The 115,343-nt window shown below is 41.7% G+C and carries 105 protein-coding genes (1 of these 105 running past the window's edge); 36 read left to right on the top strand and 69 right to left on the bottom strand.

The genetic code is table 11. The features are described from left to right. From H8B21_RS06850 to H8B21_RS06815, 8 genes are all read left to right on the top strand, one after another. Positions 1-1,421, top strand: partial view of a BCCT family transporter gene (locus H8B21_RS06850; RefSeq protein WP_190313071.1) — the 3' portion only. The gene continues 592 nt to the left of window position 1, outside the view; only the last 1,421 of its 2,013 coding nucleotides appear in the window; its start codon lies beyond the left edge, outside the window; it ends in the stop codon at positions 1,419-1,421. 276 nt (positions 1,422-1,697) lie between these two features. Then, positions 1,698-2,729, top strand: coding sequence for a c-type cytochrome (locus tag H8B21_RS06845; RefSeq protein WP_190313070.1), 1,032 nt, complete (start codon positions 1,698-1,700; stop codon positions 2,727-2,729). 30 nt (positions 2,730-2,759) lie between these two features. Then, positions 2,760-3,224, top strand: coding sequence for a DsrE family protein (locus tag H8B21_RS06840; RefSeq protein WP_190313069.1), 465 nt, complete (start codon positions 2,760-2,762; stop codon positions 3,222-3,224). 12 nt (positions 3,225-3,236) lie between these two features. Beyond that, complete coding sequence (locus H8B21_RS06835; protein WP_190313068.1) at positions 3,237-4,166, top strand: molybdate ABC transporter substrate-binding protein; 930 nt, start codon at positions 3,237-3,239, stop codon at positions 4,164-4,166. 33 nt (positions 4,167-4,199) lie between these two features. Beyond that, entirely contained in the window at positions 4,200-5,126 is a 927-nt protein-coding gene (locus tag H8B21_RS06830; RefSeq protein ID WP_223814897.1) for a LysR family transcriptional regulator, read from the top strand. A gap of 101 nt (positions 5,127-5,227) precedes the next feature. After that, a complete protein-coding gene (locus H8B21_RS06825) occupies positions 5,228-5,899 on the top strand; it encodes a hypothetical protein (protein ID WP_223814896.1) in 672 nt (223 codons plus the stop codon). A gap of 3 nt (positions 5,900-5,902) precedes the next feature. Next, positions 5,903-7,930 (top strand): hypothetical protein, encoded by a 2,028-nt coding sequence (locus tag H8B21_RS06820; protein WP_190313066.1) that lies wholly within the window; start codon positions 5,903-5,905, stop codon positions 7,928-7,930. 12 nt (positions 7,931-7,942) lie between these two features. Next, positions 7,943-9,223 carry a hypothetical protein gene (locus H8B21_RS06815; RefSeq protein WP_190313065.1) on the top strand — a complete coding sequence of 427 codons (1,281 nt, stop codon included), beginning with the start codon at positions 7,943-7,945 and terminating at the stop codon, positions 9,221-9,223. 11 nt (positions 9,224-9,234) lie between these two features. On the opposite strand, the gene H8B21_RS06810 is transcribed toward H8B21_RS06815, so the two are convergent. Next, complete coding sequence (locus H8B21_RS06810) at positions 9,235-9,744, bottom strand: hypothetical protein (RefSeq protein WP_190313064.1); 510 nt, start codon at positions 9,742-9,744, stop codon at positions 9,235-9,237. Positions 9,745-9,969: 225 nt separating this feature from the next. On the opposite strand from H8B21_RS06810, the gene H8B21_RS06805 reads away from it, so the two are divergent. After that, on the top strand, positions 9,970-11,247 hold the full coding sequence (locus tag H8B21_RS06805; RefSeq protein ID WP_223814895.1) for a DEAD/DEAH box helicase: 1,278 nt from the start codon (positions 9,970-9,972) through the stop codon (positions 11,245-11,247). 8 nt (positions 11,248-11,255) lie between these two features. Here H8B21_RS06805 and H8B21_RS06800 read toward each other — a convergent pair whose 3' ends face one another. Genes H8B21_RS06800 through H8B21_RS06785 form a run of 4 tightly spaced genes read right to left on the bottom strand, consistent with a single transcriptional unit; the run spans position 11,256 to position 13,453 of the window. After that, a complete protein-coding gene (locus tag H8B21_RS06800; RefSeq protein ID WP_190313062.1) occupies positions 11,256-11,615 on the bottom strand; it encodes a DUF4180 domain-containing protein in 360 nt (119 codons plus the stop codon). A 32-nt stretch (positions 11,616-11,647) separates the two neighbouring features. Next, the gene (gene coaD, locus H8B21_RS06795; protein WP_190313061.1) at positions 11,648-12,109 is read right to left on the bottom strand and encodes a pantetheine-phosphate adenylyltransferase; all 462 of its coding nucleotides are present in this window, start codon (positions 12,107-12,109) and stop codon (positions 11,648-11,650) included. A gap of 19 nt (positions 12,110-12,128) precedes the next feature. Continuing rightward, the gene (gene rsmD / locus H8B21_RS06790) at positions 12,129-12,668 is read right to left on the bottom strand and encodes a 16S rRNA (guanine(966)-N(2))-methyltransferase RsmD (RefSeq protein WP_190313060.1); all 540 of its coding nucleotides are present in this window, start codon (positions 12,666-12,668) and stop codon (positions 12,129-12,131) included. After that, positions 12,656-13,453 (bottom strand): DUF3822 family protein, encoded by a 798-nt coding sequence (locus H8B21_RS06785; RefSeq protein WP_190313059.1) that lies wholly within the window; start codon positions 13,451-13,453, stop codon positions 12,656-12,658. The genes rsmD and H8B21_RS06785 overlap by 13 nt, the downstream gene beginning before the upstream one ends. 76 nt (positions 13,454-13,529) lie before the next feature. Between H8B21_RS06785 and H8B21_RS06780 the strand changes: the two genes are divergently transcribed. Both H8B21_RS06780 and H8B21_RS06775 read left to right on the top strand, forming a co-directional pair. Then, entirely contained in the window at positions 13,530-14,954 is a 1,425-nt protein-coding gene (locus H8B21_RS06780) for an ATP-dependent DNA helicase (protein ID WP_190313058.1), read from the top strand. After that, positions 14,944-15,498 carry a hypothetical protein gene (locus H8B21_RS06775; protein ID WP_190313057.1) on the top strand — a complete coding sequence of 185 codons (555 nt, stop codon included), beginning with the start codon at positions 14,944-14,946 and terminating at the stop codon, positions 15,496-15,498. The genes H8B21_RS06780 and H8B21_RS06775 overlap by 11 nt, the downstream gene beginning before the upstream one ends. An 18-nt stretch (positions 15,499-15,516) precedes the next feature. Here H8B21_RS06775 and H8B21_RS06770 read toward each other — a convergent pair whose 3' ends face one another. The 11 genes from H8B21_RS06770 to H8B21_RS06720 form a co-directional block, all read right to left on the bottom strand. Continuing rightward, on the bottom strand, positions 15,517-16,572 hold the full coding sequence (locus H8B21_RS06770) for an AI-2E family transporter (protein ID WP_223814979.1): 1,056 nt from the start codon (positions 16,570-16,572) through the stop codon (positions 15,517-15,519). A gap of 59 nt (positions 16,573-16,631) precedes the next feature. Beyond that, the gene (gene ruvB, locus H8B21_RS06765) at positions 16,632-17,654 is read right to left on the bottom strand and encodes a Holliday junction branch migration DNA helicase RuvB (protein ID WP_190313055.1); all 1,023 of its coding nucleotides are present in this window, start codon (positions 17,652-17,654) and stop codon (positions 16,632-16,634) included. 14 nt (positions 17,655-17,668) lie between these two features. Next, positions 17,669-18,394 carry a polyprenol monophosphomannose synthase gene (locus tag H8B21_RS06760; protein ID WP_190313054.1) on the bottom strand — a complete coding sequence of 242 codons (726 nt, stop codon included), beginning with the start codon at positions 18,392-18,394 and terminating at the stop codon, positions 17,669-17,671. Positions 18,395-18,420: 26 nt separating this feature from the next. Beyond that, the gene (locus tag H8B21_RS06755) at positions 18,421-20,004 is read right to left on the bottom strand and encodes a peptide MFS transporter (RefSeq protein WP_190313053.1); all 1,584 of its coding nucleotides are present in this window, start codon (positions 20,002-20,004) and stop codon (positions 18,421-18,423) included. A 182-nt stretch (positions 20,005-20,186) separates the two neighbouring features. Continuing rightward, positions 20,187-21,071, bottom strand: a complete 885-nt coding sequence (locus tag H8B21_RS06750; RefSeq protein ID WP_190313052.1) for a sugar phosphate isomerase/epimerase family protein — start codon at positions 21,069-21,071, stop codon at positions 20,187-20,189. Positions 21,072-21,089: 18 nt separating this feature from the next. Then, a complete protein-coding gene (locus tag H8B21_RS06745) occupies positions 21,090-21,818 on the bottom strand; it encodes a (Fe-S)-binding protein (protein ID WP_190313051.1) in 729 nt (242 codons plus the stop codon). Continuing rightward, positions 21,815-23,122: an MFS transporter gene (locus H8B21_RS06740; protein WP_190313050.1), complete on the bottom strand. Its 1,308-nt coding sequence runs from the start codon at positions 23,120-23,122 to the stop codon at positions 21,815-21,817. Before H8B21_RS06740 ends, H8B21_RS06745 begins: the two co-directional genes overlap by 4 nt. A 31-nt stretch (positions 23,123-23,153) precedes the next feature. Further along, positions 23,154-24,464, bottom strand: coding sequence for a D-alanyl-D-alanine carboxypeptidase (locus tag H8B21_RS06735; protein WP_190313049.1), 1,311 nt, complete (start codon positions 24,462-24,464; stop codon positions 23,154-23,156). A 19-nt stretch (positions 24,465-24,483) separates the two neighbouring features. Continuing rightward, entirely contained in the window at positions 24,484-25,200 is a 717-nt protein-coding gene (locus tag H8B21_RS06730; RefSeq protein ID WP_190313048.1) for a ThuA domain-containing protein, read from the bottom strand. Positions 25,201-25,205: 5 nt separating this feature from the next. Continuing rightward, complete coding sequence (gene aroB / locus H8B21_RS06725) at positions 25,206-26,270, bottom strand: 3-dehydroquinate synthase (protein ID WP_190313047.1); 1,065 nt, start codon at positions 26,268-26,270, stop codon at positions 25,206-25,208. 34 nt (positions 26,271-26,304) lie between these two features. Then, positions 26,305-26,511, bottom strand: coding sequence for an RNA-binding S4 domain-containing protein (locus tag H8B21_RS06720; protein WP_165292908.1), 207 nt, complete (start codon positions 26,509-26,511; stop codon positions 26,305-26,307). A gap of 177 nt (positions 26,512-26,688) precedes the next feature. Here H8B21_RS06720 and H8B21_RS06715 point away from each other — a divergent pair, with 177 nt between their 5' ends. Together H8B21_RS06715 and H8B21_RS06710 are read left to right on the top strand one after the other, a co-directional pair. Beyond that, a complete protein-coding gene (locus H8B21_RS06715; protein ID WP_190313972.1) occupies positions 26,689-27,882 on the top strand; it encodes a proline dehydrogenase family protein in 1,194 nt (397 codons plus the stop codon). Between the two features lie 33 nt (positions 27,883-27,915). Next, the gene (locus tag H8B21_RS06710; protein ID WP_190313046.1) at positions 27,916-28,527 is read left to right on the top strand and encodes an HAD family hydrolase; all 612 of its coding nucleotides are present in this window, start codon (positions 27,916-27,918) and stop codon (positions 28,525-28,527) included. 11 nt (positions 28,528-28,538) lie between these two features. Here the strand turns inward: H8B21_RS06710 and H8B21_RS06705 are convergent, their stop codons facing one another. Continuing rightward, positions 28,539-29,870, bottom strand: a complete 1,332-nt coding sequence (locus tag H8B21_RS06705) for an outer membrane beta-barrel protein (RefSeq protein WP_190313045.1) — start codon at positions 29,868-29,870, stop codon at positions 28,539-28,541. A gap of 13 nt (positions 29,871-29,883) precedes the next feature. Beyond that, the gene (locus H8B21_RS06700; protein WP_190313044.1) at positions 29,884-30,495 is read right to left on the bottom strand and encodes an RNA polymerase sigma factor; all 612 of its coding nucleotides are present in this window, start codon (positions 30,493-30,495) and stop codon (positions 29,884-29,886) included. Positions 30,496-30,710: 215 nt separating this feature from the next. Between H8B21_RS06700 and H8B21_RS06695 the strand changes: the two genes are divergently transcribed. Further along, positions 30,711-31,571 carry a universal stress protein gene (locus H8B21_RS06695; RefSeq protein ID WP_190313043.1) on the top strand — a complete coding sequence of 287 codons (861 nt, stop codon included), beginning with the start codon at positions 30,711-30,713 and terminating at the stop codon, positions 31,569-31,571. Here the strand turns inward: H8B21_RS06695 and cmk are convergent. From cmk to H8B21_RS06675, 4 genes are all read right to left on the bottom strand, one after another. Next, positions 31,568-32,251: a (d)CMP kinase gene (gene cmk / locus H8B21_RS06690; protein ID WP_190313042.1), complete on the bottom strand. Its 684-nt coding sequence runs from the start codon at positions 32,249-32,251 to the stop codon at positions 31,568-31,570. The two genes, H8B21_RS06695 and cmk, sit on opposite strands and share 4 nt — an antisense overlap. Beyond that, a complete protein-coding gene (locus H8B21_RS06685; RefSeq protein ID WP_190313041.1) occupies positions 32,251-32,664 on the bottom strand; it encodes a hypothetical protein in 414 nt (137 codons plus the stop codon). The genes cmk and H8B21_RS06685 overlap by 1 nt, the downstream gene beginning before the upstream one ends. Positions 32,665-32,670: 6 nt before the next feature. Continuing rightward, entirely contained in the window at positions 32,671-35,064 is a 2,394-nt protein-coding gene (gene topA / locus H8B21_RS06680; protein WP_190313040.1) for a type I DNA topoisomerase, read from the bottom strand. 120 nt (positions 35,065-35,184) lie between these two features. Further along, the gene (locus H8B21_RS06675) at positions 35,185-36,501 is read right to left on the bottom strand and encodes a PDZ domain-containing protein (protein WP_190313039.1); all 1,317 of its coding nucleotides are present in this window, start codon (positions 36,499-36,501) and stop codon (positions 35,185-35,187) included. Positions 36,502-36,618: 117 nt separating this feature from the next. Here H8B21_RS06675 and H8B21_RS06670 point away from each other — a divergent pair, with 117 nt between their 5' ends. Further along, a complete protein-coding gene (locus tag H8B21_RS06670; RefSeq protein WP_190313038.1) occupies positions 36,619-37,653 on the top strand; it encodes a L,D-transpeptidase in 1,035 nt (344 codons plus the stop codon). Positions 37,654-37,725: 72 nt separating this feature from the next. After that, positions 37,726-38,499: a murein L,D-transpeptidase catalytic domain family protein gene (locus H8B21_RS06665; RefSeq protein WP_190313037.1), complete on the top strand. Its 774-nt coding sequence runs from the start codon at positions 37,726-37,728 to the stop codon at positions 38,497-38,499. A 6-nt stretch (positions 38,500-38,505) separates the two neighbouring features. Here the strand turns inward: H8B21_RS06665 and H8B21_RS06660 are convergent, their stop codons facing one another. Then, entirely contained in the window at positions 38,506-40,095 is a 1,590-nt protein-coding gene (locus H8B21_RS06660) for an ABC-F family ATP-binding cassette domain-containing protein (protein WP_190313036.1), read from the bottom strand. A 177-nt stretch (positions 40,096-40,272) separates the two neighbouring features. Here H8B21_RS06660 and H8B21_RS06655 point away from each other — a divergent pair, with 177 nt between their 5' ends. The 6 genes from H8B21_RS06655 (at position 40,273) to H8B21_RS06630 (ending at position 47,757) form a co-directional block, all read left to right on the top strand. After that, positions 40,273-40,878, top strand: a complete 606-nt coding sequence (locus tag H8B21_RS06655) for a 5'-methylthioadenosine/S-adenosylhomocysteine nucleosidase family protein (RefSeq protein ID WP_190313035.1) — start codon at positions 40,273-40,275, stop codon at positions 40,876-40,878. Between the two features lie 105 nt (positions 40,879-40,983). Next, positions 40,984-41,373, top strand: a complete 390-nt coding sequence (locus tag H8B21_RS06650) for a hypothetical protein (protein WP_190313034.1) — start codon at positions 40,984-40,986, stop codon at positions 41,371-41,373. Between the two features lie 134 nt (positions 41,374-41,507). Next, a complete protein-coding gene (locus tag H8B21_RS06645) occupies positions 41,508-42,890 on the top strand; it encodes a TolC family protein (protein ID WP_190313033.1) in 1,383 nt (460 codons plus the stop codon). A 9-nt stretch (positions 42,891-42,899) separates the two neighbouring features. Continuing rightward, the gene (locus tag H8B21_RS06640; RefSeq protein WP_190313032.1) at positions 42,900-46,082 is read left to right on the top strand and encodes an efflux RND transporter permease subunit; all 3,183 of its coding nucleotides are present in this window, start codon (positions 42,900-42,902) and stop codon (positions 46,080-46,082) included. A 21-nt stretch (positions 46,083-46,103) separates the two neighbouring features. After that, the gene (locus H8B21_RS06635) at positions 46,104-47,213 is read left to right on the top strand and encodes an efflux RND transporter periplasmic adaptor subunit (protein WP_190313031.1); all 1,110 of its coding nucleotides are present in this window, start codon (positions 46,104-46,106) and stop codon (positions 47,211-47,213) included. A 67-nt stretch (positions 47,214-47,280) separates the two neighbouring features. Beyond that, positions 47,281-47,757, top strand: a complete 477-nt coding sequence (locus H8B21_RS06630; protein ID WP_190313030.1) for a hypothetical protein — start codon at positions 47,281-47,283, stop codon at positions 47,755-47,757. 116 nt (positions 47,758-47,873) lie between these two features. Here H8B21_RS06630 and H8B21_RS06625 read toward each other — a convergent pair whose 3' ends face one another. The 5 genes from H8B21_RS06625 to H8B21_RS06605 all read right to left on the bottom strand — a co-directional run bounded on the left by H8B21_RS06625 (position 47,874) and on the right by H8B21_RS06605 (position 57,220). Next, complete coding sequence (locus H8B21_RS06625) at positions 47,874-49,928, bottom strand: phosphodiester glycosidase family protein (protein WP_190313029.1); 2,055 nt, start codon at positions 49,926-49,928, stop codon at positions 47,874-47,876. Positions 49,929-49,946: 18 nt separating this feature from the next. Then, positions 49,947-51,686 (bottom strand): RagB/SusD family nutrient uptake outer membrane protein, encoded by a 1,740-nt coding sequence (locus tag H8B21_RS06620; RefSeq protein ID WP_223814893.1) that lies wholly within the window; start codon positions 51,684-51,686, stop codon positions 49,947-49,949. An 11-nt stretch (positions 51,687-51,697) separates the two neighbouring features. Next, positions 51,698-55,234 carry a SusC/RagA family TonB-linked outer membrane protein gene (locus H8B21_RS06615; protein WP_190313028.1) on the bottom strand — a complete coding sequence of 1,179 codons (3,537 nt, stop codon included), beginning with the start codon at positions 55,232-55,234 and terminating at the stop codon, positions 51,698-51,700. Positions 55,235-55,378: 144 nt separating this feature from the next. Then, the gene (locus H8B21_RS06610) at positions 55,379-56,584 is read right to left on the bottom strand and encodes a FecR family protein (protein WP_190313027.1); all 1,206 of its coding nucleotides are present in this window, start codon (positions 56,582-56,584) and stop codon (positions 55,379-55,381) included. 48 nt (positions 56,585-56,632) lie between these two features. Continuing rightward, the gene (locus H8B21_RS06605; protein ID WP_190313026.1) at positions 56,633-57,220 is read right to left on the bottom strand and encodes an RNA polymerase sigma factor; all 588 of its coding nucleotides are present in this window, start codon (positions 57,218-57,220) and stop codon (positions 56,633-56,635) included. 261 nt (positions 57,221-57,481) lie between these two features. Here H8B21_RS06605 and H8B21_RS06600 point away from each other — a divergent pair, with 261 nt between their 5' ends. Continuing rightward, positions 57,482-57,949, top strand: coding sequence for an Lrp/AsnC family transcriptional regulator (locus H8B21_RS06600; RefSeq protein ID WP_223814892.1), 468 nt, complete (start codon positions 57,482-57,484; stop codon positions 57,947-57,949). A 187-nt stretch (positions 57,950-58,136) separates the two neighbouring features. After that, a complete protein-coding gene (gene pckA, locus H8B21_RS06595) occupies positions 58,137-59,717 on the top strand; it encodes a phosphoenolpyruvate carboxykinase (ATP) (RefSeq protein WP_190313025.1) in 1,581 nt (526 codons plus the stop codon). A gap of 67 nt (positions 59,718-59,784) precedes the next feature. Here pckA and H8B21_RS06590 read toward each other — a convergent pair whose 3' ends face one another. From H8B21_RS06590 to H8B21_RS06550, 9 genes are all read right to left on the bottom strand, one after another. Next, a complete protein-coding gene (locus H8B21_RS06590) occupies positions 59,785-60,195 on the bottom strand; it encodes a hypothetical protein (protein ID WP_190313024.1) in 411 nt (136 codons plus the stop codon). Next, positions 60,192-60,689, bottom strand: coding sequence for a CHAP domain-containing protein (locus tag H8B21_RS06585; protein WP_190313023.1), 498 nt, complete (start codon positions 60,687-60,689; stop codon positions 60,192-60,194). Before H8B21_RS06585 ends, H8B21_RS06590 begins: the two co-directional genes overlap by 4 nt. Before the next feature lie 2 nt (positions 60,690-60,691). Further along, the gene (locus H8B21_RS06580) at positions 60,692-61,078 is read right to left on the bottom strand and encodes a hypothetical protein (RefSeq protein WP_190313022.1); all 387 of its coding nucleotides are present in this window, start codon (positions 61,076-61,078) and stop codon (positions 60,692-60,694) included. Positions 61,079-61,085: 7 nt separating this feature from the next. After that, positions 61,086-61,655: a DUF6266 family protein gene (locus tag H8B21_RS06575; protein ID WP_190313021.1), complete on the bottom strand. Its 570-nt coding sequence runs from the start codon at positions 61,653-61,655 to the stop codon at positions 61,086-61,088. Positions 61,656-61,732: 77 nt separating this feature from the next. Further along, positions 61,733-62,377, bottom strand: a complete 645-nt coding sequence (locus H8B21_RS06570; RefSeq protein WP_223814891.1) for a DUF6266 family protein — start codon at positions 62,375-62,377, stop codon at positions 61,733-61,735. A gap of 390 nt (positions 62,378-62,767) precedes the next feature. Continuing rightward, the gene (locus tag H8B21_RS06565; protein ID WP_190313019.1) at positions 62,768-63,118 is read right to left on the bottom strand and encodes a helix-turn-helix domain-containing protein; all 351 of its coding nucleotides are present in this window, start codon (positions 63,116-63,118) and stop codon (positions 62,768-62,770) included. A gap of 25 nt (positions 63,119-63,143) precedes the next feature. Then, positions 63,144-63,872, bottom strand: coding sequence for a LytR/AlgR family response regulator transcription factor (locus H8B21_RS06560; protein WP_190313018.1), 729 nt, complete (start codon positions 63,870-63,872; stop codon positions 63,144-63,146). Between the two features lie 15 nt (positions 63,873-63,887). Continuing rightward, positions 63,888-64,949 (bottom strand): LytS family sensor histidine kinase, encoded by a 1,062-nt coding sequence (locus H8B21_RS06555; RefSeq protein WP_190313017.1) that lies wholly within the window; start codon positions 64,947-64,949, stop codon positions 63,888-63,890. A gap of 63 nt (positions 64,950-65,012) precedes the next feature. After that, positions 65,013-65,888 (bottom strand): hypothetical protein, encoded by an 876-nt coding sequence (locus H8B21_RS06550; protein ID WP_190313016.1) that lies wholly within the window; start codon positions 65,886-65,888, stop codon positions 65,013-65,015. Positions 65,889-66,430: 542 nt separating this feature from the next. On the opposite strand from H8B21_RS06550, the gene H8B21_RS06545 reads away from it, so the two are divergent. The 3 genes from H8B21_RS06545 to H8B21_RS06535 all read left to right on the top strand — a co-directional run bounded on the left by H8B21_RS06545 (position 66,431) and on the right by H8B21_RS06535 (position 68,961). Further along, entirely contained in the window at positions 66,431-67,447 is a 1,017-nt protein-coding gene (locus H8B21_RS06545; RefSeq protein ID WP_190313015.1) for a helix-turn-helix domain-containing protein, read from the top strand. 16 nt (positions 67,448-67,463) lie between these two features. Continuing rightward, positions 67,464-68,360, top strand: coding sequence for a hypothetical protein (locus H8B21_RS06540; RefSeq protein ID WP_190313014.1), 897 nt, complete (start codon positions 67,464-67,466; stop codon positions 68,358-68,360). A gap of 262 nt (positions 68,361-68,622) precedes the next feature. Beyond that, positions 68,623-68,961 (top strand): hypothetical protein, encoded by a 339-nt coding sequence (locus H8B21_RS06535; RefSeq protein WP_190313013.1) that lies wholly within the window; start codon positions 68,623-68,625, stop codon positions 68,959-68,961. A 43-nt stretch (positions 68,962-69,004) separates the two neighbouring features. Here the strand turns inward: H8B21_RS06535 and H8B21_RS06530 are convergent, their stop codons facing one another. The 5 genes from H8B21_RS06530 to H8B21_RS20730 are packed head-to-tail and all read right to left on the bottom strand — an operon-like array spanning position 69,005 to position 75,572. Then, positions 69,005-70,420: a RagB/SusD family nutrient uptake outer membrane protein gene (locus H8B21_RS06530; RefSeq protein ID WP_190313012.1), complete on the bottom strand. Its 1,416-nt coding sequence runs from the start codon at positions 70,418-70,420 to the stop codon at positions 69,005-69,007. Between the two features lie 11 nt (positions 70,421-70,431). Continuing rightward, positions 70,432-73,602: a SusC/RagA family TonB-linked outer membrane protein gene (locus H8B21_RS06525; RefSeq protein WP_190313011.1), complete on the bottom strand. Its 3,171-nt coding sequence runs from the start codon at positions 73,600-73,602 to the stop codon at positions 70,432-70,434. Between the two features lies 1 nt (position 73,603). Further along, complete coding sequence (locus tag H8B21_RS06520) at positions 73,604-75,064, bottom strand: TlpA family protein disulfide reductase (protein WP_190313010.1); 1,461 nt, start codon at positions 75,062-75,064, stop codon at positions 73,604-73,606. Between the two features lie 3 nt (positions 75,065-75,067). Next, the gene (locus H8B21_RS06515) at positions 75,068-75,451 is read right to left on the bottom strand and encodes a hypothetical protein (protein ID WP_190313009.1); all 384 of its coding nucleotides are present in this window, start codon (positions 75,449-75,451) and stop codon (positions 75,068-75,070) included. Further along, positions 75,441-75,572 (bottom strand): hypothetical protein, encoded by a 132-nt coding sequence (locus H8B21_RS20730; RefSeq protein WP_262891547.1) that lies wholly within the window; start codon positions 75,570-75,572, stop codon positions 75,441-75,443. Before H8B21_RS20730 ends, H8B21_RS06515 begins: the two co-directional genes overlap by 11 nt. A 613-nt stretch (positions 75,573-76,185) precedes the next feature. Between H8B21_RS20730 and H8B21_RS06510 the strand changes: the two genes are divergently transcribed. The 6 genes from H8B21_RS06510 (at position 76,186) to H8B21_RS06485 (ending at position 83,918) form a co-directional block, all read left to right on the top strand. After that, positions 76,186-76,779, top strand: coding sequence for a hypothetical protein (locus H8B21_RS06510; protein WP_190313008.1), 594 nt, complete (start codon positions 76,186-76,188; stop codon positions 76,777-76,779). A 37-nt stretch (positions 76,780-76,816) separates the two neighbouring features. After that, positions 76,817-77,485, top strand: coding sequence for a hypothetical protein (locus H8B21_RS06505; RefSeq protein ID WP_190313007.1), 669 nt, complete (start codon positions 76,817-76,819; stop codon positions 77,483-77,485). Further along, entirely contained in the window at positions 77,482-78,258 is a 777-nt protein-coding gene (locus H8B21_RS06500) for a hypothetical protein (protein ID WP_190313006.1), read from the top strand. Before H8B21_RS06505 ends, H8B21_RS06500 begins: the two co-directional genes overlap by 4 nt. A 314-nt stretch (positions 78,259-78,572) precedes the next feature. Continuing rightward, on the top strand, positions 78,573-79,298 hold the full coding sequence (locus H8B21_RS06495) for a DUF2971 domain-containing protein (protein WP_190313005.1): 726 nt from the start codon (positions 78,573-78,575) through the stop codon (positions 79,296-79,298). A 1,102-nt stretch (positions 79,299-80,400) separates the two neighbouring features. Beyond that, the gene (locus H8B21_RS06490; RefSeq protein WP_190313004.1) at positions 80,401-81,132 is read left to right on the top strand and encodes a hypothetical protein; all 732 of its coding nucleotides are present in this window, start codon (positions 80,401-80,403) and stop codon (positions 81,130-81,132) included. A 236-nt stretch (positions 81,133-81,368) separates the two neighbouring features. Continuing rightward, complete coding sequence (locus H8B21_RS06485; RefSeq protein ID WP_190313003.1) at positions 81,369-83,918, top strand: NACHT domain-containing protein; 2,550 nt, start codon at positions 81,369-81,371, stop codon at positions 83,916-83,918. 342 nt (positions 83,919-84,260) lie between these two features. On the opposite strand, the gene H8B21_RS06480 is transcribed toward H8B21_RS06485, so the two are convergent. The 16 genes from H8B21_RS06480 to H8B21_RS06410 all read right to left on the bottom strand — a co-directional run bounded on the left by H8B21_RS06480 (position 84,261) and on the right by H8B21_RS06410 (position 100,436). Next, a complete protein-coding gene (locus tag H8B21_RS06480; RefSeq protein ID WP_190313002.1) occupies positions 84,261-84,551 on the bottom strand; it encodes a hypothetical protein in 291 nt (96 codons plus the stop codon). A 28-nt stretch (positions 84,552-84,579) separates the two neighbouring features. Continuing rightward, complete coding sequence (locus tag H8B21_RS06475) at positions 84,580-85,086, bottom strand: hypothetical protein (RefSeq protein WP_190313001.1); 507 nt, start codon at positions 85,084-85,086, stop codon at positions 84,580-84,582. A 12-nt stretch (positions 85,087-85,098) separates the two neighbouring features. Further along, positions 85,099-85,701, bottom strand: a complete 603-nt coding sequence (locus H8B21_RS06470) for a hypothetical protein (RefSeq protein ID WP_190313000.1) — start codon at positions 85,699-85,701, stop codon at positions 85,099-85,101. A 36-nt stretch (positions 85,702-85,737) separates the two neighbouring features. Beyond that, positions 85,738-86,694 (bottom strand): hypothetical protein, encoded by a 957-nt coding sequence (locus tag H8B21_RS06465; RefSeq protein ID WP_190312999.1) that lies wholly within the window; start codon positions 86,692-86,694, stop codon positions 85,738-85,740. A 547-nt stretch (positions 86,695-87,241) separates the two neighbouring features. Further along, positions 87,242-87,787, bottom strand: coding sequence for a hypothetical protein (locus H8B21_RS06460; RefSeq protein WP_190312998.1), 546 nt, complete (start codon positions 87,785-87,787; stop codon positions 87,242-87,244). A 20-nt stretch (positions 87,788-87,807) separates the two neighbouring features. Then, positions 87,808-89,094 (bottom strand): TlpA family protein disulfide reductase, encoded by a 1,287-nt coding sequence (locus H8B21_RS06455; RefSeq protein WP_190312997.1) that lies wholly within the window; start codon positions 89,092-89,094, stop codon positions 87,808-87,810. A 101-nt stretch (positions 89,095-89,195) separates the two neighbouring features. Then, positions 89,196-89,378 carry a hypothetical protein gene (locus tag H8B21_RS06450; RefSeq protein ID WP_223814890.1) on the bottom strand — a complete coding sequence of 61 codons (183 nt, stop codon included), beginning with the start codon at positions 89,376-89,378 and terminating at the stop codon, positions 89,196-89,198. Next, entirely contained in the window at positions 89,368-89,850 is a 483-nt protein-coding gene (locus H8B21_RS06445) for a helix-turn-helix domain-containing protein (protein ID WP_223814889.1), read from the bottom strand. The genes H8B21_RS06450 and H8B21_RS06445 overlap by 11 nt, the downstream gene beginning before the upstream one ends. A gap of 64 nt (positions 89,851-89,914) precedes the next feature. Beyond that, positions 89,915-90,160, bottom strand: a complete 246-nt coding sequence (locus H8B21_RS06440) for a hypothetical protein (RefSeq protein ID WP_223814888.1) — start codon at positions 90,158-90,160, stop codon at positions 89,915-89,917. A 1-nt stretch (position 90,161) separates the two neighbouring features. Continuing rightward, positions 90,162-90,443, bottom strand: a complete 282-nt coding sequence (locus H8B21_RS20565; RefSeq protein ID WP_223814887.1) for a hypothetical protein — start codon at positions 90,441-90,443, stop codon at positions 90,162-90,164. A gap of 57 nt (positions 90,444-90,500) precedes the next feature. Beyond that, positions 90,501-91,766, bottom strand: a complete 1,266-nt coding sequence (locus tag H8B21_RS06435) for a DUF4843 domain-containing protein (protein ID WP_190312995.1) — start codon at positions 91,764-91,766, stop codon at positions 90,501-90,503. An 11-nt stretch (positions 91,767-91,777) separates the two neighbouring features. Beyond that, on the bottom strand, positions 91,778-91,969 hold the full coding sequence (locus H8B21_RS06430) for a hypothetical protein (protein ID WP_190312994.1): 192 nt from the start codon (positions 91,967-91,969) through the stop codon (positions 91,778-91,780). A 4-nt stretch (positions 91,970-91,973) separates the two neighbouring features. Next, positions 91,974-93,353 carry a RagB/SusD family nutrient uptake outer membrane protein gene (locus tag H8B21_RS06425; protein WP_190312993.1) on the bottom strand — a complete coding sequence of 460 codons (1,380 nt, stop codon included), beginning with the start codon at positions 93,351-93,353 and terminating at the stop codon, positions 91,974-91,976. A gap of 16 nt (positions 93,354-93,369) precedes the next feature. Beyond that, positions 93,370-96,735, bottom strand: a complete 3,366-nt coding sequence (locus H8B21_RS06420) for a SusC/RagA family TonB-linked outer membrane protein (RefSeq protein ID WP_223814886.1) — start codon at positions 96,733-96,735, stop codon at positions 93,370-93,372. Further along, the gene (locus H8B21_RS06415; RefSeq protein ID WP_190312992.1) at positions 96,713-98,980 is read right to left on the bottom strand and encodes a S9 family peptidase; all 2,268 of its coding nucleotides are present in this window, start codon (positions 98,978-98,980) and stop codon (positions 96,713-96,715) included. Before H8B21_RS06415 ends, H8B21_RS06420 begins: the two co-directional genes overlap by 23 nt. Further along, positions 98,967-100,436 (bottom strand): S8 family serine peptidase, encoded by a 1,470-nt coding sequence (locus tag H8B21_RS06410; protein ID WP_190312991.1) that lies wholly within the window; start codon positions 100,434-100,436, stop codon positions 98,967-98,969. The genes H8B21_RS06415 and H8B21_RS06410 overlap by 14 nt, the downstream gene beginning before the upstream one ends. Before the next feature lie 195 nt (positions 100,437-100,631). Here H8B21_RS06410 and H8B21_RS20725 point away from each other — a divergent pair, with 195 nt between their 5' ends. The 3 genes from H8B21_RS20725 to H8B21_RS06400 all read left to right on the top strand — a co-directional run bounded on the left by H8B21_RS20725 (position 100,632) and on the right by H8B21_RS06400 (position 102,537). Next, positions 100,632-100,766 carry a hypothetical protein gene (locus H8B21_RS20725; protein WP_262891546.1) on the top strand — a complete coding sequence of 45 codons (135 nt, stop codon included), beginning with the start codon at positions 100,632-100,634 and terminating at the stop codon, positions 100,764-100,766. Positions 100,767-100,877: 111 nt separating this feature from the next. Next, positions 100,878-101,117, top strand: a complete 240-nt coding sequence (locus tag H8B21_RS06405; protein WP_190312990.1) for a DUF421 domain-containing protein — start codon at positions 100,878-100,880, stop codon at positions 101,115-101,117. Positions 101,118-101,622: 505 nt separating this feature from the next. Further along, positions 101,623-102,537 carry a pirin family protein gene (locus tag H8B21_RS06400; RefSeq protein ID WP_190312989.1) on the top strand — a complete coding sequence of 305 codons (915 nt, stop codon included), beginning with the start codon at positions 101,623-101,625 and terminating at the stop codon, positions 102,535-102,537. Positions 102,538-102,666: 129 nt separating this feature from the next. On the opposite strand, the gene H8B21_RS06395 is transcribed toward H8B21_RS06400, so the two are convergent. The 11 genes from H8B21_RS06395 to H8B21_RS06345 form a co-directional block, all read right to left on the bottom strand. Continuing rightward, complete coding sequence (locus tag H8B21_RS06395; RefSeq protein ID WP_190312988.1) at positions 102,667-103,578, bottom strand: amylo-alpha-1,6-glucosidase; 912 nt, start codon at positions 103,576-103,578, stop codon at positions 102,667-102,669. Then, a complete protein-coding gene (gene arsB, locus H8B21_RS06390; RefSeq protein ID WP_190312987.1) occupies positions 103,560-104,597 on the bottom strand; it encodes an ACR3 family arsenite efflux transporter in 1,038 nt (345 codons plus the stop codon). The genes H8B21_RS06395 and arsB overlap by 19 nt, the downstream gene beginning before the upstream one ends. A gap of 3 nt (positions 104,598-104,600) precedes the next feature. Then, positions 104,601-105,215, bottom strand: coding sequence for an arsenate-mycothiol transferase ArsC (locus H8B21_RS06385; RefSeq protein ID WP_190312986.1), 615 nt, complete (start codon positions 105,213-105,215; stop codon positions 104,601-104,603). A gap of 19 nt (positions 105,216-105,234) precedes the next feature. Then, positions 105,235-105,699, bottom strand: a complete 465-nt coding sequence (locus tag H8B21_RS06380; protein WP_190312985.1) for a DUF6428 family protein — start codon at positions 105,697-105,699, stop codon at positions 105,235-105,237. Positions 105,700-105,769: 70 nt separating this feature from the next. Beyond that, positions 105,770-106,102 carry an ArsR/SmtB family transcription factor gene (locus H8B21_RS06375; RefSeq protein WP_190312984.1) on the bottom strand — a complete coding sequence of 111 codons (333 nt, stop codon included), beginning with the start codon at positions 106,100-106,102 and terminating at the stop codon, positions 105,770-105,772. Positions 106,103-106,279: 177 nt separating this feature from the next. Beyond that, on the bottom strand, positions 106,280-107,749 hold the full coding sequence (locus tag H8B21_RS06370) for a TlpA family protein disulfide reductase (protein WP_190312983.1): 1,470 nt from the start codon (positions 107,747-107,749) through the stop codon (positions 106,280-106,282). 14 nt (positions 107,750-107,763) lie between these two features. Next, entirely contained in the window at positions 107,764-109,176 is a 1,413-nt protein-coding gene (locus tag H8B21_RS06365) for a RagB/SusD family nutrient uptake outer membrane protein (protein ID WP_190312982.1), read from the bottom strand. 11 nt (positions 109,177-109,187) lie between these two features. Next, a complete protein-coding gene (locus H8B21_RS06360) occupies positions 109,188-112,709 on the bottom strand; it encodes a SusC/RagA family TonB-linked outer membrane protein (RefSeq protein ID WP_190312981.1) in 3,522 nt (1,173 codons plus the stop codon). Between the two features lie 20 nt (positions 112,710-112,729). Beyond that, positions 112,730-113,857, bottom strand: a complete 1,128-nt coding sequence (locus tag H8B21_RS06355) for a FecR family protein (protein WP_190312980.1) — start codon at positions 113,855-113,857, stop codon at positions 112,730-112,732. A gap of 73 nt (positions 113,858-113,930) precedes the next feature. Next, positions 113,931-114,518: an RNA polymerase sigma factor gene (locus H8B21_RS06350; RefSeq protein WP_190312979.1), complete on the bottom strand. Its 588-nt coding sequence runs from the start codon at positions 114,516-114,518 to the stop codon at positions 113,931-113,933. 118 nt (positions 114,519-114,636) lie between these two features. Beyond that, positions 114,637-115,248, bottom strand: a complete 612-nt coding sequence (locus H8B21_RS06345) for a thioredoxin family protein (protein ID WP_223814885.1) — start codon at positions 115,246-115,248, stop codon at positions 114,637-114,639. Positions 115,249-115,343 lie beyond the last annotated feature (95 nt).

The raw sequence follows: 115,343 nt of genomic DNA, 5'->3' as shown, positions 1-115,343 counted from the left end.
CCTTTTTCGGTATTACCACCACGCTGGGCTTTGGTGTCATGCAACTTTCTGCGGGTCTTGTACATGTAGGTATATTACCCGAAAGCAATTTCACGTACCAGGTTATCATCGTTATTGTCATCATGGCCATATCGATATTATCGGCTACTTCGGGTGTTAGTAAAGGAATAAAGTTTCTGAGCCAGTTAAATATTGTCGCCGCGGTATTGCTGATGGTTTTTATTGTTTCGTTTGGACCTACGGTCTTCCTCTTGGGCAGTTTTTCCGAAGGATTAGGATATTATATCAATGAGTTTTTTAACCTGACTTTTACCACACATACCTATGAGCCAGAAACTAAAGAGTGGTTTTTTAACTGGACGATTCTATATTGGGCTTGGTGGATCTCGTGGTCACCTTATGTGGGTCTATTTATCGCAAAAATTTCCAAAGGACGCACGATACGTGAATTTATAGGTGCTGTACTGATTATTCCGACCTTATTTAACTTTCTGTGGATGACTTTCTTTGGGAATAGCGCCACATGGCTAGATCAAAATACCGCAAACGGTGCCCTGTCTGCCGTCGTCGATAATGCCGACCTCTTATTATTCAAGTTTTTTGAATATTTCCCGTTAACAAACGTGATCAGCATTTTAGCGATCTTCATTATTTTTATCTTTTTTGTCACCTCCGCGGATTCGGGTATCTTCGTGATGAACAATATCTCGACCAATAATGCGACAAACTCACCTAAATGGCAACTCGTTTTTTGGGGAGGTATGTTAGGATTGCTAGCGTTGGTGTTGCTTAACGCAGGTGGATTGCAATCACTACAGACCATGACTTTGATAACAGCACTCCCTTTTGCCGTCATCATGTTGCTTTTCTGTTACAGTCTGGTAAAAGGCCTATTCATCGATAACGAATATTATACGCAACCTCTATCCCACTCTACCAATAGTTGGTCGGGTACGTATTGGAGGGAGAGACTAGATAAAATTATTTCTTATCATGGAAAAAACGACATCAATCAATTTTTATCCAAAACGGTAAAAGTAGCTTTCGAACAACTTGCAGAAGCTTTAAAAGGCAATAGTATTATTGCAGAAGTGAAAAGCTCGCTCGAGGAATCACCACATCATGTAGAAATTAAAATTCAGCATGAAAATATGGCTGATTTTATCTATGGCGTACAAAATGTTGAAAAAACGGTTTCAGATTATTTCCGAAGCGAAGAAAATGCTCCCGATATTGAACATCAGCGTACTTATATTCCGATGACCTATTTTGGTGACAGCAGGAAAGGTTATGATGTGCAATATTTTACGAAAGAAGAAATTATCAGTGATGTATTAAAACAATACGAACGTTACCTTAGCTTGTCTTCCGACCAGAAAAACGAAATATTCCTTGGGCAGAATATTCGCGAAGAAGACTAGTTGTTTTGTTAAAATATGTTAATACAGAATGCCTTCGATACGAAAGAAACGAAATAGACGTTTTTATTATAGACAACAGAAAAGATTCATAATTTCATAATTTAGGTTAATAATTGGTTTGTAGAAATCCCGGAGTGCCCAGCTTCGGGATTTTTCTTTGTATTCCAGCCGGATTCTTTGACGACCAATTTGATATGAGCCAATTCATAACTTAAGGTTATAGACAATAAAAAAGTGTCATTTTCATGACATTTTGATTTTAGTCAGATTTGTAGAATGAAAAAACAATATATTGATAAACATAACAGCGGTTCAGAAGCTTTATCGAACATCAAAGGAATATTACGATACGTCAAACTTCTAGCTGTGATATGTATTATTCTGTTGATTTTTGTTCCGGTACTGCTTCATAAAAATGGCGGACAGATTGCCGATCGGTTTAGCAAAGATGAGTCAGCGGAAATCGCTATCATTTCTGCTAACTTTGAAATACCACCATTTGATGATACTGAAGAAGGCAGATTGGCGGAATATGGGCATCGTTTGATTACAGAAACATACGCACTTATCGGCCCGGGAACGGAACTTGGCATAACAGGAAATAGGTTGGCATGTGGAAGTTGCCACCTCGATGGTGGGACGAAGCCGTTTGCCGCACCTTATATCGGGCTTAGTGGTATATTTCCTATGTATTCAGGTCGTGAAAACAGAGTGGGGTCACTTGAAGAAAGAATCAACGGATGTTTCGAGCGGAGTATGAATGGAAAAGCAATCGACGTAAACAGTAGGGAGATGCGAGCCATGATTAGCTATATCAAACATATTAGTAAGGATGCTCCAGTCGGAAAGCGGGTCAGGGGACAAGGATTTGTTAATTTTGCGATACCCGATAGAGCTGCCGATGTGGGAAAAGGTGCTTTAGTCTATGAAAATACCTGCCAGACCTGTCATGGAGTCCATGGTGAAGGACTCAAAGGTACGGTAGGCAATAGAGAAGGCGGTTATATCTATCCTCCTTTGTGGGGAGATGATACCTATAACGATGGGGCTGGAATGGCCCGGCTGATTACAGCTGCGAAGTTTATCAAAGGGAACATGCCTTTGGGTGTAACCCACGACGCTCCGTTGCTCAGCGATGAGGAAGCGTATGATGTGGCGGCCTATATCAATAGCCATAGTAGACCCGTAAAAGCAAATAAAGAATTGGATTATCCCATTTTAGCGAAAAAGCCAAAAGACTGTCCTTATCCTCCCTACGAGGATGACATCCCACAGAACCAACATAAAATCGGACCCTTTAATTTTTAAATACAACTCTTGAAATAATTTAATACAGATATGAAATACAGATTTATTTTATTGGCTTTTATTGTTATCTCCTGCTTTATAACAACTGCTAAAGCCCAACAGACATTAGAACAGAACAAGCTCTACAATGGCGCATTTGCAAAAAAGCAAGTCTACAAAGCAATCTATCAATTAGATAATGGTTCTCCCGAGATTATCAAAAAGACGATAAGGAATATTAACAATCTGCTCAAAGATCCGCGGCTCAAGGGAAAATTGCAAATTGAATTGGTCGCGTTTTCTGGAGGTACAGAGGCTTACAGGAAAGGTAGTGAGTATGAGGAAGCTATTAAGGGATTAATTCAGCAGGGGGTTATTGTTGCCCAATGCCTGAACACACTTCAAGAGCGGAAGATTGACAAAAGCGAATTGTATGATTTTCTGGCATATGTGCCGACGGGAAACGGGGAACTCCTCATACGGGCGAACGAGGGATGGACGATTATTAAACCATAATACACAAACACTATGAAACTATTTAGTAATCTTATTTATCATCTATTCTTTTTTGGAACTTTTGTCTCCACAATAAGCCTAAATGCACAGGATTTGCACCGATTTGATCCACCCTGGAATACACCTCCGGCATCTGCAGTCGAATTTACGATACAGGGAATAAATAATGTCCCCGACCTTTATGGTGATATTGTAGATCCGCAATTGGTTGTCTTTTTCGCAGGCAATCAGTTCATGTGCATCGACGATTTATTGGAAGGTTTCAAAAAGAAACATCCTCATATAAAACGTATCTTTGCAGAAACATTGCCTCCCGGTATACTGGCACAGCAGATTGAGGGTGGTTCTCTTACCATTGGAAACCTGCGGATTACGCATAAACCGGATGTTTATACTGCTGGTAAGGGAAGAATCGAATCGATGGCGGATCATTTCAATAGGGTTGAGACCTACGCTTACAACCAACTTAGTCTTATGGTACCGGAAGGTAACCCGAAAAACATACGGAGTCTGGCAGACCTTCAACAATCAAATGTAAGGGTGAGTATGCCTAATCCGGCTTGGGAGGGCATCGGCAGACAAATAGAAATTGCATACAAAAAAGCCGGAGGTGAGATATTGCACCATATAGTGATGGAAAAGAAAGTCGAGGACGGATCAACTTATCTTACCCGGATACATCACCGGGAAAGTCCTTTAAGGATCCTTTTAGGGGATAGTGATGTCGCCCCCGTTTGGACGTCCGAAGTCGTGTATCAAACAATGATTGGGCATCCAGTGCAAGAGATAGAGATACCAAAAAAGCATAATATTAAGGCAAGCTATCTCGCTGGGAGGCTCAAAAATGCGCCTAGGCCGGAGGCGGCTGATCTGTTCATAGCGTATCTTATTTCCGATGAGGCGAAGGAGATATATAAAAAGTACGGATTTGACGTCAATTAGGCACCGTAACGGAAATTTTTAGTAAAATTGGTTATGATAAATGTTGACTTCAAGATACTAGTTTTTATATCGGCTGCGCGCAACCTGAATTTCACCAGGGCTGCAAAGGAGATGAATATCTCTCAACCTGCTGTTAGTAAGAACATCCACGAACTTGAACTGCAGGCGGGTCGTAACCTTTTTGAACGGACGGGCCGCAGGATAGCGCTTACTGAAGCCGGTCAACTGTTTCTTGACTACGCCATGCGGCTCACATCGGTTTACGAAACACTGAACGGTGAATTGGGTTTGTTGGATGGTGTCTTGTTAGGCGAGCTCAGATTGGGAGCAAGTACCACACTTTCGCACTATATTATTCCCGATATACTGGCTGAGTTCCATTTATCATTCCCCAGTATAAGCCTAAAAGTTTTTCACGGGAACTCCAGACAAGTAGAGGAATTATTATTGGATAAGACCATCGATCTAGGCGTAGTAGAAGGCTTATCTGATAACCCTTCGATGAAATATGAGACTTTTCTCAAAGATGAAGTAGTTCTGGTAACTCGTAAGGGAAACCCCAAAGTAGCCGGCAGGGATATGTTGTCTCCGAGGCAGCTCTCGAGTCTGGAATATGTTCTCAGGGAAGAAGGATCAGGTACAAATGATGTTATCCGTAAAGCTGTTACGACCTTGGGGATAGAATGGCAATCTCTTTACGTTAAAGTATATCTAGCAAGTACGGAAAGTATTAAGAACTTTTTGTTGAAAACTGATTGTTTTTCATTTCTTTCCGTCCACGCTATCACAAAAGAACTACATAACGAAGAACTAGAGATAATTGAGGTCGACGGTCTTGATATCGATCGAAATTTCTACTTTGTGCGGTCGCATGGTGTAATCGGACATCTGCCTGAAACTTTCCGGAGATTTGCATACCAGCGGTTTGTAAAAAATGGAGTATTCCATTCCGAAGATTGATTTTCTACCCTCTACAATATATATACATCTTTAAAAATCCCTAATTCTGGGGATTTTTCGTGGACAACTAATTACTATCTTTGCGTCAGACAGAGATGACCATGAAAAAATATATGGGGATACTGCTCGTAATCGGATGCTTGACACTAAGTAGTTGTTTCGATCTCGTAGAGCAGATTGATATGAACCACAAAGGAGCAGGTACGATCAAAGCGACTTTGAATCTAAGCAAAAGCCGTACAAAGGTTGCATCACTCCTGAAAATGAAGCGGTTTAACGGTATTGATGTCCCTTCGGAAACAGACATCAAACAAGAAATGGAAAAAGTTGTCGGGACATTGAAATCCACACGAGGGATTAGCGATGTGCAATATAATCTTGATTTTAACAATTATATCGCGACGTTATCTTGCAGCTTCGAAAATGTACAGGCGCTAAATGATTTCAGTAAGACGTTATCTGCTCAGTTTAAAATACAGATTACAAGTTATAATAGCTATCGATACGACAGCGCTTCACAAACATTTACGCGTTCCTATACTTACGCACCGAACCTATCAAAAGAGTTTTCTAAGATTCCGAACGAAGACAAAAATCTCTTCGCGGACGCATATTACACTAACATTATTCGCTTTGACAAAAACGTTCAGTCCCAGCGCCATAAAGGTGCTAAAATATCGGCGAATAAACGCGCTGTCCTTTTAAAGGTGAAAGCAGTGGATTTAATTAATGGTTCTACCAATTTAACAAATACAATCACTCTTGTACAATAGAAAATGAAACTTCAAAAAAGTTATATCGCTACGTTATTGGGGCTCTCCATAGCCGCTACTGGTTACGGACAACAAGATCTTATCCATCAAGTGCCCGAACAGGCATCATTTGTAGTCGTCATCAACAACCAAGCTATCGTAAACCACAGTTCTTTCGAAAAGATAAACGAGGTATTGCAAAAACTGGGGGCTTTTGATGATATGGGTAGTCAGGAAGTACAGATACAAAGTATCAATGACCTTGATCTATCTTACGATAGAAGTGCTTATGTCTATAAAACAGATACCGATAGTTCTTATTATACTGGTATTCTTCTTCCATTAAAATCGGGGCATCAGATAGGTACAAATCTATTTAGCAAACTTTCTCCGTTACCGACGTCGCAGGGCTACGAACGTCGCGTCAGCACTGATGGGAAAACGCAGGTTGCATGGAATGAAAACAGTGTGCTTATATTGACTGGTGACGCACGTCGTTATTATTTCGATAATGATTCCGTTGCACAACGATACGGCATAGACTTGCCGACTTACGATAAAGCTAATACATGGCTTGATTACCCATATGATGTAGTACCGGATACGGTCAATGTGGAAGATATTGCTGACGCCGCTGCAGATGCTGCCTATACCATAACAGATACTGTCGGAACAGCATGGCAAGCCTATGATTTCGAAGCCGATACGGCTTACCTTGTGGATACCATTCCCGATAATTTAAATGCGGATTTCCCGCCACCTGCGCTAGAAACGGAGGAACCTCTCGTGTACAGCGATTATCCCGTGTATGATACGTATTCAGATTCTACCTACTTAAAAGAAATGGCCCGAAATGCCAAGAACGACTCTTTGCGAAATGCCGCTTTTGCATCCTGGCTTGCACAAGATTTCGATCGTTACCTCCGCCCCGCCAAAAACGCGACTATACATAAATTCTTAAATAAATTTGATAGGAAAAACACCTTAGTTCATTTCTGGTCAAAAAACATGATGAGTCTATATAGTCAGTCTATACCGTCTTATTATATGCCGGCCATGCAATACGACTTTGTTGGCCAAATGGAGAAACTTGCGTATGCATATCAAGATATCGTCCTCGATTTAGTGCAAGATAAACATACCCTAAAATTGCAGGGATCGTTCGATTTGGACGAAGAAATGGAACGTATGATTAAGCCGATATACAAAAACAAGATGAACCGTAAGTTTGCGCGCTACATACCTGAAAACCATATAGGTTATATGTCGCTAAATTTCAGTTCAGAAGCTTACTTGAAAAACTTTCCGCTCATGATAGAGCAGCTATATGGATCATCAATGTATTTTTCCTTTGGAGAGGTAGCAGACATTGTTGCGACGGCTTTGGAGATCACATTGGATGAGAAAGCTATCGCGAAAGTAATGGGGGGCGATCACCTTCTGTTTATCAACGAAATGAAAAAAGTGCAAAAAGAATATATTGACTATCAGTATGATGAAAATACGTTCGATTACAAAGAAATAAAGAAAACAAAAGACGATTATATTCCTACTTTCCTATGGATGTTTACATCGGAAGACCAACGTATATATAGGAAGATATTAAAGTTGGGAGAATCCAAAGAGAAAGTAACACAGACGGATGGCATTTATCGTATCACAGACAAACCCAGTGATGAAGTCATATATGCCCTGTTTAAGGATAATATTGTCTTTGTAAGCAACGATGAAGAGCAGCTGTCAGCCATCCGAACAAATCGCTTTCAGACCTCACGGGATCGACATATTAAAAAGCAAATTTTTTCCAATACCATGACGGCAGTTACACATCTTGCCGAAATTCCCGAAACCATTAATAAATTGGGAATTCCCGTTATAAAACGTTGGGATCACTTGGTGAACAATCTATCGGAATACGGGGATGTCACCATCACTGCTCAAGGAAACAAAAAAGGTAGGATAACCGGAGAGATGGCGATCGATTTCCCTCAACAGGAAACGAATGCACTGCAATATCTTTTACAGGAACTGTTAAAGACGATAGAAAGATAATATACGGAGTTGATGAAACGAAGGTTATGGATTTTTGTGATGGTACTGGTGATAGCAGCCGGTACCATCATTGCATTATACCTATTCAGAAAAAACCGGGCACTTGACCAATACGTGCATTCCAAAAGTCAGGCTATCGTATCGGTTGCATTGGACGATCTGCTGTTGGATAATTTCGACCAACTTTTTAGAAGTAGAACGAAGGATACATTCGGGGATAAATCACCCTTGTTGGACGTAAAGAATTGGTGGAAAGCAGGAATCTCTATTCCTGCACAACTTCACTTTTTTTCATTGAGCAACGACCCATTCACGTTTTTCACGATCCAACGCATTGATAATATTGGAAAATGGGAAGCTTTTTTAAACAAATACGCTAACGACTCCGTACATGCTATAGACGACGCTCCGGAGTTAAGACTAGCACACTTCCCTCTTCTTATGACTACGCTTTACAATGAACACTATGCGTTATTCCGTATTGGTCTTTCAAAACCGGACAGCGTGGAAGAAATGAAAGTGATATGGTCAGAAGAAAAAGATTGGGTGTATGTAAGGAATCTTCCTTTTCATTCGACAAAAAAAACAAATGCTCATCTAACCTACCGCGACATCGACGGAACGTCTCAGTTATTTGCCGACATAGCTGAAAATCGAATTTCGTTATCTGGTCAATGGCAACTTACTACGGAGATACCGACCGATAATATGCAGGTGCGTAAACCGAAAGAACATACCAATCTCTTTCTATCGTTTTGGAGTATGCTGCCACTCGCACAAACACCGGTTATCACTAATTTTTTGTCTGCTGTCTCGGGAATAGAAGAAACCAAACTAATAGATAACTCGTATGGATATACAGACCTTTTTATTGGTAATAACATGATAATGCAACAGGATACTATTGTCGTGTACGATTATGACGAAGATTTTAATAGTATAGAAAAAAAGGAAATACAGGAAATTAGCGTGCCGCTTATCGAAAGTGTCTGGAAAGGCAATGAACAGCTTGTCTTTTCACTGCCTAATAAATTATTCTATAAATTGAACAAGACCTATACCGATAGCCTCATCCTGTTGTCTACCGATGAGTGGGTAGAATTTTCTCCTACTTTTGAAACGACATCCAGTCCATTCTGCCTGCTGGTTGATTTTAAGAACATACCGGGTTCTTGGAACGGTTCTATCGTCAGACCCTTACAGCAACGTGACGCTAAAATAGAGATCTCGACATCATCATCAGATCGTATTACATTAGAAATCGATGGCAGTATTACCTATAACGGAAAGTAATTTTTCTGACATTACCGGCGATCCCACGAACCTCTGTGATAGACCCCCGGTACAGCGTGGTCGCCTTCTTCAAAACCAAACGCGACATACCGTACATTTGGCAGCTCTGTAAACGAATAGGTGGTGGAGACCATAAACTGTTGTGCTCCCGCTGTCCCCATTTGCTGTGTCAATACGGTGCTTTCGGGAATTTCAAGGTACACCGTATCACCAAAAGTCTCGATATACTTAATCTGTACATTCGGCCATGTATGATTAATCATCTCTTCAATGCGTTTGGCTGTCAAGGTATCTGCTTGGACTTCCCGCAGTTTAACCGGCTTAAAATCATTAGTAGTGGTGTCAAATTGGTATTCCCAAAAGGCATCTGTCGGAACATAAATAAACGGATTCTTTGTCTGTTGATCGCCATCTAAGGACATCGTATCCGATCCGTCATATTGTTCTTCTTTCTGCTGTGTTGATTGATTACAACCTACACCTAATAATAACAACCCGATAAATATTGTTTTGATCCGCATACGAATGCCCCTGCTCTTTTTTGAAATAAACATATAAAACGTGGATATGTTTATGGAAAATTAAAAAGGCTTCAATCGGGGAGATTGAAGCCTTTTACTAACTAACCAATTATTAACCTAAATTATGAATTACTGTATATAAGCAATTAATATGCCAATTTTTGAAAGGAACATGAAAATAATCCGTAATTTTGGTGCATGGAGCTTCAACAAATTCTAAACAGGATGCAGATCGCTGAACTAAATGCTATGCAACATGCCGTCCTGGATAACTATGATAATACAAAAGATTTCGTTTTACATTCTCCCACCGGAAGTGGTAAGACACTCGCGTTTGCTTTGTTGCTAGCGAAACATCTAAAAATAGATAAGCAAGGTGTACAAGCGTTGATATTGGTGCCAACCCGTGAATTGGCGCTGCAGATCGAACAAGTTATGCGTAAAGCGCTTACGGGTTACAAAATAACTTGTGTATATGGTGGAAATGATACAAAGACGGAACGCAACAAACTTCGCGAAGCTCCAAGTTTATTGATAGGTACTCCGGGACGGGTGATGTATCATATCGAAAGATCCTACGTTGACGTTTCCACTATAAAGACACTTGTCTTGGATGAGTTTGACAAATCGTTGGAATTCGGCTTCCAAGGGCAAATGCAATATATCATCGAACAGCTGCCACGACTGCAACATCGTATACTCACTTCGGCAACGAAAATGACCGATATTCCGACATTTACCGGAATTGGTGATTTTGTTACAGTCGATTTTTCTGCTGATGTCGATACGGTTCCTAAACTCACGATCAAGAAAGTAGTCACCCCCGCACAGTATAAATTAAGTACGTTATTTAAATTGTTGTGCAAGAACGGAGAAAAGAAAACGCTTATTTTTTGTAATCATCGGGAGGCTGTAGATCATATCAGTGAATTGCTTGAAAATCGGGAAATTATACACGACATGTTTCATGGGGGTTTAGAACAAGAAGACCGTGAACTTGCGTTACTTAAATTCCGTAACAACTCCAATCGTATCTTAATCACGACGGATTTAGCTGCCCGGGGACTGGATATTCCGGAAGTGGACGTTATTATACATTATCAATTGCCCTATAAAGAAGACGCTTTCACTCATCGTAATGGCCGAACGGCACGTATGCAAGCCAGCGGTGAGGTGTACGTTATCCTGAAACCGGAAGAAGAATACCCCTACGTACCGGAAAATAGTGAAACTGTGCTTTTAGATGAAGAGTACCCTCTCCCACCGAACTCACCTTTTGCAACACTTTATATTACCGGAGGTAAAAAAGACAAAATCAATAAGATAGATATTGTCGGTTTTCTGTTAAATCTGGACAGTGTATCCAAAGAGCAGGTAGGAATAATCGAGGTCAAGGATAAAGAATCCTACGTAGCTGTAGAACGCGCTGTAGCTGCCAGCGTTATCAAACAAGCGAATAATCAGAAGATTAAAGGTCGGAAGGTACGCATTGGCAGGACGTAGTTTTTTATTTATCTACTTAAAGCGTTTAAAGCCTCATCAAGGGAAGCTACAAAATTTACGTGCTTTCCCTTATTGCTTTCGTAAATGAAATCGTTCAGACTTTTGCTTTTAAAGTTTGAGAAATCACCTATAATGACAAGAGAAACGCGATAGTTAGAAAATTTTTGTAGAATTTCTCCAGCCATCTTGTTTTTTAAATCGAAAAAATCAGGCGTCATATTTTTCTGATAGATAATCGTCTTGTCAAATCCTTGATAATATACATTACCCATTAAATCCAATGCGTCTTCTGCATTTTGAATAATAATGTCGTCTGCGATTATTTCAGCAATTTCGTTATTATTTATTTTGTGCGTTTGGATGTTCATTGTTATTCTTCTGTATCTGTATTATCTCTTTCTCATATATACCGCAAAACCTCCTTCGGAACCAATACTGAAACATCACCTTTGTGAGACAAAATATCTCGCACAATCGTCGAAGAAATATGTGCTAATCCGGATTTTGCCATAAGGAAATACGTTTCTATTTCAGGTGCGAGCAAGAGGTTATTCTGTGCTATCGCATTTTCAAATTCAAAATCACCGGTATTACGCAAACCGCGAAGCAGGTATTTTGCACCTATTTCCTTGCAAAACTCAATCGTCAGACCCGAAAACTGCGTCACTTCTACCCTTTCGTTCGATTGGAATAGATCCGAAATAGCTTTTACGCGATCATCAAAAGACATCAGTCCCTTTTTCGTACTGTTTACGCCGACTGCAATCACAATCTTATCAAATAACGATAAACCCCTTTCAACTATATTTTGGTGGGCATAAGTAAAAGGATCAAACGATCCAGCAAAAACGGCTGTTTTCATGTCCGATTAAATTTAAAGATTACGATTCCAACTTATAAAAGCTGAACGAAGAATAGCCATACTTTCTTGTCTCCATATAAAACGGTGAATCATCCATTTTTCGTGTAGAAGGATGTTCAATAACCATCATCCCGCCCGCTCTCAACAGCTCATTGCCAATAATAAGGTTGGCTAATTGTGGTAAGGACGATAAATCATATGGTGGATCGGCAAAAATAAAGTCATATTGAGTTTTACACGCAGCAACAAACTTCAGCACATCCGCTTTGCGTGTGTGGATAATGTCAATCTTTAATTTCTTCGTTGTATCGTTAATAAACTGCAAACATTTAAAGTGAATATCAACTGCCTCTACCGACAAAGCACCTCGGGAAGCCAGTTCAAAACTGATATTACCCGTTCCGGCAAAAAGATCAAGGCACTCACATTCGTCTAACGCAATCCGATTATCTAGGATATTGAACAACGCTTCCTTTGCAATATCCGTCGTCGGGCGAACTGGTAAATTCGATGGAGGAGATAATCGAAGTCCTCCATATTGTCCGGCTATGATACGCATAAAGGAGCATCTACGATGAAGTTAAAACGGCTGACTTCTTTCCCAACGTTTTCATCATCTGTGTGCAAATCGCTCTGGGCTTGCATAAATTCAATGCGGTTTGCAAAGTGAGCAAGCGCAGCGCTATAAGTATGTTCGGCATCAACGCCTGAAATCAATATTTTGTGTAGTTTGATATGTAAACCAAAAGCCTCGCACGTCGTTAATACAAAATAATTCAAATCGTCTACGTGTTGTATATCGAACACGTTATAGAACAGAAATCTTCCATTTTTAAATGCAAACAGCTCTACTTGTGTATTATTGAAATGAGCGCCCAACACCTCTCCTTGCATTGGAATATAGGCTTGCACTTCATTTAAAAGAAGCTGAAAATCAGTTACAAATCTCGCGTGTGGAAAGATGGCGCACCAACGATTGTATAGCAACAGGTCGTATTGATAGCATACCGTTACTTGTAAATTGTCCAACGAATAAACCCGCGTACGCTCTGTGTGGTCATCTTCTAAGAACGTTTGATATAATGGACGATTTTCTTCTTGATATACCTCAGTCGGAATAAACACCAAACTTTGTACCGGCAAGCTAATGAATACGTACTGGAACGGCAAACCTAATAATTTGATAGCTTCTGCATCAGGTTCGTTGATAGGATAAGAGAACATGGCTTGAACCCTATTCGATTCATCCACAACGATTAACGTATCCTCTAAAAAATCAGCTTTTACGAACAGCTTGTACTGCGGTATATAATGTAAATGGAAATTCTTTGACGTATATTTCATGCTCTGGGTTTTAGAAGTCCCTCAACAAAATTAGCTTTTCCAATTGATATGACCAACCTTTTGCATAACTTTGATTATGCATATTCAGAACCTGCTTACCCAACAGTTTGTATGGCAACCTACCCGGCAACAGCAGGAATCGTTTGTACTTCTGGAAGAATTTTTAAGTACTTTTCACCCGACTACCTGCTTTGTTTTAAGGGGTTATGCCGGAACTGGAAAGACGACCATCATCAGCGCATTGGTAAAGGTTTTATCTACGCTTCAAAAGAAATCGGTTTTACTGGCACCTACCGGACGTGCTGCAAAAGTCATGCGTCACTATTCCGGAAGGAAAGCGTTTACTATCCATAAAAAGATATACCGAAAAAAATCCGCAGCTACCTTGGAGCTGGATTTCACCTTAGCGGAAAATCTACATGAAGATACATTATTTATTGTGGATGAGTCGTCTATGATTTCTGATTCTGGTGAACAGTTCTTTTCGAGAAGTTTATTGGACGATTTGATTCGGTATGTGCAATCGGGCGAAAATTGTTGCCTTATGTTCGTTGGGGACACCGCTCAGCTTCCACCTGTGGGCATGTTGGAAAGCCCCGCATTAGACCCAAATTATCTCGAAGCCAACTATCATCTCAGAACGTTCCATTATGAACTTCGCGAGGTCGTGCGACAGCAACGAGCTTCGGGTATACTTTATAATGCCACTAAAGTGCGTAATGATATCCATTTGGAAAAACAGGACGCCAGCCTCCCATTCCCGCAATTTCACACCAAGGGATTTACGGATATTTTCCGCATGAATGGCGAACGGCTTCTGGAAGGATTGCATTATAGCTACGATCGTTTTGAAATCGAAAATACCATCGTTATATGTCGATCCAATAAATCCGCCAATTTATATAATCAACATATCCGGAATCAAATTCTCTTTCGCGATGAAGAAATCACCGGAGGAGATTTAATCATGGTGGTACGTAACAACTACTATTGGCTACAACAACACGATGAGAAAAACACCGGCTTTATAGCCAATGGTGATCTAGCCAAGGTTCGAAAGGTCAGTAATATACACGAACAACATGGCTTCCGCTTCGCCGATATATCGCTGGAATTTATAGACGATGATGAGTTAGAACCGATCGTATGCCGTGTTTTATTAGATAGTTTGCATGTAGATGCGCCAAACATGCCTTATGATCAACAGCAGCAATTATACGAGTCGATTGCCTTGGACTATGCGGACATACCGACCAGAAAAGATCGCTTGGATGCCATCAAAAAAGATCCTTATTATAATGCCTTACAGATTAAGTTTGCTTATGCCATTACCTGTCATAAAGCACAAGGCGGACAGTGGCCTTGCGTATTTGTAGATCAAGGATATTTAAACGATGATATGCTCAATACCGAGTTTTTGCGTTGGCTCTACACCGCCATTACCCGGGCCACAGCACAATTGTTCTTGGTTAACTTTAACCCAAAATTTTATGGCGAATAAAGATTTCGATCCCAAGCTGGTGAAGTTCTTGAAAGTAGATATTCGCCAATATCCGGCGAAAGTATTTAGTCTGGATTTTATTCATGCCCATGGTTTCACGGTATACAGTCTATTGGCGTATTCTTATCATCCAGATAATCAGGTTTCTTTTCGGGCGGCGTGGCTTCTGGAACATGTTTGCATACAACGGCCTGCTCTGATCTCTTCTATATATAATGTGCTTATTAATCGTCTATCGGAACAAAATCATTGGGGAACGATTAGAAGCTACACGAAAATAGTGATGTTGGCGACCGATATAAAAACAGCCATACCACATACATCGGATCAAGAAGAAGTTCTAATCGAACAGTGTTTCAATTGGCTGATTAACCCCGACCGCCCTGTAGCAGTGGCAGTCAACTGTTTTGATATATTATATAATCTGCGCAAGAAAAACCCTTGGATAGAAGATGAGTTAAAAGCGCAGATTCAACATCTGCTCAAAAATCCGACGCCGGCATTGGCGAGCCGCGCAAATAGAATATTAAGACGGATTTCCTAATAAAAATATGACGAACTATTAATCTCCTATCAAATGCCCATAGGGTTTGAGCAAATCCACATTATCGAAAATCACTTTACAAATACCCAATATGGGTATAAACAAAATCATACCTGCCGCACCCCATACCATTCCACCTAGCAATAACCCCATAATGGTAAATAAGGGGCTAAGTTTAACTTTTCCTCCGGTAATTTTCGGTGTCAGCACATAACTGTCTAATTGTTGGACTGCTGTAAAAAAAATCGCGACGATGATGGATGTAGTCAGCGAATCTCCCGTTATCAGCGTATACAATACAACAATAGCGCCACCTAACACGGAACCTATATAGGGGATGACATTTATCAGTGCGGCCAAAAGCGCGAAAAATAAAGCATTTCTTACTCCAATAAGAGTCAATCCCGTGAAGTAAATGATGGATAATATCAACACAACCGAAAAAACACCACCCACGTATAGACTAGACACTTTTGTTATTTTTCCTACAATTGTCTTTGCATGACCTATTTCATCATACCCAGCATGACGTTTGACCAATTGAAGGGCAAACCATTTGATGCGTTGCCTGTATATCAGCATCAAGATCGTATAGATAGTGACGATTAAAACGTTACCTACCAAGGAAATAATAGAGAAAACTGCACCCCCCACGACTTTACCTGTCGCATTGGACCACTCCGACAATTGTTTTTGGAGATATTCTTTTTGTTTTATTCTGGATACATTAAAATGCTCTGTCACAAAGGCGTGTGTTTGATCTAATAACATGTTTATCCGCTTTCCTATGACCACAATATCACCACCGAGGCCTACCAGTTCACTTATTAATACATACAATACGGCCATTATAATTGACATACTGATTAACACGACCAAAACTGCAGCCCAACCCCGCTTCATTCGCCATTGCTCTAGTTTTTGACAAATAGGTACTAATAACATAGCAAACAAAGCGCTGGTAACGACAGGAATAAGAAAAGTTTTCGCGTAATATAAGATTGCGAAAAGTAAAACAAAAAAAAGTAGAACCTGATTAAAGTTCCTTAATGTCGTCAACTTTCTAGGATTCATCATGGAAGAAAAACAAGCAACTGCACAAAAAGTTGCAAAAGGAAAAGAAAATACGAGGTTCAGAACAACGTATTCCCTCTATGGAACGTATTTTTCCCTAAATGTTTAAAGGCTAGTTCTGTACATTCACGCCCACGGGAAGTTCGCATGAGATAACCTTCTTGTATCAAGAAAGGTTCATATACCTCTTCGATAGTTCCCTCATCCTCTCCCACTGCAGTAGCTATTGTCTTTAATCCGACAGGGCCTCCTTTGAACTTTTCGATGATAGTTGTCAGTATTCGGTTATCCATTTCGTCTAGACCATTTTCATCGACATTTAAGGCATTCAGCGCATATTGGGCAATGGCTCTATCCACCGATCCATTTCCCTTGATCTGCGCAAAATCCCGTGTTCTGCGCAATAAAGCATTGGCAATACGCGGTGTGCCCCTGCTTCTACGTGCAATCTCATACGCACCCTCTTCCGTAATCGGTGTATTCAAAATATGAGCCGACCTTAACACGATTGTAGTCAGCAATTTAGCATCGTAATACTGAAGTCGGGAGTTAATTCCAAAACGGGCGCGTAGTGGGGCGGTTAACAATCCGGATCGCGTAGTTGCACCGATAAGTGTAAACGGATTTAAAGAAATTTGGACAGATCGGGCATTAGGTCCCGTTTCCAGCATAATATCAATCTTGAAATCCTCCATTGCCGAATAAAGATATTCTTCAACCAACGGACTTAAACGGTGAATTTCGTCAATGAACAATACGTCGCCTTCCTCTAAATTAGTCAAGAGACCTGCCAGATCACCAGGCTTATCCAATACCGGACCAGATGTGATTTTAATATTCACGCCCATTTCGTTGGCGATAATATGGGATAACGTAGTTTTTCCCAAGCCAGGAGGACCATGCAACAGCACATGATCTAATGCTTCGCTGCGTAACTTCGCAGCTCTTACAAAAATAGAGAGGTTTTCTAAAATTTTCTCCTGCCCTGTAAAATCCTCAAACACTTGCGGACGCAAGGCTCTTTCTATATCCCTGTCTATGGGATTTAGCTTTTCTGGATTCGGGTCAAGATATTCATTCATATACGCGAAGTTACCTATTTATATTTCTTAAACCAACTCTCTACTTTCAGTTGTATAACTCCAAAAAATGCTTCCCTAAATATCCGTGTGCTCATTTTGGAGACTCCTTCGGTACGATCAGTAAATATAATGGGTACTTCCACTACCTTGAAACCATATTGGATGGCCGTAAACTTCATTTCAATCTGAAAAGCATAGCCAATGAACCTAATCTTGTCTAGTGGAATCTTTTCCAATACCCCTCTTGAAAAGCAGACAAATCCAGCGGTAGCATCCTGAATATTGATACGCATAATAAGCCGTACATACGCCGAAGCAAAATACGACATCAATACGCGGCTCATCGGCCAGTTGACTACGTTTACCCCCTTTATATAACGGGAGCCGATCGCCATATCGGCTCCATCCAAACAGGCTTGACGTAGACGTATTAAATCCTCCGGATTGTGGCTGAAATCAGCATCCATCTCATAAATATAGGCATAATGGCGTTGTAAAGCCCATCGAAATCCGTGAATATAAGCCGTTCCCAATCCCAACTTCCCAACTCTTTCCTCGATAAACAGACGTCCTACATACTTCTGCTGCAAAGTTTTAACAATGTTCGCGGTGCCATCCGGTGAGCCATCGTCAACAACCAATACATCGTACGGAACAGACAGGGAAAACACCTTTCGGATTATCTTCTCTATATTTTCTTTTTCGTTGTATGTCGGAATAATGACTAAACTGTCTACCACGTTCAATGAGATATTAGGTGTCTTTCTTAATCAATACCATGCGTCATTTTCCGTAGCTTGCCACTGAAGACCAACAATAACAAAGCTGCAACAATCGGAATGGATGCAATGATATAAAAGAATATCGACATGGAATATTCTTCAGAAATCTTATCAATATACGATCCGGTCATACCGGCAATAAAGTTCGCAATTGCAGACGCCGTAAACCAAAGTCCGAAAAGCAAGCCCACAAATTTCTTCGGTGAAAGCTTACTGATATACGATAACCCTACCGGCGATAAGCATAGTTCGCCTGTCGTATGGAAAAAATATGCAAGTATCAACCACACCATACTAACCGTGGCCGTTGTTGCTCCTTTCGGAATGGAGCTGGCTCCAAAAGCCAGGGCAACAAAACCTACGCCCACCAGCAACAGCCCCATGGCAAATTTTACAGCACCCGAAGGGTTCCATATTTTCTCCCACATTTTACTGAAAGAAGAAGCTAACGTAATGATGAAGAAGGAGTTTAATATCTGAAACCAAGAAACCGTCACTTCTGTTTGTTCAGCACTGAATTCTCTGTATACCTTCCAGATACCTAGCCCCCAAATGATCGCAAACGACAACGCTGTAAACATAATCGTTAGCGGATAAGCAGAAGCAATTTTTTTAGAGAGACCATACAATACCCATGTGACGATTATGATTGGGAAAATAGTCAAGGCTGCATCGACCCATTTAAAAGTTAGTCCGGCATTACCTTCCAAAACCCGCTGTGTGTAATCTTTGGCAAAGATGGACATAGAACCACCGGCCTGTTCAAAAGCAAAGAAGAAAAACACACTGGCCAACATCAAGACCCCCGCGACGATAAGTCTATCCCGAACCACATGTTTAGGTGTTTCTTCGTCTGTAATCTTCTCTACGTGATCTTCGGGTTTATGTGTTGTATCGGGCTTCTCGCCTATGATACCAAATATCTTTTGTGCAAAAAAGAACTGTAACATACCGAAAAACATGAATACACCAGCAAGACCGAAGCCATAATGCCAACCAATTTTCTCACCGATATAACCACATAACAACATGCCTAGAAAAGCTCCCGCATTGATACCCATATAGAAAATGGTGTAACCCGCGTCTTTCTTTGTGCTGGTATCGGGATACAATTGTCCCACCATGGAGGAGATATTGGGTTTAAATAAACCGTTTCCGAGAATCATTAAAACTAAACCCAAGTAAAAAAAGTTATCTCCAAACGTTTCGAAGGCCATAGACAAGTGACCCAAGGTCATGATTAAGGCTCCGAGTAGAATTGCTTTCCGATAGCCTGTAAGCTTGTCTGCAATCATTCCCCCAATCAACGGCGTAAGATAGACCAACCCGGTGTACCAAGCGTAAAGTTGCATAGCATCGGCATTTGTCCATCCCCATCCACCTTTGACAATCTCCGTGATGAGGAAGACTGTCAATAAGGCACGCATACCATAATAGCTAAAGCGCTCCCACATCTCCGTAAAAAACAGGACAAATAAACTTGCGGGATGTCCCATTACCATTTTGTTGTCAATGCCCTGCGTGGCAAGGTGGTTTACCAGGACTTCGTCTTCTTTTTGTTGATTCATCTTTTTAAGTTATAGACATTAAAAAACAAAATCAAACCTCAAAAACTCATCATTACTTTGTTTTCGCAATGACGTCGAAAGTTTGATTTTGGTAACTTTGCTACAAAGAAAATAAAAATTCTAGTTTTTCCCGTTTTATCCATTTTTAATTTTGTAAAATTTCAATTACGGGTTATAACAGATTACAACGTTTTAAATCGCTCAAGCAATTTCTTGGTAGCTAGGATGCCTTCTACTTCAGGCAGATCTTTTCCTTCGTACTCAATACCGACATAACCTTTAAAACCTGCATCTTTTACAATACGCATCATGCGAGCATAATCGATGTTCACTTCATTGCCGTTAGCATCGAAAACATTTGTTTTGGCACTCACACCTTTGGCATAGGGCATTAAATCTTGCACACCTTGATAGCGATCATATTCATAGAAGTTACCAAAGTCCGGTAAGCTTCCACAATTTTTCTTACCTACTGCTTTCAATACGCCTGCCAACCAATCACCGTGCGAAGAAATACCTCCGTGATTTTCAACAATCACGTTGATTTTTGCCTTTTTGCCGTAATCCGCCAATGTACTTAAGCTCTCTACAACACGTTGAGCGACTTCTTCACGCGTTCCTTTTCCAGCAGCGTTTACCCGAATGGATTTACATCCTAAAAATGCTGCTGCATCAATCCATTTATAATGGTTATCTACAGCTTGTAAACGTTTTGCGTTATCTTCATCACCGAGATTTCCCTCACCATCAACCATGATCATCACATTCTTTACACCATTGTCTTTGGCTCTATTATTTAGGTCTTTAAGGTAGGCCATATCTTTTGCTTTGTCCTTAAAGAACTGGTTTACGTATTCTACACCGTAAATATTAAATTTCTTTGCTGCAAATTCAGGGAAATCGATGTTCTTTAAATCACCCGCAAATAGCGTTTTGTGAAGGGACCATTGCGCTAACGAAATGTCAAACCACGATTTTTTTGCTGCAAATACGTCTAAAGAAGGAGTTATCGCTACTCCCGCTGCTGCCAGACCTAAATTTTTTAAAAAAGTTCTTCTTGAGTTCATGGATTATTATAGGTTTTATTAAATATTTGCCCATCCTGACGTCAACACATCTGCAATGTGTTTCGTCTTGATTGGGAGTTGATGTTTATCAATATATCCTTGTAATTGCAATAAACAAGAGCTATCTGTTGAAATAATATAGTCAGCTTTTACGGCCATTGCATTTTGTACTTTTTGTTCGGCCATCTCTGCCGATATACCTTCAAATTTCACGGCAAAAGTGTCTCCGAACCCACAACAAGTTTCCTGATCACGCATTGGCACAACATCCAGTCCTCCTACTTGCGCTAATAACTTCCGAGGTTCTTCTTTAATCTTACACTCCCGTAACGCGGAGCAAGAGTCGTGATAGACTGCCGTTCCCACTAATTCCGCTCCAAAATAATCTTTTTTAAGCACATTTACCAAAAAATCGCTCAATTCATAGATGTTTGATTGAATATTACGGCAGCGGTTATGTGCGGTAGAATTGGTAAATAAATCATCATAACCGTTTTTTATCATCCCCGTACAGGAAGCTGAAGGCGACACGATATAACAATCCTCCGAAAAATCACCGAGAAACTTAAGTCCGATTTTCTTTGCCTCGTCCCAAAACCCAGCATTGTATGCTGGCTGTCCACAACAGGTCTGCTTAGGATTATAGACAACATTACAACCGGCTTTTTTCAGCAATTTAATCGTGTTAAAAGCAGTTTGAGGATAAATCTGGTCTATAAAGCAGGGTATAAATATCTCTACGTTCATAACGTCATAGCCTTATTAAATCGTAGCAAGCGAAAGAGCAAACCACATCCGATGATAAAAAATACAGAAAGAAATAACGCGGAATAGCGTATATTATGCGTAAACTGTTCTATTAATCCAAAGGAAAACAGCCCCAATACAATAGCTAATTTTTCTGTAACATCATAAAAGCTAAAAAAGGATGTTGTATCCTTGATATCTTCTGGCAGGAATTTAGAATAGGTGGATCGCGATAAGGACTGAATGCCTCCCATCACTAATCCGACCAAGCAAGCTAAAACATAAAACTCAACTTCTGTTTTTATGAAAAATGCAGACACACACACGCCTATCCACACGAACACAACGGCGATTAAGATTTTAATGTTACCAAACCTCGCCGAAAGTTTAGACATTAAAAAAGCACCCAGTATGGCAACAAGCTGAATTAACAGTATGGTTATGATCAGTTTAGAGCTTTCGAGATGAAGCTCTTTAGCACCAAAGGCAGCTGCTACAATCATCACCGTTTGCACGCCTGCAGAATAAAAAAAATAAGCAGGTAAAAACCGGCGAATACGTTGCATTTTCTGTATGCGTCGCATCACAATGCGATATTCTATAATAACCGTACGAAAAATTTTCTTGGAAGCCCGGATAGCTGATTTTTGATTATTGGGAAGTGCTAAAAAAGGAATAGTGGAAAAACTGGCCCACCACACACCTACGAGCAAAAACGATAACCGAGGTCCAAAAGAGAGGTCGGTAATACCAAACCATTCCGGTTTTAAAATAAAAACCAAACAGATAAGCTGTAACGTAACACAGCCCACATAACCATACGCAAATCCTTGCGCACTTACACTATCCTGCTTATCTACGGTTGCTATTTCGGGTAAATAGGAGTTGTTGAATAACACACCACCTATATAACCCATCGCAGCTAGTCCAAACAATATTACCCCCAATTCAAGTGTCTCTAAACGAAAAAAGAAAAGCCCCATACAAGCTATGGCACCAAAATAGGTGAAAAACATCATCATTGTTTTCTTTTTTCCTTGTACATCGGCATAGGACGAAAGAAATGGCAGTATAAAAGCCATGAAGAGGTAAGAAAAAGCTAAAGCAAAATTGGAAAGGGCGGTGTTGATTACCTTCAATCCGAAAAAACTAACCACATCGCCATTTTCCGCCGTCTGCGTAATGGCTGTGTAATAAGCCGGAAAGATAGTCGAGGTGATAACCAAATTGTAAGCAGAATTCGCCCAGTCAAACATCGACCAAGAGCGAATTAAGCGTTTGTTGTTTTTTTCGATAACACGCATTTGTGAAGCGAATATAATAAAAAATAGTTACTCAATAATTCTCCCGGATAAAAGTCATGATACGGGAGACTTCCTTACGCACTGGCGTAGCAGAGCCTATAAAATTATTATTAAGAAAAGAAAATGCCAGGTTTCTGCCGCTACGGGTTTGGATGTAGCCACTTTGACAATACACGCTTTTTATGGTGCCTGTTTTTGCCCATATAAATGGAGATCCGCCGTCTGGCCGATAAGTCGTTTTTAACGTCCCTTCCAAACCTCCTGCGGCAAACAAATAACGAAGTTCCTCTACTTTTGGAACTTCCTGCGCTACCAGCAACAAAAGTTCTACTAAACTCCTTGCCGTAACTTTATTATAAGGCGATAAGCCACTGCCATCATATAGATCTATTTTATCCGTGAAATAAGCGTAATATGATGCCTCCATATCTTTTCTTAAACGAGCGGTATTAAATTCACCGTATCTATCCATTGCCGCAACCATCATTAACTGTTCTGCCAAAAAATTATCACTGACCAGCATCATTTCACGTAGTACATCTTTTGTAGCAACAGAAAATAGCGTATCTACTTCCGCAGGTTTAGGGTATTGAATTAATTCTACCGGTTTCTGTAGCGTATCCTGCAATAATTGTATGATCAACTCATCGGAGTATTTAAATGGTTTCTGGTTTACATAGTTATTCGGGATTCTTGCGCTGTTGATTAAAAAAGTATTTTCCTCCAGTTTTCGATGAATCCGGAAGCGGTTTGGCTCCGCGATTGTTTCGTCCGTGGCAACACCAAATTGGAAGCGTACGGGAAAAACGGTCAATCTGTTCCGAATACTCCCAAACGTAACTACGTTGCCATAAATGGGAAATGGCGTTATTTCCGGTTGATAGTATTCTTCATAATCTTCCATTGCCCACCCTTGGCGATAAAAAGGTTCTTCTGTAACTGTTCCTCCTACATAAAATAACTTTCTATCTGTTGCCCGTAAAAAATTATAAACTTTCCCAGAATCCAATTTCGAATGTAGAAAGGTTGGATCACCTGTTCCCCAAAATAACAAAGAATCTCCTTTTTCTATGTAATAAATGGCCGGAATGGAATCACCAATATTTTTGAGCGCTGTAAACAAAGTGAAAATTTTAGTATTGGAAGCGGGAGTAAAATATTTATCCTCATGCGATCCCATCAGAAATTGATTCTGATCTACGTCATAAAGACTGAAACCAAAGAAATGATTCTTTAGTATAGGTGATTGATCTAACTCTTTCTGGATTAAATTTATATCTTGTGATTTACCATGATAAACACAAAAGAATAATACCAATACAGAAAATAGAAATTTGTTCATAAACGAAAAGTCAATATACCTAGCGCCCCAACACGTACTTGACACCACCTATAATATGCTTCTGAAAATCGACGACATCATAAGATTCTTCGGTATGTCCAAGTCCCGTATAGAACGTACGCCCACCATCAAACTCCCTGAACCATGCGATCGGATGAAATTTCCCCATTGTACCGCCTTCATAGCTTTGCTCATCAAGTGTCATTAGAATATGCAATCCCGGCTGTACATCTCTAAAATCATACCACTCGTCTTTATGCCACCAAACTTCTTGCAAATGTTCGGTCGCGGCGTGCGCGCGGTCGACGACATCGATTTTGGCTTTCTGAACCGGTGGGTGTTGGGTAAAATAGCCTCCTACAAGTTCGCCATACCAAGGCCATTCAAACTCCGTATCCGAAGCTGCATGTATACCCATATATCCTTTTCCGGAGCGGATGAAGTTTTGGAAAGCTACCTTTTGCTGGTCATCTAATATATCACCTGTGGTATTTAAAAATATGACGGCAGCAAATTGATGCAGACTATCTACACAAAAATAGTGCGCATCTTCTGAATGAACGGATTGTATATTTTCAGCTTTAAGTAATCTTGTGACAGTTTCTACTCCTTTAGGAATGCTTTTGTGCCTGAAACCCGCTGTCTTGGAGAAAATTAACACCCGTTCCTGGCTATAGGCCGAAACGACATTACCCAAAACGAGCAAACCCAATGCTAACGATATATATCTACCCATACGATCTATCTATTTCTATAAAAATCCAAACTCTCCTTAATCAGTTCCTCCTCTACATAGATATTATAATCACATTTACCAATTTCAGACAGTAATACAAAACCTAACTTCCTTCCCGCGTTCTTTTTATCATTTTGCATCAAGGCGATCAGCTCCTGATATATATCTCCCGAAAACGGATAGCGTTCAAATCGATTGTCAAACGCTTGAACTATTTCCGACAAATCGGCTGCCGAAAGCCCGTTGATTTTATGCGCAATATAAGCTTCACAAATCATGCCTAATGCAATTGCTTCGCCGTGTAAAAGTGGGTTGGCATCATGTATCAGGGAATACCCCTCTATTGCATGCCCAATGGTATGTCCAAAATTTAGGATTTTACGAAGGCCTTTTTCCGTCGGATCTTCTGTAATAACTTCATTTTTTATTTCTACCGAACGGAAAACAATATCATCCAAATCATCTGCTTCCAGATTAACCGATTTAGTCCTTAAAAACAAGTCTTTATCATAGATCAAACCGTGTTTAATGACTTCTGCGAAGCCAGAGCGCATTTGGCGATCATCCAACGTGGAGAGAAACTGTCCGCTGATAAAAACGGCCTGCGGTTGGGTAAACGTGCCGATTATATTTTTTACATTGTCTAAATCTATTCCGGTTTTTCCACCTACAGATGCATCCACTTGTGAAAGTAAGGTAGTAGGAATCTGGATAAAATCAATTCCTCTCTTATACGTAGAGGCGGCAAACCCACCCATATCTGTTACCACTCCGCCACCCAAATTTATCATGAGTGCTTTCCGGTCAGCTCCAAAATCGAGCATCGTTTTCCAAACACCAATACAAAAATCAATATTTTTGTTTTCCTCTCCGGGATCTACTTCAATAATATCATAATCTGTTATCTTGGAAAGTGCCGACTGTAATATCGGTAAGCAATAGTCGTTCGTATTCCTATCGACTAATACCAATATCTGGGAGTAGTTGCGCGAAGTAATGAACGGCTCCAAGGAGTCAAGATTTTTTTCGAAGAATACCTGATACCCAAGACTGGCAATTTGTTTTGTCATGTATAGTGATGTTTGAAATAATTAAAGCACTAAATTAAACAATTTTTACTTGCTGTCCATCAAATTCAACAATGTCTCCTACTTTTACTTTTAATCTTTTTCTGTGATCTACCTGACCATTATATTTAACCAATCCTTCTTCCACTACAAACTGGGCCATAGCACCATGTTCTACCCAGTTCATAGCTTTTAGCAACTGGATTAATTGAATATACTCTCCCTTCAATGAAAATGTTTGCATCTCGTTATTTCTATTATTATTTGCCGTTTTGTAAAAGTACGTGTTATAAAGTGAAGTGATAAATAATATCAGTAAAAAAAAGGATAATTCTCGTTAATTATAAAGGCTTATCGACTATCGAAAAGAAGCAAATAGATGAAAATAATTATTTAATTTTGACCGTTAATATTTTACATGATGATATCTGCCAACAACTTGGTTAAACTGGATTTTAACAACACTGAAATTGCTTTTCGAAATAAATCCGATAAAGATCTGGAAAAAGCATATTGGCTTTTTAAGATGGTTTCGAATAATACACTCATCAAAATCGGCACACCATTGACAAATTTTGCTTTAAGGGTGGGGCTTCCTATAGAAGGAATTATCCGGAATACCATTTACAAGCAATTTTGTGGCGGCGAGTCTATTGAAGATTGTGAACAGGCGATTGAGGAACTTGGGCGAGCTAATGTCACGACTATTCTCGATTACTCTGTTGAAGGAAAGGGTGCTGAAGGAAGCTTTGATGCCAATTGCGAGGAAATCTTGCGGACAGTAGCATACACCAACCGCAATAAATACGCTTCTTTTTGTGTTTTTAAACCAACTGGCCTGGGTCGGTTTGATCTATTTGCAAAAATAGATGCCAAAGAGAATCTATCAGCGGAAGAAAAAGCAGAGTTTGGTCGTGTCTACGATCGAATAGACCGTATCTGTAAAGCTTGTTTCGAGGTGGGCAATCGGGTATTGATCGATGCGGAACATTCCTGGGTGCAGGATACCATCGATGATATTGCGCGAGAGATGATGGAGAAATATAACAAAGAGCGGGTTGTAGTATATAATACGTACCAGCTATATCGCCACGATAAATTTGCATCGCTACAGGCTGACTTCGCGTATGCCCAGACACAAGACTTCTATTTAGGAGCTAAGATTGTACGTGGTGCCTACATGGAAATAGAACGCCAGCGTGCAGCTGAAAGGGGGTATCCATCACCAATACAGCTAAATAAAGAAGCATGTGACAGCGATTATAATAGGGCTATCGTATTTTGTTTAGACCACATCAACCGTATTGGACTGGTAGCAGGTACGCACAATGAGGAAAGCTCCGCTTTATTAGCAGATGAAATGGTGCAACGAGGCATTTCTTCAACAAATCCGCATATTTTCTTTTCACAACTATTGGGGATGTCCGACAATCTCTCATTCAACCTGGCCGATGCTGGTTTCAATGTCGCGAAATATATGCCTTACGGACCGGTAAAGGCAGTTATGCCTTATTTATTCCGTCGGGCACAGGAGAACACTTCCGTTGGCAGTCAAACAAATCGCGAACTAAGCTTGATTATCAAGGAGAAAGCCCGGAGGAAAGCTATTAAATAGTGCCTCTACCACAATTTTGTGTATTTTTGCGGCATGAATGCTGAATCACAAAAGAAATTTGAAATCTTACAGGAAAAGTCCAAACCGTTTAAAGCGTTATTATACGATGTCGATGGAACGCTTGCCGATAATATGCCCGCACATAAAGCGGCTTACGTAGCCGCGTCTGCAGCATATGGAATTAATTTAGATGACGATATTGTAGAGGAACTTGCAGGCTGGCCAACAGTCGATGTTGCTGCCGAAATCGGCAAACGATATCAAAAAGATATCGAGACACTGGCTTTTGCAAGATTAAAGTCCACTATATTTGTTGAACAGTTTATCCGTCAAACGAAACCAGTGGACTATGTGTTACAACATCTTTTGGCAAATGTAGGAAAGAAGAAAATCGGTATCGTTTCTGGAGGTTCTCGTTCAACCTTAAATATTACATTGGACGTTATCAATGTTATGGGTAAATTCGAAACATTAGTATGTGCTGGCGATACACCTGAGGGTAAACCTTCCCCGCAACCTTTCCTCTTAGCTGCTGAACAACTTGATGTTGCTCCTGCTGACTGCCTTGTTTTCGAGGATGGTGATCCTGGTGTTCAAGGAGCGATAGCCGCGGGCATGAGCTGGGTACGTATTGATAAAATATAATATAATTCGTATTAGAAGCTCGTAATAATACGTATACCACCGTTTGTGTAATTCATGTCGGCACGTTTAAATTGGCCAACAGGGAGTTTCACAAACGGTTCGACAGAAACTTTCATCGTTTTACCTACATTCACTTTTCTACCTACCGAGAAATTTACAAATCCACCAAAGCCATTTGTGTTTATATTTTCATCCTCACTTATCTTGGTGGTCTCTACCGTAGTAACTGAATTTTGAGCCGGCTTTTCAGAGTCAGACACACTGGAATATGTCGGTATCCCAGCAGATTCTTCATAGTGGTCAAAACGTTCTTGTGATAAAACTGCTGCATAAGAGACTCCACCGGTAGCGTAAAATTGTTTCGTTAGATTATATCGTATCTCAAGTGGGATATCCAAAGTTTGCACTTTTCCCGTTACTGCATTTAAATTAGGAATAAAGAAATTGTTTGCTCTGAGAGAGGAAGCTTCTTTGGAGATCACTTTATCCGTATTTTTTATAGGAGCGGCTTCCTGCTTCTTTTCCTCCCCTATTTCTTGAACATGCGATTTCAACATACCCACTTCGTATTGATTAAAGGAAGCGCCGGTGCGGATGGCGAGTTTGTCGTTAAATCGATATGCAAAAACAAGTCCTCCACCAAGGTCGAAGCTCCGATCGGTAGTTGATGGGCTCAGAAACGCCCCTAGTTCAAATCGATCGGTAAGACGTAATTTCTTAGGGGATAATTGACGGGCAGCTTCGCTTTGATAGGCGAAATTTGGATCTACTTGTTGACCGGCTATCAAATCATCGTCCCATGCTAAAACTGCTACAGGTTTACGATCTTCCCGGAACACCATCAAATCCGGTTTTTTGATTTCGCTCGTTAAGACAGATGTATTACCCAAACGCGCCATGTCAAGTGGCTGTATGGCCATTCTATCGAGCTGCGTTATCTCTTGCATCGCAAGATGTGGTTGAAATCGTTCGTTACTCTCCTCATTATGCTGCACATCGGTCTTATGTTGCACGTCGGTCGAAGCCAAGCGACCTGTTTCGTCTATTACCAGTGGTTTATCAGTCGTTTCGTCTGCCATAGGTCCAGGATTTACACTTTTCTGCTCCGTTTTAACAACATGGATGGATTCCGTTGGTTCGTTCCAATCATTAAACAAAAAAGTAAAGCCGGCTAATGCGGCAACCGCCGCCGCCACCCAAAGTGGTGCAAGACGCCTTACTTTCTGAGCGGGCTCGTATTTTGCTTTATAAGCCTCCCAAGCTCCCTCTTTATAAGGAAGTTCCTCGGCATTTTTAAGCCCTTCTCTGATGAGATCGATAAGTTCCTTATTGTTATTTTTCATGTTCCCCTAGCATTTAAGAATGTATATTGTGCGAAACACTAAATTCTTCTATATATAATTTTCGTAAGCGCTGTTTGGCGCGCGTCAAATATGTTCTCGATGTACTTTCCGGAATGTTGAGCATCGTCCCAATCTCTTCATGTGAATACCCTTCAATTTCAAACAGATTAAAAATAGAGCGTTGAATATCGGGTAATCGTGTCAAAAGCTTCATAATATCTTCAACACCCAATCTATCCGTCATAACAACCGTGTGTGATTTCAACTCTTCATCTGATGTATCTTCCAAAAAGCTGGTTGGTTTTCGCGTTCGCAGTAAATCTATTGATGTATTCACCGCAATACGTGCTAACCAAGAACGAAATGTTTTCTCCAGCGCTGACTCGTCCGCGTGCATTTCGAACGACGCTATCTTTCTGAACACCTTCACAAAACTCTCGTTAACAGCTTCTTCCGCTTCCATCTCTGTGGAGATATAGCGAAGCACGACTGCCATGACATATCCATAGTATTTTTTATAAACAAACGATTTCCCACGCTCACTTTTACCCACAACACAATCTTCCAGAGCCTCTCGTAAGGTCAATGGTCTCGCCTTCTTCCAATATTGCTGAACAATCTTCACTTAAAATCGCCTGTTCGGGTATGCCAATTTAACGAATTAATCTTCAATTACCAGAACAGAGAGCTAACATTCTGCCATATACCTTTATTTTTTTAATAACCAAACGTTACTTTTTTGCAAAACGCTACAGTTTTCGTAAAAAATGATTCATATCACATTGCTTGTAAAAATCAAGGAAATACCTTAACTTGCTATATAATATAAAACTTAGAGTTATGAGAAAGATATTATTCCCCACAGACTTCTCAAACGCCGCAAATAATGCGTTTGTATATGCCTTACATTTGGCAAAAGAAATGGATGCCAGTTTATATGTCCTTAATACGTATATGCAACCCGTCTTGTCGGCTACGCATGCAGGACAGCCCGAGCTCGTACCGGAGGTATATGAAAATTATGAATTACATCAATTCGAGAATTTTAAGAAGTATACCGCAGATCTCCATAAACTGGCAGATGATTACAACCTGTCCGACGTGCCACTGACCTTTCTTTTTGAAGAAGGAACCGTTGTAGCAAATGCACAGCGCATTATTGAAAACGAAGGTATTCACTTCATTGTCATGGGAACGAATCGAGCCGATGGTGTTATTGATAAAATTTTTGGTTCGAATACTCTAGGTGTTATCCGAGGAGTAAAAGTACCCGTTTTATCTGTTCCAAGAGAGGCCAAATACGACGGTATTAAAGAAATTTTGTTCACGACGCTTTTCCGGGAAAAAGACGAGGCCGCTCTACGCCAAATCATGGAGATCGCCAATAAATTCGGAGTGAAAGTCAAATGTGCACACGTCTTGAAAGATAAAAACATCGATATTATTGCGGTGACCGATCGCTGGCAGAAAATGTTTCCGGAGGACAACCTTGAATTTGTATTGTTGGATCTGGATCAGTCGATAGAACATACCTTGAATAGGTATATCGAGAGCAACCGCGTCGACCTACTTTGTGTAGTGAAAAGAAATAAGAGTCTTTTGGAGCGTCTTTTCAAGTCGAGTATGAGCAATCGGCTTCGTATGCACGCAAACACGGCGACATTGGTATTGCAAGAAGGTGATGATCCGGGGGCATTTTAATATTCCCCCTTTCTTTTCTCGTATTCTTCCAGCACGATCTGCAGTTGCTGTTCCTGTGTTAAGTTGGAGTTATCTAGGATGATGGCGTCTTCCGCTTGTCTTAATGGGCTTTCTTCGCGTGTACTATCGATATGATCCCGATGGGCTAAATTCTGTTTTATCTCTTCCATCGACACCAATTCACCTTTCGCCAACAATTCAGCCAATCGTCTTTCGGCGCGTACGTCGGGACTTGCCGTCATAAATATTTTTAAATTCGCATCTGGAAATACAGTTGTACCAATATCCCGCCCGTCCATAACAATATTCCGACGTTTTCCTAAATCCTGCTGTTGTTTGACCAGCGCATGGCGCACTTCCTTAATGGCACTCACTTCGCTCACTTTTTCCGAAACATGCATCATTCGAATCTCCTCTGATACATCTTCACCATTCAATAAGACACACACTTTATCGGTGTGAGGTATAAAATCGATATGAATATGCTCCAACGCAGCATTAATTTGATCCGTATCCGTCAGGTCAATATGATTTCTCAAAAAATACAGTGTCACAGCACGGTACATAGCACCGCTGTCGATGAATACAAATTGAAGTTTCTTTGCCACCGCTTTTGCAACGGTACTTTTTCCGCAAGACGAGAAACCATCAATGGCTATGATAAAATTCTCCCGTTTCATTATTTGCTCCCTCCGATTACTATTCCGGGCTTATCCACTAACGGAACTTTAATTAAATTTTCGTCCACAATACTTTCTGGCAAAAAAATATATTTCTTATCGTAAATTGTCTTCTCCATATAGTAACTCAACCAATATTCATTTGTCAAACCAAATACTTCTGGATCAATTGCTTCTATTTTACAAGATGTATTGCCTTCTACATCGCCTAAAAAATGGCGCAAAACTGTTGTTTTTACCTCTCTCCCATCTTTTTCGCCATAACCTTTGGACGATATGATTACGTTGACAAGTGGTTGTTTTTTCTCATTAATCAAATAGACATTCCACACCTTTTCCGAAGGTGTGGAGTTTTCTAGTACTACCGCAATGGAAATATCTTCTACAATATTTTCGGGCAGATCTTTCTTCATTCCCCTTTATTTCTTTGACTTAGCTGTACTTGTTTTCTTTGTGGTCTTTTTCGTTGTTGCTTTTTTAGCCGTAGCGGTTTTTGCAGCTGCCTTCGCTTTACCTTTCGGATCCGCTTCTGCCCATTTCAACACATCCTCATAAGTAATCTTATCGACATCGGTACCCTTTGGAATTTTTACATTTTGCTTGCCAAAACGGATAAAAGGTCCCCACCTACCGTTCTCGATTTGAGCATCGGGATTTTCCTCAAATACACGAATAACCTTTTCCTTGTCTTTTTGTCTTTTTTCCTGAATAATCTGAATGGCATCTTCTTCTGTCACGTCCATTGGATCCATTCCCTTAGGCAAAGAATAAAAAGCGCTTGCGTGGCGGATATACGGCCCAAATCGACCAATAGCTACCGTCATTTCCTTATCTTCAAAAAGACCAACTTTTTTAGGAAGTTTGAATAGATCCATAGCCTCTTCAAACGTGATGGTTTCAATCATTTGTCCTTTACGTAAGGAGGCGAAGCGTGGTTTCTCTTCATCGTCTGCAGAACCTATCTGTACCAGTGGACCAAATCGCCCCACGCGTACACTTACGGGTTTCCCCGTCGCTGGATCGGTTCCTAAATGGCGTTCATGGCTTGCCCGATCAGCATGTTCCAGCGTATCTTGAATACCTTGGTGGAACGGCCCGTAAAAATCCTTCAACATCGTTGTCCACTCCTTGCCGCCGTGGGCAATCTCGTCAAACTCCTTCTCTACTTTAGCCGTAAAGTGATAGTCAATAATATCATTGAAATGTTCTACTAAAAAATCATTTACCAAAACACCAATATCAGTAGGAAACATTTTCGAACGTTCTGCTCCCGTCATTTCTGTCTTTATTTCTTCTACGACTTTGTCATCTGCTATCTGCAGCACGGTATATCGTCTTTCCCTTCCATCCCTATCTTCCTTAACGACATAGCCTCTATTTTGTATTGTAGAAATAGTAGGTGCATATGTAGAAGGACGACCGATTCCCAATTCTTCAAGTTTCTTTACCAATGAAGCCTCGGTATAGCGCGCTGGTGGACGAGAAAAGCGTTCCGTTGCATTCATCGCTTTTAGTATCAAGCTTTGATCTTTTTCCAACGGAGGTAACAACGCATTTTCACCGCTTTGCTCATTGGTATTGTCGGATTCCTCGTCGGTAGACTCCATATAGACTTTTAGAAAACCGTCGAATCTCATCACTTCTCCGGTAGCCACAAGTTCCTCTCGCCGAGTAGATACCGATATTTTGGCCGTTGTTTTCTCAAACTCTGCTTCGCTCATCTGAGATGCTATAGCACGCTTCCATATCAGTTCATACAAACGACGTTCAGCATGGTCGCCTTCAATCGTATGCTGCGAAAAATAGGTTGGACGAATAGCCTCGTGCGCTTCCTGTGCACCTGCAGATTTGGTCTTATAACGACGTAGCTTATGGTATTTTTCGCCGTAAGCGTTTACAATTTCCTGTTGTGCTTCCTGAATAGCGGTATCACTCAAATTAACGGAATCCGTACGCATATATGTAATGCGTCCGGCCTCATAGAGCCGTTGTGCAACCTGCATCGTCCGTGCTACCGAGAACCCCAGCTTTCTACTGGCTTCCTGTTGCAACGTAGATGTGGTAAACGGAGCCGCCGGCGAACGCTTTGCGGGTTTCTTTTCCAGCGAATTTACGGCAAAAGCTGCCTGGATACAATCGCGCAAAAAGGTTTCCGCATCACTTTTTTGATCAAAACGTTGGGGCAATTCCGCTTTAAATTGCTCTTTTCCCTTGCCCGTCAAGAATTGTGCGACAATCTTATAAGATGCCTCTGCAGCAAATTTATTGATTTCCCGTTCACGTTCGACAATAAGGCGCACAGCTACCGATTGTACACGACCGGCAGACAGTGATGGCTTTACTTTTTTCCACAACACCGGAGAAAGTTCAAAACCTACCAGGCGGTCTAACACGCGACGTGCCTGTTGGGCGTTCACCAAGTTATAATCAATTTTGCGCGGCTCGTCAATGGCTCTCATGATCGCCGGCTTGGTAATTTCATGGAAAACGATACGCTTTGTTTTATCGTCTTTTAACGATAATGTTTCATATAGATGCCAAGAGATGGCTTCCCCCTCCCGGTCTTCATCGGATGCTAACCATACCGTTTCCGCATCTTTAGCCAATTTCTTTAACTCGCTGACAACCGCTTTCTTATCAGAGGGGACTTCATATTTTTGTTCAAAGTTATTTTCTACGTCAATGGCGTCATCCGTCTTCACTAAATCACGGATATGACCATAACTAGACTTGACTAAAAAGTCTTTTCCTAAATATCCTTCTATTGTTTTGGCTTTCGCCGGTGACTCTACAATCAATAAATTTTTTGCCATTTATAATGAATGATTTCTGCAAATAAAGGTATTTCAAAATGGAATGCCAATAATTTTCATTAGAATAATTTATTTTTTTTTATTTCTTCCGGTTGATGAGAGGCACGTAAATAATAGACTTTAGAAAGGAATAGGGTCGACAAGCAAAAATCGAGTCTCATATTGTTCATCGCCTCGTTGCAAAGTGAGACGGATGGTTTCGCCTGGACGGGACTGCAAAGCTTCCATAATTTTGGGCAATGTTAGCCTACCTGTTGATTTCCCGTTCACTTTCAATAACATGTCATCGGCTTGGATGCCCGCTTTTTCGGCAGGCGAGTCTTTTCGTATCCCTGCTATACGATAAGTAGGTTGCAGCACAAACTTATACTGGAATGCGTCATTGGCAAGGTTAATGGTAACGCCCTGATCAGGTTTCATTTGATTATCTTTTTTTTGGGGTAGACTTGTTTTCACCAATTCTCTTTTCCAGATCATACCGTCATGTCGTACTTCGATTCCCGCCATATTTAATAAGAACGGTTTGGCGAACTTCTTATTTTTACGGAGATATAAGGCATTTTTCCGATAATCTATCAACAAATGAAAACGTTGCAGCACTTGGTTTCCAACCGAACCGATTCTATTCTCTGCCAGTTTACTCATAAATAAGGCGTTTGAGTCCGGATAAGCCACAATCGGGTAATCTAAAATAAAATCGTCCAGCGTGACTTTACGAATGCGGTTACGCTTTCCATAGACAGCACCATTAAAACCACGGCCGATATATTCTTCTACATAAGGTTCTTTGATATGGAAATCCGGCAGTAAAAAAGCAAATAACATCAAGGGGGCAGTATTGCCCATATCCATCAGCATCTTTCCTTCTACCCATGTTGTATCGATCAACATATTAGCCGTTATATATGGTCTTTCATTTTCTACTGTTAGGGGAATATATTTATATTTACGAATGGATCTCCCATAATTGTAATCTGGTGGAAATAACGTAATACGTTGTTTTTGATAATCAACCTTTACAGCAAAGCTGTCAAAAAATTTAGATCCGAGAATGCCATTGATAGCTACGCCAATATCACTTGAAATATCCAGTTCATTACCTTGTATTACATAGAGCCAATGAAGCGAATCTACGGCCACGTTCCCTATCTCAACCACATTATCGGTCGAAAGAATTCCGTCCACACCTTCTTCTATTCCGATGCCGCGAAACTTCATTTTATTTTGGTTATTCAAGTAAAGCGAATCTTCGGCGTTTGCAAATAAGATGGTTTCTTTTACTCCGGTATCAAGCAAAAAGGAAAAGGCTATTCCGTTTATTGTCAGTGGCACCAATACAACATTGTTTACTAACTCAAATTTGAAGGACACTGGTTTATGGTCGCGGGTCTGGAATATCCCCTGTGATTTTGCTACACAGGAGGTACACAGTATCATTATACAAATAAACCATTTCATTTTTACGTTATCTTACCCTCTATACGAAGATAGCGGATTGTTGGGACATTTTTATATCTTTGGGCAATCACTATCAGCAAACTGTTAACTCGATACATGAGAGTATATTTTACGTTATCACTTTTAATCATCGGCGCGGCAACATGGTCGTGTAACCGAAATCAACAAACGGAAACAATTGATCCGGCAGAACAAAGAAAAGCGGATTCATTGGAAATGGTCAAGAAAGCCGAAGAAGAGGCAAGAAAAAGGCCAAGAACTGCAGACGATATTAAACTTTCGAAGGAATTCACATACGATAAGCATACATTGGAAGAAACCTATCCTTATCAGGATACTACCAGACGTTTTCAATTAGACAAAATCAAAGAAAAACTTGCGTTTGTAGAAAATTTTCAGCGTGCACCTGCTTCTTATGCTGTTTTACAGAATCGGAAAAATAAAAACCGCGAAGCGCCGCTAGTAAAGAACTATCATCGTAATGAATACAAACTCATTTCTGATTCGCTAGGCACAGAACGCTATCAAGCTGCTCCCCTTTACGTTGTCGGCGAGACAGATGCCCCGACTATTTACGGACGGGATGGTGCGCTTGCAAAATTATTGTCGAGCGATACCGTAGATATGGTAAAATTAGAAGGTGTATCTTTTGAGGGTACTTGGGAGACTCCTAAACGGTATGTGAAAGCTATCGGTGATACGGTCACGTTCCATCGTGTTGCTTTTGTCGATGTCACCAATCAAAATATCCTTACAGCAGAGCGTACCGGTGATTGTGAATGGGCTATCCGAAGCATGAATCCTGCTACTTCCGGCGTTCACAAACCACCTTACGCGCACGAAACGCCATTAGGGATATTTGTGGTCCAAGAAAAGAAAGCCAAAATGTTTTATCTGAAAGATGGTACCAGTACGATTCACGGTTATGCACCTTATGCCAGCCGTTTCACAAATGGTGCTTATATACATGGTGTGCCAACGCAAAGCGTTAATGCGTCTATTATAGAACATAGCTGGTCGCTGGGAACAACGCCTCGATCGCACATGTGTGTAAGAAATGCGTCCTCACATGCTAAATTTGTATACGATTGGGCGGAAACTTTTAATGCGTTGGTTATCGTCATTGAATGATCTTGACATTAATTTAACACTTTGATAATCAAATTAATGCTACCTTTGCATTTGAATTAAATTTTTTTGCCTATGCGTAGTTTAATATTAGTGCTGTTGACGTCGTTTTTAGTGAGTTATATACCAACTAGGCTAACAGAACATCTCCCGAAAGAAAAACCAGTTGAAACTGTAGTAGAAAAAGAACCTATTTCAAAAATTGACCATACCAAACTCCTTTATCGTAAGATGAACTTGGAGTCTGTTTTGAAATACGAAGCCTTTGAACAGGCCATGCAAGGATACCAGACTTTGCAACCCAAATATGATCATATCCTAACGGTGATCGATTTCACATTGCCATCAACTGAAAAAAGAATGGTCGTGTTGGATATGAAAAATGAAAAGATTTTATACCATACGATTGTATCGCACGGACGCAACTCCGGTGACAAATATGCCCGTTCTTTTTCGAACCGACATGGTTCTTATCAAAGTTCTTTAGGCTTTTACGAAACCGAAAACACCTATCAGGGCGGGAATGGCTATTCGTTAGTACTTAACGGACTTGAAAAAGGTATTAACGACCAAGCAAAAGCAAGGGCTGTGGTCATACACGGTGCAGACTATTGCAGCGAATCGTTTATCAAATCTACGGGTCGCCTAGGTCGGAGTTACGGTTGTCCCGCATTGCCTAGACAGGTAACAAAACCTATCATCAATACGATAAAGAACGGTACGCTCCTTTATATTTATGCAGATAACCACGAATATATGGCGAGTACGAAAATTGTACGGGATATAGACGACCGTGGCCTTCTCGCTCAGCATGATATGAATGTGGATAGTTTAGGAACGTTGAATTAATTGTCCTCACAACGCAATTATCCTTTCGATATTTATCTGTTCTAAAAATGTTTCATCGTGGGATATTACGAGTAGTGTCCCACGATAGTCATTGATAGCATTCGTCAGTATTTCTATATTTTGAATATCCAGATTATTAGTCGGTTCATCCAAAATAATCATATCGGGTGACTGATTCGTAATATTTAAGCAGCATAACATTAAACGCATTCTTTCTCCCCCACTTAACGTGTTACAGGGCTTGTCCCAATCATCTTTGGTAAACAAAAAACGGCTTAGTCTAATTTTGATTTCATGTTCCTGCAAGGCAGACGTATTGAATTGTTGTGCCTGCTCATAGATCTTCAAACTGTTATTAATCAAAGAATATTCTTGATCAATGTAAACCGACCTGCTTTCAGCTCGGTAAACAGATCCTACCTGTGGATCTATATCGCCTAAAATTAATTGAATTAACGTTGTTTTTCCAGTACCATTTGCGCCTTTTATGGCCATACGTTCTCCACTGACGATTTGCATATTAATATTTTCGTTCCAGAGATATTCTTCCTTTTTATAGTAAAAGTTAATATTGTTTGCAATAAACAGATTTTTGCCTCTATGTAACTTCGAATCGTCAAATCCGAATTTCATTTGATCGGTTTCCGACAAAGAAGAGCGTAGGTCTTGAAGCTCCTGTTTGATATTTCCGATTTTTTCTGTGTGTACACCTGCAATTTTGGCCGTACTTCGCTCCGCATTGCTTTTCCACGTATTGGCAACTATTTTGGGAAGCCCGGCTTTACCTACGTTCTTTTTCGCCCTGATGTCCAACTTTTGTTGCCGGTCAATCGTCTCGCGTTCCTTTTCTTTAGCTTTCCTTAAAGCTTTTTCCTTGCTGTGGATATCTTGCGTAAGGGCATTGATTTCTACTTGTTTTTGTTCGATATAGAAATCATAATTACCTCCATATACTGTGATACCATTTTTATTTAATTCGCAAACGGTATGTAAGATGTTCAGTAATTTCCGATCGTGGCTCACAATAATAAAGGTTTGCTTCGTCTTTTGAATAAAGTCATACAAAAGCTGCCTACCCATCATATCCAAATGGTTGCTTGGCTCATCCAATAAAACTAATTCGGGCTGATGAATGGCAATTCCTGCCAAAAACACTTTTGTTTTCTGTCCTCCGCTCAATGTTTCCATCTTTTGTGATAAGTCAAGATCGTTTAGTTGCCAATCACGAAGAACTTCATTACAACGCTCTTCGATTGTCCAATCATCGTTAAGCAAATCGTAATTTTCTTCGGAGACATTTCCGTTTAAAATTTCGTGGAGCGCGTGCAATTTTTTGTCAATTCCCAAAGCCTCGACAACCGTTAAATGATTATATTGTCCAAATATCTGTGGGATATAGTACGGTTTGTTTTCTACCTGCAATGTACCTGCCGAAGGTTCTAACATTCCCGCAATAATTTTCAATAATGTAGATTTTCCTACCCCGTTGTTTCCAATCAATGCGATTTTTTCATTTGGATTAACGGTAAGATTGATGTTATTGAACAACAATTCCTTGTTCGGATGTATATATGATAAATTTTGGATAATAAGCATGATTTCTTTCTTTTAGCGATTATTAAATCAACCAGAACCGTAGTGGGTTTCGTTGTTTTCTGAATGTCTGAAAGAAACTATATTTTTACATAATGCTTATTTACTATTTTGGAGTTCTACAAATATACAGTTTTTGTTGATAACTTTGCATTCCAACAATCCTTTTAAAAAGAACAAATGATCACCATTAGTCACACATCCGCTTTCCCTGTAGAAGATACGCTGTTTACTTTTGCTTTAGCATCCGAAGCCGCTGATATATTTATGGAATATTCTCCTTTAATATGTGGGATCGGCAAAGTAAACGCTACCTATGGCCTTATGACAGCTATACAACAAGAAAGACCTTCCTTAATCGTCAATTTAGGATCTGCCGGAAGTAATCATTACAAAAAAGGTGAAGTGGTCTGTTGTACAAAATTTGTACAGCGAGATATGGACGTCCGAGGATTAGGTTTCGAACAATATGAAACACCCTTATCGGGATTGCCTCCTGTTCTTGAATACGGTCTACGGATGGAGGGACTACCGGAAACCATTTGTGGAACGGGGGATAATTTTGAAATGGCACATGCAGAGACAATCTACGATGTCGTAGATATGGAAGCCTACGCATTAGCTTTAGTGGCGATGAAAGAAAACATTCCTTTCCTTTGCCTTAAATACATTTCGGATGGAGCCGACGATAATGCAGCGGAGGATTGGAGTGTTCAAGTACATCAAGCAGCAGTTGCCTTTGGTAACACGTTAAAATTGATCAAAAACGATATTCCGGTAATATAAAAGATACAGATATTGTAAAAAAGATGTGAAAATTACCAGAGAAGAAAGCGATTTTTTGTGTCTAGCGGAAATTATCGCTACTTTCGAATGTTTATGGATAGGATTATGATACATATTACAAAAAAGTACGGAAAATACCTCGCAGTAATCGCTTCGGTTGTTTTTGTACTGCTTACCTCCTGTCCGGTAAAAAGCAGTATCAAAAGTTTAGCTGGTACTCCGGTTAATACGGAACAGCAGTCAGCTAAAAAGAACAATTCGCTCGTTGTCAATGGAATGGAAAAGTGCGCTAACGTTCAGGTAACAGATGCCAAAATTTCCCAGCCAACTTCTACCAACACGAGTGATCTGTTGCCCGTTGCACTTCTCGCGGTAACTTTTATTCTCTTATTTGGTTATAGGCACATTTACGTGCAGGTGCATCCCCGCTACAGTAACCTTAAAATTCCAGGTAGATTACCTATCTTCCTCCAATTTCGGAAACTTATTATATAACATTCCCTTCTACTTTTCTTTTTTCTATTGATATCATGTGTCAATAGACATCATTTCTATTGCTTTTATTTAAGACGATACGAAGCTGTCCGATATAATATCTATCTGACAGTCTTCTCAAAATTTCATTGAATATGTTAAAACAAATAATGGGAAGCATAGCATTATGCATTGCCATTGTAGTTGTGCAGCCTTTATATGCGCAGCAAACAGAAAATACATTGGGTAGTCTATGGCCCGAAGTGGAGAAGAATTATCCGGGTGTGAATGCGAGGACGTCAGCGGTTGACGCGGCAAAACTCTATGAGCGTGCAGTAAAGAGTGATATGCTTCCCCAAGTAAAAGCACAGGTACAAAATACGTATGGTACGTATGAAGGTAGCGCCGGTGCATTTTTCCCTCAACCTGGTTTCTTTAACGTGAGCGGTACAGCATCGGCATTAGGAGGCAGTTCAACGACAGCCAACAGTTTCGGCTCTACGACCGTAGAGTGGGAATTGTTTTCCTTTGGCAGGCTTCGCAAGGAAAATGAGGCTGTTCGTACACTATTTGATAAAACGGTGAGTGAAAAGGATGCTTATCTGCTCAATCTAAAAAAAATATTGTCCGAACGATACATTAACCTATTGTATAATGATGCCAAACTGAACTGGACTGCTAAGAATGCAGAACGCCTTGACAGCATACGAAACATTACATCTGGTCTTTCTGCAGCCGGATTAAGACCTGCGGCAGACAGCCTGCTTGCCTCGTCATCGTATATACAGGCCATGGGGGAGCATGATAAATGGGACGGACTTACACATGCGGCAGTCGTTAAATTGTCAGAACTTTATGGCAAAGACAATATTGATTACACCTCATCATCCCATCGTTTCCATACGCTTACACAAAATCTCGTGAAGCGACCAATTAATATAAATCCCGCTCACCCCATATTGGATGCATTAGATAAGCAGTCTGCATATTATTCGCGTCGTGGCGAAGCACAGAAACGGTCTGCCCTACCATCCTTACGACTGTTAGGAGGGTACGCCTATCGTGGAACCGGTATCGCCCCCAACGGAATAGTGTCCGGCGCATGGAAAGATGGATTTAATAATACCACTAGTAATTTTCTGGTGGGCGTCGGTATTATTTGGAACGTCAGCGGCTTACATACCAGTAGGCTGAAGGGTGAGAAACTTTTCAAAGACGCTGAAAGTTCGAAACAACTTCACACACAATATGAGCTAGCGATGCAGGCAGATCTTTCCGCATCACAAGCAAAAATCCATCAGCAATACGAACAGCTCGGGAAAACGGGACTTGCCGTAAAGCAATCGCAGGATGCCTATGATATGTATCTGGCAAGGTATAAAAGTGGTCTTATTGCTTTGAGTGAGTTGTTGCAAATACGCAGCTTGCTGGAACAGGCGGAGAATGCACACATAGAGGCGTCACGTGATTACTGGATGCTGCTTGCTTACGAAGCGGAGCTGACCGCTGATTTCGATTTTCTGTTTAACAATCTTTAATTATTGCGCATGAACCTGATAAGATTTGCGTTAAGAAAGCCGATTGCCATCATAGTCATGGTGCTGACGATAGCTTTCTTTTCCTATAACACGATAAAAAAAATAAACGTCGATATTTTTCCCGAAGTAGAACTACCGGCAATATATATCGCTATGCCCTATGGGGGGCTATCTCCTGCCTATATGGACGGATTTATGGCCAACGAGTTCCAAAAAGTACTGTTGTTTGTAAGTGGGGTAAAGAATATAGACTTCAAGAGTGTACAGGGTTTGACCTTGATGAAGTTGACTTTTTATCCCGGAACCGATATGGCCCAGGTTGCCGGAGAGGTGTCCACCACCGTTTCCAGAGCGATGGGTTTTCTACCTCCCGGCGCCGTACCCCCTATGGTCGTTCGTTTTGACGGCAGCTCCCTTCCGGTAGGACAGCTTGTATTCGAGAGTGAGCAACGTTCGGTCAATGAACTGCAGACCCTCGCGATTACCAGGGTCAGACCAATGTTCGTGGAAATACCCGGCATCACTTCTCCCGCACCTTTTGGCGGCAATATTCGTTCCATTGTGGTCAATGTTGATCCCGAAGCATTGCAGGCAAATGGGCTAAGCCCGGAAGAAGTGACTATAGCCATGACGAAGAATAGTCTTCCCTCACCTGCCGGAAATATCCGCATTGGTGACGATAACCTAATGGCGCCAATCAACTCCATTGCCAAAGACCCGGAAGAATTTTTGAATACACCCGTCAAAACAAGTGACAACCGTACCGTCTATGTAAGAGACGTGGCCACTGTGTTGGATGGTGCTGACCAGACCGTTGGATATGCACTGGTCAACGGCAAACGATCTGTTTACCTGCCCATCATCAAAAAAGCAGATGCTTCTACATTGGATGCCGTAAAGAACCTAAAAGATGCCATCCCGATGCTCAAGAACCAATTGCCCGACGATGTGGACGTTCGTTATGAATTCGACCAGTCCACCTATATTGAACGGGCACTTTCCACACTTATCCACGAGGGCATATTGGGGGCCGTATTCACGGGTCTGATGATATTGCTATTTTTGGGCGATACCCGAGGTGCTATTATCGTCGTATTGACCATTCCGATTGCTATCCTATCGGCGGTTACCGTATTGCACCTGTTCGGACAGACCATCAACATCATGACGTTGAGCGGCCTTGCCTTGTCCATCGGTATCTTGGTCGATGAAGCTACCGTAACCATAGAGAACATCCACCAACACATGGAAATGGGCAAGGAAAAACAACGAGCCATCGTGGATGCACTATTGGAGATTTCCATTCCTAAATTGCTCATATTGCTCTGTATCCTTGCCGTACTGACACCTTCCTTTATCATGACCGGTATTCCGAAAGACATGTTCATGCCCTTGTCGATGGCGGTTGCTTTCGCCATGATTGCATCCTTTTTAGCTTCGCAGACCTTTGTACCGATACTGGCAAATTGGATGATGAAAAATAAGCATAACAAGAAAGCCGATACGCCTATAAAACGAGCTTTCTTTGATAAATTCCGGGTAAATTATTCTTACAAGATGCGCAAATGGGGAACAAGATCGCTGCCTCTTTTTATAGCCTATATTCTCGTTGCCGGAGGGATTGCCGCTATGCTGCTTACCGCTGTCGGAATGGATGTCATGCCTGTTTCCAATAACGGGGATTTTCAGGTACGGATACAGGCTCCGCAAGGAAGCCGACTTGAAAAAACTGAAAAAATAGTCAAGGAAATTACCGCAGATATAAAGACGCTGGTTCCTGATAGTGGTATTAACCTGACGTCCGCATTTGTGGGTACACATCCCGCAGGATCGCCTATCAATCCTATCTTCCTTTTTACCAGTGCCTCGCATGAAGCTGTTTTACAAGTATCCATCAATCAGGATGTATATAGTGGCTCGATGGAAGATCTAAAAGAAGATGTTCGGAAAAAGATTGCCGAAAAACATCCTGAAGTCCAGTTCAATTTTGAGCCGATGGAACTGACCGAAAAAATTATGGGTCAAGGAGCCATGACACCGATTGAAGTAAAAGTGGGGGCAAATCAGATAAACCATGCTTTTGCCCACGCAACTAAGATTGAAGCAAATCTCAAAGAAATACCTTATTTACGCGATGTCCGCATGGCAGAGGCTCTTGCCTACCCGACATTGGAAATTGATGTTGACCGTGACCTTGCAGGACAGTTTGGATTGACGATGCAGGATATTACCCGAAGCCTCGTCACCGCCACGTCGTCCACCCGTTTTACGGATAAAAATCTTTGGATCGACCCCCGATCAGGACTGGTATTCCAAACACAGGTACAAATACCCGAGGGTGTCATGTCATCCGAAGAAAGATTGCGGTCTCTTCCACTGAAAAAAGGAAGTCCGCGTCCTGTGCTGGAAGATATTGCGACCATACGTAAAGTTACTTCTCCTGCGCAAGTAAACCGCAAAGGTCCTAATCGCTATGTAACGTTGGTCGCCAATGTTTACGGAAAAGACCTAGGTACGGCGTCGCGGGCAGTCAAGGAAGCTATTCAAAATGCCGGTGAACCGCCCCGCGGAACCACGATATGGACAGAGGGAACCTTACAATTGCTGGATGATACACTCGACAGCCTGTTGGTAGGTTTAGGCGTAGCCATTATTGTCATATTCCTAATGCTATCTGCGTACTACCAGTCCTTTAAAGTTCCTTTGGTTATTCTTTCCGTATTACCTGCAGTTATTGCCGGAAGCCTTATCCTGCTTTTCCTCACGGGTAGTACGCTCAATCTTCAATCATACATGGGGATTATCATGTCGCTGGGTGTATCGGTATCGAACGCCGTCCTGTTAGTCAACCAAGCAGAATATTACAGAAAACAGGTTGCTTTAAAACCTGCCAATGCCGCGAGACTGGCGGCTTCCTCCCGGCTAAGACCGGTGCTGATGACTGCGGCTGCTATGCTTGCCGGTATGTTACCCATGGCTATGGGACTAGGGGACGGAGCGGAACAGGTCGCACCTCTGGGCAGAGCAGTTATCGGAGGACTTATTGCTTCGACGATCACCATTTTGTTGTTAGTTCCGCATTTCTTCGCATCCTTAATGTCGAGGACTTCAATTGTCAGTCCATCGCTAGACCCTGATGATGAGCAAAGCAGATATTATGCAGAACAATCCGGAAAACAGACGATATCATAAACTTTAAAATAATAGAAAACGATGTATCAAAGCATTTTAAAAAATAGAAAATCCGTAGCATCACTACTATTGGTAACGATGTTGGCACTGGTTTTTACAGCCTGTTCCCCAAACGGCGGGGAAAAAGTACAGGAACAGCATACGGAGGCAAAACCTATTACCTACCCTACGGGTTCTGCACAATATATAAACCCCGAATATGAAATATCTATTCCAGGAGAACTGAAACCTTACGAACAGGTAGCCGTTTATGCCAAGGTTACGGGGTTTGTAAAACAGTTGTACGTTGACCGCGGTGACCGTGTTCGTAAAGGTCAGCTTTTGGCAGTACTCGAAGCGCCCGAAATGGAACAACAATATCTTTCCGATAGATCCATTGAGCAGAAAGTGTACAATGATTACCTATATGCTAAACAGGCATATGAACGGTTAGTCGACGCATCTAAAACGACGGGGGCTGTAGCAGAGATAGAACTGGACAGAGCAAAATCTGCTATGGAAAGTGCAAAATCTACTTACGATGCTTCCCAGGCAGGAACAGCCCACTCCTCGCAGTTACGGCAATATTTACGTATCACGGCTCCTTTTGACGGCGTGATTACCCAAAGGAATGTTTCTGTAGGAGCGTTAGCAGGGACTGGAACCAATATACCGTTGCTTATGATGGCACAAGGTAGCAAGTTGCGTTTAACCCTGCCATTACCCGAAAAACATGCTTCTTCGGTAAAACAGGGGATGCCCGCTACATTTACCGTGAGCTCCCAACCCGGAAAAACATTTGACGCAATACTTTCGCGTACATCGGGTTTACTCGACCAACAAGATCGTTCTCTTACGCTGGAGTTCGATGTTGACAATCCCGCCGGTGAATTACAAGGCGGCGATTATGCACAGGTAAAGCTAAAATTACAGCGTGGAGCGCCCTCCCACTGGGTTCAAGGAAAAAGCGTCCTTCATACACAGTCGGGAACATACATCTTGACACTGAACGACAACGAAATAAAACGCATCCCGATAAAGGAAGGTATACGTTTGGATACATTAACGGAAGTATTTGGCAATCTTTCCCCAGAGGATAACGTTATTTTAAAACCATCAGAGGAAATACAAGAGGGAACTATAAACGAATAAAAGAAAATGGATACCTACAAACAATGTGTTAAAAACTTTGTTCTAAAACGAAAGGTAAAATACAACTATGCGCTTAAAATCTATTCTATATATTGCCGGCGTGGCTTCGTTGATCTGGACAGCCTGTAACTCCAATAATCAAAAACAAGATACATCTACAGATACCACATCAAGGGGCGCTGGCGTCACAACAGTGGAATCTGATACTGCTACCTTTGCCGCTACGCAAGATAGTATAGCCTTAACGCTGTCAAATGGCGCAGCGGAACAGAAAGGCATGATGGAAAAAGGAAAGCATATGGTGTTTTCATTTGATGTGTCAAAGCCTGGGAAACTCCAAGCGAGTGTAAAGCCAGATGCGGCAAATGGCAATGTTCGGATTGCGCAAATCTTTATGCCTGATCATACCGCTGATGGCCCATTTGGTATGGAAATGACTTATGACTTGAAACAAACGGGGGAATATCGGCTAGTCATAAGCGAGAATCAAATGGCCGGTGACCCTTATCAAGGTCCTTTTACATTATATGTAAAAGTCGAGTAAGATACCTGCAACATAAAAAGAGGCAGCCCATTTTGGAGCTGCCTCGTTTATGCCTTTAAACCCGATAACAACAGAACTCGAATGCCAATCCAAGTTGAGCTGTGTTAAAGAAGTTCCTAATAGTATGATTCATAATCGCCTCGCAAAAACAACCATTGCAAAATGGGATATCCTTTACTATTTACAGTGGACGCCCAAGGGTTTTGAGGTCCAAGCTTCCATCCCAACACATTTTGATAATTATTCATATCACTCAAAAATGCCTTGCTTTTTGTTTCGCCGTCATACGGTGTATCCCGCACGGTAACGACACCCGTGGTGAAGCTAGATGATGGAACCGGCGTACCGTTTTTAATCACGACAACCTCCTCAGACGCCCAGCAATTTTCGCCCTGCGCAATCACACCACCTACAGATCCCATATTAGTAACCACGCGACCTGCCAAACCATTTCCCACATTTTCTACCGATGGATTAAAAGCAATCAATCCCTTCACATCACCATCCGTCCAACCTAAAACACCACCTGAACCACGACCGGAGTTCGTGTTGGAAAGAATTTTTCCAGCAGCGAAGCCATCATCCACCTTACCGCCATCCCAGACAATACCTGCCAAACCACCTGCTCGACTATTATTACTGCCTGAATTGGTTGCGGTTACATCTGCTGTGGAGAAGCTGTTAACGATGAAACTTGTTTTTCCACCGTTTGCCTTTCCGACATTACCGGCAATCCCCCCTACAGCATCTGTTCCCGTAACTTTACCTGTAGAGAAACAATTTTCTATCACACCGACCTTAACTGGCTTATCCGGTCCACGGAGACCTAAATATCCGGCAAAAGCACCGCCACCATTTGTCGATTGTATATCCACGTTAACAAGACCTAAATTCTTGCACGAACCGAATAATACCCCAAACAAACTCGCATAGGACGCATCCGTAGATTTTAAGTTTTTAATGACATGCCCGTTTCCATCGAAGTGTAAGTATTTCAAGTACGGATCAACGTTATTAATAGGTTTCCAGTTACGTCCCACCATGTCGATATCCGCTGTCAGCCTAAAATAGTAGGGATTCTTTTCCGTATCGCTCCAGTTCAGCGCATGTATTTGCTGCAGATGATTGGCCGTAGCTATCAAATAAGGATTGTCCGCTGTCCCATCCCCTCCTGCGAACTGCTCGTTGCTACCACTTTTCTTTTTGACCAATATAAACGTCCGCAAAAGGCGTTGCCCATAATGATTACGAACACCATCATCCGTAGGATAATTAACAACACCTTTGTAACCTTTATCCTTGACGAACATGGTCGTAGAGCCCCCACCATCCATATTCAGCGCGTATTGTGGTGCGAAATAATTCGTCAAAAACTGGGTTACTTCCTTTGCAGTCATGCCCGCCGATTCCGTAAAACGACCATCGATCGTAACCAATAAGAGTTTATTATCTTCGGTTAATGCAACCGCTGTACGGGGATGCCTTACACCTTGATGTCTCCGATAGTCCTCATAATCCAGGCTATTTAGATTTATTCCCGTGACATCCCCAATAAAATCTTCTCCTACCCGCTTGTAATCATCAATTAACATGGGGGAGCCCGAAAAAATATTCAGATAAGGAGACTGTGCGTAACTTTCTTTCGTACCATATCCAATAGTCAGGTCTTGACCTGCATTATACGATATAGCTCCCTCATGCTTCCAAAAGCGCAAATGTCCTTCTGCCAAAGTAACAGGCGAAACCACATTTCCATTGACTTTTATATAGCTCGCTTCTATCTCGTACGTACCGTTAATTGCGGCGATGGCACCCCTAGCTTCCGCAACAGCAGACAAGGTATCTCGATCACCCAGCGAAACAAACTCCAATTCGTAGTCTGGATTTGACAAATCAAGTTCCACCACATTGACAAATTGATTGGCGGTTTGCGTTTGGATATATTTCGAAAACTGATAATGTATCAATCCATTATCCAGCGTATCGTTTATCCATCCATCCTTGTCCTTTAACGTTTCGTGGGTAACCGGCGGTTCCGGTTCTTGGAGCTCAGGCAACAAATTACCGAACTCCGAATTATCTAGTAGTTTCTTACTACATCCACCAAGTGGGATGACTGTTGTAAGACAACCTACTAAAAATAATACAATAAATAGATTATGCTTTTTCATTCGAATATTTTTTAATCGTTACCATCCCGGATTTTGTTCCAATATCTTGTTCGATAAATTAATTTCTTCTGTAGGGATAGGATACAGATAATCTTTATCCTCATCAAATGTTCTATTGATATTGCCGTGTGCCAAAACATGACCTTTATTGCCTTCTGACAGCACGATATCCTTTCCTACTTCCATAAAAAGACTGGCGGACGATCCCGGTCTTGTGCCTTGATACAAACAGAGGTCAATCGACCCATTTCCATCCAGATCAAAGTCGCCCAACCGGCTAAAGTACATACCTAGAAATGGCTTTTCAAACAGCTTGCCTGCTCTCCAGCGCATCATATCGTAATACCGATGTCCCTCCATCACCAATTCGATCCCTCTTTCTCTCCTAACTTCCAAAATGACCCCGGTATGTACTGTATTTTTCTGTGCCACATTCGGGAATCCCGTTTCAGCATCCAATAAATATGTATCAGGGTTTGCATTCGCTTGTTCCAGATTTAGCGCTGGCATGCTCACCCTCGCGCGGAGTAAATTGATCGATTTATTCAAATCTGCCTGATTCAGCGTTCCCAATTCCGCTTTTGCCTCGGCAAAATTCAGATAGGTCTCTGCAATTCTGAACAAGGGTATATCGTTGAAACTGCTGTTATACGCATCATATATCTGTTCCATGGTGTACTTAATCAGATGATAACCCGTAACCGTAAAGGACAGGTTTGGTGCCGCAGCGCCTCCACCAATTCTAGTATATCCCGGCGTACGAATGGTCTGCGCAAGACGCGGATCGCGATTTTGCATTTCCTGTACAAATTCTCTAGTATTATAATTTGGTTGATCGGTGAACCGAAGCCCTCCTGTTGTCAAATAGGTGTTAACAAAGCTCTTCGATAACCCCGGCCGTCCCAACGTGCTGGCATTTGTCGCATTCTGTACACTATGTGTCAGATTAAGTCCTTGATCATAGTGCCGCGCCAAGATAATTTCCTGGCTTCTGGCATTGGGTGTCGCAAAAAGATCTCGATAAGGCGTGCTTCCACTCGTATACAAAGTGTATCCACCATTGTCTATCAGTTCTTCCGACGCCGTTACACAGGCCTGCAGATATTTTTCCGCATCGCCGATACCATGGTATTTCCGGAAAGTACCCTCAAATAGACCTACCCGCGATTTTAACGCCAATGCCGTCCATTTATTTACCCGATACACATCTTTCGTTGTGGGCAAGTATTCAATCGCAAAATCCAGATCTTGCATAATGGAATCTGCTATGAGGGTTCTCGAATCCCTAGGTTTAAAGAGTCTTTCGTCATCAGAACCCAATACTTCGTTAAACCAGGGCACATCACCAAACCGCTTCATTTTCTCAAAGTAAAAGTAAGCACGGAAAAACTTGGCCAAGGCATCATATTCATTTCTAACCGCTATATCATCCGTTTGATGTGAGTTTCCCAAAAGATAATTGACCCGTCGCAATGCTGACCAGCTCCATCCCCCACCGGTTGCAGGTACTGTGCGCTGACCCGATACCTCCGTATTTAAAGGCGTCGATATAATGACGTCAGCCCTATCGTTGTATACATCCCCCGCTTCCGGCAATATATCTTCATAGAACTTGTTACTGTACAAACGAAGTTCTTCTTCGTTAGAGAAATAAGTTTCCGGTGAAAGTGTCGCTAGAGGCACCTTATCCAAATCACAGGATACCAGGCATACTACCGAACTTATCGCCCCTATTATTTTATTTAAATTCATTTTCATCACGTGCTGTTTTAAAGACTAATATCCAAACCAAATGTAAACGTCTTTGCCCAAGGATAGACCTTGGCGTGACTTGTCGATTTATTGTACGTATTCTCCGTTGCCGCCTGTTCAGGATCGATATACTTACTTTCCAGCTTGGTAAGCGTCAGTAAATTTTCGCCACTAAAATATACACGGAGGCGTGATAACCCGGCTTTAGACGCAACTTTCTGCGGCAATGAATAACCAACCGTCACATTCTTCAAGCGCAGATAGGCCAAATCCTGCAAATACTTACTATTTGCAACTCCTAATGAGCGGTTTGTCGCATTCAATGCGATGTACCCCCGTGGGCGGGGGAAGTAAGCGTCCGGATTATCCTCACTCCATACTCTGCTTAAAAAATCCGTGCCTATAAACGTCGAATACGGCTGTGCATAGGGTCCCCAGAAATAAGAGGCACTCGTCAGTGGATACCAATTTTGACGCCCGATTCCCTGTACAAAAACTGAAAGGTCGATATTGTTCCAGTCACCGCCTAACCTAAAATTAAAATTATAGCGAGGTAAAGAATTTCCAATAACACGACGATCACCTGGGTTATCTGCCGTGTTATCACCCATAGAAATAACCTTATCGCCATTGAGATCCTCGAACTTCATATCACCGGCATGCAGCCCTTGATCAATTGCCGATGTGTTGATGATCGTATTCACAGCTGTTTGGTCCACATCATAATTTGCCGCTTCTTCATCCGATAAGAAGAACCCATTCACTTCATAACCCCAAATCTGGCCTAGCTGCTGCCCTTCGTAGAAATTGGACAAGTTTTTATTTGGGTTATCAAATCGGGTTACCTTCGACGTATTATCCCCTACACCTGCACCCACATAATAGTTGAAACGTTTCCCATCCAGATCAAACCCGTCTCTCCAATTCACGCTCGCCTCCCATCCTTTCGTTAACAGATCAGAAGCATTTTCCAACGGAAAATCTGCTCCATAGTAGGCAGGAATTGTTCTCCCGGCTGTCAGCATATTCAACGTTTCGCGTTGATAGATATCCCCGGTAAAGGACAACCTTGACCGAAGCAATTCCACATCAAGCCCTATATTCGTCGTATTTACAGTTTCCCAAGTCAAATCGCTCGCATTCGGTTCACTCTCTTGCGCATAAGGAGCCATCACGTCACCAAAAGAATACTCTTTGGATACATTCCCTGCATTGATGGTCTGTACGTAATCATAGTACCCCACCTGCTGATTGCCCAATGAGCCGTATGATGCCCGGATTTTAAAGGCGTCTAGCACATTTTGATCCCATGCTTCAAAGAAGCTTTCTTTATCTACACGCCAAGCAGCGGAGAACGAAGGGAAGAAGCCAAATCGGTTCCCTTTCGCAAAGCGCGACGTACCATCATATCGGCCCGCAGCTTCGAATAAATATTTATCCTGATAACCATAATTTAGCCTATAGAACGTACCAAACAACGCATATTCATTTTGGCCACCATTGATTTCCAACACATCGCCGGTCGCCACTTCGAAATCAATAAGCTGATCGCTTAGCAGGCCATTCCGCGCCACTTTAATATCTTTCAAATGCTTCGTTTCATAATTGTATCCTGCCATGATCTTGAAATCGTGGTCGTTGTTGAATACCGTTTGATAAGTCGCGTACATATTCACTGCCTGGTATTGATGGTTAACCTGCGTTTCATACAAGCGGTCATTGCCAATACCAGATGTGATATTCAATACCTCTCCCGGATATTTAGAATACGCAATATTGGCGGATTTATTCATGGTTTGGTAATTGTAGTGGATAAACCGGTAGCTTGAGCGAATATCGAAACCTTTGAAAGGCCGGATCACCGCTTCAATCGTTGGCGAAAATTCACTGATCTTATCCATGTTTCGGTGAAGATCCTGCCCGAGCAGTGCCGCATAACCATCCATCAGGTTATAATTGCTGATACTCGTTTGGTATACTTGCGTGCCATCAGGATTTACCGGAACGATACTTGCCAGCCCGTGCACCACCGCAGCGCTAAAACTATTATCTATGCCGCTTGGTCCAGGATAGGCATAAGCCGAATTAAAATAAGATAGGTTTGTATTGATATCCAACCATTTGTTTACCGTAAAATCCACACGTGAGCGTAAATTGTAGCGTTTTAGATCGTCGTTATTCTGCCGAAAAACCCCATCTTGGTTGTAGTAGTTCCCTGATAAACTATATTTTATATTTTCGGAAACCCCATTCACACTGAGATTGTGCGTATGCATAGGTCTTCTAAGGTCAAACAAGTGATTATACCAATCGGTATTGCCGTAGTATACATAGCTTTCACGCCCATCGCGATCGTCTGTGATTACCCAAGGCCTATCCGGGTGCTCCGTCTCATCGTTTCGTCGCAGCCAGAGTTGATAATAGTCGTCATCCGTATACCGGGTATAATTTGATCCCGCGTAGTTGGAGAAAAACAAGTCATTGATAGCCGCTGAATAATAGCCGCGGGTTTCAAAATCCGTACTCGTGGTTTGTGCGCTAACGGCGGTCTGTCCGGAGTAGGTTATACTTGCTTGTTTTCCACTTCCGGTTTTGGTCGTTACCAAAATAACGCCATACGAGGCCCGTGCGCCATATACGGCTGCGGCAGACGCATCTTTAAGTACGGTAATCGACTCCACATCATTCGGATTAATACGGTTGATATCGCCTTCAAATCCATCGATAATGACTAATGGTTTTGCATCACTGGAAATCGAGTTTACTCCCCGGATATTAAATCTACCGGAAGCTCCCGGTCTTCCTGAACCGAAGGTAACTTGCAGGTTCGGAACAGTACCTTGCAGCAGCGATGACACGTTTGCGGCAGGTCGGCTCTGCAATAACTTGGAATCTACCACCGTAGTTGCTCCGGTGAGGTTCTCTTTCTTTTGCGTTCCGTATCCCACCACGACTACTTCGTCCACTTCTTGTACATCGAGTTCCAGCCTGATATTCATATTGTCGGAAGCTCCAACGCGCTGCTCCTTGGAAAGATAGCCCACCAGGGAAAAACGAAGCAGCGCATCTGCACCCTGCAGTTGCAAAACAAACTTCCCATCGCCATCGGTGGAGCTACGGTTTTCATGCCCAATCTCCCGAACTGTCACACCACTCAGCGGCTGTCCGCTTTCATCGACAACGGTTCCTGTTATTGTTCGCTGCTGTACAGTTTCTTCTATTTCTCGAGCTACCACTGCGGTAGACCCTGAAGTCTTGCGTCTGCTCAGTACGATATTTTTCCCCACGATGCTGTATGCCAATTGGTATCTCTCCGAAACATCTTTTAATACCGTTTGTAAGGCAGCACCGTTATAAGAAACGTTTAGCACAGCTGCTGCCGGCACCATCGATTCGTCATAAAAAATATTGTACCCCGTTTGACGTTGTAATTCGTTGAACAATTGTTCTACTCGCAGCTTGTTCTGCTTTAAGGTAAATGTCTGTCCGAATGTTAATGCGCTAACATGTAGATTGGCGGCTAATAACAATGGAATGGCTAGACCCAATTTCATGAGAATTGAATAATTTTTTTTATACATTTGTATATGATTGATTATTAATTAGTCTGTAGTTATTTTTCAATCTTTAGTCATGACGACGGAAACCAGGGGCGTTACGACCGCTCCTGTTTTTTTGGTCTCATGAAGAAGTAAACCTTATTCTTCCACGACGACCCTCCTTCCTTCTATTTTGAATTTAACGCTGCCTGTCAATTCTATAAGCGCAAGCAAATTATCGATCTGTTCAAATCTGGAAATTGTTCCTGTAAATTGGCTGTTTTCAACCGCGGCATTATATACGACTTCCACATCGTACCAGCGGGCAACACTTTCCATAACCTCTCTGATGGAAGCCTTGCGAAAAGCAAAATTCCCATTTTTCCACGCAATCGCATATATCGGGTCTACCTTTCCGACGTTAAACTGCTGCGTTTGCTTGTTTAGTATAGCCTGATCGTTTGCTTGCAATAAAACTTCATGACCTGTTGCGCCAAGGCCTAAACGTACTTTCCCTTCCACCAAGGTTGTCTTTATATCGTCCCCATAGGCCTGGACATTAAACGTTGTTCCCAGGACCTCCAATTGTTGCGCGCCAGTATTTACCATAAATGGAACCCGCTTACCATCCCGCTCTTGTTTTGCTACCTCAAAATACCCTTCTCCTTCCAACGTTACCACCCGTTTGTCCTGTCCAAAATATACCGGATACCGCAGTTTACTTTCCGCGTTCAACCAAACACGGGTACCGTCTGGCAATACCACCTGATATTGGCCACCTTTGGGTGTCACCACCGTATTGTGGAGGGCAGCTTGCGCCAAGGCTTGTGCATCATAGCGATAATAAATCGTACCGTCTTCGTCTTTAACGATAGAAAAGCCATTTTGAACGATTACCGTATCTCCCTGAATTTGTTCTAGATTAATTTCCGAGCCATCATCTAAAATAATAAGGGCACGGTCGCCTCCCGGTACAATGACATCACCGGCCAGATCGTTTGAAGGCGTAGTCCCAGGTGTAAAGAGAAATGACAGGTTATGATATAAAAATGGCGCCATCACCACCAATGCCACAGCGGCTACGGCTACCCAAGGTTTCCTCCACCACAGCTTATGGGCTGATCCGGATTCCTCTATCTTTCGACGGACACGCTCATCCTGTAAAATTTGTCGATAAATACCCGCTTTCTGCTGCAACAGGTTGTCGTCCAGTAATCCATCGGGTAAGTAATCATACAGCTCTTCCAGAAGTTCGGCATTCTCGGGCGCAGCAAGCATTGTGCGTAGTTCCTGAATTTCCTCCCGGCTACATTCACCTTGTTGATACCGTATAATTAACGCCTTTAATTGGTGCTGTTTACTCATTTTTTGCTTTGCTTCTATATAGATACACGCCCAGCATTAAAAAATGTACTATATGAAAAATAAAATTTTTATAAAAAACAGCAAAAAAAGAAGATTATTGAGTTTAAACCGTATAATTTTGGTGGCGGTCGCGATGTGGTTGCGCACGGTGTTTTTCGACAGACCAACGATATCCGCTATTTCATGATAGGATTTATCTTCCAACTTATTCATTTGATACACGATCCGTTGCTGTTGAGGAAGCTCATTGATGACGTGCTGTATCATGGCACTTAAATCCCTATCTTCTATTCTTTTCTGGTTCTCATCCGTTGATTCTTCCCAACTACTCGCACGATAGGTTTCATATTCTTCCTGATTTACCTTTTTGCGGAAGTGCGATATGGCCAATCGTTTCGATACCACATACAGATAGGGGTATATACCCGCTGCATCTTGTAGCTTCTCTTTATGTAAAAACAGCTGCACAAAGGATTCCTGTGTAATCTCTTCGGCGACAGCCACCTCTTTGCACAGGCGATAGACCTTTTTGATGACCATATCAAAATACACCTCATAAACATATTCGAAAAGACGTTCATCACCTTCCTGGAAAGACAAGAATTCTTCTTCGGTTAATGGTGGCTGTAAAGACATTTCACTTGCTTTGCTTAAAAATCGATACAAGTTAAAACTTTTAGAACATCGTTACAAATTACTGACATTAAGTTTTTGTGATCTTTACGCGGATTCGATAGTAGATTGAATCACCGTAATCTGATTCTAAATAGATAAGTCGTAAAGAAAAATTTCAAATAAAGAGGTTTATACAATAAATTTTTCTGCCAATGTTATAATTAGCGTAATTATTCGTTCTTTTGGATATAAATAACCAAACGCAGTATAAATTGAAATGTTATGAAGATACACGATTTAGATGAAGTGGATACAAAGTTATTGCGACTTCTGCAGCATGACTGTTCGTTGAGTAACAAGGAATTGTCCTATCGCTTAAATAAATCTATTACAGCAGTCCATGAACGTGTGAAAAAGCTCAAAAATGCGGGTTATATCAAACACACCGTAGCAATTCTGGACCGGAAGAAAGTTGGAATTGATTTAATATCGTTCTCTCAGGTATTTCTTAAGGCACATACAGCTGAAGTGCTCAACGAATTCGAAGAACAAGTCTTAGGGTTTTCGGAAGTGATGGAATGCTATCAGATAGCAGGCTCTTATGACTTTATGTTGAGAATTGCTACCACAGACATGGAAGCTTACCATACTTTCCTCCGACAGAAACTGGCGGTATTGCCGCATGTCCATACCGTACAGACCTATTTCGTTCTCTCGGAAACCAAAAGTCAGACCGCATACCCCATCTAAAAACCTCCTGATCAGAAAAATCTACTGTTTTTTTCTCGAAAACGACAAAATATTCTAAAAGAGGCCAATCCTATTGAATGTTAATCTTTTAAGCCGGACATTTGAGCGTCAATGATGCTTGATTTCAGGAAACGATCTCAAGCTATTGGACAAATTTCCAGTGTAAAAGCAATTAATAAAATCAGTTATGAAAAAATCAATAAGAATGCAGCCAGATTTGCGTTATTTGTCGATTTCGGATACGACTCGTGTCCATTATCAGAAAGATGTTCCCGAACTTGTGGAGAAAGCGATAATACATCGCGAAGGAGTACTTTCCGACACGGGGGCGCTCGTGGCCAGCACCGGACAGTTCACGGGGCGTTCCCCACAAGACAGGTATATTGTCAAGGATCCGCTGTCTCAAGCGAATGTATGGTGGGGAGAGGTGAACCAACCGATTTCGGACGATTCGTTTCAGTTTTTGCTCGATGAAATGGGCAACTATTTATCTGCACGGGAAATCTATGTATTGGACTCGCTCGTTGGAGCAAACGATAAGTATAGTTTGTCCGTAAGAACAGTTACCGAAACAGCCTATCAATGTATATTCGCAAAAAATCTTTTTATCGAAAGCCCAGTTGCCGGAAGAGGTCAACAACCCGAATGGTCCATATTGGCAGCATCGGGTTACCGTTGTGATTGTTACAACGACCTCGGTTTAAACAATCCCAATTTCGTCATCATCAACCTATCCAGAAAAATGATCTTGATCGGTGGAACGGGTTATACAGGAGAGATAAAAAAGTCCATGTTCTCGGTCATGAATTACCTTATGCCGACAAAGCATCGGGTTCTGCCTATGCACTGCGCAGCAAATCAAGATCGCGATGGGAATGTCGCCCTTTTTTTCGGACTTTCCGGTACCGGAAAAACAACGCTTTCTGCAGATTCAGACCGTATGCTCATCGGGGACGATGAACATGGTTGGGATGATCATGGCGTCTTTAACTTCGAAGGAGGATGTTATGCTAAATGTGTCGGCTTATCGAGCGAGAAAGAACCACAGATATTTAAAGCAATCCGATTCGGATCACTTATCGAAAATGTGGTATTTATGCCCAACACCCGTATACCTAACTATGATGACGTAACGAAAACAGAGAACACGCGCGTTGCATACCCCATCGCGCATGTGGATGGCAGCATCAGGTCCGGTTCGGGGAGCAAGCCGAAGCATATATTTTTCCTGACCGCAGATGCATTTGGCGTCCTTCCACCCATTTCTTTATTAACACCCGAGCAAGCAATGCAGCACTTTATTTCCGGTTACACCGCGAAAATCGCCGGAACGGAATACGGTGTAAAGGCGCCGAAAGCGGTATTTTCGGCTTGTTTCGGGGAGGCATTTCTTCCCTTACACCCAAAAGTTTATGCAGAACTTCTGGGAGAGAAAATAACGCAACAAGACGTAGACGTTTGGCTTGTCAATACGGGTTGGATTGCCGGGCCTTATGGCGTTGGCAGAAGGATAAAGTTGGCGTACACCAGGGCATTAATCAAATCTGCTCTAAACGGATCATTGAAAGATGCAGCTTTTGAAACGCATCCTACTTTTGGACTCCAGTTTCCTACGAGCTGCGCAGAGGTTCCGGCCAACATGCTAAATCCGATCAAACTCTGGGACGACGCCGACGCGTACAATTTTCAAGCCGCCAAGTTGCAGAAGTTATTCCAGGAAAACTTTAAAAAGTATGCATCAACTCCATCAAGCATGATCAGCCTGTAATATTCCGATGAAATAGACCAAAACGAAAGGATAAGCGTTTCTGTGTAGGCATGTATGGAAGAAATCGTCATTTTCTTTTTAACATGAAAAAAAGTATGACGAGTATCACTGCAAGAAATATGGGAACAGTATACCAACGCGTCCAAATACTGTTCCTGTCTTGCGTTGCTTCCATCTCCTTATGTTGCAAGCTGCTGATGCTATCGAATGTTTGTTGTTCCTGTTTATGATTAACGCCCAGCTCCCAGCCAAACAAACGACCGGAAAGCGTACGCAGCCCACTATCGGGATGATAGGAAAAAGCGGAATCGGAAGCAAAGTACCAATACCGAAAAGTACTATCCGAGGCGAAAGTCGTATGCGTGTAGGAAAATCCATGTTGCTCCACGCTGTTCATCCTTTTACGTAGCGTATAGCACGATGATGTTAATAATAACGCCAGGCACGCTATCTCCTGTACAATCACCAACTTTCTCATTTCCCACCTCCTACCCAATTTGCCAAAGCGTATACCGTAGACAGATGTCGCCGTCTAGATTCTACCCGGTTGTTGCTGTTGCCTTCGATCGTGATCAGGTAGCTATCCTGAACACTTTTCACCAATCCTACATGGTGGATACGCCGGACGCTTTTACCATAGATACCGAAGATATCCGCAGGATTTATCTTTAGCCATGTAACGGGACGACGGCAAGCGTCGCCCCTGCAATACGTTCGGGCATTCGGGAACAAAGCGGGACTCCAAGGATTTCGGGGCTCCTGTAATCCAGCTTGACCGAAACACCAGCTCACGAAGGCTGAACACCAGGCATAGCCTTTTCCCAAATTTGTATAGCGTAGGTATTCTTCAACCCGCTTCCCATCGTTGTTACCTGTGGCCTCGCGCACACCGATTTCGCCCGAGGCGATATCGATGATTTTTTGCGGTAGGCTGTTGTCCTTTGTTTCCTGCCATAATAGTGGACGCTTCATCCCTACAGTATGATGGCCAGCGCCCACAATACTGCATAAAGTGATAAAAAGAACACCGAAAAATAGATGATACACTGTTGCCATGATGTCAATTGATTAAAGTGGTAATTAAATTCTTTACGAAACGTCTTGAACGGTTGCCAAAGGATTTCCTGCAACCAGAGGCTACAGAAAATAGCCGCTATGCTGGTCAATATTCCAAAAAGCAGTACCGATAAGATACCGATGTCCAGCATACTTGCTGTAGGATCTATAAACTGTAAGATCGTCCCGATGAACAGGAACAGCGCAGTCAGTAATAGCACCGCAATGCCCAGTTTGTGTTTCCCCGATAGTTCCTCGGCCATATCCTCGATAAGCCAGTGGATGTTTGTCTGTAATGTTTTCATTTCTTTGTTATTTCTTAATTATCCCATTTTCTGCTGTACATGCGCCCAGGTATATATTTCGCGAAAACCGTTTCCCATCCCGCGTGTGTGTCAGCAAATAGAGGTGTGTGATCTCCCTTAAGAACACGGCCGGTAGCACAACAATCGCTTGACCGTCTTTTCGCTGTACGACTCCTTCTTGGAGTACAGCGTATCGAGCCGCGACACTATAAGCACAAACCAGGATGACGTCGTCGTCATGGGCATTGAAGGGGTTCAGCATCTCGGTGGACCACGAAATGTTTACATTATCTCTAAAGAGAGCCACCTGTACATCCTGTGGGTTGTCCAAATTTCCGTCGCTGAGTTTCACTTTGCCCGGATCTATTTCTAATCCGGGATACTTCCCGCTAAAACCCGAGGTCAACAAATGCGACATAGCCTTCCCCATCGGGGTCGTGCCCGGTTTCTTCACACCTCCGAGACCTTGTTTTATCAACGCCGCCAGCGGAGCCAAAAATTTCGAAGCGGATCGGAACCGCAGCCTGGCCAATGTCCGTCCATCCACTAGGGAAGATATTCCATTATGTACGATCATATGATATTCATTTTTACGTTATACATCTTTTTTGAAAGGAAGAGGCAGTATAGCACTGCCCCTTCGTCTGCCTTGTTTTATTGCAGATCCAATTCACCCAAATATGAACTCCGCGACACGCGCTTTGCCTTCCGGTCGGAAAAGAAAATCCACACGTGCCCCTTTCCACCCAGGAAATGATCGGGAATAGTAATGTCCACCTCGCCATCTTCCCTTGTAGGAAGTGTAGGCGTAGACATGAACTCATCGATCTCCGGCTGGAAAAGCACGATGTACACCAAGTCATCCGCATTGGAATCCATTAGATCGTTCACATCTGTGCTCCAGTTCACCGTAAGTACACCAGCAGCTACCGTTGCAGCTACCGTACCACCACCTAACAATCGGCCTTCGCTGATGCGCACCGCAGCATAGTCCACTGAAAAATCAGGATACGTACCGACTACGGCACGGCCCATGTTTTGCTGCACAGCGACATTCATCGCCGTGGCCCGATGCGATTGGATCTGCCCATAACCCACGCGCACCATCGGGGTGAGCGGCATCAAGAAACGGGTCAATACCGCGAAACGCGCCTGCTGTACCAGTTGATCCTGCGTCATCGGTTTCGTCCGTTTTTTCGGCAGGCCTTTGATGTAGTCAATACTCTTCCAGCTGCTGCCGATAACCGATCCAGCTTTCCCGCTGAATCCTCCATTTGCTCCTCTTCTAATCGTTGCCATAATGCTAAAAAAATTAAATTGTTAAACCATCTGTAACGCCTTCTCGCATACCGGTATATGGGGCTTACGGCAACAAACATACAGCAGAAGCAGAGCATAAAACAAGGGCTGTAGGACGGTTGACAGGGTGTTGACAGCCATTTCCCGTTGGATTGACGGGGTATTGACCGGATGTGTATTCCACGGTCCATTCGAAGAGTCTTCGCCCCTCGTTCGGACATTGTTCGGAATCTATTCGGACACTGTTCGCCCATTTACCGGAGATTTACCGTGTAGCCAACGTGTAATTACCGTGCGCCGCTCGGTAAGGGCACGGTAAAATGTCCTAAAAAACACGGTCGATGGGCGAATAAAGTATAAAGAAAGGGCGAAGCAGGTATGAAAAAGAGGTTAATCCGGTAGGTTCCAGTATTCTTTTTTAAAGCGCTCCAGATCCTGCTGCCGAAAGTAGCGTTTGCCTTTGTCCATCTTGGCCACAGCGAGGTCTCCCTTGCGTTGATGGCGCGCCAGTGTACTTTCACTGATGCCAATAAATTCCATGGCATACTCCGCATCACGGTATACGGTTTCGACCGCAGTCTGGTCTGACAAGTAGTGTTTCAAGTCCGCGTATTCTTTTCGGAGCGCGGACAATATACGCATGGTCTCCGCTTCACGATGGTATAGCTGAAACTTTAATTCATGTAATAAACGGATAATACGGATCAGATAACGGCATATAGCCATTAAGGTTCTTTTCATAGTAGGTAGATCGCATACTTAAATTTCATTCATATTTCAAACGGTCAATAGCCCGTTCTACTTCACTCAAATACTTATCTCCGATCGGCACCTCCCACCATTTGGTCAATATCACTTTTTTACCATCCCTGTTGCGAATTGCATCTATCCTAACGGCATAGCGCCGATGGATCTGCACAAATTTCTGGGGAGGCACCTTGTTCAAAAATCCCAATAGGGTGCAATAATAATCTGATTCTCCGGCGTCCTGGTCGAAAACAGTCAATATATTTTCCATAATGGACACATATTGGATTTGGTTCCAATTAACTTCCTGTGGCGCATTATCCTGTACCCGTCTAAGCGTGATTACTGTCTTAGCACTTTCCTTTTCCCGTTCACGGTCATACACTTGCTTTATTGCTTTTTCCACAGCTTCTATTACTCTTTTTCTGGAAGCCATTTTTTTAATACAATCTGCGACACCATGATCAAATGCTTCCGCACCTGATATCTCTTCACCAGAACACATGATCACGGCTGGATCATGCTCCAAAAGACCTATAAATGTAAATCCGTCTGCTTCTGGCATATACAAATCCAACACGAGGATATCGATTACCCCTTTCTCGACTAGCGATCTGGCTCGCATGAGGCCACTCTCGGTCTGTACATCCAAATAAGGTAGTTTACGTAAGGTCATTTCAATATGTGCCATGGACTCCAACATATCATCAACAATCAGTACCGTATATTTTTCTTTTCTCTTTACCATAGGTTTATATGTATTTTAACATGCTATTTCGATATCCACGTAGAAAACGTGGTTCTCTTCCCACTTGTGCAGCTTAATAGGCCATGCGCCACCTGCTATGCGCTTCTCCATGAGCCAAAACCCCTTGCCGGTAGACTTTATTCTGCTACGTTGTACAGGATCGAAATAATTAGTATAACGAATGTATATCCGATTATTCTTTCTGCCAAAATCCATCCGGAATGGCCATTCTGCATTGTTTTTACCATACTTTATGGCGTTCTCTAATGGCATTATCAGTAGGCCGTGCGGGATAACTATCTCCAAATCGGCTATTCCGCCGTCGTGGGCCCATTCGTACACAAAATTCGGATCTTTATAATACGCCATCTGTAGGAGATTTTCCACTTGGTCCCATTCTTCTTGCCAATTGGTGGTTTGTTGTTGATTATCCATACTCAATTGGTAGTTCATGAGGTCGGTCAGCATAGTCAACATCTCCACGTTTTCTTTATTCTGTTTCTTTTCCCTATGAAGCGCAATGAGCACGAAATTCTCGATGAAGTGTGTGTTGAGCTGCCGGGCTTTCAAACGATCGTGCAATGTTTTTATTTCCTCATCCTGCTTAGCTTTCTGTTGTTTTGACTCTTCTGCTTCGATTGTTTTGTTTCTATATAAACGGAGAGCCAGCCTTATTATCACGGCAAAAAAAATAACTAACAACGCCGTTATCCAACGTTGCCTAAATTCTGAAATGTCGTGTACATAGTCCTCTTCCAGCATGTACTTGTCAAAATAAACGTCAATCAAAGGAAAATAACTGTATATCAATAACTCCAGCGAAGGTTCGATAGTCAACAAAAGTATTACAAAAGCTACTCCCGCAAATATTCTTTTCTTCCTCCTGCCCCAATAGACGTTCAGGACAATATAATATGCCCAATTATAATATATTGCAAATAGAAGCGCCGCCAGCAATATCTGACCACTTGGTATTGAAGCTTTTACAAACAATCCATTCGCTACACAAAAGACCAGTGCAAAAATTGGAAAAGCCCACACATTCGAACGATAGATGGTTCTAACAATTGGATTCATAACGCTAAGCTTTGGTGATGTACACTCCCAATTTACATTATAAATGTCAAAACAACAAATAAGCTATTCGGTTCTAACCGTATAATTCAGCCGATCAAAGGTCACGATTTTGTCGTTCCACATCACCGGAATAGTTGCGGATATATCATTAAAAAATTGATTATCAATTATTTTACCCAACATTCCATTTTGATGTAGATATCCCCAGCATTCCCACAAGTGCGGTTCATTTTTTATTTTCTTTTCCAAGCTGCCATATAGTTGTTGTAAACATCGACGCATATAGGTTCTCCGGTCTTCCTGAACAGCTGGCAAAATAATTTGGTGCCGTTGCAGGAACTCAATTTCGTTTATTTTATGTGGCAAGAGGGAGACAACCGGCATACCAAATACATGGCTAATAAAGGGTATTCCCTTTTTAAGCCACAATGTCCCCTCCAGAAACTGGATTGGCAACCGTTCATCTTTTTTAATGGTTTCCGAACCGGAGGCTCCGTCGGCAAAACATAGCAGGTGTTGGCCGTCTGCCATACGGGATCTAATTTTAAGCAATAATGCACGATCGTCGCTGAAGAGCAGTTCCGGCGCGTGCCCGTATGCTCCCAACTGCAGTAGAAGCTTGTCAAATAAGTTCTTTGCGTCGAGGTAGACTGCTCGATCCAAGACGACATTAAAACGGATGCCATTTTGTGCTAGTAGCACCGGCCATACCAAATGATCTCCCAAATGGAATAAGGTGATAATAGAGGGAGCTCGAAAAGATTCAAGAACTTGCGCGTCGATCTCCCTCTTGTTTAATAGCTCGTCCAGCGGCTTTTTTCGGTGATGATCTTTCCAATTGATATAAACGGTCTCATGCTGTGGCCAGTCCAGTTTGGGCAAATAGCGGTGCAGGTTTGCACTGAACAGTGCAAACGACCAAGAATTAAACGTATACATAGGGTTGTGGTTTAAGGGTAGCTATCTACACCCCCTATCTAGTAAGTGGCGTAGATAGCTTTTGATTAGTACTTTTTTAAAAGAATCATGTTATGAAAATGTATAAATAGGACATTTTTTTCCACGCTCTGGTTTTTCCTCTAAGTACGAGCTTAAATCTGACCATACTAAAACCTTACTTTGGTTCGGATCTTTTCTCCAAGCAACCTGATTGTTTTGAATCGAATTTTTCATGTCTTCATATTTTTAAATTAGTAAATAATGTTATCCTGCATTACGATTCTACCGCCCGCGGTCACAGTATCTATCGGCCTGCAAACCAAAGATGCAATAGGATGATTGTAAAATCCAAAAAAAACCTTGGAAACCCCGAAAAGCTGGATTTCGGCTTTTTAACCTTGGGATGAACCCCACCTAAATACCTCAAAATGCTCCGTTCAGCATGGCAAAAAAAAGCCGAAACCCATGAAAACGCACTATCCAAGGTTTTTTTACGAATCCGCTTTTGGGTTCCCTATATTTCGGGCGTATACCAAACCACAATGATGAGAAAAAGCTTTTTTATAGAAACCACAGCTGTGTTCGGTAAGCCTTTACCGGACGAGCAAGCTGCGGGTTTATTTCCATCGTTGCCGTTTAGTGACGGCGATACGGTATACTACCAGAAAGAAAGAAAAAGCTGTATCGCGCAAGATTTTAAAGGGCGTTTGGGCTACCTGCAGCAATTCGATTTTGTGTTCGATGAAGTTGTCAATCTCCCTGTCACTGTAAAGCAAGCTGATCTTTATGTGGTCTACCTGATGCAGGCCAGTGATAGTATCCAAATTGCTGACACTCAAAACGCACCTATTACATCTTTGAATAAACGAAGAGCGCGATTCATCTATTTACCTCGCGGGCATTACTGCCTTCACGTACCGCCGGGCACCTATCAATTATTCATATGCTATTTTGATGTCGGTATTTTTGATTCCGGAGCCGACACGGGTTTTGAGTTTCTACACCCTTTGCTGGAAGCGCACCGTGAGCAATCATCGAGACCAATGGTGAGCCGGGATTTTATGATCGGCCCGGTTACGGAAATCTATATCCAATCGTTATGCGAGAAATTGGAAAAGGCCGATGTAGACAGTCAGATTGCTATCATTTTCCAACTAAAGGAAATGATCAAGCTGGCGAAACGTAAAATTGACAGGGAACTGGGCGTCGTAACGGAAAACGAGGCTATGGTCGAGACCGCCAAAACTTTAATTGAGCTCGGCGTAGATGAAAAGGGTATCAACTACTCCTTATCCACTTTGACAGGGCTATTGCCCATAAGCGAAGCAAACTTACAGGTATTGTTTAAAAAACATTTTGATATTACCCCAAATAATTTCAAAAAAAATTATATTATTGAAAAATCTAAGAAAATGTTGACCGCCGGGGATACCGTACTCCACATAGCTGACGAGTTAGGTTTCGCACACGAGCGAAGTTTTTACCGTCTGTTTAAACGATGTACAGGTTACAGCCCCAAAACTTATTTAAGCATGCTTGACAGCAATAGTTATCTTTAAAAACACGAATAAGTCTATGAAAAAAACAATAATTCCTAACGTATCGTTTTATGAATGCACCAATATGCTACGTAACATCTATATACATTTCATGCTCCGCACAGATGAACTTGTAGAACAGTTTGCTCCAGAAGGATGGCAAAATTCACCCTATTTCCAGTTCTTGAATAAAACGATCGAAGAACATTATGATGATTACAGATACTTACAGGAAAACTGTCTTCTAATCGTGGAGAGCGACCAGGAAATTCCGGGCAAACCCGGTGATTACTACCGCAAATTGTTAGACAAAACAAATTATTCCCTTGATGAATTTATTGACCACCAAGAATGGTTTGTTGCCGAGCCCAGACAAGAATTCATGGTTATCTTCGCCTGCGCATGCTCCTTTATTACCAACCTTTCTAAATGTGACGCTTATAGTAGCAGTAGAGACCTCAGAAACCAAATGGGCGATGTAATGATAGCTATCAGCTCGACTTACGAGGAAATAGACCGAGATTTCTCAAAGGAGGAAACCTACATAAAATATGCTGTTCAGTTATTTTTTAAGCGCTATGAGGAGAACGGCTATTGTCTTCTCCCATTTTTAGAGTTATTTTTTGAAGCTTGCAAAAAAGCTGGCTGGGATTGGATGTATCTCAATAGACGGATATGTACTTATCCAAGCCTCATTGAAAGCTTAGACGTGCTTTCTAAAACTGACCCGGAAGATCATGAGAAGTATGAGATGATCTGTGCAACAGTTGATTATCACAAACAAAAATTGGGCTTCACTGACGATTATATACCTTCCAAGGAAGAAATGTTAGATCGAGAACTGGCGTTTGGTGTTCCCGAGACGGTAACCGCTTTTAAGAACGTTTACGGATACTATCCAGAAAATTATCCACCAAAATTTAGTAGAGATTAATCTTTTTCTGCATTAAAAAACATAAAATTTATGAAAACTGTCCGTATGTTTTACGAAAACGGTCAGCCACAACGGTCTTTTCATGCCGTAGTTTTGTCTTACAAGCAAACAACAAAGAACCGAATCTAGGATATACGGTTTGAAGGGCAGGTCAGCCAAAAGACTTTTCAGACTATCGCAATCGTGGTGTCCCGGCGTCGTACAAACAAGGACAAAGCATCGATAGCACTAACTAAAAATTGAAAATAAAAAAATTACGAAAATGAAAAGATTAAGTTTAAAAGTAAATTTGAAGAGTATCGTAGCTGCATTGACTATAGCCATTGCTGGTATCGGTTTGGTATTGGCGTCGATTGAGAAAGAAGTGGAGGAAACAGTTACACCGAATGTACAGGAACTCCATTGGTATTTTCATCTAGAAAATGGAGAATACATCTATCTAGGTGAAAGTGCTACACCGCCTACTAGTGAAGAGTGTACTCCCCCTACGACAGATGAAGAGATCTGCATGAAGGGGCTGAACACAAATCCCCCTGCATCAAGCGTCAATAATTCAACTCCCGCTGTACAGGAAATCAGTCGGGAACCTCTTAACAACTAGAAATAAGGTAGCAAAAGGTCGTCATACGATGACCTTTTGTTTTTTATCTAGGATTCTGCTCCATTCCATTAAATCCTATAATGAGATAAGGTATTAGGTAAGCATACCGGTTATCATTGGGAGCAAGCACAAAGTTCTGATTAGCTATATTCCTGCTAAGTGTTATACCATCACCTTCCAGGTTATACCGACGGATATCCGTCCATCTAAGTCCCCTAAAAGGCAGCTGACGCCGTCTTTCCTCTTTAATGAAATTAATCAAATCTTCTTTATTGTCCCTCACGTTATTGGGCACTCTGTATCTGCCGGACGTTGAAACGAACCTCTTACGTCTAAATTTTTCAAGCAGATCAAGAGCCTCGTCAAATTTATCGAGTCTGGCCAAACATTCTATTTTAGTGAGATAAACTTCGTCCGTTGCAATGCCTGCAAAATAATTATTCGACCCATAGAAACTTCCCTTATAACGCCATCCAGACGGACTGGCAGTTCTGTAAAAGATGTCATGCCGTAGATCATCTTGATCATAGCTTTCAAGTAGCGCTTCATCAATTTTAGCCACGAATGTATTGACAGGGCTTGTTATACCAGGTTGGGATACGAATGTGCTTTTAAAAAGCACTTCCGATTCCATAATACCGCTGTTCAGAAAGGGAAAGTTTGCTGCTGGATTTAGGTCATTATAATCTAACAGTCTATCCGAAATCGCTAAACTTGCGTCGGCTGATAAAAGGGCATTATCGTAATCCCGCATCGAGAGGAAAACTCGTGCGAGCAATGCAAATGCAGCGGCTTTTGACGGTCGCTCCTTAATAGAAACTATATCGGGTAGCATAGCCGATGCCTCTCTTAAATCGGCTATTATCTGCGCATGGGTTTCCTCAACCGTACTCCGCGTAATTACTTCCGAGATATCTGAACTAAATCTTAAAGGAATGCCATAGCGGACCATTTCCTGCTGCCCGTAAGGATAGGCAAAGACCTGTGCCAGCTGATACAAGGCATGTGCCCTATAAAACAGGGCGGCTCCTTTAAGGTTGCCCCATTCATCTTTACCATAACTTCCCTCTTCCATCGCCTCAAGCCCATCAAGAACAACGTTGGCATAAAACACGCACCGATAGGGATTCTCCCAATCGTACAACGGCTCCGCCGTATTTGCTTCGGGGTCCCATATGTGATAACGCCGATAAGCGTCAGTCAGTCTTGTATTGTAGTGATCTTCTACAATAGAATAATCGTCCGTACCGATCTCCCCTAGCTGGGGTACAAGCCCTTGTCCATTTGGCGCGCCATTCATGATAAGATCCATATCCAATATGGCTTGAAAATCGTCTAATGTAGTCGGCACAACTAAACTTTGATTGGGCTTTGCATCTAAGAAATCAGTTTTTGAGCATGCCTGCAACAAACTTAGGCTAACGACTAAAGCTGTTATTACTATTTTATTTTTCTTCATATCTGTTTGTGTTATAGAGAAAGATTTATCCCAGCGATAAAGCTCGCCCCCTGTAGCGGGACATTGTTGAAATAAGGGTCAATTTTCCTTTCGTTACCCAGCCAAGCAAGATTTATATGCTGTACCTGTACAAAGCATCTCATCTGTCCAAAGCCTACCCCTAAAAAGCGTGAGGGTTTAATATCATAGGAAAGCAGTATATCCTCCAGCCTAATATTATCCGAACGAAGCGCAAGTACGTCGCTGTATCGGTAGAACATGCCACGACCTTCTACATCTTCGGGGTCAAAGGATGGAATCTGGGTAATTTCCTCGTCCCCGGGCTTCTGCCATCTTTTTGAAAAATCACTATGCGTATTGAAACCGGTTAATAGATTAGAACTAGCGTAGGAAAGCGCACGAAAATAACCACCGAATTTATAGCTTACATTTATCGAAAGACCGATCCCTTTATAACGGAAATCGTTTCGCAAACTCCCATACCATGGCGCCTGAACCGGGCCGTTAAATACCATCTCTTCAATTCGTGTACCGGTCGTAATATTCTGGTAATCCTTAGATACCGCACCTTCCAGATAGCCCAAAGGATCTCCGTTTTCGGGATCGAGTCCGGCCCACGGATAACTAAACAGGGAATACAATGGTTTACCTTCGATCGGCGCAATCGTTGTTCCCGACAAGTAAACCGTAGGTACATTGCCGACCGGCATCAGATATTCACGAACCCTCCCCTGCGTATAACTTAAATTCAACGTGGTATTCCAACTTATTACATTCTTCAGATTTCTTGAAGTCAATATTACGTCTACCCCCTTGCCGTTCATGGAGGCAATATTTCCAAAAAAGTGACTGACGCCTAAAGTTGGATCGACCGGCGCTTCCGCCAGTAGATCTCTACCGTTTTTATGATAATAGTCTACGGAACCGTACAAAGTACCGGACCAAAGCGAGAAATCTAGCCCGAGGTTGCTTGAGAGAACTCTTTCCCAACGTAAATTTCTATTCGGCGGGCTGTTCAGCGCACCTCCCGGCAGCCCCGAACCAGTGTAGTTAACATAGTACATTGTAGTCAACGCTGATGCGGATCGGGAAACATTTCCGTTTATCCCGTAGGTAAAGCGCAATGCGAGCCGATCGATAGAAGATTTCTCCAATGCCGGTAGCTTTCCGATTTCCCACCGGATTCCGGTAGACCAAAACGGTGCGCCCTTTGCATTCGCGGCAACCCCAAAAAGGTTCGCCTGATCTTTCCTTACACTGCCTGAAAGGAACACGCTGTTATGGTATCCAAACGTCGCGTTACCATACCATGAAAGAAAATTGTCCGTCATTTTAGATACACTACCGACCGGTGAAATACGTGCGGTAGTGCCCGTGGTCAATATGGTATAGTTTCTTACGTAATCTATCGTGGGTATAGTCGTCATTCTTTCGGGGTAGTAGCCATATAGCCTTCCTCTTTGTCCATCCTCTGTCCTACTTCTAATTTCATAACCTCCAATAGCGTCAAGACTATATTTTTCCTTCCAAGTAGCAGAATAATCCGCCTGTATACGTCCCTGATGGGATACCAGACTGGTGTTGGAATAATCGAGTATACCACCTATGGGGATTGGTCGGTTCCATTGGTTGTTCTCATAGTAAGAAAACCTGTTCACCAGCGTACGGGTAGAATAGGAATCTGCACCATTGTTGTTTGCCGTTTCGGTCTTACCGTATTGGTATTGGTAACGTGCAGCCACAGTCAATCCCGTGAAAGGTTTTACATTGATCCCCAGACCGGTCGTTATGTTGTTGTTCTTCGTCCTATTGTCCACGGTTGTGAGGTCCCGGACGGGGTTATAGGTCCAGTCCAGAAGCTCGCCACCCCCCAACGTATCAAGATATGCCTTCGGATAATCTAAATATAGATTGGCCGGATTCCCTGCATCATCTACCAGCTGGGCGTACGGATAAATTCCTCCTATAGCATATCCCGGATTATCACCGGATCTATTCTCCGAGCGGGTGAACTGGAGTGTATGTTGGATATCCAAGAAAGGCGCTATTTTAAACGTGTTGTTACTCCTTAACGTGAATCGATTCTGGTTCGTTCCTCGAAGCGTTGCGGCCTGGTCATAATAGCCTGCCGAAAACATATAATTAAGGTTGTCCGTGCTACCGGATAACCCTACATGATATTGTTGCCGAGGAGCAGATCGATATAGATACTTTGCCATATCCTTACGAACATCGTGCTCTTTGAATGCCTCAATCTGTCCGTCAATGGCATGATCATCCGGATTTCCCCGTTGCTTAAAAAGTAATTCCAAAACAGGCGTAATGCCCCGGCCATAATATGGCCCCTCCAAAAGATTATCGTAACCACCTTCGGCAAACCGTTGCTTTTCAAAGTCGATCATTTCCGACGCAGTTATCCAGTCGATATGTTGCAGGTCAGGCCGGGATTCCAATGCGATATCCGTTTTGAACTCTATCTTTGTCCGACTCCCCCGTCCTTCCTTGGTTTTGACCACGATGACTCCATTCGCTGCCCTTGCTCCCCATATACTCGCCGCAGCAGCGTCCTTTAATACCGTCACCGATGCTACATCGTTCGGATTTATATCATGTAATTCCCCCTCATAGGGAAAGTCATCCAACACGATCAACGGCTGAGCTTCAGCCGTAAAGGTGCTACGTCCCCGTATCAGAAAAGGATCGGTTTCGGCAGCAACTCCTTTATTGAACTGTAATCCAGGCGTAAGCCCCTCTATTCGGGAAAGAAAATCGGCGCCTGTTGTCCTGTTCAGAAGGTCTTCCGATATAATATCTACCGCTCCCGTAATCTGCTCTTTTTTCAGACTCTGGAAGCCGGTGTGAACGATCTCCACATCCTCTAGTACATTGTTTTCTTTGGGGAGTCTAACGATACCATTTTCTGGAAAATCAGTCGTCGCCATTCTTATTTCCCCATAACCGATCGCCCTAAAAGAGAGCGTGTCCGTGGGCTGTGCAACTATTTCAAACTTACCTTCCCTATCGACAATCCATTGTGTTCCATATACGACACTACGTATGGAAGCGTTACCGATCGGTGAGTCATTATCATCCAGCAGCCTGCCTGATAACGTTGTCTGCGCATAACAAAAAACAGGAAACAGCAGTAAGGTTCCCATAATTTTTAAGATCCTTTCTTTCATATTATTCGTTAGTTTGTTTTATAACCAGCATAGGAATAGATTGAATGTCATCCACTAATCTCAGTCCGTTCATCCTCATTACTTCTACTAATTTTTGTTCGTCATTTACTAACTCGTTCAATGAAAACATCGTATGGATGATTGTGGCATCGGCTTCTTCGGTCGTATATATCGGTAGTTCTTTGAACCAATTGTTCGAATCGTTTAATCCGTTTATAAGGTTTGCCAGTTTAATTGTATTTGTTGTCATGGAGTATGGAACACTCTTTATTGATACATCTCGCACGATGCTTTTTACGGAAACTTGTCGTTCCTCCATATGGCCGGACAGACCAAAAGCCTGCTCCATCTCAGAGGTAAGCAACTTTATACAATTTGAATCCGGAGTTTCTTTAGGTACTCGCAGTTGATAGGAAAACCAGAAGTTCAACAGATCTTCGGCTTTACTATCCATCTCCGCAGGTTCCATTTCAGGGATTATTCTATTTGGAGTAATTGTATATTTCCACTTATATACATCCAAGATTCTGCTGTTATTGAGGAACAGGATCTTATCATCACCATCATATGCATATCCTCTCCGGCTTCCTATACCCTTAATACGTCCCGTGAGCGTTGACTGATGGTACACAGGCGCATCGACTCTCTCTGCGTAGATCTCCAACGGTTTTAACTTATCAAAGTCGAGCATTTCAAACTTCGCCTCCATTGCCGGCAGTTCACCTCTGATTGTCGCCCTGATGTGTTCTTCCGTACTTTGGGAAGCATTGCTGATATGTACGATGCTATCACCTTGTAACCATATTTGGTGCGGTATGCTCCGATGCGGGAAAATAGCGTTCAGCAAGGTATCGTTATAGATCGAGAAAGGCTTCAGTTCCCGATGGGCCAGCCGCTTTGCTATTGTTTCGGTATTCTCGCGTGTAACCGGTATGAGCTTAAAATCTGCAGCGAGCTTTTTCTCTATGTTTTCCAACTTGACGAGCGAAGCGATACAAGGCGCGCACCATGTCGCCCAAAAATCCAGAATAATGAGCTTTTTATCTCGGTAGTCGTTTAGGGTAATTGTATCTTTTCCATTAGGATGGTTAACGACCTGTAAAGGTAGGTTCCAAAGCTGTTCGGGGATGGTATCCCCTATTTCCAATGGCTTAATCTCGGTTTGCCTTTCGGCAGTCCCGAGATGATCTCGGGACTGCGTCCGGGCTTCTGATAGATTAAACAACATGAAACAAAGTAGTCCATAAGAAAAGACTACTTTGTTCTTCGTTGCCTTAAAAAACAAACTCTTCAACGAAACACAAATCATTCCCATAACAATGGAGATTGATCTGTTCTCTGTCGCTTGATAGAATAAGTGTGAAAATTTTATCAATAGGTTCAAGAACGTCTCCTTATACATAGACGCTTGCTTTTCCCATAAGGTTGCATAAATACTTTTATGACTATTGCTATTGTTCATAATTTAACGGTTTAGTTTTTGCTCCAAATAGTGCAGTCCAAGTATAGTATACGGGATATCCGAAAAAGAACCTTCCTCTCCATTCTCTTCTCGTGTTTCCTCTACAGGAATTTTTATATCGTCGAGATTTATCTTTTCCCGATGGGCAACGTAATAAGCCATGAGCAACGTCATCAGATCTTGAGAAAACTGTTTCATCTCTTCTATGGTAAGCTGCTCTTGGAGTACGGTTTCGCCTTTGTAGAACAGAAAAAGATTGAGGACATGGAGACGGCTATTGTTGGCTCCGTATTTCTCCCAGAAATCTTGGATTTTTTTCTGAGGATCATAGTTTTCAGCGATTATCTCGCACGCACTTTGGAGTAATGGCAGATATCTAAAGTCCATTAATACTCTCCTTTCTCCTCTTTAGCGGCCAGCGTCGGCGTTTCATATTCAGTTTTTCGACAAATCGCGATTTCGCGTTGGCTAAGGGCAGTTCCCTCCCACCCTGGTAAAAATTGTTCATTTTTCGAGGTTTTAAGGGTGTGGTCCAGAGGTTCTGCTTTTTTCTTTCTTCGCTATATCTCCTTTGTGGCTAAACCTAGTTTAGACCACACACAGTTAGTAAAATGTTTTTAGAAATGATGCGAACGATACGAAGTTTCATATTGGTTTTATGATTCGGTTTTGCACTGTCGCATCTTTAGAAAAGCCATAGTGGCTGTTTGCACCCACCTAGTCGGGCGGAGAAATTAAGTTTTTGTAAAGTTTTTTTCTTCCGGTTTTCATTGCTCGTTACTTATATAACGAGTCCTGATGGTTAGCAGCTTCTTTTGATACATGTGGGCCTGCACACCGTGGCTACTTTTCAGTTCTCACGCCTTACGTAACACGGATTTACAGCAGGCCCACATCTACCATACGCGTACAAATATACACATAACAGTGAAGATGTGGGTGTTTATACTGCTGCCCTGCGTTACGGCGTGAGAATGTAGCCGCAAGACTCTAAGTTTAACACCTTTTCTACAGAAAACTAATATTGTTTTCTAGACAAATCAAAGATACGTATTCCATATCTAAAAATCAAATTATTTAAGACACTTATGATAAAAGAAACTAATCCCGTCATTTAAAATATGGAAAAGAAGACATGGTATTTATCACCTATTGAACTCTTTATTATAACTACAATAAGATCTATACGACTAGAACTAGGCATAACTGGTGAGGAGATGTCCACTTTTCTCAAAAAAAACCCAAAATATATTGGGCATATAGAAAGCAATGCTCACAACGGTAAATACAATGATGAGGTTTTGAGCAACGTAGCAATATACATAACAGAAAAAGCCAAAGAAAAAGAAAAAGAACTCATTGATAATAATGATAACACTGTTATAAAAACAGAATATACTATTCACGACTTTTATCCTGTTGAAATACTTAGTGACGAAAAAATAATAAAAAAGATCGACCCGATTCCAACTGGATCAGGTCCCACGGGCACAATTAACGCATTAATTGAGGCGACAAATTTCTTTAAAAAAGCTAAAACGTTAGCCGAAATCGTGGCCAAAGCAAACAAAGTACAAGACCAAAACTGGGAGGCTAGCAATTTCACACAAGTATTAGAAAATGCTGTCAAAAGCAAAAACAAACGCTTGGAGGTAATCCTTAATGATAGCGGCTTAAATACCTACATCCTACCAAAAAAGCAGAAGAAGGTTTAGTATATTTGTAATCAACAGCAATTGGTTGACCGATAATATGCAAGCCCATTTAGAGTTTAAAGAAATACAGATAACAGCAATGCCACAAATAGAGGTTGAGAAAATGCTCAATGTGCTTGTGCTGAGAAAGCGAAAGCGTTACAGCCAGTTTGAATTATCGTTTCTCATGGGGCAACGTGATTTTTACGTCCGTGATGTAGAGGATCTAGCCCATACCTTGATTTATACAATCCCTTTTAATAATATATTCCGGCAGATTTTTAACTGCGGTATCCAAGCCATCGTTCCAGACGTTAATCAAAAGCCTAGCTATAAGATTCGCATCTCAGAGGCTACTGATGAAAATGACGCTGTCTCTTACCATGCAGAAAGACAGTTCGAGGATGGCACCATTGAATTTATAGCTACTTTCGGCACCGAAGAAAAGGATTGGCAACTCGAATTTGCAGAACCTACTTATGTAGTGTCAGAAGAAAGAGTACAGGATTGGGTGCTGGACAAGATTGAATCCGATTACTTTGATGTCGCAAAAAATGCTTTGCAAATTTTCAATGATTGCACGGCAGAATTGACCGGAGCAGTACGGCCGTTGTTTTTGGTGAATGCGCTTAAAGCTTGCAATGGCACAAAAGGGCTTCCGAAGCTTAATAAGAAGAAGGATAGGAATGGGAGGTTTGTTTATATCAAAGAAAAAATCAAATTATGAATTTGAAGTGGAGTTTTATAGTTAGGGGGGCTTACTCATATTTATACGACCTCTCGCATCATCTTGATTCTGCAGACATCGTCATTTATGAAGATGGAGAAGAGGGAATTGATTTAACACAATACTTTTCTTCGGTACACCTAAATCACTTGACAAACCCAGAAGATATATATTCAAAAGCCTACCAAATCTGTTCATTTTTAAATGGAGCTGAGTTTTTAATGTATGAGAATAAGGCGGATGCTGGGTATATAAGACTGGAACGACTGATTAATATTGACCAAAATAAAGTTGTGCATTATAATCCTCACCAACCCATTGAACGAGTAGATATTGACTTTAAAATAAATCAAATATCAAAGCAAACTAATAATAACCATATAGTTGCTGAGATCATGAGAGCAGCTAAGTCAGATATCTTTATACAGACCATACTGTTCATGTGTGCGCACGAAATGAACTTCCGTACAATATATCAAACACTTGACGAGGTGAAAAATTTTCTTAAAGCAAAAGGAACTAACCTTAATGAGTTGGGGTTTTCAGATAAGGTGCTTAAATCGCTCACACATACCGCGAATAACTATGAAACATTAGGTTTAGCTGCTCGCCATGGTAATATGGGACATGAGGCTCCTAAAACGCCTATGACCATATCTGAAGCTCAGAGCTTAATAACACAAATCACTAGAACGACATTCGAACAGTCTTTCGACTTTAATTTACCATTCGTAAAGAAATCAAATTTTGATATATCTGAAATTAGATGGTAGTACAGTACGGCAATTGGAGATGGTTATCTTTGGCTGAAGTTACAGATAAAGTACATTTACGCGGTTCGATATTTAGATCGCGTTTTATATACCTTGCAATAAAAGAACATATCTGGATTTCTCATAGAAGGACAATAGTCAAAATTCTAGGGTGGTTTATGGGAGAAGAGGACAACACTAAATTAGTGTTTACGAATAATATCCAAAGTGGCATGGATTAATCGAAATCAATAGTATCCACAATGAAATATCGAAGAATTTGCATTTCCTAAACCGTACAATTTTTATATTTGAAGTAAAGATAAATTTTTGCCATGTATGAACCTCACGAATCACTTTTTGATGTGCCAGATGACACGATCATTTGGAAATATTTAGATCTTTTTAAATATTTAGATTTAATCGCAAATAAGCAGCTATTCATGTTAAGATGCGATTGCTTCGCGGATAAATATGAAGGAATGGCACCTAGCTATGAAACGATATCTCGACTTCTTCACCCTGATGAGTATCCGCAGAAAAATAAAATAGTATTAGGACTCCTGAGTGCATATGAAGAACAAAGAAAGAGCAGTTACGTTAATTGCTGGCACATTAATAACTTCGAGTCTTCAATAATGTGGGATGCTTACTCGAATAAAAATGGAGGACTTGCCATCAAAACCACAGCGGGTCATCTAAAGCACTCTATCTTAGACCAAAGAAAAATATATCTTTCAGAGGTTATCTATGGAAGAGATAAGTTAGGGATAGGAAACCTCATGTATCCATTAATCGTTAAGCGTGAAGAATTTGCAGACGAGCGGGAATGTAGGATTTTTATATCTCCTGTGTCTACCGCTATTAATCAACCAGAAGAGGTACTGGCTGCTCTTCCCAAGGCTACGAAAATAAGTGTTGACATAGATGTTTTGATTCAAGAAGCTATTTTTCATCCACTAGCCGAGGACTGGGTTTGCGAGAGCATTACCAATGTTATTTCGCATGTAAACGCAAACTTTATTCCGCGAAAGTCGACATTGTATAGTAGAAGTGAATAATAATGACGTCCAATTAGCTTTCGAATACTATAGTTCGGAGTATGCAAAAATATATGATTTATTGTTTCCGGTCAGCGACCCTAGTAGATAGAAGTTGGCAGAATCCAGAACTCTGGAGTATTTATCGACTTATAAGAGTACTCAAATAATGCAATATACGACACTATTCACGAAATATATATCTGTAGTGTTGTGATAAATTTTATCTAAAAAATGTCCAGAAACAAACTAGTAGAGCTACGTAAGGCGATTAGATCAAATATTAAAACCGTCATAGACTATATTTCTTTAAATCATATTTTCAGAGGTAATAACATATCAACTTACGTCCCAGCCACGACGATTTGCATGTTTTGTGGCAGCTGTTCAAATAACATAACAAAGGAACATGTTATCCCTCGCTGGATATTCGAAAAAGATCCACATAAGTTCTTTGACATTACATTGAACGGGCAAAGCCAAACATATAATAAAACGACTGTCCCTGCTTGTCAACGGTGCAATGGCGAACTTCTAAGTTCGTTGGAGTGCTATGTAAAAGAGTTATTTCGAACAGTGGATCTTGACAACAATCGTTTTTCTGTCGACGAACTTCAAAATCTGATTAGGTGGCTCGAGATAATCGACTACAAATTTCAGATCGTTAACATAACAAAGAAATTTTTGAGTCCAAAAAATGGACAACATATTCCCTATCTAAAAGATTTCCCTCTATATATGCTTTTGCCAAATAGAAATTACTCGCCGAGTCAGGTAAAATCTAATATTAGGCAAGCTTTAAGAAGAATAAGTATCAAAAATAAACAAAGGCATTTAAATTCGTTGGTCGTTTTTAAGACATCAAATAAAGGTTTTCACTTTTTTCACACGATCAATGATTTTATATTTCTAGAGCTTCCTCAGTATGGCATTGCACTCTTTTACTTTTACATGAAAACATTCGAGGACGAAAACGATTGCCATAAAGAAGCAATGAAAATAATTGATGAGGTATATTGAGGGAAAATTTAGTTTTAAATGTGATGCATTCAATATGGTGAATATGCAACCAAAAATGAAAAATATTATGACAGTATATTTATGAAATTAATTTTTAATAACGATGGAAATATTTGAACCAAATAACTTCTATAACTTAGCAGAACTATTGACCAACGTTTTAACGGGATTGATTGCTGTAACCGGATTAATTATAGCCTTTAAAACATTTATACTTGCGAGAGAAGCAAAGGAGGAGTGGAAAAAGCAAAAAAACTTCGAGATAGATATAGACGGGTATGCGTATACACTTGACGCCTTAAAACTTCTAGAAGATTTAAGGCAAGATCAATATAATCCCGAAGTTGTTAAGGAACATAGTCAAGATATATTAAATGATATTTTTGAAAAAGGCGATTACGAAACATACAATTCATATATAAAACTCTATTCGTATAGTCACTACTATCAAGGAATGAAAAGTAGCATTTTCGAGATCCGAAAAAAAGCTCTAGTTATACTTAACATTTCCCATGACAAAGAGCTGGTGGATTTCTATGATACAATTTTAACTTTAGAAGCTTCACTCTTTTCAATCCATCACAATTACCATGTATATAGGCTTAATACCTTCATTGACCGTTATCAATACAAAAAAATAGTGAAAGAATCCTATGCGCAAAACATATATTTCAATTCGCTAAGAAATCAAACACCACCAAGTGAAGTAAGTGATGGAGATTTATATACCCAACTTTATCACAAATTTTTCTCACTACAGCAAGAAGACTGGCTAGAGCCGTTAAGAGCTAAACATGTATCATTTTACTTTCAGAAACGAGTAAAACAAATGTGAGCACAGGCTACTCCTTCAATAAAACATTTTAGAATGTTGGTTAGTACAAGTAAATTCAACTACATATTAGCATGAGAAGGACGTCTGAAATGTAGCTACGTTCATTTTGATTTCGTATTTTATTACTTATTTCCAAATAGAGGATTGGAAACGCAAAAGACAGAATAGCAATATATCTAGTGAGTTATTGATTTGTAGTGAAATTTTTAATAGCTTTAAAATTATACCATATTAACATGAATACAACGAAAAAACTTCTCAAAAAAATACAAAGCGTGCAGGAAAATAAATTAACTAGAGACGTAATAATCCCTCTTTTGGAAACGCTTGGATATAAAAAAGTTGAATTTAATGGTGGTGTATATGAAGAAGGAAAAGACATAATCATGTGGGACGAGGATCGCTTTGGGGAAATTAAGGTATCAGTTGCCCAAGTGAAACACTTTAAATTATCAAGCAAGGCATCGGGAAATGACAGTTTGCAAACTGTAGTCAACCAGCTTGAAAACTGTATTAAAAAGCCTATTTTAAACGTTAATAAAAAAACATATCGCCCATCTGAGATAATATTGATCTCAACCTATCCAATATCGACCAACACTCTTAGGACGCGATTTAGTGAGCATGTTTCTTTAAAAGACCATAGTATAATTATCATTGATGGCTATAAACTATGTAGTCAAATAATAAAAAATCGGCAAGATATTGTAAATGATCTACTGGGAATTGAGACGAATATCCCCGCGAAAATCTTAGCTACTTTAAATAATAAGATCTTGCTAAAAGCATTAGGATATAACAATAAGATATCTATTAAGTCCATATATACTGATATTAATTTTAATTTAGGAAAGCGAGTCCCCAGAATATTACTAGTAGAAAAATACGATCCAATAAGCCACAAGTACGATATAACCTTAGAAAAATGGTTAGAATTCAAGAGGTTATGTAAATCTATAACGAAAGAATATCAAGTAAATTTCTTAAACAAACCAGTCAGCGAGATTGATTCCGCTTCTGATTTGACCACATATAACAAATGGCGGGATAGCATTCAAGCTATTGAAATCTACCGTGATAAAAAAATGAAAAAATTAAATGTGGCAAAAGATGAGTTGCAAAGAAAAGAGCAGGAATTACAAAAAATAGAGCGTAAAAGGCGAAATTATGGCGTAGATGATATTCTCTTCTTAGACGCTTCCGAACTTGTAGATGAAGCTAAGTCAACTGTTTCTGTTTTGGAAAAAGAACTGTTGTTAGCGAACAAAAAGCTAGATGATACAAGGATTGCCAAACCGTCAGTTTTATACACAATAACAATAGATGGAAAAAAAATATCCCAACAAATTATCGAAAAGCGTAAATGGATACTCACAGAAATAGATAGAATTAACAATGAACCAGTTGTTGATACTATAAAGTTAAAAACCTTCATAAAAAAGGCCGGAATTCTAATTTCTACTACTGAGTTATTATTCAAAAATCCCCTCATTGCTAACTGTCTTAAAACCGAAGAAATGGCTTTTACAGAAGCAAAGAATGAGACACCCAGAATTTCAATAGACGTCCACAATGTCTTCGACACCGGTTTAAATTTTATTGTCATGGGTGATGCTGGAGCTGGAAAAACAACAACTCTTCAAATGTATGCAATTAATGTATCCCAAAAAGACGATAAAATGCCGATTTGGATTTCTCTGTCAAGATTGATACAATATGTCATCGAAGAGCAGGGAGATAATAGGCCTTTAGATCTTACACAAAGTGTTAAAATCTATTTAAACAAACTTGGGATAACCATCAATAAAGACGATCTCGCAGAAATGTTTAAATCAACAAAAACGGTTTTGTTATTAGATGGTTTAGATGAAGCTATTAAACCCGGTCCTTGGCTTGTTACAGAAATACAAAGCTTCGTAAAACAATATCGATCAAAAGTCCAAGTTATCCTATCTTCCCGCCTGTCTACAAAAGAATTTTCTCTTCAAGAATTCTTTCCAATAACCTTAATGCCTTTTACACAGGGACAGAGGGACCATTTTATAAAGCAGTGGTTTGATGAATCAAAAAATGACACTATTTATCAAAGAGTTACACAACATTTGATGGAGAATAATGAAGTAGCAGAAATTGTAAGAAATCCACTTCTAACAACCACACTATGTGTGCTTGCTGAAAACAACTTGCCTCTACCTAGGACAGAAATCAACTTGTACAACAATAGAATTAATCTGCTCACAGGCTATTATGACAACGTAAAAAACATCACATCCCGGACTACCATTACCCCCCAAAATTTGGAAACGCTTGCCTCCAAGTTAGCCTTTTTCCTACATTCAAATAGTACAAGAGAAAGCGATATCGAAAACCTAACTGAATATGCGATAAAGGCGATGAAAAATCATCTAGGTAAAGAACAATCTACGATTGCACTCCAAGAACTCATAGATCCTTGTAATATACTTATCCCAATGAGTAAAACAGGACAATATGGTTTTGGTCATTTAAGATACCAGGAACATCTAGCGGCAAAAGAAATTTTAAATAACAGAAGTATAAAGATACCAGCGTTAATGCGAAATCTTTGGTGGAAGGGGGTATTTATAATATTTTCCAAACTTAATGATAATATTGAATGGCTAATAAAAGATTTGGGAAAAGAAGACTTGGTAAATAAAAATCAGGAGGTGCTTCTTGAAATGATTAACGCACGACCAAAGTACGAGCATCAGCCATTAGAAGCATTTCTTCAGAAATACATTATCGCGGAAACAGATCGGATATAATAACCTATTTGTGTATGAAAGAGTTCATTATTAACTTTATTGAAAACTAAAGCGAGAAGCCCAAGATAAATACGCAGATATGGCAAGATCTGCTGCCACAAGAAAAAGAAGCCTTAGCTACTACATAAGCTAACGCTTTTTATTTATGCTTCGGCTTCCAGATCTTGGTCAAGATCGGCCATCGAATTATTGATCACGTCTAATTTATTACTGGCTTGTAATTCGTCGTAAAGTCTTGATTATTTTTGATCTTTGGTTCATCTGCTGTCTATTGGATTGCTACTGCATAATTTAGCTAGTGATCCGATAAATTGCTTTTCACAGCTGGATAAAAGACAAATTTTACGGTTCCTTGCCATCCTCCTCATCTTTCGGTTCGCTGTCAGATTTGATATTGCGCGATGTTAATCGGCCTTTGATAATGGCATCAATATCCGGCTTCCAGTCTCCAAGTGGAACGTCCGTTAATTCTTCATCCGGGATACTTAGCAATACATCGGCTATCATTTCCTGAAACTCTTCTCGCTTATAAAGAACCGAAGCAATCGTGTGGTCAATCTCTTCCTCGGCAGTTAATGTGCCCATTATTTTTTTCCGGATCAGCTTTCGAACATATTTTTTCTTCTGAATCATAACCTATAAGTTTTATATCTATGTAATTCTATCGCTCAATAATAGCTCTTATCTCCTCTGCAAAAGCTTTATCAATATCGAAAATATTGGAATCGTCCTCCCGGCAGCGCTGAAGCTTCTCAATAACATCATCTCCCCTAAGATTTCTCCGCATGTTCCGGTCCAGCTCTGGATCAATCTCTATCTGTAGTGCTTCTAGATCAACAGATCGTATCTGCGAAACATGTATATAGACACTTTCATTCAACGGAAAAAATCTTTTCTTTCTTAAACTGGGCCGCAGGCTGCCATCATCCAAAACAGGAACGTCGATACCTATCTTCATTATCGCATAATCCCATTGATCGTTAAAGACGTAGATCACGGCCGTTAAATCTTCCTGCGACTTCGCTTGCTGTGGAAAGCCGGCCGCATGCCGCTTCTTGGTAATCTCTGCTAGTTCCAGTCCCCGTTTTTGAATAGCTTCCCTGTCTAGATGCTTCTTCCTAGGGGTAGCTTTGTTTTTGTTGTTTCTTTTGAAAAAATTGAACATCATTGTTTTGTTTATTTAATCTTCCCACTCTTCACTCCGTACCTTAAAATTTTCATGCAGATAAGACAGTTCATCGGTCAAGTATTTCTCGATATGTCCCCGAATCTCATTGAAATCATAGTCGTCGAAAGAATATGTTTGTAGCAGGGTGTTCTCGTCATTTTCGTGGTCTCCGAAACGCAAGACCTCGCGACACTCATTATTAAGTGATAGTGCAAATGAATTACTCGATATGGACGTGACAAAAAACAGATAGCGCGGGCAGTCGAAGATATTCGAGTCAACCTTCGATTTGGCATCTACCGCAAGGGCGGCAAAAGCTGGAATTTCATCATCGTCGAGAATATAAAAGTGCTCATGTTGATCATGCGTATCTAGTATGATTTCCAGATATGGCGAAGAAAATGCCGGTTTGATTTCCGTGAAAAGGTGCCGAAGATCTTTTAATATCGTTTCTTTAAATTTTTTGGCTACATCTTCCTTGCGTTTAGCTTGTTCTTCTTCTTTCTTTCGCTCCTGTTCTTTCTTCTGTGCAATCGCATGATGTTGTTCATCACATTTGGCGGTGAAGGCCTGCACTTTTTCTGAAATTTTTTGTTTCAAATCGGTATTGCTCATAGCATAGGGTTTTATTGTTTTATAAATTTACGGTTATTATATCTGCTTAAGGAATTCTCGTCTCAGCGTTTCCATTTTGTTAAACTGACTAGTGGAAACTTCTGCAAATTTCCCGGAGACGATATCCAGCAGCATATTTTTCTCTTTTGCGTAGATGGGCAGCCATATGGGTTTTTCAGCAGTGTGTTGCTTATCGGGAACAATTTTATCGAATAATCTGGGAATACATTCCCACTGCAGGATTTCCTCCGCAGAGAGTTCTTCTAGCATTTGGTAACAGTATTGCATAGCGGCAGAATATTGCTCCCGGTTGTTTACGAATAGGTCTCCCCCGCTCCGTACCGTCAGTTTGTCGCCTTCCGCTGTAAGAACAACCGGACGGATGGGCACACCGCTCAATTGACTTAGTATGGCCATTCCCATGCGTACATCCAAATGTTTGTTATGCAGTTGGACGTGTGTCCATCCTTTCTCTCCACTTCCTCCCTCCTCCCCATCGACATAGCAGATAACGTGGTAGCCTCTTTTCAACAGTTGCTTTAGCTGTATAAGGGATTTTGAGCCGCTGGACTTTACAAACTGTAGTTCGCTTGCATTCGGTTCCCTCCCGAAACTTCTTTTGAACTGCTGCATATACATGGGATATTGCTCTTCGAACACGTCGTCTTTAAGCAAGATCGCAATACCATATCCTAGCCGAGTAAGTGCTCGCGCCATGATCGCATAAGGGCCGATATGGAAGCATGCCCATATCCGGGGACCATCCACCTTGGGTAGCTGTTCTTCCAATTGTGGTAGGAAGGTATTGTCGTGTTTGAAATGTTCCTGTTGAAGATAGCGTTGGTGAATGTGTACCAGCGGTAGTATGGATTCGTAGCTATCGACTAATTTCCAGTAGTACAGCATGGAAGCTAGTTTGACACTCTGGTTCCAGAAGATATGGTCATCTTTTGCCGCAGGTGTTGCCGGTAAAATATTTGGAGTGCTGTTCATATTTGATTTCAGTTAGTAAAAGGGTGTCCGGATCACCCTTGATCTAGAATTAGCTTGATTTAAACGTAGTAAAAATTACATTTTCGATCGCTGCCGATCAGTAGATCCAGACCTTTTCTCGCATCTAGTATGTTTGTGGCTATTTGAACTACGTGCTGGATTTCATGAATAAATTGTTCCATCTTCAATTTATGTATTTTGGTTTATAAAAAGCGCCTATCGATCCTGGATAGATTGCTGTGTGATCACGCAGCAAATATGCTACATGTGAATGGGGAATTCCAAAAAAAATGTTGAACAGTAAAAAAACAGCAGTTTCGTCCCGACAAAAAAAGGCTGAACGGAAGAAAAGTGGGGGTTTGGGCGGAAATTAGTTCAATTTTATAAGGGAGCGGATCGTAATAAACAGCAATTTGATGAACCTATTTATATAGCGTCCGAAGAACGGTAGTATAAAAAGAAACAACGAAAAGTAAAACTACTAAGGTCAACCTTAACAATATTTTTAGCTCAAACTGACATACATTAATTGGACGGATCGATTTTTTCAGACACTATTGTTAGTCGATGACTCACTATCATGTAACGAAGAAACTATTAAATTCATCAAAGATTCGGCATCTACATCAAGGCCAGTCAAACCTACCAGTATATAGGGATTCCCGTTGCCGTCTTTTTTAATATACAGCTTTCTTATCGGCTTAAAGATTCCTGATAAATCGGCTTCTTTTGATAGGGTAAATTGCAACGCTCGACATCTCGCATTCGGATAGGACAGAGTTACACTCTTAATATCAAGATAGCGGAAGAAATGTGTCCCCCAAAAAAACTTTACCCTAACTCCTTCGGGCAAAATTTTAATTACCCAACCAGAAAACAATCTCGAAATAAGCAGAAATAACAATACGATTGCATAAGTTAAAATCAGTAACCAAATAAAAAATGTCACTTCAATCGGTTTTGAAAGCAAAAAGTAATCCTCAACAAAGTTTATAAATGGAAAATACATGAAGAACCATATAAGTATTATTCGTAATACCAGCGCATTTTTTTCTTTCTTTGAAGTGTGAATAGTTTTAATATTTGCTTCCATTTTCGCCTACCAACAAATATTTAAAGTATATTCTCTAGTATAAACTCCTCTAACTGCGCTGATCTCATATCTACCCGCTGAATGAACCGCTCGCTGTTTAGCAAATATGATGATGGATATTTGTATATATTATATTTGTTTACTTCCGTTTCAGCATCTTGAAGTTTAATCATCGTCCAATTTATGTTATGCTTATTCAGCACCGCGTCGAGATCGGTTCTTACATCGCAGATTCCTACAAATTCTACCTTATCCTTATATTTGTTCGCAATGCGTGTTAGATTTGGTAAATCTTGTAAACACGGGCCACATGTCGTACTCCAAAAGTAAATAAAAATCAGTTTGTCCTTATCCACACTATCCAACGTCCACATGTCTCCGTTTAATACATCTCGTCCAGATATTGCAGGAGCTAAAAACCCTGCTTGATCGGAAGCTTGATGGATATTACAATTTTCTTTTACGGTCTTGATGGTATCAGTCAACATAGCTGTGCCTTCGATCTCTATAAATTTCCCGTCATATAAAATGCGGGATAGTTTGAACGTATCCTCTCCCAAATTAAAATATTGTCCTTTTAAAACTCTCTTCTCTGGAGGTAACGCCGAAAAATAAGGTATAGCAGGCACAACGAAAGCACCTCTGTTGCCGATATTCTTACAGAAATAATATGTATTGTTTTTATATTTAAAAGTTGATAGATAAAATTGCGGGAAAGAAAAAAAGACGTTGTTATTAATCTCCGATACGGAAATAATTAAGGTGTCGTTATGAACTTTGCCGTCGTACCAGTATTGATAAAAAACATAGTCTGGATTATTTGGCACCGAGGATGAAGTATTTCTTCCAACAACAGGCCTCACCACATCATCGCCAAAATCGTTATTCTGATTTCTATCGATTATATAATGCATTCCCAGACTATCTCTCCCTATCACAATATTAATCCCGCAAGCCAGAGGTTCTTCTGCGTAATTCACCGAGTCTTTTAAGTCGATGTCCTCCGTTTCAAGCAGTTTGGCTAGACTTGAGCTCATAGTATCCAATAGATGTGCTGATTGGTAGATTAACTGCTTTGGATTTAATTCATAGTAATATTCTCGAACATCGTTCCAGTTTTCGGGAATATTTTTAGCAGAGGGATACAATTCTCTTCGTTCACTATCTCGTTTTTCACTGATGCCGAATGAAGTCTTTCCGTGAGGACCATAACCGTCAATTTTTTGTAATTCGATAATAGTCTTCTCTTGAGAAAACAGCAATGTTAAGTTAAAAATGGTATAAATTAAAAGGACTATCTTCTTCATTCTCAAAAGTTCAAGTTGGTGTTAATAGCTTATAACGGTATAATATACAACAATAATAAGAATTATTTCCTTTACTCATTTATTATGAGGCATTTTTGGTTTCAAGCATATTCCTCCGAAATACCTCTCCACATCATAACTGTTTTCCATTCGTCAAAGATATTTGCGCTCCATTTTGGAGTATAGAGGTCATAATGTGCGAACCAAAGCAAGAGATCACGTATAATGACCGGATAGATGACATTCGTATCCAGTACAGCCGTAAATCTTACACTATGAATCATAGAGCCCAAGATCTTCGTCAAGATTCTTCATATCGATCAAGTGGCTTTTCTGCTCAGCTTTCATCTGCTTTTTGTATTCTACCACATCTTCGAAAACTATTCTGCGGTGCTTTCCTACTTTTGTATATTGAATCTTGCCTTCTTCAAGTAGCTTAACTAAATGAGGGCGGGAACAGCCAAGCATTTCAGCAGCCTTTTGCGTGGTCACCTCCGTAGCGAGCGGCACAATCGAGATCGGCTTACCCTCGGACATAGCTTTCAGAATACCGCCAAATAGCTTAAGCGCCCGTAGTGGCACCACTATTTTGTCTTTAGTCTCTTCTATTTCAATTTCAGTCTTTTCTGCACTTAGCTGTTCAATAACAGATGCCAATGAATCGTATGATTCCATGGCAACTTTCTGTTCTGCTTTTGAAGGCCTGTTAATTCTATCCAAGGTTTCCATGTCTATCGTATTTCTATTACAATACAAAAATAAACGAAATATTCGAAATAAACGAAAAAAATGTTTTATTGATAACATTACTTCAGTAACCTTATCGCTCAATAATTGCCCTTATCTCATCTACACAAACCTCATCTATATAGAAAATATTGGAATCCTCCTTCCGACAGCGCTGAAGCTTCTCAATAACATCATCTCCCCTAAGATTTCTCCGCATGTTCCGATCCAGTTCTGGATCAATCTCTATCTGTAGTGCTTCTAGATCGACAGATCGTATCTGCGAAACATGTATATAGACACTTTCATTCAACGGAAGAAATCCTTTCTTTAGGTTCATTTTACTTTTCACCCGCCGTATGGTTTTGATAGACTTTACAGATCCATCGGCAGATTTTTCTATAATCTGACCATCCTTGATAACCTGCACAGGTAGATCCAAAGCTTTGGAGATGGGTATCTAACAATATCTCTAAATAGGGAGAGGAAAACGAAGGTTCTAACTCACGGAAAAGACTTTGAAGATCTTTCAGTGGGAGTGTAAAACAATAAGGTCGGATAGCATAAGCTACCCGACCCCATCTTCTACAAAAGCAGTAGTCCATATCCGATCTTTGGATCATGGCGCTACTCGATTGTTTGATAAAATCATCATGGTGAACATGGATAATTTTAAGACGTTATTTCACGCGTTCGAAACGGAAACGTAGTGGCGCACTTTTCATGACCGGATCATCGCCAAACATTTTGAACATCTCGTAAGTGTCCTTCAGAAAATCCGTAGGCTCATAGTCGCGAATGGTTACATCAAGGTATTCCGTTCCGCTGTGATCGAATACTCTTAAGCCGATTTCAGCTTGACGCTCTTTCACCTCTTTAGCAGAAAAGTGCACATTAGCCGTTACTTTCGCCAACAACATTTGCACCACTGGTTGTCCTACATCTTCCTGCATCCTTTCAACCACCTCGTCCAAAAGTTCAACAGTGCTATTTCTTAAATAGTTTTTCAGATCTCCGGTGAGGTTTACTTTTAGCTCGGCTGTATGATCTACGCGTAGATCTTCTCCTTCGAAAATAAGCACATCATCAACTGTATTCTTAGGAAATCCAGTTACATCAATACCCCAAGATTGTTGCCACCACTCTACATTATGTAAGCTAGAAAACTTCCATTCTCCCACCAAGCGGTCTATCGTGGCGTCTGACGTGTTTACTACTCCTTTATCGTAATTTCCAGCTCTAAAAACAACCGGCAACTGTTTTAATTTTAAAACGATTTCTTTTTTATCCTCTTCGTGCTGTATCAGATTCAGTCTAATCGTTCCTTTATTCTGACCTGCCGGAATAATAATTTTCTTACCATCTGCGAAACTAAAATGCTCTCCTTCCACTGCAGTAGAAGCAGGGTCAAGCTCCACCTCGAATTCCATCGCTTTTTCTGCCGTGAAACTACCTGTAATCTTACTCAATTGCAACGTCAGCTCAATACTCTGCGTCAACGTATAGTCTGGCTTATCAAATGTATATAGAATAACGTCAGCGTTGCTCACACCAATCGTCGCTTTTGAAAGCCCTAATGTACCAAACTCGACTGGACTTAAGCTAAACTCCAATGCATCTTCATCCGCAATGTCTTTTAATAACGTAACGGTCACCTTGGCCTCTCTAGCGCCTTCGGCGAACGTAAATTTATCTGTCGATAGCTCATAATCTTCGCCTTCCACCAAGTTGCTGACCACGGTAAGAGGAACTGCCTGACCACTGGACATGGCAGCTGTGGAAACGATCGTCAGCGTAGCTTCATTGTTCATATCGAGGGAGAACCTTTCCTCTGCAAAACCGATTGTGGTTAATGTAGCGTTGTCGTCATCCTTCGAACAAGACGCAAATAACCCTGTAACGGTTAATAATACCACCAAAATGGCGTTCAGTTTGTTTTTCATCATTGTTATTTAAATTATAGTTTATTGTATTCTTCTCTTTCTTTGTTTACGATCTCCCTTTCCTCGTTGGTGAGCAAGCTAGGCTCGGGCATCACATATTCCCGTATAAAGGCTTGAGACTTGGGTGGTACTTCGTCTGGCTTATCGCAAGACGCGATTGTCGCAAATACCATCGTTATAAAAAATATCTTCGTAAGTGTTCTCATCTTATTAAAATTGATAACCTTCGTTTTGAATTAATCCCGGAATAAGCTCGACATCGATACGAGGCAGTGGAAATGTATACATATATTCTTCTGTTGTGTATTTAAGTCCGTTGCTGGCGGCCCAAAACGTCGGTCTGCCATTGCGTTTAAGCTCGAAAAACCGGTCTCCTTCTGCAAAAAGCTCTTTCCTGCGCTCTCTCAGGATCAACTGCATCAAGGGGGTCAATAGCTTGCCTTCCGCATCCACCTTAATTAAGGCCGAGAGATCTACTGCCGGGAGCGTTTCCAACGAATAGTCTACATAATTGGCTATCCGCATGCTCCGGAGCGTATTCACAGCTTCCAGCGCTAGGTCGTGCTGACCTAAATGGGCGTAGCATTCGGCCAGTACCAACTGAAATTCGGCCGACCGTACCTTGCCGCTCAGCATTTTTTGGGTGAGCCGTTTGTTATCGAAATAAAGCGCGTGGCGGATATCTCTATTCCTTTCTTCGAATAGATCGACGAACTCCTTCGTCAACGGGCGTGTCTTGATAACTCTTTGGGCATCCGTAAAGGCTTGATCCTGATTGCCCGGAAATAAATAGGACCGGAATAAAACATTGCCTGTTTTTTCATTTCTGGCTTGAATCATGGTTGTATAAGCCTGCCCTTCCGCTAATGGATAGTCCGAAACAATTTCCTTCGCCAGCGGCGCGGCTTTATCCCATTGTTTGGTCCAAAAATAGAAACGGGTCTGATATGCTTTCACGACATCTTCGGTATAGCGGTAGATCTCGTCGGATACGGCGAAGGATAATGCCGATTTGAAATCATCTTCAATAAAAGTTCGGGTCATTCCATAGTTAGACCGCAGTGGACGCTCCTCCATATCAAAATCGCGCACAATAGGCAAACCCAGCTGCTCGTCGCTTTCATAGGGTTCGCAAAATTCGCGGAGCAAGTGATAATAGGCAATGGCGCGCATCGCGTATGCCGTTCCCATGACATTTTGTTCGTCGGTGTGCTCCACCGATGGCATATTATTAATAATGATATTCGCATCTCGAACAACAGCATACAGTAATTCATACCGACGCTGCTTGTTGCTGCCCGAATTGCCTCCCAGCATATCGCCGATATATTTTGGCAGAACCGTACCCGCAGGCATGGTCAAGGCAACGCTGAAATTGTCGGTAATACTCTCCATGGACACGAGTGCGGAAGCATTTTCAATCAATACATGGTCTGCTCCATAGTCAATATCATTTAAATGCGTATGCAGCAGAGCCGAAAATTCTTCAGACGTTTTTGGGATCGCCTTTCCGTAGGTCTTCACCTCTAGATAATCGGTACAGCTACTGATACTAAAGGTGATCAAAGTAAAAAAAAGTATCTTTTTCATGTATACATATATTCTATTAGAAACCAACATTCAAACCGAAAGAAAATGAACGCGTAAGCGGATAGACTGCCCCCGGAGTCTCTGGATCTATACCATCGTAATTGGTAAAGGTAAACAGGTTACTCATCGAGAAATTTAGCCCCGCACTACCGATCCCTAGTCGTTTCGTCCAATCCTCTTTCAAATTATAGCCGAGGTGCAGGGCACCTATGCGGAGATAGGATACATCTTTTAACATCGACGCGCGCGTGATCGTGCTTAACGTCGGGTTGGTCAAATCCAGTCCGATCGGATCTGCATAATGATCGATCAGCCGTGGATAGCTGTTCACGATAGGGTTGTCGGGGGTCCAGACATTTGCCCGGTCTCTCGGGATATTGACATGATGAAGATAGAGATCGTTATAGCTCGTCGGGATCCCCTCCCGAGATGCGCCTGAGCTATTCTGGATGGAACTGTAATTGGTAACCGGGTTAACCTCGTCGATGATCTTACCGTTCAAGCTAAAGTTCCCTCCAACCGACAAACTCCATTCTTTATAGCGCACATTTGTACTAAAACCTCCGGTAATGGGTGCATCGGAAGTCCCGATATAAAAGGCGTAATTTCCCGCGTCCCGAAGATCTGCATTGGATAAGATGACCGCATCCGGACGTAGCGCGTATTTATAAATCCCCGTTGCGGGGTCTATACCGATTACCTTACCCGAAAAAATACTATTCAACGGGTAACCCACCTGCTGGCCCGCCGTTGTGTTTGCAGTTCCGGTAGCGGTAGAAAACTTGGTCAACTTATTATAATTGTGCGCCATGTTCGCAGAGACGCCCCAAGACAGATCCTGTTTCTTGATAATTGTACCTGAAAGCGTCAACTCGAAACCGGTATTTTCCACAGATGAAGTATTAAAACGCTGGCTCGTGAAGCCCGTGCTGGAAGGTATCCGCAGCACCGAAACCAAATCTGTACTGTTTCGTTGATAATATTCTACCAAACCGGTAATACGGTCTTTAAACAATCCAAAATCTGCCGCTATTTTATAATCCTGGGTTTTCTCCCAACGCAGATTTCGGTTCGGCGCGTTGCCGATTCTGCCCATACGGTAGTAATCGTCATACGTCTTGCGGAAGGTCGTCAAATAGTCCATAATCAGTTGTGGATATACCTGACGGTTGACATTCCCGGTATAACCTGTTGCCGCTTTTAAACTAAATCTGCTAATGACGGGTTTGATCACTTCGAAGAAGTCTTCTTGATCCACGTTCCAGGACAACCCCGCCGACCAAGCCGGATTGAACTGCTGGTCCGAGCCAAAATTGTTCGAGCCATCGGTTCTGGCCGTCAAGCTCAGGGTATACCGCCTATCGTAGTTGTAGTCTGTCGAAAAATAAAATGATGCAAAGGCATCTTCCGAACGTACCTGTCCCGATAAACCATCCACCATTGCAGCATATGCGATCAGGTCATTATAGCTCGGGTTCCCATTATCGGTAGGAACCGGCATCGACGCATTGCCGGTAATCTCATCATAACCATAACGTTTAGTAAAGACCGACTTAGCTCTTTGTGAACGAATCTCCGATCCAATCAAGGTAGAAATATGGTGCTTACCTTTTAAAAAATTGCCCAATTCAAACTGTCCGCGTGCAAGATAACTGCTGTTACCAGAAGACGTCTGCGTAATGGAACCATAGGTACGCGTAGAAGGATATCCGTCAAAATACAGTCGGTCCCGAAAAGCCGCTCCAGTATATCGGCCGTTGATGTTATCCGATTGATTGTTGGTATAACTATAGGACGCCATACCCGAAAAACGCAGCAGATCCAAGATCTTATAACCTATATTCGCTGTCAACGTTCCGGAATAATTGTCATTAATATTAGACGTCTCGTTTATTTCCCGCAAGATGTTATATCCGTTTGGTGGGGTATAGATATCATATCCGCCGCCGTTATACTCTTTGAGGCTATAAAACGTTCTATCGCCACGGTAAGACCCATCTTCGTTATAAGGTCTTTCGTAAGGATTGGCAAAATAAGCGTACCGGAATAAGTCTTCATTCACGGAAGGCGATGTAGACGTCTGCGCGGATAAATCGGTATTCAATGCGATCTGCAACCGATCATTGGGTGTGATATCGATCTTCGCCGATAGATTGTATCGATCGTGTGAGGTCTTTTGCACCAAGCCATTGTTCGTGCCATATCCTGCAGATACAAAGTATCGATTTCGCTCGTTCCCTCCCGATAAGCTCAGGTAATGGCTTTGGGACAACGAGTTTTGAAAAAGCTCCTCAAACCAGTTTGTGGTATGCGAAGCAGCGTCGGCCAAGACACGATCTTGCTGCTCCACGGATAAGCCTGCATACTCTCCTTTTCCGGCTCTCACGGTACCTACCAGGCCGATCGTTGGATATTGTGTATTGTTCTCAAAACCTTCCTTGGAAAAACGATCCCACAGCGTCTGCTCCCACGCTATTTTCTCAGGCGATGTCATCAAATCCATCATACGCTGCGGCTTCATATTGACCGAGAAATAATTGGAATAACTGGTCTGCATCCGGCCGGCCTTCCCTCTTTTGGTAGTGACCACGATAACCCCTCCCGCTGCTCGTGATCCGTAGATTGCAGCTGCCGAGGCATCTTTCAACACGGTTACGCTCTCAATATCATTGGGATTGATTCCCGCCAGTCCGCCCGAAAAGATGGCCGTAAAGTCCCCCGTCTTAATCTGGGAAGACGAAATCTGCGGTATATCCTTTTGCAAGGGAACTCCATCCACTACCCACAAGGGCTCCGCGTTGCCAGTGATGGTGTTAGTCCCCCGAATCCGAACGCGAGAACTCTCTCCCGGCCGGCCGGACACCGACTTCACGTCTAACCCTGCGACCTTTCCCTGTAACAGTTTATCTACATTGAACAGTGGTTGGTCTTTCAATTGATCGCCATCGACCACGGCAACCGAACCGGTTGTCCGTCTCGTCGTGGTCTGGTTGTATCCCGTGACAACCACCTCGCCGATACTGATATCGTAAGACTGCAAGCGGATCTTTAGAGGCTTATCTGACCTGATTTCTACCTCTTCCGGTATCATCGTCAAAAAAGAAATTCTAACCTTGTCCCCGTTATTTACCGTTAAAGAAAAATTCCCTTCCGTATCGCTTACGGTACTTTGTGCGGTGCCCACCACTGCAATCGTTGCACCAGGGAGAACATTGCCGTATTCGTCAACTACGCTCCCTTTAGCTTCGATTTTCTGTATTTCTTGCGTGGTAGAGTTCTGCTGAGCAAACGAGTTCCTACCTGTAAAGGTAAACATAGCGCAAAAGACCAATGTAGCGGCGGCCGTCTTGGCCCATACCCTACTTTTGAACTTCTTGATCATTATTGTTATTTAGGTGTAATAAAAAATAATTTCGAATTAAATTTTGGTAATATTTGTCGCCCAAACCATGATCTTTACCGGGCAAGACCATCATATCGAAATACTTGTCGGCCTTGATCAATGCTTCCGCCAGTCTAAACGTCTGTGCTGGATGTACATTGACATCGATATCGCCCGTTATCAACAACAGCTTTCCTTTTAGATTGGAAGCCAGTTCCAATGTTGTTGGAATATAGCCAGGCTTCCCGTTCGGGCTGACGCCGTGGTAGGTTTCCCCCCACCATTGGGTGTATATATTGGGATCGTAGTTGCCCGAGGCCGCCACCGCGACTTTATAGAAATCTGGATATGTCAAAAGAGCTGTCGCCGACATGAATCCGCCACCCGAATGACCAAAAATCCCTACGCGGTTCAAGTCCATATACGGCCGGTCTTTTGCTAAGGTCTCTATGGCCAGCTTATTATCCTCCAAAGCGTAATCGCGCATATTGCCATAGCTATGGCTGTGAAACCGAAGGCCTCTGAGCGGTGAAGAGCCTCTTGATGGAACCTGTACGACGACGTATCCGAGATCAGCCAAGCTTTGGTGATAATTGTCATCCACCGTAAATCCCCGCGGTACAAAGTCGTCCTGTGGTCCCGGATAAACAGAAGCAATAACGGGATACACTGCGCTAGCATCAAAGTCCGCTGGTTTATAAAGCAGCCCATACAATTTCGTGTGCTGATCTGCAGCTAATACCTCGACCTTTTCAGGAGCCCTCCATCCGGCGTCCTTCAATCTGGAGGGATCAGCCTGCCCAAGAGACATCAGTAAGCGTCCAGTGGTATCACGCAATACATAACGACCCGGCTGATCTATAGCCGAAGACTGTCCCAAGAAATATTTTTTGTTATCTGAAAGCTTTATCTGGTGATGATAAGGTTCTATCGTTATTAACTTCCCGTATTCGGAATCCAGGTCACAACGTAAGTACTGTTTATAATAAGGATTACTATCCTTTTGAAACCCGTAGACCTCCAAAAACACAGCGCGGGAAGCCGTGTCTAAATAGTGGATGCCCCCAACCACATAGTCGCCTTTGGGTCCCACTCTATTCAGCCGGTTTCCATCCTGGTCGTAACGATGGAACTGACCATAGCCCGTGCGTTCAGACCAGAATAAAACATCTCCAGTCTCCGGAAGGATGTGGACGGAAAACAATTGCTCATTGATATGCGGGTCTGTCACTTCATCAATCAACACCTTGACCTTTGCGGCAGCAAAGTCGAGCCGACATAACTCGACACGGTTATTTTGCCGGTTCCTTCTCAAAAAGTAAACGAACGCTTCATGACTTCCTAACCTCGGCGCATGCAGGTAGGTACGTCCATTCACCAACTGCCCCGGTAAAATTAAACGCTGATCCTCTTCTGTAACGATATCGACATCCTTCTTCTCCAATGTCTCGGAATCCCAGATCTCAACCTTAAACTTTGTAATGGCAGTATCGCCCGGGATGGGAAACTTATAAGTCCGCAAGATAGGGCGCGGTTGGTGTAGGTTAATCAAAACAGACATATCTTCCACCTGTCGTTTGTCCTCCCGCCACGAGACGATATACCGTCCTGCCCAATTGGCATTGGTGCTGTTACTCTTCAAACTGTCGACCGGTCTGTTTCCCGAAATATTGAAGGAATAATGAAGATTTCCATCTGTACTTAGCTGAATCTCTTCTCCAGTGGAAGCTCGGTGGATATACAATTGGTGTCCGCGTGCAAAAATATACGCGCTACTGTCAGCATTAAACTTCTTCCAAGAAGATTGCACACTCCACTGACTTTTCCGCGGTGCGTTCGGCTCGTCTTCGGTTGCTTCCCGAAGTCGTCTTTTTTTCCAGTCGAAATCCATCTTCTTCCCATCAAATCGAAAGCGTATCGTTGTTGACTTCTCATTCGCCTCAAAGCCGTATATCTTCCAGTCGTCAGCGACCTCATACCCCGAGCGGATAAGCGTTTCTCGCACGTCTTGCTCTTCGAAGATGAGTTCAGGAGACTTTTTCTTTTTGGCGTCCCCTCTATAAATGGCTGTACCATTTCCTGTGTCCCAGCGGTAAAAGAACACGTCCCCATACCAATCTAGGCTTAAATGTGTGTTTAAGATAAGATTATGGGCGGATTCGTACTTGAAATTGTTATTAGATTGTTGTGCCCATACTTGATTTATCGTAATCAGAAGAGCTAAACAGATACTATTTTTCCACATATTCCTTTGCTATCTGCAATGCGTCGTGTGCATTTATAATGCCGGGTACGATGGCGTACCCTTTTAGTTTGTCTTGTAAATTTTTTCCTGCCGAAAGTCTTAATATTTCAGCCACTTCATAAGCTTTCAGTTTTGGGTAGCTCCCCCACACCAAAGCCGCGATACCCGAAACAACGGGTGCCGAAAAGGAGGTGCCACTGGCTAGTTTATAAGCATCAAATGTAGCAGTCGACGTGACTTTCTCCCCCGGTGCAAAGAAGTCGACCTCTTCCTTCCCATAATTGGAGAAAGAAGCCTTATCACCGGTAGAAGTACTTGCTCCGATCATTAAATAAGAGTCCCGTTTCTTTTTGATCTTAGCGGGCGGGCGGGGAAAGGAAACCACCGTATCGAGATCTCTATTATCATTGCCCGCAGCCTGTATAACCAAGACATTTTTCTTGAGTGCATACTGAATAGCATCTGTTACCCATCTCGCATTTGGTGAATAGTATTTCCCAAAGCTCATATTGACAATCTGCGCACCGTGGTCTACCGCAAAGCGAATCGCCAAAGCGACGTCTTTATCAAATTCATCACCATCGGGAACAGCTCTAATTCCCATTAAGCGTGCATTTTGCGCAATTCCATCTATTCCGATGCCATTGTCCCTTTCGGCTCCGATGAGACCAGCGACAAATGTGCCGTGAAAACTATTCGAATCGACGAGTACGCTATTGCCGTAATACCTATCTTTCAGGCTATGCTGATCGTCGCCTATACTGTCTCTGGGGTTAGACGTGTTGTCCAGACTCTTGATGCGTTGGACGGCTGTATTGTATTCCTCGGTTTGATAGGTATACACGTCTTGCCATCTTACGGTATCGGCAAACTTCCAATTCGATCGTATTGCTGCATCCACGTACTGTTGCAACGTGGTATCTGACGCTTTAAGGTTGACAACTTCATTTAAGCGAATATTTTCATGATAGACCGGATCAAGACGCAGGATGGAGTCCGTCTTGCGATAAGCATCGAACGTCATCTCTATAATCGGGAAGAAGTTCAGGTAGCCCTGTATCTTCGCGTCCTTTTTGACTTGCTGAAAGTAATCAAATTCCTTCAGATCTTCCGTCTTCCGAAAGTCTTCCCGCTTTTTTCCCTCATATTTAGGACGTAGGCGTTTGTACTCCCGAAAGGCTTCGGTTCCCACTTTAGATATCAGTCGGTTATCGCCTACGCCAAGAAAGTTCCATCCATGTTCGGCTCCTGGATATCTCTTATTATTTACCTTTGGATTCTTCCAAAGTTTATGCTTGAGATCTTCATGGTTTACATCCAGATCTCCATCTATGACAGCAACAACCACTGGCCGAAGAATACTGTTATGATCCTCTAAATATTCGTAGGCTTGTTGAGTGGATACCCCCCATATTTCATGGTCTACATAATTAGCATGATGCCAGTCTTTGGGCAATTCTACACTTTGAGAAAAAACGTAACTTACTGAAAATAAAAAAATTAAAGACAACAAAAAACGACAGCGGACATCTAACATTACACGTACCTTTCAAAAAACCTTCTAAAAAATCATGCAAATATATGTAATATCCTTGCATCTTCACAGGTTGACACATTAGATATATCAAAAAGTTACAAAGACAACTATATCATGATACCAAGTACCATTACCAAGCAAAACTGGCTCCTGGTTCCACATGATACCATACTGAAAATAGCGGCTGATGACATTCGAAATGGGATTCTTCCTCACTATGGTCGAAGATCTGGTACGTCCGATATTTGAAACGAAGCGACGTATCCAATATTCGCAGCCCGACGTATTAAAAATAGCCGAACGACATGAAACGTTGAACATTCCTCGATCTCAGTTGTTCGCTTAGACAAAGGGCAATGTATGGAAGATTTATTTTTCAGTGACGGCAAGAGCTTTTTAAAGGTAATTATCGCCAGCATCGTTTCGTATTTTACAATATTATCGATTGTCCGGATAATGGGCAAGCGAACGTTAGCAAAAATGAATGCGTTCGATTTTGTGGTCACGATAACTTTAGGATCCACTTTGTCGTCGATGTTGCTCAATAAAGTTTCAATTTTGGACGGATCAATGGCCAACTTTAATACAGCTGTTCATTAAATAAAATAAAAAGAAGCTATGAAAACGAGTCTGAAAGTAAAGTTTAAAAAGAAAGCCGAGCTGGTGATAATGACAATTGACAATATCCCAGAAGATGCACAGGACAAAGAGGAGATGTAGAAGGTCAAGAGATTAACAAAGATCCTATTATCGGAGGTGCGGACGATGTTTATCGGGAGAATACGACAGACGATCTGCGAGATTCTGACTTGGTAGATAGGGAGCCGCTCCGAGAGGACATAGATGATGCAGAAAGCCCACCCCAGAGGAAGGAAAGAGACCGGGAAGAAAAAATGTATAATGCGCCCTCTGATGCAGAAGAGGAGAACTTGGAAATAAGCAACTTGGATGATAGCGAAGACGTCACCGACTGAGCGGTGCGCTCTTCTTTATAGACCAAATCTGATATAATATAAATTTTTATTTTATCTTTATCAACTAACGCTTCCCAATGATAAGCGGAGGGAGAAAAAGGTGATATGTATACCCTTATAAAAATAAACTTATGTTAGATATTGTAATCGAAGCACGACAGGCTGCCATCAGTCCCTCGATGAAGGTAAAACGCATACTTCCGTTCAGACTTCGCAGAATGATCGGCCCTTTTATATTTATGGACCATGCCGGACCTGTCGCAAACATTCCTGTCGAAGACAAAGCCTTGGATGTTATTCCTCACCCCCATATCGGGCTTTCTACGGTGAGTTACCTCTTTGACGGACAGATGACCCACCGGGATAGTTTAGGCGTAGAGCAAATTATCCGGCCGGGGGAAGTGAACTGGATGACCGCAGGCAAAGGCATTTCGCACTCCGAACGATTTGAAGATCCTGCAGCGCTCGCTGGAGGTTTGGAGATGGTACAGACCTGGGTCGCCTTACCAGAAAAAGAAGAAGAAGCTGATCCGTCCTTCGCTAACTACACTCCAGAAGAGTTACCGGTTTTTACAGATACCGGGATTTGGATGCGATTGATCGCCGGCGATGCTTTCGGTTTAAAAAATGATGTCAAAACAGTTTCTCCCTTGTTTTATCTGCATGTCGTATTACAAAAAGATGCTACCTTTGGACTTCCCAAAGAACATTCGGAACGGGGTTTTTATATTGTCAAAGGCAGCGTTGAACTATCTGATGTAACCTACCCTGCCGGACAAATGCTGGTATTTACCAAAGGCGTAGACCCTGTTATCCGTGCGAAAGAAAACACCACACTCATGTTGTTGGGAGGCGAGCCTCTAGGCGAACGCTTTATCTGGTGGAACTTTGTGTCTTCCCGAAAAGAACGAATCGAACAAGCAAAAGAAGATTGGAAACAAGGCCGGTTTATACTGCCGCCTACGGATGATAAAATATTCACCCCGCTGCCCGATGATAAGTCGAGACCTGCCGGAAGTTCTCCAGAGCCGCAACCTCTTTCATAGAAGTTGGCAACTTGGTGAACGGTTAGTTCATAACGATTTCCCAATCATCTGGTTTATAGACAATATTAAAACCTACATCACCGTATTTCGAACGGTTAATGATGAGGCTACATTTGTTATCTCCCAATTTTAGGTCAGTGAGATGGATTTCATCAAAGTAGTCTGGAAGTAGAATTCTATCAAAGTTATGGTTTTGTTTACCGCATTTATACTGATCCGTACACAAGATTGTAAGAGCATAAATACAGTTCCTACTGCCCAAGCTTGGGGCGAACACGCAACGGGATACGCTGTAGGGCCTATCCCCGGTCTTTTCTCAAAACCACAATATAGTTCAGGTACTCTTTGTAGTTCCATAAATAGCGATGCGCCAAATATGGATTCCATAATTTTCAAAACATGCTTTTGCAGCCCATATTTTGATAGTCCAAAAGCTATTAACGCGTTATCGTGAGGCCAGATCGAGCCATTATGATAGGACATAGGATTATATCTGCCGGATGAGGAGGATAAGGTTCTCACTCCCCACCCGCTGAACATATCTGAATCAAGCAATGTATCCGCAAGTCGCACCGCTTTATCGTTGTCGGCAATCCCTGTAAATAAGCAATGTCCGGCATTTGAAGATTTTACCCTGCACGGTTTTTTATAACCATCGAGCGCTAAAACAAAACTGGACAGTTCTTCATCCCAAAAACGCTCATTAAAGTTCTTTTTTAACACAGCGGCTTCGTTGGCCCATTTCAAGGGTAGGTCTCGATGACCGAGCCGTAAGGCTAATTTTCCTGCGTGAACTTTTGCACCGTATGCATAACTTTGGACCTCACATAAAGCAATGGGTGGATCGGCAAGCTGATTGTTTTCATGCATGATGGAATCAAAGGAATCTTTCCAACCTTGATTCGTTAGCCCATTTTTAGACTTAAGTATATATTCTACAAAACCATCGCCATCAATGTCTCCATATTGATCGATCCAATCGATCGCAGCGATAATATTTGGCCAGATCTTTGTGATTAGATTCAAATCATCTGTACGCATTTCTTTTTCAACCACAAACTTGCTCTTACCAGAAGTATCAATATTGGCACTTCCACAAGTGGGCCGATAACGCCCACAAATGCCTGTGGTGAATGAATACCAAATACAGCAATCGATACGGCTATTGCCAACTCAAAATTATTCCCTGTGGCTGTAAAGGTGATGGATGCGTTTTTGTCGTAAGGAACATTCAACGATTTGTTGATAAAGAAGCTCACGAAAAACATCAGCACAAAATAAATGATTAACGGTACAGCTACCTTTACCACATCCATTGGCAGTTCCAATATCTTATCACCTTTCAGACTGAACATCAGGACAATGGTAAACAATAATGCATACAATGTAATAGGTGATATTGTGGGTACAAATTTACGGTTATACCATTCTATGCCCTTTGATTTTACAAGTGCATAACGGCTTATAAAACCTGCGAAAAAAGGAATACCCAAATATATCAGCACACTTTCGGTTACATCTTTCATGGATACGCTTACGTTGAAATCGGCTAAGCCTAATTTATTCGGTAATACGTTGATGAACAGCCAAACAAAGAAGCTGTACGTTATTATCTGAAAGATACTGTTCAGTGCCACCAGTAATGCCGTGTATTCCCTGTTCCCCTTTGCCAAATCACTCCATACGATGACCATTGCGATACATCTTGCCAAACCAATCAGTATCAGACCCGTCATATAATCCGGTTCGTTCCGTAAGAACAGAACGGCTAAACTGAACATCAGTACCGTACCGATAACCCAATTCAGCAATAAAGATATGCCGATTACTTTGGTGTCTTTAACTGCTTTGGGCAACAATGAATAGTCCACTTTAGCCAATGGTGGGTACATCATCAATATAAGCCCTATCGCCAAAGGGATATTGGTCGTGCCTACAGATAGGGCATCGGTAGCATTGGAAATGTTCGGAAAGAAATATCCCAAGCCTACGCCTGTCGCCATCGCAAGAAATATCCATAAGGTAAGGTAACGGTCAAGGAATTTGAGTTTAGGTTGCATCAGCTAACTTTTAATCATTGAAAAAACATAGAACATCTCTGTTGCTATCTGTAAACTTCTTTCGGCATATACCTGTGCCTGTTCGGGTGAACCGTCTGAAATCTTGGGGTCTTCAAATGTGATGGGTATTCTCTTTTCCGCTCCCGCGATAAAAGGGCATCCGCCGTCTGCCTGCGAACAGGTCATAATGGCGACAAATGCCGATGCAGGGTTGAAAGGGCTATCATATTGTTTGGAAAACCCAATAATAGGCAAGGCATTATCACCGTATTTTATGGAATATATAGGATTATCGGTTTCCGCAATCTTGAACATCGTAAAACCTTGATTGGTCAATGTTTCCGCCACTTTCGGGAATAGTGCCGTTTCCTCCGTACCGCCCGAATAACAATGTATATTCGGGATATTGAAATACGCACTTGCAACCTGCGCCCATACCTGTGCTAAATGGCTTCTACGTGAATTATGGGTACAGATAAAATTGAGGTCTATATCCGCACCGCTATTTGATTTCTGCTGTACATAATCTATCAGCGGTTGCAGTATCCTTTTGCGTTCCTCACTTACGTTTTGGACATCAATAATCCCCTTTATGGTTTCGACTAAATTCTTATACATTGCGATTGCTCTTTAGTGTTTAGCAACATCCCGAATTAGGTGTACAGCAAGTGCTGTTCAGCTCCGATAATTTTACTTTTTGTTTCTCCGCAGGAATACCGCAGGCATCACTTGCCAAGCAAGCCGTCTGTTTGTTCCTTAGGATGAAATGCTTGCCGGCAAAATCCAGGTCAAATTTGCCAATCGTTTCACTTTGGTATTCCACCTCTATTTCGGCATCTTCAATACCCAGTTTTTCTTCGGACAACTTGATAATGTTCAATAGCTTGGTCGGCTTTAACCTGTGGTTGTAGTCGTTGGCATCCCACAATTGGAAGTTTACCGTTTTCTCTGTGCGGACTACACCACCGCAGTCAATAAAATGTTTGGTAATCTGTCCTATTTCCGTCACGTGGAAGTGTTCGGGAACAAATGTCCCGTTCTCCAATTGAAATTCAACATTGTCTAATGTTGGCAGGATTTCTTTGATCGTTGATAGTTTCATAACAGTAAGATTTGAAAATTTATATTTAACTATATATTGCAATATTACGATAATAAGGGTCAAAAAAATATTATGAACAGCAACTGTTTACTTTTACCTCTTGGTTGAAGAACACATTAAATTCCGCTTGAATTTGCTTCCAAAGTTTGTCATCAATACAATAGCATACGGATTTGCCCTCGATTGTTCCCTGTATGACACCTATATTCTTTAGTTCCTTTAAGTGCTGTGAAATGGTTGCCTGTGCCAATCCCAGCTCATCGACTAAATCGTTACAGATACAGGCTTTCTGATTGATGATGTATTGGAGAATGGCAACCCGTGCAGGGTGGCCTAAAACCTTGAACAAAGAAGCCAATCTGTTCTGTTCGTCCGTGAATATTTCTGATTTTGTAAGTCCCATCGTTCCTAATTTAATATCGCAATATTACGATAATATTTTTGAATATCAAAATGAATTCCATCCTTTACCATTATTCATAATTTATCGGATATTAGCGATTCAAATAGCTTTTCTCCAAGTGTCCTTTCAAGAGCAAAGCCTCTGTGACTTTTACAGGACACAGAGGCTTTATCTAGCTTACCCTTTATGTGGCTTTTTTGCAGTTTCAATCAGTTCTTTCATTTCCATTTTGATATAATCGACGTTGGGCGATGATCCTGTTAGAAAATAACGGATGTTTCCTTCTTTGTCGATAATAAATTTTGCTGGAATGCCTTGTACGCCATATTTACCTGCCATAATCTCTCCGGTTTCTTCATCTTTTTGGTCATCGAACAGTACTTCAAAAGGGTATTTGTTCTTCTCAATGAAGGCAGCAACCTTGTCTTTATAGTTTTTGTCTCGTTCCCATGTATTTATGAACAAAAATTGAACATCTTCATCGTCTTTGTACATTTCTTGTGCGGCTTGCATCCCTGGAAAAGAACGGATACACGGTTGACACCATGTAGCCCAAAAGTCGAGTACCAATACTTTACCTTTCAAATTCGCCAAAGACACTTTTTCTCCGCTCATATTGAGCAGTTCAAAAGCAGGTGCGGGCTTGAAAGTTTCCATTTCTTTGATATGATCTCGGATTCCTTTAACGACTTCCTGATCCAGTCGTGAAAAATAGGCTGCCAACCCTTTAACTGAACCGTTCAAGGTTGTATACAGTTCCGTCATTTTATCTTTATGCGCAAATTCTCCTTGCCTATAGATCAATTCTAGCTGTTGTAAAGCTTCCAGCTTACGATCGGCAGCCTCTAATCCCTTGAAATAACTGCTACTAAACCGAGCGGCTTGCTCTGGAGCTAAAGCTATCGCACGTTCGATAAGCTGTAATGCTTCGGTCTGCTTGCCTTGTGCATCGTATATTTCTGCCAATTGACTGACATAGCCCGGATAGCCTAAAGCCGCAAATCCTGCTTTGTTGTCCTTTTGCTCCTTGGGGAGATTGATATAATATTCCGCATCTTCAACCGCCTTCTGAATGAGTGGTATGGCGGCAACAGTGTCACCTTGTTCTAGGAGTTTGGTCGCAACAGGGATATACCCCTGTGCTCGCCAAAAGCGTTCGTTCATTTGGTCGAGATAATACAACGCTCTCTCCTTGTTTCCTTCATCGGCGAAAGATTTAGCCACACTGGCAATAACATAGTCGTAGTCTACGTTATCGCTGGCTGATTTATCTACAGGCCAATTTTTGATAAGGTGCGTGTAACTTTTTTCTTTTGCTTTTGCATCTTCCTGTTTATAGAAAACATCTTGAATATATACTCCACGTGCCGTCACGCTTTTTGGAAATTTCTTGGCAATCACCGAACGAAGGGAGTCTGCACTGTCTTGATGTCCTAACCGGTAGAGAAAATTATTTGCAAATTCCAGCTCGCTTTCATTTTTCGTCGTTTTTGCCCTCTTTAGCAGCTCATTCGCCAAGGAGTCTTTTTGTATCTTGGAACCATTTTCCAGAATCGGTCTGTATTGTTCGTATTTATCCATTTCCTTTTGTTGGCCGTAGCCCAAGCTTGCGCTTAGTGCAAGCGCGACAATTAATATCTTTCTCATACTTAATATATTTATTATTTTTCTACATTTTGTTCAATAACGCCGTTACCCGGATTTTTGATTGCACCAAATGGAATAGGCATGATCCAGAGGTGAGAATCTGGAGTAAGAATGTATGTTTTACCTTCTTCTATCTTGGTCATGGTTGACCGGTATGTTTCTTCTTGATTGAGTCTGCGCACATCTGCAAACGGAACGATCGAAAATATAAGTTCGTTTTGTTTGGTACGTTGGATCCATTTGATAGCCTGTACAGGATCACCTGTTTGTAGATCTTCATATTTATCTGCCAATATGCGTGTTCTGCGAACGGTGTTTAACACGTCCATGGCTTCACCCACTCGTCCTTCGCGAGCCAATGCTTCTGCTTTAATTAGGTATACTTCTACCGTGGTAAGCCCTTGTAGGTTATGATAGCCCGTCATCATACTGGCGTAGTATGTGTCTGGACCTACCGTACGTAATTTCCAACGGGCAATAAACTTAGCATCTCCGTCTTCAAAACGGTCTATACGGTCCAAACGTAAGTTATACTCAGTAGTTCTATAAGTGGAAGCATCGTTACCGTGACGGAAATAATAGTTCTCTACATAGCTGTGATTCATCGGTGTTTCCTTAAGCGTATAGTCTGTAGGGGCATCTATGCGCGTTTTGTTCAATTCATAGTAAGCCAACCAATCAAAGAGCTTGTTGTTTATCTGCAAGGCCTTATCTGCATGTTGCAATGCCAACGGATAATTGCTCATCTGTAAATAAATACGCGCCAATAAAGCCTGCGTAGCACCTTGTCCAGGATGTAATACCGTTAAGCCGGCAACCGGCAGATCAACCAAAGCAGTCTCGAGTTCATCGATCATAAAGCGATATAACTGCGCTATATCGACTTGTGTGTGGGGCGCACCGACATCCGCACTTAAAATCAAGGGCACCGCTTTTTTATCGTTTGCTGTATTCGCATCATAAGCTGCGGCATAATAATTGGCGAGGATAAAATAATTAAGCGCTCGGATAACTCTTGCCGTGGCCACCAACTCTGCACGTTGCTGTTCGGTACATTCAGTCATCTCCTCCCCGTTCTCAATAATAAGATTGCAGCTGGCTATACTGGCGTAGCTTTGATAGTAAGTATCTTCATCGGTATTGTTCAGTTCTTTCCGATCTACATCTTCCCGCCAAAAATAGTTTGCGTCCCATAGACGGTAGTAGCTGAGTGAGGATGCATTGACAAAACGATCGTTGAGCAATATGGTGGCCTGCGTCGTACGTGTGTGGTGTACGCCCGGCTCATCGCGTAAGAGTGGTTCAAAATCTGCATAGGTTAAAGGTATTTTTTGACCTTTAGGCAAGATATTTAGATAATCACTGCAAGCAGCCATCCCTGTCGCAACGAAGCCTAAAAAAATATAGTTTATAAAACGATTTTTCATGATGTTAACAGTTATAAGGTAAGGTAAAGTCCGAAAACGTAATTTGGCCGGCGGTAGCCTCCCAGCATATTCTTCGCATTTTTGCTTTTCGCGAACAGCGCGACATTCTCCGCATTCATCTGGATACGGGCGGCCGGAATATGAAACTTTGCCAGATAGCTAGCCGGAATACGGTATGCCAAACTCATATTCCGTATATTCAGGTTACGCGCATCAAGGACGTTGATATTGGCATTTCTGTAAATATTTTCGCTTTGTGCGTTATAAAGATCTTCTTCTTCAGGGAATACTAAGCGCGGGATATCTGTGTGCTCTTCATCTCCTGGTGTTGTCCAGCGATGGGCAATATCTTTATTGACGATACGGATATTGGCAAACCGAGAAGTCCCCCCTAAGTAAGGCAGATCGGAGTTACGTATTTTATGTCCGGTTTGATAGGTCATCATAATCGAAAAATCAAAATTCTTGTACGTTAGGCTGTTCGTCCAAGAAAAAGTGTGGGTAGGGATAGTTGATCCCGCATAAACGACGGATTCCAACGTAGAGGGTGTCGAAGTAACCTTTTCTCCAATATCATTGTACACTTGCGGCATACCGTCGGCATCCAAACCCGCCCAAGCATAGCCGTATATTGCCTGATAAGGATTGCCAATTCTCGGAAAAGCGTTCGGATAGTCAATCTGTAGAAAATAGACAGGCGCCTCTACATCGACATATGTCACTTTGTTCTTATTATATGCATGCAGGACGTTCATATTCCAGCTGAAATCATCCTTTCTCAAGACCGTGGCTCCCAATGTGGTTTCTATACCGTGATTGGTCATGCCGCCGTTGTTTAAGTCGTATGTACTGTATCCAAACCCTTCTGTGGGTATACCTTGGGCACTGGCCAGAAGGTCTTCGCCCTTTTTCCGATAGTAGTCTATGCTACCCATTATACGGTTGTTCAAAATATTGAAGTCGGCACCCACATTGATGGTGGTGGTTTTTTCCCATGACAACAAAGGGTTAGGCCGACTACTGACCGTACCGGATATCCCACCAACATTTGGATTGGAACTATAATAGGTGGTCAGGTACGGACTGACATCCTGTGCAATGTTCCCTCCGATGCCGTACGATGTCCTAATTTTTAACTGATCGACCCAATCGACATCAAAAAAGTCCTCTCGATCTACATTCCAGCCAGCGCCCAGTGACCAAATCGGTTTATTTTGATATTTAGAACTCGTTCCCCATAGATTCGAACGGTCGTAACGTACGCTTCCACTCAATAAATAGGTATCTCGGTAGGCGTACCCTGCATTGGCGTAAAGAGATACATAGCGCCGAACCTGGTCAAATATACCGTATACATCAGTGCGTTGATCGAATTGAGCATAAGTTCCCAACACGCCCCCACCGGAACCAATACCCGGAGCCAACATATCGTAGGTAAGCACCATGGGGTCATAATTATGTAAAGTCTGGTTGGTACGCGTAAAGTGATTGTTCCGAATTTCTGTTCCGACAATGGCATTCAAGCTATGGTCTTCACCAAAAGACCTATTTATATCGACCTGCTGCCGAAAGATATAGCTGTTGTTATTTTGTTCGTTTGTCGCAAATATATGTCCATAGGGAATTAAGTATTTCAGCTGCCCGTCAATTTCACGAGCAAAACCGTTCACACGGTTGCGTACATAAAAAGAGTTCTTGTCATATAGCGTTTCCCCTTTGTTCCTAGTGAACTCATATTGGAAAGAGCCGGTATACGAAATCCAATCGGCAAACTTGACATTCAACTTGATATAACTCCGGTTCCCAAAGCGCCTCTCCTGTTGGATATTATTTGCCATCTCGTTTAACGGGTCAATGTCCATATTATATAGATTATTTGCACGGATGATATCCCTTGTCTGTAGGCTTAGCCGCGATTCCTCCGTAGAAATATAATTGCTGCCATCCGCATTTTTGAGCCCATCATAAGGCATATATGTGAACTGGGGGCTCAATAAATTATAAGTCTGTTGATTGGCATGACCATATGTTAAGAATGAGCTCAATTCGACCGACAGCCAATCGGTAATCTGCGTCGTGTTGCGCAAATTGATCCCCAGGTTGTCGTCTTTACTATAAGTATCTTCCAATAAGTTTTTCTTGTAGGTTGCAGAGGCATAGAACCTATTTTTTTCACTGCCATTGGCAATATTGACATTGTACTGCTGCGCGAATGGATTGCGTTTTCCATATCTTTCCACATCATCAAAGTATCGATAGCCACTGTTCGCCATCTCATCCAGAAGACTGTTCATTTCCGATTCGGATATCTTGCCTGCATATCGCTGGAGAATTGTTTGTATACCACGTGTAGGATATATCATTTGATTAAGCCACGAATTTGCACCTGCTGCTGACAAGGTATCCAATTGTGGGTTACGCATAGCCCATTCACGCTCTATGCCTATAATATCTGCGGAAGAAGTAATCCGACTGGTATTATAATAGTAGGGCGTATGCGTGACAACCGCTGAGGCATTTACTTCCGTACCCTGTGCCTTTCCTTTTTTTGTGACAATAACCACTACCCCATTGGCTGCCCTAGCTCCATAAATGGAGGCCGCCGCCGCATCACGCAATATCGTGATGGACTCGATATCTTCAAGGTTTAGATTCGGTAGCGCTTCCTCTATATTCCCGTTAAACTGTATAGCACTGGTTTCGATTGGGAATCCGTCCACAACAAAAAGGGGACTTGTAACGCCATTCATCGACGTCGTTCCACGGATTCGACCGTCGTGGTAACCGGCGATACGTCCTTCAAGTAGCGTATTTAAATCGTTGAGCCGTTGTTGTTCCAGGCTTTCCTTTGGTAAGGAACCGAACGCACCGGTTGCTCTTTCTTTAGGGATCGTTTGATATCCTGTATTTAAATTAACAGTTACTTCGCTGATCTCCGAAGCCAACATGGGCAATACAATGGTTCCCATTTGTATTTTTGCAGAAACTTCTATGGTTTCATATCCGACGAAAGATATTTGTATGATCCCCTTTTGTGTTTCACTTTCGAGCATAAAATGGCCGTTTTCGTCTGTGGAGGTAACTATATCTGTATTCTTAAGCCTAACGCTAGCCCCTGCCAGTGCTGTTCCTTCTTCATTTTGAACATTCCCTGTATATGTATAGCGTTGCGGCACATCTTCTTGATTATTTATACTCACTACAGGGCTAGCCGATTGATTTATATTTTTTAATAATATATTCTTCTTAACGATTTTATACGCAATATCCGTGTTGGCAAATAAGGTAGAAAGTGCGTGTTCGATAGAAGCATTAGTCAGCTCGACATTGACGAGTGGAAATTGAATGCTGCTCTCATCGTATACAAATCGATAATTGCTTTGTTGCTCTATATCATTCAGTATCCTCCTTGCGTTAACTTGCCTTGCCTTTACACTAATTTGCCCAACGGAATGTGAGGAAAATAAAATGATTGATAACAATAAAGGCGTCACCCACTTTAGGTTAATGGCTTTACTTTTTTTATAGTTCATGGTCGATTATTATGGTTGAATTATTTTTTTACATCCAAGTATACGGTGCGCCCTTCAATCTTACAATCGATCTCGAAGTAAGAAAGCATTTCTACTATATCATACAAATTGACGTTTCTGGAAATTTCTCCAGTGATCTGCTTCGAGGGTATCGATTTATTTTCGAAAACAAATTCCACATTGTACCAACGTTCAAGTTCGGTAGTAATTGCCTGCAGGCTACTCTTCTTGAAACTGAACACACCATTCTTCCAAGCAGTAATCTGGTCGACATCTGCAGCTTTATGTTGTAAACCGCTTTGAACAGAGGTCGCCTGTTCTCCTGGCTTCAGTGTTACGGAATATCCGTGGCCGATATTTTTTTGATCGACCCTTACCTTACCATGTACCAATGTTGTTCTCGTTACATTATTAGGGTATGCGCTAATATTAAATCCAGTTCCTAATACTTCAATCTGCTGATCTTTTGCCTTGACGCGGAATGGCTTTTTCGGGTTATGGCTTACTTCGAAATACGCTTCGCCTATTAATTCGACTTCTCGGTAATTGTCTCCAAATTGAGTAGGATAACGAAGTTGAGATCCTGCGTTAAGCCACACGGTCGAACTATCGGCCAATATGACTTTAAACTGCCCTCCATTTGGGGTACGAAGGGTATTCCATGCTGTTGATATTATTCCCTGATCCTGTAAATTTATTCGGCGGCTTCCCACAAGGATATTGCCGTTGGCAACCGATAGACTTGCACTGCCATCTAGTATGAATTGTTCTCCATTTGCTAACTCTAGAACCGCATTCTCTGTTCCCGCCGTAATATTTTCAAATAATATACGCTGTTGCACATGGTTATTTGCTAAATTATTTGCACGATAGAAATACAGCGACGCAGACAAGACAAATATTATAACCGCTGCGGCTATACCGTATTGCGGTTTTCTGAACCAAATCGACTTCCGTTTAAACGTTTTTTCTCGAATTGAAGATTCAACTTTACTTAGATTTTTATGAAGATCAACCGCATCTAGCTTGTGTCCCGTCTCTTTTGCCTTATGCAGATAAAAACTGTCTAACCAAAGCTTCTCTTCTTTGCTCAATGGTTCTCCTGCATGATATCGCGCGAATAGATTTGAAATATCTTTTTTATCCATATTTTAATTAGGTCTAATCCAGCATTTCAGCTGTTATTTATAAAGTAGACGACTAACTAAGTGAAAGGGAGTACTAAAAAAGTAAAATTAAAAAAGAAAAAAGTAGGATGGTTAATTTAGTACGTAAATATCGTAGCGCATTATGTACTTGCTTCTTTGCAGTTTTCTCGGAGATATCAAGCATCTGACCAATTTCTTTGTAACTCAGATGTTGCTCGCGATTCATTTCAAAGATCTCTTTGGTGCGTGGAGGCAATTCAGATTTTTCATTTTCGATTAGGGCGACCAACTCGCGCACCAATACAGATTCTTCCGTATAACACCGTCCATTTTTATTGAAATCATAGATCTCCTCCAAATAGCGTTCGACCACTTTTTGATGACTTATATGATCCAAAATCCGGTGCTTAACAGCTTGCGTTAGGTAAGCGACAATAGAAGTTTTTATAAAAAAAGATTTGCGTTTCGTCCAGACAGCAATAAATACATCCTGTATGATATCATTACAAATTTCAGCATCAGGAATCATATGATAGGCATGGCGGTACAGCCGTTCCTTATATCGATGGAATAACTCTTCGAAAGCGCGATGATTCCCAGATCTTATTTGCTGCGCCAGTTCTGCGTCTTCCACGCCTGTATACCGATTCTTCATTTCCATCTGAAATGTAAATTTACCAGATTTTCCCATAAAATGCAAAAAGAGCAATCTCTCGACTGCCCTTTAACTAACTAAACAAAGCTATTAAATTGTGGCGAAGACATCGTATAACCGTTGATCATAAATTACCTTTAAACGCATCAATACCACTTTTTAGGTAGGCTGCATAGCTGTTTACGTTGTAGTCCGCGCCGCTGGGCTGTATCAGCACGTTGCCTTCTGCGTCTACAATGACATAAAGCGGTTGTGAGTTGCTGTTGAATACGGAGGCCTGGAAATCGCTGTTCTTTGCACCTATCGTTCGGATGCGTTTACCCGAGTATTCTGAAACATACTGCTCCTCAGGCGATAACTCGGTTCTGTCATCTACGAATAGTTCCACCATTACGAACTCTTCTCGAAGCAGTGTCGCCACCTTTGGGTCCGTCCATACGTTGGCCTCCATTTTGCGGCAGTTCACGCAGTTCCAGCCCGTGAAGTCGATGAGTACCGGTTTGCCTAACTCTTTCGCTGCGGCAAGCCCCTCTTCGTAGTCGTAGTACGGATCAAACCCTTTGGGTGTGCCGCGCTCGTGGAAAATCTCATAGTATTTCTTTTGCTTTCCCGTGCTGGATGTTCCAGTTGCCGTAGTACCAAAATTCACTGTGGAAAGGTCAAAGTCCTGTGTTGCCGACGGTGGCAGGAATGCCGATATCGATTTCAGCGGTGCTCCCCACATGCCTGGTACCATGTACACCACGAAGGCAAATACGATGACTGCTAACATAGTGCGCGGAACGGACAGATGCTGTAATGGGCTGTCGTGCGCAAAACGTATCTTGCCGA

Origin of the sequence: Sphingobacterium chuzhouense (genome assembly GCF_014692525.1) — a bacterium.
In the GTDB taxonomy this organism is placed as follows: domain Bacteria; phylum Bacteroidota; class Bacteroidia; order Sphingobacteriales; family Sphingobacteriaceae; genus Sphingobacterium; species Sphingobacterium chuzhouense.
This window is presented reverse-complemented; position numbering and strand designations above follow the sequence as displayed.

Coding starts and splice junctions, on each gene's coding strand:
- H8B21_RS06845 (WP_190313070.1), top strand. CDS start 1,698: ATGAAAAAACAATATATTGATAAACATAACAGCGGTTCAGAAGCTTTA.
- H8B21_RS06840 (WP_190313069.1), top strand. CDS start 2,760: ATGAAATACAGATTTATTTTATTGGCTTTTATTGTTATCTCCTGCTTT.
- H8B21_RS06835 (WP_190313068.1), top strand. CDS start 3,237: ATGAAACTATTTAGTAATCTTATTTATCATCTATTCTTTTTTGGAACT.
- H8B21_RS06830 (WP_223814897.1), top strand. CDS start 4,200: ATGATAAATGTTGACTTCAAGATACTAGTTTTTATATCGGCTGCGCGC.
- H8B21_RS06825 (WP_223814896.1), top strand. CDS start 5,228: ATGAAAAAATATATGGGGATACTGCTCGTAATCGGATGCTTGACACTA.
- H8B21_RS06820 (WP_190313066.1), top strand. CDS start 5,903: ATGAAACTTCAAAAAAGTTATATCGCTACGTTATTGGGGCTCTCCATA.
- H8B21_RS06815 (WP_190313065.1), top strand. CDS start 7,943: ATGAAACGAAGGTTATGGATTTTTGTGATGGTACTGGTGATAGCAGCC.
- H8B21_RS06810 (WP_190313064.1), bottom strand. CDS start 9,744: ATGCGGATCAAAACAATATTTATCGGGTTGTTATTATTAGGTGTAGGT.
- H8B21_RS06805 (WP_223814895.1), top strand. CDS start 9,970: ATGCAGATCGCTGAACTAAATGCTATGCAACATGCCGTCCTGGATAAC.
- H8B21_RS06800 (WP_190313062.1), bottom strand. CDS start 11,615: ATGAACATCCAAACGCACAAAATAAATAATAACGAAATTGCTGAAATA.
- coaD (WP_190313061.1), bottom strand. CDS start 12,109: ATGAAAACAGCCGTTTTTGCTGGATCGTTTGATCCTTTTACTTATGCC.
- rsmD (WP_190313060.1), bottom strand. CDS start 12,668: ATGCGTATCATAGCCGGACAATATGGAGGACTTCGATTATCTCCTCCA.
- H8B21_RS06785 (WP_190313059.1), bottom strand. CDS start 13,453: ATGAAATATACGTCAAAGAATTTCCATTTACATTATATACCGCAGTAC.
- H8B21_RS06780 (WP_190313058.1), top strand. CDS start 13,530: ATGCATATTCAGAACCTGCTTACCCAACAGTTTGTATGGCAACCTACC.
- H8B21_RS06775 (WP_190313057.1), top strand. CDS start 14,944: ATGGCGAATAAAGATTTCGATCCCAAGCTGGTGAAGTTCTTGAAAGTA.
- H8B21_RS06770 (WP_223814979.1), bottom strand. CDS start 16,572: ATGAATCCTAGAAAGTTGACGACATTAAGGAACTTTAATCAGGTTCTA.
- ruvB (WP_190313055.1), bottom strand. CDS start 17,654: ATGAATGAATATCTTGACCCGAATCCAGAAAAGCTAAATCCCATAGAC.
- H8B21_RS06755 (WP_190313053.1), bottom strand. CDS start 20,004: ATGAATCAACAAAAAGAAGACGAAGTCCTGGTAAACCACCTTGCCACG.
- H8B21_RS06750 (WP_190313052.1), bottom strand. CDS start 21,071: ATGAACTCAAGAAGAACTTTTTTAAAAAATTTAGGTCTGGCAGCAGCG.
- H8B21_RS06745 (WP_190313051.1), bottom strand. CDS start 21,818: ATGAACGTAGAGATATTTATACCCTGCTTTATAGACCAGATTTATCCT.
- H8B21_RS06740 (WP_190313050.1), bottom strand. CDS start 23,122: ATGCGTGTTATCGAAAAAAACAACAAACGCTTAATTCGCTCTTGGTCG.
- H8B21_RS06735 (WP_190313049.1), bottom strand. CDS start 24,464: ATGAACAAATTTCTATTTTCTGTATTGGTATTATTCTTTTGTGTTTAT.
- H8B21_RS06730 (WP_190313048.1), bottom strand. CDS start 25,200: ATGGGTAGATATATATCGTTAGCATTGGGTTTGCTCGTTTTGGGTAAT.
- aroB (WP_190313047.1), bottom strand. CDS start 26,270: ATGACAAAACAAATTGCCAGTCTTGGGTATCAGGTATTCTTCGAAAAA.
- H8B21_RS06720 (WP_165292908.1), bottom strand. CDS start 26,511: ATGCAAACATTTTCATTGAAGGGAGAGTATATTCAATTAATCCAGTTG.
- H8B21_RS06715 (WP_190313972.1), top strand. CDS start 26,689: ATGATATCTGCCAACAACTTGGTTAAACTGGATTTTAACAACACTGAA.
- H8B21_RS06710 (WP_190313046.1), top strand. CDS start 27,916: ATGAATGCTGAATCACAAAAGAAATTTGAAATCTTACAGGAAAAGTCC.
- H8B21_RS06705 (WP_190313045.1), bottom strand. CDS start 29,870: ATGAAAAATAACAATAAGGAACTTATCGATCTCATCAGAGAAGGGCTT.
- H8B21_RS06695 (WP_190313043.1), top strand. CDS start 30,711: ATGAGAAAGATATTATTCCCCACAGACTTCTCAAACGCCGCAAATAAT.
- cmk (WP_190313042.1), bottom strand. CDS start 32,251: ATGAAACGGGAGAATTTTATCATAGCCATTGATGGTTTCTCGTCTTGC.
- H8B21_RS06685 (WP_190313041.1), bottom strand. CDS start 32,664: ATGAAGAAAGATCTGCCCGAAAATATTGTAGAAGATATTTCCATTGCG.
- topA (WP_190313040.1), bottom strand. CDS start 35,064: ATGGCAAAAAATTTATTGATTGTAGAGTCACCGGCGAAAGCCAAAACA.
- H8B21_RS06675 (WP_190313039.1), bottom strand. CDS start 36,501: ATGATACTGTGTACCTCCTGTGTAGCAAAATCACAGGGGATATTCCAG.
- H8B21_RS06670 (WP_190313038.1), top strand. CDS start 36,619: ATGAGAGTATATTTTACGTTATCACTTTTAATCATCGGCGCGGCAACA.
- H8B21_RS06665 (WP_190313037.1), top strand. CDS start 37,726: ATGCGTAGTTTAATATTAGTGCTGTTGACGTCGTTTTTAGTGAGTTAT.
- H8B21_RS06660 (WP_190313036.1), bottom strand. CDS start 40,095: ATGCTTATTATCCAAAATTTATCATATATACATCCGAACAAGGAATTG.
- H8B21_RS06655 (WP_190313035.1), top strand. CDS start 40,273: ATGATCACCATTAGTCACACATCCGCTTTCCCTGTAGAAGATACGCTG.
- H8B21_RS06650 (WP_190313034.1), top strand. CDS start 40,984: ATGATACATATTACAAAAAAGTACGGAAAATACCTCGCAGTAATCGCT.
- H8B21_RS06645 (WP_190313033.1), top strand. CDS start 41,508: ATGTTAAAACAAATAATGGGAAGCATAGCATTATGCATTGCCATTGTA.
- H8B21_RS06640 (WP_190313032.1), top strand. CDS start 42,900: ATGAACCTGATAAGATTTGCGTTAAGAAAGCCGATTGCCATCATAGTC.
- H8B21_RS06635 (WP_190313031.1), top strand. CDS start 46,104: ATGTATCAAAGCATTTTAAAAAATAGAAAATCCGTAGCATCACTACTA.
- H8B21_RS06630 (WP_190313030.1), top strand. CDS start 47,281: ATGCGCTTAAAATCTATTCTATATATTGCCGGCGTGGCTTCGTTGATC.
- H8B21_RS06625 (WP_190313029.1), bottom strand. CDS start 49,928: ATGAAAAAGCATAATCTATTTATTGTATTATTTTTAGTAGGTTGTCTT.
- H8B21_RS06620 (WP_223814893.1), bottom strand. CDS start 51,686: ATGAAAATGAATTTAAATAAAATAATAGGGGCGATAAGTTCGGTAGTA.
- H8B21_RS06615 (WP_190313028.1), bottom strand. CDS start 55,234: ATGAAATTGGGTCTAGCCATTCCATTGTTATTAGCCGCCAATCTACAT.
- H8B21_RS06610 (WP_190313027.1), bottom strand. CDS start 56,584: ATGAGTAAACAGCACCAATTAAAGGCGTTAATTATACGGTATCAACAA.
- H8B21_RS06605 (WP_190313026.1), bottom strand. CDS start 57,220: ATGTCTTTACAGCCACCATTAACCGAAGAAGAATTCTTGTCTTTCCAG.
- H8B21_RS06600 (WP_223814892.1), top strand. CDS start 57,482: ATGAAGATACACGATTTAGATGAAGTGGATACAAAGTTATTGCGACTT.
- pckA (WP_190313025.1), top strand. CDS start 58,137: ATGAAAAAATCAATAAGAATGCAGCCAGATTTGCGTTATTTGTCGATT.
- H8B21_RS06590 (WP_190313024.1), bottom strand. CDS start 60,195: ATGAGAAAGTTGGTGATTGTACAGGAGATAGCGTGCCTGGCGTTATTA.
- H8B21_RS06585 (WP_190313023.1), bottom strand. CDS start 60,689: ATGAAGCGTCCACTATTATGGCAGGAAACAAAGGACAACAGCCTACCG.
- H8B21_RS06580 (WP_190313022.1), bottom strand. CDS start 61,078: ATGAAAACATTACAGACAAACATCCACTGGCTTATCGAGGATATGGCC.
- H8B21_RS06575 (WP_190313021.1), bottom strand. CDS start 61,655: ATGATCGTACATAATGGAATATCTTCCCTAGTGGATGGACGGACATTG.
- H8B21_RS06570 (WP_223814891.1), bottom strand. CDS start 62,377: ATGGCAACGATTAGAAGAGGAGCAAATGGAGGATTCAGCGGGAAAGCT.
- H8B21_RS06565 (WP_190313019.1), bottom strand. CDS start 63,118: ATGAAAAGAACCTTAATGGCTATATGCCGTTATCTGATCCGTATTATC.
- H8B21_RS06560 (WP_190313018.1), bottom strand. CDS start 63,872: ATGGTAAAGAGAAAAGAAAAATATACGGTACTGATTGTTGATGATATG.
- H8B21_RS06555 (WP_190313017.1), bottom strand. CDS start 64,949: ATGAATCCAATTGTTAGAACCATCTATCGTTCGAATGTGTGGGCTTTT.
- H8B21_RS06550 (WP_190313016.1), bottom strand. CDS start 65,888: ATGTATACGTTTAATTCTTGGTCGTTTGCACTGTTCAGTGCAAACCTG.
- H8B21_RS06545 (WP_190313015.1), top strand. CDS start 66,431: ATGATGAGAAAAAGCTTTTTTATAGAAACCACAGCTGTGTTCGGTAAG.
- H8B21_RS06540 (WP_190313014.1), top strand. CDS start 67,464: ATGAAAAAAACAATAATTCCTAACGTATCGTTTTATGAATGCACCAAT.
- H8B21_RS06535 (WP_190313013.1), top strand. CDS start 68,623: ATGAAAAGATTAAGTTTAAAAGTAAATTTGAAGAGTATCGTAGCTGCA.
- H8B21_RS06530 (WP_190313012.1), bottom strand. CDS start 70,420: ATGAAGAAAAATAAAATAGTAATAACAGCTTTAGTCGTTAGCCTAAGT.
- H8B21_RS06525 (WP_190313011.1), bottom strand. CDS start 73,602: ATGAAAGAAAGGATCTTAAAAATTATGGGAACCTTACTGCTGTTTCCT.
- H8B21_RS06520 (WP_190313010.1), bottom strand. CDS start 75,064: ATGAACAATAGCAATAGTCATAAAAGTATTTATGCAACCTTATGGGAA.
- H8B21_RS06515 (WP_190313009.1), bottom strand. CDS start 75,451: ATGGACTTTAGATATCTGCCATTACTCCAAAGTGCGTGCGAGATAATC.
- H8B21_RS20730 (WP_262891547.1), bottom strand. CDS start 75,572: ATGAACAATTTTTACCAGGGTGGGAGGGAACTGCCCTTAGCCAACGCG.
- H8B21_RS06510 (WP_190313008.1), top strand. CDS start 76,186: ATGGAAAAGAAGACATGGTATTTATCACCTATTGAACTCTTTATTATA.
- H8B21_RS06505 (WP_190313007.1), top strand. CDS start 76,817: ATGCAAGCCCATTTAGAGTTTAAAGAAATACAGATAACAGCAATGCCA.
- H8B21_RS06500 (WP_190313006.1), top strand. CDS start 77,482: ATGAATTTGAAGTGGAGTTTTATAGTTAGGGGGGCTTACTCATATTTA.
- H8B21_RS06495 (WP_190313005.1), top strand. CDS start 78,573: ATGTATGAACCTCACGAATCACTTTTTGATGTGCCAGATGACACGATC.
- H8B21_RS06490 (WP_190313004.1), top strand. CDS start 80,401: ATGGAAATATTTGAACCAAATAACTTCTATAACTTAGCAGAACTATTG.
- H8B21_RS06485 (WP_190313003.1), top strand. CDS start 81,369: ATGAATACAACGAAAAAACTTCTCAAAAAAATACAAAGCGTGCAGGAA.
- H8B21_RS06480 (WP_190313002.1), bottom strand. CDS start 84,551: ATGATTCAGAAGAAAAAATATGTTCGAAAGCTGATCCGGAAAAAAATA.
- H8B21_RS06475 (WP_190313001.1), bottom strand. CDS start 85,086: ATGATGTTCAATTTTTTCAAAAGAAACAACAAAAACAAAGCTACCCCT.
- H8B21_RS06470 (WP_190313000.1), bottom strand. CDS start 85,701: ATGAGCAATACCGATTTGAAACAAAAAATTTCAGAAAAAGTGCAGGCC.
- H8B21_RS06465 (WP_190312999.1), bottom strand. CDS start 86,694: ATGAACAGCACTCCAAATATTTTACCGGCAACACCTGCGGCAAAAGAT.
- H8B21_RS06460 (WP_190312998.1), bottom strand. CDS start 87,787: ATGGAAGCAAATATTAAAACTATTCACACTTCAAAGAAAGAAAAAAAT.
- H8B21_RS06455 (WP_190312997.1), bottom strand. CDS start 89,094: ATGAAGAAGATAGTCCTTTTAATTTATACCATTTTTAACTTAACATTG.
- H8B21_RS06450 (WP_223814890.1), bottom strand. CDS start 89,378: ATGATTCATAGTGTAAGATTTACGGCTGTACTGGATACGAATGTCATC.
- H8B21_RS06440 (WP_223814888.1), bottom strand. CDS start 90,160: ATGAACCTAAAGAAAGGATTTCTTCCGTTGAATGAAAGTGTCTATATA.
- H8B21_RS20565 (WP_223814887.1), bottom strand. CDS start 90,443: ATGATCCAAAGATCGGATATGGACTACTGCTTTTGTAGAAGATGGGGT.
- H8B21_RS06435 (WP_190312995.1), bottom strand. CDS start 91,766: ATGATGAAAAACAAACTGAACGCCATTTTGGTGGTATTATTAACCGTT.
- H8B21_RS06430 (WP_190312994.1), bottom strand. CDS start 91,969: ATGAGAACACTTACGAAGATATTTTTTATAACGATGGTATTTGCGACA.
- H8B21_RS06425 (WP_190312993.1), bottom strand. CDS start 93,353: ATGAAAAAGATACTTTTTTTTACTTTGATCACCTTTAGTATCAGTAGC.
- H8B21_RS06420 (WP_223814886.1), bottom strand. CDS start 96,735: ATGATCAAGAAGTTCAAAAGTAGGGTATGGGCCAAGACGGCCGCCGCT.
- H8B21_RS06415 (WP_190312992.1), bottom strand. CDS start 98,980: ATGTGGAAAAATAGTATCTGTTTAGCTCTTCTGATTACGATAAATCAA.
- H8B21_RS20725 (WP_262891546.1), top strand. CDS start 100,632: ATGATACCAAGTACCATTACCAAGCAAAACTGGCTCCTGGTTCCACAT.
- H8B21_RS06405 (WP_190312990.1), top strand. CDS start 100,878: ATGGAAGATTTATTTTTCAGTGACGGCAAGAGCTTTTTAAAGGTAATT.
- H8B21_RS06400 (WP_190312989.1), top strand. CDS start 101,623: ATGTTAGATATTGTAATCGAAGCACGACAGGCTGCCATCAGTCCCTCG.
- H8B21_RS06395 (WP_190312988.1), bottom strand. CDS start 103,578: ATGCGTACAGATGATTTGAATCTAATCACAAAGATCTGGCCAAATATT.
- arsB (WP_190312987.1), bottom strand. CDS start 104,597: ATGCAACCTAAACTCAAATTCCTTGACCGTTACCTTACCTTATGGATA.
- H8B21_RS06385 (WP_190312986.1), bottom strand. CDS start 105,215: ATGTATAAGAATTTAGTCGAAACCATAAAGGGGATTATTGATGTCCAA.
- H8B21_RS06380 (WP_190312985.1), bottom strand. CDS start 105,699: ATGAAACTATCAACGATCAAAGAAATCCTGCCAACATTAGACAATGTT.
- H8B21_RS06375 (WP_190312984.1), bottom strand. CDS start 106,102: ATGGGACTTACAAAATCAGAAATATTCACGGACGAACAGAACAGATTG.
- H8B21_RS06370 (WP_190312983.1), bottom strand. CDS start 107,749: ATGAGAAAGATATTAATTGTCGCGCTTGCACTAAGCGCAAGCTTGGGC.
- H8B21_RS06365 (WP_190312982.1), bottom strand. CDS start 109,176: ATGAAAAATCGTTTTATAAACTATATTTTTTTAGGCTTCGTTGCGACA.
- H8B21_RS06360 (WP_190312981.1), bottom strand. CDS start 112,709: ATGAACTATAAAAAAAGTAAAGCCATTAACCTAAAGTGGGTGACGCCT.
- H8B21_RS06355 (WP_190312980.1), bottom strand. CDS start 113,857: ATGGATAAAAAAGATATTTCAAATCTATTCGCGCGATATCATGCAGGA.
- H8B21_RS06350 (WP_190312979.1), bottom strand. CDS start 114,518: ATGGAAATGAAGAATCGGTATACAGGCGTGGAAGACGCAGAACTGGCG.
- H8B21_RS06345 (WP_223814885.1), bottom strand. CDS start 115,248: ATGGTACCAGGCATGTGGGGAGCACCGCTGAAATCGATATCGGCATTC.